Here is a 115,343-nt window from a genome sequence, read left to right as displayed (position 1 = left end):
ATGCGATGCTTGGCTATCATGAAGTAAAAATAATAAACGTTCTTCGGGTTGGGATGCATCTATAGGTAAATAAGCACCGCCTGCTTTTAAAATGGCTATAAGCGTAATAAGAAAATCAAATGAACGCTCTAAACAAAGCGCAATAGGGGTGTCCGGCTTTAAGCCCGAGTTTTGTAAATAATGAGCGAGTTGATTTGCTCTTTGATTTAGCTCGCTATAAGTCAGTTTTTCATTCCCTTTTAGAACGGCAACATGATTAGGGAAATGATGTGCATGCTCTTCAAATAAGGCTTGTATTATTTTCTTATTCGCCATTTTTTATCCTAAATTCGGCAGTTAAGGAATAGTTTAAAACTAAAATTTCATGCTGAATTTGAGCGTCTTATCGTTATATTTTATTTATGATGAAGTGTTCACCGCTTCAAATATTATTTGAATTACTTCATCTACTATAATTAAAAAACCTTTAAATTCAGTATAGTAGACGGTTTTGGTATATTCAAATTAGCATTTAGGATTATAATTTAGGCAGAATTCGATCCAGCCATTTAGGTAGATACCATACCCAGTTTTTGAAGATGGCCATGGTTGCTGGGACTAAAAAGCTTCGTATTAAAAAGGCATCGACGAAAATAGCAACTGCAATGCCTAGCCCAAATGCTTTGACCATTAAGACATCTGCTATCAAAAACGAGCAGCTAATCACAATAACAATCAGTGCAGCACTGGTAATAATACGACTGCTTTTTTCAATCCCAAAAATAATACTTTTGTTGTTATCTTTAGTTAATTGATGCGCTTCTTTGATTCGAGAGAGCAAAAATACTTCATAGTCCATCGAAAAACCAAACAGAGCACAAAATATAATTACCAATAAACTGATGTCGAGCATTTCTTGTGGTTGGAAGTTAAGGATGCTGGATAAATATCCATGCTGGAACACAAAAACCAATGCGCCATATGAGGCACATAGACTTAATAAAGTCATTATAATTGCTTTCAAAGGCAAGAATAGAGATCTTAATAATAAAAGCAGTATCAGATAAGAAAATACAATAATCCATATGATGGCATAAGGTAGATAACGATAAATGCTGTGTAGTACATCAATGTTACTCACCGTTACCCCAGTAAGTTGTACTTTTAATCCTGATCCTAATTTTATATCCTGTAATTCACTTACCAGTTTTTTAGTTTCTTGTGAATTAACTGGATACTTGCTAATTACATTAATGACTGCCAAATGTTTGGTTGTTGTCGTATCCAATAGTTGTTTGACCTGTGGGTCAAGTAGTTTTTTATTCAAATGATAAAGAGTGTAATATTGATTCTTTTTTAGGTCGGAATTGCTACTTATAATACCATTGACCTCTTTGACGCGTGGATTATCTTTCAATTTCTGGACCAAATTATATATTTTGGACAAGTTATGACGCGATAAGATGGATGAAGAGGGGGATTCAATCACCAAGATTATAGGGCTTAATTGTTCAATCTGAAATTTCTTTGCATAGTTGTCATAAAAAGCACGATTTGCTGATTTCTCCGGGAAAATACGATAGTCTGATATGCCAAATTTTGCCTCTAAGAATGGATATCCAAGCACTAATAAAAAAATAAGAATAGGAAAGAAAAAATAGTAAGGATGATGAACAACTCGCTCCGCAAGCCATCGCCAGGAACTGGAATGATTTTTGTTTTTAAATATTATGTGTACTGACATAAAATTAATTTTTGATTTCAATACGGCAAGAATCGCAGGGAGGAATATAGTAGAGATTAATACCGCAAAAAATACAGCAGCCAAGCCACCCACAGCAACTGAGAAAAGAATGTTGACCGGGAATAAAAATAAAGCACTGAGGCTTACAAAAACGGCTAAACCACTAAAAAAAATCGCTTTGCCAGCAGTTTCTTGAGTTGTTGCTATCGCTTCCTCAATATTTAGTCCGTTCTTTAACTCATCTCTAAATCGATTAATAAAAAACAATGAATAATCAAGGCAAAGACACAGACCGAGCAATAAAGCGATGTTAATGGTGAAAATAGAAAGTGTGAATAAATGCCCAAAGAAATAAAGAGTGGTCAGGATGATTATCGCACATCCGCCACCCAGAATAATTGGAAGGGTAGCAGCGACTACCGATCCAAATACAAGAATTAAGGTGATAATCGCTATCGGGGTGGCGACAATATCAGCTTTATAAAGGTCAGTTTGTGTTTGTTGGTTCACATTTTCTACGAAAAGCGGCTCACCTCCAATCCACATCGTCATATTGCTCGGTTTTTTTATAGATTCTTTAAACTGCTTTAATAGATCATTACTAAGCGGCTTATTGCTCTTGATGATCACTCCAACATAAGCTGTATGTTTATCTTTGGAAATTTGATGTGTACCATCAGGGTAAATTATTTTGTGTTTAATTGGAAAATCTTTTAAATCAGACAATGATTTTTTAATTTTCTCTTTAAATTTATGCTGCGTCGCTAAAAGTTTTTTGCTGTGGTACATGATAAGAAATTTATTTTTATCATTATACCCCAACTGTTTATTCATATACTCTTCGGCACGGGCACTTTGAGAACTCTCATCCACAAAACCAGTCGTTTTAAACGGAGTAATAATGTGCGGTAAAAAGGGAATGCAGAGTAAAATTGCAAGCAACCATAAACCTATTATTGGCCATCGAAGCTTATTTATAAATCTTCCTAATCGATACGACAGTGCTTTTTTTTGCATATTTATCGTCGAAACTCCAAGTTCCGGAAACTCATAAAATATAATGACTCTTTAAATATATTAGTATAAATTAGACATTATGTGTAAATTAATGAGTGAAAAGCTGTTTGTGCATCAATATCAGGATTTAATAACTCTTTTTGATCAATGCTTCGGCAAAGAATTTAATACCAAGCTCGTTAAAGGTGATGATGAACCAATCTATTTACCTGCGAATGAAGAACATTCCTATAACGCGTTATATTTTGCTCATGGTTTTTTTAGCAGCGCGTTGCATGAGTGTTCTCATTGGCTTATTGCTGGAGAAGAGCGCAGAAAACAAGTAGATTTCGGATATTGGTATATGCCTGATGGGCGTAGTGCAGAGCAACAAGCTTTATTTCAACAGGTTGAAGTAAAGCCACAAGCAATAGAGTGGATTCTTTCAAAAGCTGCCGGGCATAAATTTCATATCAGTATTGATAATTTAAATGGCGCAGAGTCGGATACTGTTGCTTTTAAACAAGCGGTTTATAAACAAGTACTTCATTATTGTCAGCATGGATTATCACCACGTGCACAAAAATTTCATGATGCTCTAAGTACCTTTTATGGGCAATCAAAAGTTTTAAGGATTGAGGATTTTTCTTTAGAAGAACTATGAGTTTCGTATAGAACCCATATAGACAGGCCTCAATGAAGCGGACTTGGAAATGTGAGGCAAATTAAACCTGGGTTAAGATTTGGCTTTCACCCAGGCTACGCATCAATGATGTAATACAACACCTAAAGTCCAATCCAGGTTTTGTGCTGAAGGAACATAATTTACCTGTTGACTGGCTGTTAAACCATAACCCTCTACCATCAATGCATAATAAAATGCAGGTAAGAGACAATATGACTCAATGTATTCATTGTTTGGGAACTGATTACTGAGACTTTCCCATTGTTGATGACAAATCAGATTATTTGCTTGTTGAAACAAATCTTGAATAGTCAATTGATTGTTTTGAAATTGAAACGGTTTGCTTTCTGCAAGATTTGGAAAACCGCCAATGGCATACCATGAGCTGATATGACTCGCTGAAAGAATAGGCTGTACTTCTTTTTTGACCTTATGCATTTTAATTAAAGGAGATACCTCATGCTCACAAAGTAAGGCATCACCTTGTCCAGAACGTCCGTCCGAAAGTGGGTAACCTTCTGAAAAGCAAGAAGCAGTATCTAGAAGTTGATGGGCCATTTCGTTTTGTCCAAGTCCTAAGAAACTGTGGACGGATAAATTGATGTGTTGGCCGTAAAGATCCAATTCAACTTGTGTTCCTTTCTCTTCAGTATTTTTTTGTATTGGAAATACAATTTGTACTGAAGCTCCGCCAATATCCATAACTCCTACGGGCGTACTAGAGGCCGATTTGAGTGCGCCTATATGATAATTTACAGCAAGCCAGTCGTATAATGCTTCATCATGTCCAGTAATGGTTTTGGCATCTATAAGCTGCCATGCAGATTGCTGGTTAAACCATTTTTGTACTTCCTGATAGTAAATTTTTTGTTTGGTTTGTGGTACAAGACGCATTCCTGCTGTTGCATAAAAGTAAACAGGAATATGCTGTGCTGGAGCTCCGGAGAAAAGGGTAGTGAGGTATGCATCTATAGTATTTTGGTTTGCTTCAATCGTAGCAAATCCAGGTTTGATCTTTTTGGACCATATTTCTGCAATACCGAATGGGGTATTGGTTTCATCAAGATCATAAGCAAAAATATGAAGTCTTGAGCCGGTACTCCCTGCATCTACAACGGCGATGCATTGATGTTCAGTACAGACAGCAGAATCAGCATAACCATCATTAACTATTACAAAAAGACAGGAGATAAAGAGCAAAAATCGAAACATAGTTAAAAATCTCAATAAAAAGTGAACAAATGATACATTATGTATCTTTTGTTTTCAATATGATATTATGTCGAAAAAATGATACACTATTTTTTATATTTTCATGCAGGTGAATATACCTCCATGCTTTCTGGTTGGATTAATAATCTAACCTGCTTTATTTAAGTCAGTTTTTTCAGGCAGTATCATAATGATAAATCAAGAATATCGTGGTTCTATCTATGCCATTTTATCCGGATTCCTGTATGGTTTTATTGGTTATTTTGGTTTGAGTGCGATTAATGGCAACCTATCCGCCAGCACAATGTTATTTTGGCGCTTTTTAATTTCTAGCATGATTATTTTGCTTATTATGCTGCCCAAAATAAAAAAGAGAACCGATTCATATAAAAATATATGTATTGCCTTTTTAACAGGTGCTTTTTTTTACGGTATATCAACCTGGCTATATTTTTTAGCCTCTCAATACATAGGTTCTGGATTGGCGATGGTTATCTTTTTTACTTATCCAGTCCTGATTATGTTGCTCAACTATTTCTTTTATGAGCAGTCTATTCCGCACGTTTATTATTTCGCTATTCTAGTTATTTTAATTGGTATGGTGCTTATGGTGGACTTCAATGCATTGTCGTTTAACTTATGGGGCATTCTGTTAGGCGTTGCTTCTGCTTTCTTTTATGCGTGTTATGTGATCGGCAGTAAACGAAATGAGCTCTCTCCAAATATGTCTACTTTTATGGTCTGTTTGGGATGCATGGTAACCAGTTTAATTGTTTCTCTTTTTAATCACTCCTTTTCAATTCCGTCTTCTATGGATGTTTGGTATCATCTTTTTGGAATTTCAATTATTGCAACTGTAGCTCCTATTATTTTGTTGTTGTACAGCTTGAAATACATCAGTTCAGAAAAAGCCTCCATTTTATCTGTTTTAGAACCCGTGTTTGTGGTCATTTTTGGAGTATTTCTCTTAGGTGAAGAAGTGAGTCTGTGGGGCCTTGCGGGAGTTATTTTGGTATTAACTGGTGCACTTATTACTTTATTTAGCCATAGAATTAATTTTGGCCAATTGAAATTTCAGCTTATGCGACGCAGCGAAGATGTTGGGTAGTATTGGTTGGAAAGTGAAACGGTCTTATTAAGATACTTAGTTTCGCCAGGATGATGGTGTTGCCGTAAACCGGGAAAATCTGCGAGAGACCCCGGGTTACGACACATACTGCAGTTGTCGGATATTTTTAATACCAACTTCCATTGCAACCACCGCAGCCCCCACAATCACTCGCACAAGTTCCACAACATGGGTTACCGTTAGAACAGTTGACTAAGAACCCAGTTGAACACACTAGGATTACAGCCAGTATTATTTTTTTCATTACCTATCCTTGTTATGGTATGTATATTAACTATACTCTACGATTTTAAGTTTAACCAATTATTCAAGTTTCCTGACCTTTTAACTATTCTCAATTTGAGAAAAAATAAGCCAACAAACTTTAATCCCCTGCAATTTGTAACCATTGCAATTTCCATAAATTATAAATAAATATTTGATTTTGTGTAGTATTTAAATGAGTCGTAAGTACTTTGTGGGTTAAGAAACGATTATTTGCTACATAGCTTAGTAAATCGTGTGAGACACCATTAATTTCCCATTCACAGCCATTAATATACAGTTGGTATTCGGATTGTTCATCTGGACTTTGATAAGCAAAACGACATGAGGCATCTCTCGTAAGATTTAATCCTGTTTTTAATTCGTTAATAAAACTTGATAAATCAATTAATTCATCTTCCTCTAAGGGTAAAGGTAATTGATGCTCTGCTTGTTGATCCAACTGTGTTGCAAAGCATCCAAACCATGATTTCATTATTGTTTCATCACTGATTAATTGTTGTAATAGTCTTTGCGCGTTTTGCCAGGCGGGGCGAGTGATTTCAGAGGTATTGTGTAAATGAGACCAGTCTGGATCTTGATATAATGTTTTGAATGTATCTTTTTCAGCTAAATATTCACCAAGGCTATCTAATAACTCTTGTCCTTGATAGCTACGGTAACCAAAAGAATAAGTCATGCAGTCTTGTGTAAGTGAAATTCCATGGTGCCCCACATGTGGAGGGAGATATAACATATCTCCCTCTTCGAGAATGATGCGCTCTTCGACATCAAATTGCTCCATGATACGAAGTTCAAGATCTTTGAGGTAATTCTCATTATTGCATCTTTTAGTGGTAAGAAACCATTCTCGACGCCCTACACCCTGATATAAAAAAACATCATAATTATCGTAATGAGGTCCAACGCTACCATGAAGTGCAGCATAACTAATCATGATATCGTCGATGCGCCATTGAGGAATAAAATCGAAATGCTCAAGCAACGCATAAACTTCAGGAATTAATCGGTCTACTCCTTGAACGAGCAAAGTCCAATGTGTTGGGGGGAGAATGTTGAAATCATGTTCAGAGAATGGGCCGCGCTTTAAATGCCAATGTGGCTTTTCATGGGGAGTTTCAAAAACCAAACGACTTTCAACATCTTCTTCAAGAGCGAGACCAGCTAACTCATCGGGAGATAAGGGATTAATAAATTCTGGCAATGCATTGCGAATTACTAACGGTTTTTTTTGCCAATATTCACTAAGAAACGTTTCTAAAGAAATTTGCTGAAAATTAATCATGCGTAGTTAATACTCCTGTTCGCCATGTAATTTGGTGTAACCTGGATGCCTTTTAATTTGATTGTAGAATGCGTTCTAATTCACCTTTTGCTTGTCGTGAGAAACTAATTAAATCGCTTTCTTTTTCAAAAAAATCAAAGGATTGAACTAATGTTGTTTCATCGTGTTTTTTGAAGGCTGTCGCTTTTTTCTGAATGTCCTCGTGATTATATCCTAGGAATTTCATGACCTCCTGGGTCATAGTCAAAGAAGAATCAAATAATTCTCTAATAAAATAATCCACGCCTACTCGATGTAATTCATAAGCATGGCGCCGATTACGGGCTCTGGCATAAATTTTTAAATGGGGAAAATGTTGTTTGGCTAACTTCACGATCTTTAGATTAGCTTCTACATTTCCCACGGCGACTATCAGCAGTTTTGCGTGTTCTGCCCCTGCACTTTTTAACATATCCAATCGGCTTGCATCTCCGAAATATCCGACATAACCAAATTTTCTGAGCAGCTCAATTTGCTCCGGATTTTTTTCCAATACGGTCATTTTTATATTTTCACCGTTAAGCAAGCGGCCAATGATTTGACCAAAACGTCCATAACCTGCAAGAATAATCCCATTTTTTTCATTAAACGAATCGTATTCACGTTCAGGTAAAAAACTTAGAAATTTGGGTATGACAAATCGATGATAAAAAAGCATTAAAAAGGGAGTTGCAAGCATGGATAATGCGACAACTAGAGTAAAAAAGGCTGCGCTTTCTTGATTGATTACCTTGGTCACGCCCGCATATTCAAAGAGCACGAAGGCAAATTCACTTCCTTGCGATAGAGCAAAAGCAAAACCTAAGCTTTGTAATTTAGTTAAATCAAAGAAACGTCCCAACAGAAACAAAATAAATGCTTTGCAGGTAATTAAGGAAAGCACAGCAACAATAATCAGCAGGGCTTTATTAGAAAAAAGAGAGAAATTCATCCCCATTCCTACAGAGATAAAGAACAATCCAAGTAAAATCCCTTTAAAAGGTTGAATATCTGCATCAACCGCATGTTTGTATTGAGAGTTAGCCAATACAACACCAGCAATAAAGGCGCCTAAAGCAGGAGAGACGCCTATAGATTCCATTAATAAAGTAACGCCTACTACTAAAGCAAGAGAAAAGGCGGTGAATACTTCGCGTAAATTGGTTTTGGCAATAATTGAAAACAAGTGTCTGGATAGGTAATGGCCCACTAAAATAACCACTCCAATTACTCCAGTCACCAAAATTGCATGTAACCATCGGGGAAGATTCATTATAAATGCTGTTTCGTGATTGATTTTTATATTTGCATGTTGCTCGAGTAAGGGAATAATGATTAAGATCGGGATGACTGCAATATCTTGGAATAATAAAACAGCGAAAGAGGTTTCACCTTCTGCTGTTTTGAGTAAGTTTTTTTCTTGCAGCATCTGCAAGACAAGAGCTGTTGATGAAAGCGACAAAGCCATACTTACTGCTAAAGTTGCTCGCCAATCAAAACCAATGAGAAGTCCAATGGCAGTTAAGATGCTTGTAGTTAAGAGTACTTGTAACCCCCCTAGGCCTACAATGATTTTTCGAAGTTTCCATAACATGGCCGGTTCCAATTCCAAACCAATAAGAAACAACATCATAATCACGCCAAATTCACCAAAATTCATAATTTGTTGCGAGTTTCCTATCAGTTTTAATCCAAAAGGACCAATAAGAATGCCCACGGTAAGATAGCCAAGAACTGAGCCCAATTTGAAACGACTGGCAATAGGAACCATAATGCTGGCGGCGGCAAGAAAGATGAAGATATTAAGCATTAAGTGACCATTCATATTTTTAACTCTAATTGTTATTTATCATGACAATTCTTAAATTTTTTACCACTACCACAAGGGCAGGGGGCATTCCGGGCAACTTTGGGTTTTCTGATTTTCTCTAAACTGTGTTTGTGTACTCCACTGACATAGAACCAACGGTCATTTTCCCTGTGAAATTCACTTACCTCATGAATAATTTGTACTTTATTACCCTCGGAATAACGTGCTGCAAATTCAACAAAACTTTTATCAGGAGCTGGTGTATTTGTATTCAACACGTCCAAACTAATCCAGGTTACACTTTTAGCCCATAGATCCGCTTCAAATTCATTAAAGCCTATTAAGGCTTTGCCTTTCATTGTATTTTTGATGTAATCAATATTGCCCATACTGTATGCAGTATATCGTGACCGCATCAATTGCTCCGGAGTTTCTGGGTGTTGTTTTTTCTCAAGGTATAAACCACAACATAATTCATATTTATTTTGTGATCCACAAGGACAAAGTGACATGGTATGATCCAGCAGCTAAAAGTAAAAATTGGGTTTTTTGAATTATATTCGATGTAGCATGAAATTTTTACTAAATTACACATTATTTAAGGTAAAAATAATGAATTCCTATTTATTTACACAAAACATTGAGCAAATTGACCACCAAAAGAGTGTTAATCTATTAGAAGCAGGCAAGGTTTTGTTTTTTCCAGAATATTTTTTTGCTCCTGTGGACGCGCTTTTATTATCTGAAAATGTCTTGGATGGTAGTCGTAAAAATGTAAGTTACGATATTCGTAATAAAAAGTTAAGCGCTTTTAACAAAGATATTGGTAATCTGGATGGTAAACTGAGGGATATGATGCATGGTTATGCAGAATTTGCCCATCAATTAATTCAGACTACTCTTCCTTCTTACGCACCTCATTTGCAATGGGGAAGGACCAGTTTCAGGCCTGCACAAATTAACGGTCGTGTTTCTTCAAAACGTAAAGATGATACGCGTTTGCATGTGGATTCCTTTTCGGCCAGTCCCGTCCATGGCTTAAGAATTTTACGGGTTTTTTGTAATATCAATCCTAGTGAACCTCGAGTTTGGAATCTTGGTGAGCCATTTGAAAATGTTCTTAATCGGTTTGCACCTAAAATCGCACCCTACAGTAAAATAAAAGCCAAAATGCTGAAGTGGGTTAAAGCAACAAAAACTTTAAGACCTCCCTACGATCATTACATGCTGCATTTACATGATACGATGAAGCTGGATGATAGTTATCAGGCAAATGTTGAGAAGATGCAAATTGATTTTCCGGCTAAAAGTACCTGGATAGTCTTTACCGATCATGTGTCGCATGCAGCATTGAGTGGTCAGCATTTGTTAGAACAAACGTTCTACTTGCCTGTCGATAAAATGACAACGCCTGATTACTCACCATTAAATCAATGGCAGAAAATTAGACCTGAGATAAGATCTTATTAGTGGTATCGCGGTGTAATGTGCATTATTTATTATTAGATATGCCATTACACTAATGAAGTGTTAAGGACTTTTCACCCACAGGTTTAAAATAAAATCATCAACTTCTACTATCTCGCCAAACAGTCGCCGCTTTTTTGACAATTGTTTTTTAGCTATGTAATTATACAAAATGCCATGGAATGGCACGTGTGAAGTCACAATTGTAATCATTGACGGCAAAAATGTTAATGAAGAGGCTTCATTATCAGAATCAAGGCCTTAATTGGGTAATGATTCTTTAACTAAATAACAAGGAGTTTGTTATGAAATATACATTTCTATCCATTTGTTTACTTGCTGGAGCCTCAAATTCTGTTTCCGCAGGAGTGCTTCCTAGCGCAAAAGATGCTCAACTTTGTACTAATGCTTATAATAAGCTCTGGCATGTTTTCGATAGCGTAAAGGCTCAGTATCGAGGAGACCCGGAAGCACAGGCGGTAGTGTTTAACCAAGAATTTCCCAACTTGCTTTCTCAAGATTTTTCGTTAACGATTAACAATCTCCCAATCGAGCCAAATAGTACAGAAACAGTTACAGTGACAGCGCAAGGACTTCCACAAGTAGTTGTTGCTGCCTCAGAACAAATTACTTCTTGGGGACAACATCACATCGCGGGGCCTTTCAGCTTTAAGCTTATTTCTGAATCAGCATCCTTAAAAACACGGGTGTATCTCATGACAACTCGTGATATTGATTACACTAATTCTCCAGGAAATAGTGGGTGCGCAGCTTTTTTGGCACAAAAAAATATGGTCTGTACTGTCAAAAATACGATGCATTCTACCAGAAGAGCGATGCTTAATAGCATGAACTCACACGTGGTCACGACTTACGTCATGCCATCTCCCAACTGCAGTCTATGGATAGCCCCTCCTATTGAAGACTTTCCTACAGAAGCCTAAACAATTGCGATGAAACGAATTGTTCACGTTAATATGTTTATAATGTCCCCCAAAGTTCTAAACGAATTCAGAACTTTGGGGACTTAATTTCAAGGAACTAATTTATTCCAATGACAGGTTTGTTTGTGTAGTTTAAGCATGAAATAGTACCGCTATATCTAAATCACCCAATGAAGATTAAATGTGATGCTTTAAGAATTTCTCAAGCGCACTGGGTGTTAAAGGTTTGCTGAAAAGAAAGCCTTGAACTTCATCACAACGCTGTTGTTTTAAAAAATCCAATTGTTTTTTACTTTCTACACCTTCAGCAAGAACTTTAAAATTAAAACTTCGCGCCATGGAAATGATCGCCTCAATAATTACTTCATCGCTACGAGACGCCGATATATTTTGGATAAAAGATTGATCTATCTTTAGGCAATCAATGTGAAGTTGTTTTAGATAATTGATGCTGGAGTTTCCCGTTCCAAAATCATCTAATGCGATTCGAATACCAAGTTGTTTGAGTTGATTCAGTGTTTTTATAATATCTCGGTGCGTGATGATCACATTTTCAGATATTTCAAATTCTATATGTTCAGGAGAAAGTAAATGTTCCTTTAAAATTGTCTCTACTACGGAAATAAAATTGTGCTGTTGTAATTGCCGAGTAGTAATATTAATGGCAACGCGTATATAGGGAAGACCTTTTTTACGCCAGGCTTTAATTTGTTGACACACTTCGCCAATAATCCATTCACCCATAGGTATAATTAAACCCGTTTCTTCTGCCAAAGGAATAAAATCCATAGGTAGCATTAATCCTTTGTCTGGATGATTCCAACGAATCAAGGCTTCTACAGACAATAAGTCTTCCTTATCAAGATTAAACTGGGGTTGATATAATAAAAAAAACTCTTTATTTTTAAGGGCATTCCGTAACTCTGTTTCGAGTTTAAAGCATTGATCAGAATATTCATGTAATTGAGTAGCATACAAAGAATACTGATTTCCTCCCAATCCCTTAGACTGATACATTGCTAAATCTGCATTTTTTAACAAATCACTGGGTGTCTCTCCATCTTTAGGGTAAATACTTATTCCTGCTGCGGTAGTAATCGTTATATCTCGTTTTAAAATTTTGAATGGTTCTTTCATAGAATCTATAATTTTGTTAGCAATGGCTCTAATATCCTCATTTTCGGATACATGACAAATCATCACGAACTCATCGCCACCCATACGCGCTAAAGTATCTTCTTTACGAACTAGAGAAGACCATCGTTGTCCAACCATGCGCAATAATTGATCCCCCACTTCATGTGACAAACTGTCATTGATTAATTTAAATCGATCTAAATCAAAATACAGGATGGCAAATTGATGTCCATGTTTCTTTGCATAATCAATACTGGCTTGTATCCTATCGATTAATAGAGCTCTGTTAGGTAGTTTGGTTAATGGATCATGTAGGGCCTGATATTTTAGTTGTTTCTCAAGATTTGCTTGTTCCGTTATATCACGAAAACTCCATACTCGACCGATGACTTTTTTATTTAATCGGTGGGGAAGAGTATAGCACTCCAATATTTTGCCATTCTTAAAAGTAATAATCTCTCTACTGATTTCATTAATGTTTTTTCTTAGACGCTCTATATCCGCTAAATATTCACGGGGCTTAACAATCTGATTCAGCATATAAAATAAAAAGATGCTTCCATCATTAGTTTCTAACATGGATTTCGGGATATTCCACATGGAGATAAACTTGGAATTACAATCGATTAAATTGTTATTTAAATCGATGACTAAAATTCCATCGGCGGATGATTCAAAGGTGGATCTTAAGAGGGATAATGATTGTTGCAAGGATTCGGTGCGCTCTTTCACCGTCTGTTGCAATATTTGCTCATGATGTTTTGCATCATTGGCCAAAATCCATTTTCTTGTTAATGCACAAGCGAGTTGTCTTACCGCAACCACGTCAAATGGTTTTTTTAAGATGAGATAATTATCTCCCACACCTAATTCTTTGACCGTTTCTTCCCAACTGTAGTCCGAATAAGCAGTACAAATGACCACTTGAATATCAGAATCAATCTCCCACATATGTTTAATGGTTTCAATCCCATCCCACCCTGGTGGCATTCGTATATCGACAAAGGCCAGGGCATAATGTATTCCTTTTTCTACATCACCCTTAATTTTTTTAATTGCTTCTTGGCCCTGACACGCGGTATTAAAAATAAATTTTGGTAAAAAAAATTCGATATCGGGACTATAGGATTCGTTTAAAGAGAGTTCATCATCAAATAATTGTTGGTCTAAATGATGTAGTTCTGACTTTGGATTCGAAGCAGTCAAGACTTTAATAAAATCTTGATGAATTGAGGGATTATCATCAATGATCATAATATGTAATGGTATATCATTCATGGGCTCCCCCTATTTATCTAAGCTGTCGCGGATCGGCAAAGTCAATACAAATTGCGCCCCATATCCTTCACCTTTACTCTCTGCCAAAAGAGACCCACCCATATCACGGGCTGATAATGCAGAACTGTGTAATCCAAAACCATGGCCATTTGTTTTTGTTGTAAATCCAAAAGCAAAGATACGTTGCAAATTATCTGCATTAATTCCAACTCCATTATCTTCGACTATAACTTGTACTGATTTTTTTTCTGATTTTTGTACTATTAACTTGATTTCTTTAATGGGAATAGAGTTGTTTTCCAATATCGATTCTTTGGCATTTTGAATTAGATTGATTAATATTTGCAGTAATTTGGATTTATCGACGATAACTAAAGGTGCTGGGTGAAACTCTTTAATTATCTTAATACCACCATTTTTTGAGGAACTCATAGTGATATTTACTGCAGTATCTATCAATTCTGGAAGATAGACTTTTTCGTTCACACTCGATAGTCCACTAATTGATTTTTGAGTATCTACAATTTGATTTATATGCTGTAGATCATTTTGAAGGTTATTTACTTCTGTATTGTTTTTTTTATTTTCTTCCAAAATAATTTTGGCCAGGGTTAATAGATATTGGGGAATAATTTTACCTTTGGGATCATGGGATAAAAAATCAGCTAAATTGAGCTTATTTTTCTCCATCATTTCCATAATTTTTAATAATTTTTTATCATAATCTTGTTTAAAACTATTTTTTAATAAAGTGATGGAAACATTGGAGCTATTTAAGATATTTCCAATGTTGTGCAAAATAGTTGTTGCTACCTCTGCCATTCCCGCACGACGAGCCGTAGATGATATTTGTTGATTTAATTCTTTGATTTTTTCTTCGGCAATTTTACTTTTATGAATATCAATAACAATGCCCGCAAGCTGTTTATTTTCTTTTTGGCATTGGCCAATCGTTCTATACCAATGGTAATTTCCACTAGGGTTTCTGACACGTATTTCACATTCATAATCAATATTATCGTTTAAAGCACACTCTACCTTTTGGAGTAATTCAAACCGATCTTGCTCATGAACTAACTCTAGAAACTCCTGCAAAGAAGGTGGTTTATTATTTGGATTTAAGCGGAAAAGATTGAATAACTCATTGGACCAGATAGTATGTCCGGTATTGCCATCAAAAGACCAATATCCTAATCCTGCAATATGTTGAGCAAATTCAAGCTTTTCATTCAAGCTCATCATTTCTCGTGAAGAAATTTTTATTGAACGTTCATGCAAATAACGCTCTTGATCTGCTTCCATATACGTATTATTGATGCGCTGGAGAAAAGTTTTCCATTGCTCGTCAGATTCTGGTTTTTTATCTTCAGCAATGTTTGAATGTTCCAGTTGTCGCTTTAATAATTTATGAATTTCCATATTGTCTTATTTTAACCTTAAATTTTTATGTCTCATAAATAGTTGTAATCGTCATGGTTTGGTTATGTAATTGACAATTCCCCACAGAAAAAGGTGATAATTCCCCATATGAATAAAAACCAACTTGAGTTGAGCCTTTGGGTAGAGCAGACATAGTAGACTCAATTTCTTCTTCTGTTCGTTCCCCCAAAAGCAATCGCCTGCCTACACAACTGATATCAATCGCCAAAACGGGCCCTAACTGATCTAAGTTATCATTGAGCATCAATTTATTTGCGAGCAGACCTGCTTCATTAGCACTATCAATTAATCGATCAAAATTCGCTCTCATTAATTGTGCATACCATCCTATTGGAATATCCCCTGCAAAAGTCAGGGATTGTTCTTTCTCATTAATTGCAAGGATAGTACGTACCAATTGGGTATCATCATGTGCCTGAGGATTATTAATAGCCAATGGATAAAGTAATCCTGAAGAAGGTAATTCAGAGGCTTTTTCACCTAAATATTCTTTATAAAGCTGTAAAGCCGGTTGATAATCAAGTTCATATAATACATTTGATTCAGAACGGGTAATTCGACGAATTGGACCAAAAATATCCCACCCCCCTTTAGATGCATGTCCAATATGTATATCAGAACCATAAAAACCTACTGCAACGGCATAATGGTCAAGAATTTTATTATTTAAAATGGCCCATGTTTTTTCGAAATGACTGCCATCACCCGCTAAGCCACCGGTAATAATGAGTTTGTGGTTACCCTTAACTGTATTTAATCCTTGCACTAATTCGGAACCATTTACATTAAGTCCATCAGACAAAATGAAAATACTATGCAGATCGTCCGCTTTTAATTGTTCGGCAATTAGCTTGCCGGCTTTTTCGGAGTCTTTACCATGATTTACTTCAGCTTTAGCAATTTTTAACGATGTTTTAGCAAATTTGATTACGGCCACTGTAATACTGCTGTCAAAAAGATTGTCCCCAAAAATTTCTCCAGCAGTAGAGCAACCGATGATTTTTGATTTGGAATAAAAGTTAGCCAATTGCATTATTGGCTCTTGATATTCCAAGAACTCGGGTGCTGCAAAAATAAGCACCAGGGTGTTCATAGAATCAAGATCTGGAAATTCTTTCAAGCTCCATCCTTTATTTCTAAGGAATTGAAAGGCTTTTATTTCCATAGGTCACTCCTTGTAGCTATGTAGGACAATGAAAAAAATGTTTTTTATTAGTATAGTGTTAAATTTGGCTTTTTTCTTGATTGAGTGGGTTGTTTTTGATCAAATAAAGGGGGCTGTGGAGTAATCTAGATTTTTTTGCTACCCACATGAAAATTCGATATGATGAATTTCATTATTTTTGCTTAAGGGACGTAGTGTTTATGGAAGGAAAAAAATCACCTACCAGGAATAAAAAAATGGTGATTATTGAACGTTGGCGAGAGCGTTTCCCGGCAGAAAATTATTTAGGTTTACTCATCATTTTAGTTACCCTAGTTGCTGTATTATGGTTCTATATCTCCACTAAAAAAACGCATACTGTGAGTCCTAATCCTATTCCAGTTGTAGCGGGAATTTCTACAACTCGGGATGTACCTATTTATATCGCGGCACTTGGCACAGTAACTCCAGTTTATACTGTTACAGTGCAAACTCAGATAAATGGTTTATTAATGAAGGTTCTCTTCAAGGAAGGCCAATTGGTTAAAAAAGGCCAGTTACTTGCCCAAATTGATCAACGTCCTTATGAAGCATTACTGACTCAATATGAAGGAGATCTCAAGCGGGATTCAGCTCTGTTAGCGAATGCAAAAATTGACTTAAAACGTTATCAAAAATTATGGAAAGAAGATTCTATTTCTCAACAAACATTAGCAACACAGCAGTCACTTGTAGAGCAATATGAAGGAAATGTTAAAACAGATCTGGGTCTCATTCAGAGTACCAAAGTCAATCTTATTTATTGCAATATTACTTCGCCTATTGAGGGACGAATCGGTTTGCGTTTGGTAGACCCAGGAAATTTTGTGCAGACTTCAAATACCCAAGGTATTGCAGTAATAACTACTCACGATCCCATTACGGTAATTTTTCCTATAGCAGAAGATTATGTACCACTTATTGCACCCCAAGCTTATGGTGGTAAAGCGATGCAAGTGAATGTTTTTGATAGACAACAAAACCATTTACTCGCAACAGGAAAATTACTGGCTTTGGATAACCAAATTAGTACTACTACAGGAACCGTAAGACTTAGAGCGATATTTAATAACGAAAAAAACACATTGTTCCCTAATCAATTTGTGAATGTGAAAATATTAGCTGAAACGTTGCACCTAGCGACAGTTGTGCCAACAGCTGCTCTACAACATACAACAACAGAAGATTTTATTTATGTTATTAAGGAAGATAATACAGTAAAAATTCAAACTGTAATTGTTGGACCTACTAGTGAAGATGATACTGTAATCAAAAGTGGTTTATTACCCAATCAAAGAATAGTAATAAACGGTGCTGATAAATTAATGAATGGTTCCAGAGTACTTGTCCAAAAAGAGCATTCACCAAGTGTCTCAGTTCGCAAAAGCGGGTCTCGCTTAAAGGTGCACAGTCTCTCATGAGTATTTCAGGCCCATTTATCGCAAGAGCTATAAGCACCTCATTATTGATGCTTGCTATTTTGCTAACTGGCGTCCTTTCATACAAACTATTACCTATTTCAGCACTGCCTGACGTGGAATACCCCACCATTCAAGTATCAACATTTTATCCTGGAGCAAGTCCAGATGTAATGAGCACTACAGTCACGGCACCACTTGAACGTCAATTCGGACAAATGCCAGGTTTGGAGCAAATGACCTCAAACAGCTCAGGTGGCTCATCCATTATTACTTTGCAATTTAATTTGGATATGAGTTTGGATGTAGCGGAGCAACAGGTTCAGCAAGCAATTAACGCAGCAAGTAATTATTTGCCGATTGATCTTCCCAATCCTCCTGTTTACAGTAAAGTCAATCCGGCAGATACACCCATCCTAACCTTGGCTTTGACTACAAGTACTCTACCCTTAACTCAAGTAGAGGATTATGCAGAAACACGTCTTGTCCCTAGAATTTCTCAATTATCGGGTGTAGGGTTGGTAAGTATTGGCGGCGGACATCGACCTGCAGTACGTATTCAGGCTAATCCAAATGCATTGTCTGCGTATGGATTAACTATGGAAGATGTGCGTTCCATCGTTGTGGCTTCAAATGTGAATGCTGCTAAAGGAAATTTCGATGGCCCACGTTTAGCCTATACGATTAATTCCAATGACCAGCTCTTGTCTGCAGCAGATTATCGTCCCTTAATTGTTTCATATCAGAATGGAGCTCCCGTCCGTTTATCTGATGTAGCGAATGTTATTGATGGTATAGAAAATACAATGCAAGCGGCATGGATGAATACAGAGCCAGCGATTATCCTCAATATTCAACGTCAACCCGCAGCAAATGTTATTGAGGTAGCAGAACGAGTCAAAAATCTGTTGAAACAAATGAAATTGGCAATTCCGTCTGGGATGGAGATCAAAGTACTTACCGATCGTACGACCAGTATTCGTTCTTCCGTAGAAAATGTCCAATTTGAATTACTTTTATCAGTTGTTTTAGTTGTGATGGTGATTTTCCTGTTTTTACGTAGGTTATCAGCAACAATAATTCCTAGTATTTCAGTACCCTTGGCACTCGTAGGCACATTAGGTCTAATGTATTTACTCGGGTTTAGCCTTAATAACCTTACTTTGATGGGATTAACTATTGCTGCAGGATTTGTGGTTGATGATGCGATTGTGATGATTGAAAACATCATACGTTATATCGAGATGGGTGAGAAACCTTTGGATGCGGCTCATAAAGGAGCCGCTCAAATAGGCTTTACTATTGTTTCTTTGTCTATTTCTCTTATTGCGGTACTGATCCCTTTATTATTTATGGGGGACATAGTTGGTCGATTATTCCGCGAATTTGCAGTGACCTTAACCATGACAATTGCAATTTCAGCATTTGTTTCGTTAACGTTAACGCCCATGCTTTGTTCTAGACTTCTAAAGATGCAAAGTGAAAATGAAGTGACCGATTTAGAGCGCTTTCTAAAGCGTCAATCAGATTATCTTAGTGAGCGATATAAAATCTCCCTGCATTGGGTTCTTTCACGCCAACCTTTTATTTTACTGATTTTTTTGATTACTGTATTAATCACAGGCATTTTATTGTATCTCATTCCTAAAGGCTTTTTCCCCATTCAGGATACAGGAATTATTCAAGGAGTATCATTGGCCTCTGAATCGGTTTCATTTAAAGAAATGACTAATCGACAACAAGCTCTAGTGCATGCAGTGCTTTCCGATCCGGCAGTTGAAAATGTATCGTCCTTTATCGGTATTGATGGTACGAATATCACGCTCAATAGCGGGCGTATTTTGATCAATTTAAAACCCTTTGAACAACGTCCAGGCGTTATCGAAGTTATGAATCGTTTGCAATCCAAAATCAATCAAGTTTTTGGGGCTTCTTTATACATGCAACCTGTACAAGACTTAACGATCGATACGTTAACCAGTCGCACACAATATCAGTACAGTATTAGCGCCCCTGATAGGGAGGACGTTACTAAGTGGTCACAGTTAATGTTAGAGAAAATGCGCCAATTATCCATTTTGAAAGACGTAAATACCGATCAGCAAAATAGGGGTTTGGTTACATTATTGAATATTGATCGCGATACGGCATACCGTCTGGGTATTAACATGCAAATGATTGACGAAACTTTATATGATTCGTTTGGTCAGCGGCAAATATCTATTATGTTTACGCAACGAAATCAATACCGAGTTGTATTGGAAGTATTGCCTCCACTACAAAGAGAATCGATTGCTTTTGATAACATTTATATTAATTCTTCGGTGATTAATTCTTCTACAAGCTCTGCTACTAACTCTTTTGTGAATGCTACTGGAACAAATAATAATAGTATAAATAACTTAGCGAGTAATTCACAAAATCTTAATCCTTTATCGGGAGTGGTATCAAGTGGCTCTGTACCCATTAAGACGTTTGCTCATTTGCAGCAAGCGGTTGGTCCCTTAGTCATTACGCATAAGGATCAGTTTCCCTCTGCGACGCTTTCGTTTAATCTTGCAAATAATGCATCCTTGGGTGATGCAGTGACTCAGGTTGACGCTGTAAAAAATAGTCTCAATATGCCTCTTAATATAGAGGCAGGTTTTCAAGGAACAACAAAAAATTTTCAAAACTCCCTCGCTAATGAAGGGTGGTTGGTCATTGCTGCCGTAGTTGTTGTTTACATCATATTAGGTGTGCTTTATGAAAGTTACATTCATCCACTTACTATTTTATCTACCTTACCCTCAGCTTCTATGGGAGCATTATTTGCATTGTATATAACAAATAATGAACTGAGTATCATTGCTTTGATTGCGATTATTTTATTGATTGGAATTGTGTTAAAAAATGCAATTATGATGATCGACTTTGCTCTTGAGCAAGAACGTGAATACAAACTCAAACCTGAAAATGCAATTTATGAGGCAGCTTTATTACGTTTTAGACCCATTTTGATGACCACTATGGCCTCCATGCTTGGTGCAGTTCCTTTGGCATTTAGTCATGGGCTAGGTGGTGAGTTACGACGTCCATTAGGTATTGCGATAATTGGGGGACTAATAGTAAGTCAGTTGGTGACTTTATATACGACTCCTATTATTTATCTGACTTTTGATCGCATATCACGTAAAGTAATGAGTTATGGTAAACACAATCCCAATGTTAGGGAGAGTGGGGCGTGAATTTATCATCTTTGTTTATTAAAAAACCCATTGCTACAATCCTATTAGCATTTGGACTAAGCTGTGCAGGAATTCTTGCATTTGATTTATTACCTGTAGCACCTTTACCTCAAATTGATTTCCCAACCATTATGGTACAAGCTCAGTTACCAGGGGGTAGCCCAGAAATTATGGCGACCTCAGTTGCAGCGCCTTTGGAGCGGCAGATAGGGCGAATTGCAGGTGTCACTCAACTTACTTCCTCAAGTACCTTAGGACAAACCAGCATCACTGTACAATTTGATTTATCACGTAATATTGATGGCGCTGCACGAGACATCCAAGCAGCAATTAATGCATCTTTAAGTCAATTACCGGCTAACTTAACTAATAATCCTACTTATCGCAAAGTAAATCCTGCTGACGCGCCGATTATGATTCTTGCATTGACTTCGGATAAATATACTCCAGGACAGATGTATGATGTCGCATCAACTATATTGCAACAAAGGATTTTGCGTATTGAAGGTTTAGGGCAGGTGGCCGTGGGTGGGAGCTCATTACCTGCAGTTCGTGTTGAAATTAATCCTACAGCTTTAAATAAATATGGAATTGGATTAAACCAACTTGCTGGAACAATTAACAATGCCAATGTGAATTTGGCAAAAGGACAATTGATTCATGATGATACTGTTTCAGTAATCAGTAGTAATGACCAGATGAATAAGGCAAGTGAGTATGCCCCACTAATTATTAGCTATTTCGATAACCAGCCAGTACGTCTTTCTGATGTCGCTCATGTATTCGACTCAGTTGCTGATGTTCATACTGCGGGCTTGGCAAACGGGAAACCAGCCGTGCTCTTGGTTTTATTCAAGCAACCCGGCGCCAATGTGATAAAAACAGTGGATCATATAAAACAAATCTTACCTCAAATTGAGGCTTCTATATCAAAGGATATTAAATTAAATATTTTGCTGGATAGAACAACCTCAATTCGTACTTCATTACATGATGTGGAGCTTACTCTACTTATTGCTATGTGTTTGGTAATTTTTGTTACTTACCTTTTTCTTGGAAGTTTCAGGGCGATGATGATTCCGGGCATTGCAGTTCCATTATCATTACTTGGGACTTTTGCAGTAATGAAATTATTAAATTACAGTTTGGATAATTTATCGCTGATGGCTTTAACCATTTCTACAGGTTTTGTTGTCGATGATGCAGTTGTAGTACTGGAAAATGTTTCTCGTCATATTGCTATGGGGAAAAAACCGCTGCAGGCTGCTTTTGATGGATCAAAAGAAATTGGTTTTACGGTGTTATCCATTAGCATTTCATTAATTGCCGTATTTATTCCAATTTTTCTTATGAGTGGCATTGTAGGACGTTTATTTCGTGAATTTGTGGTGACCCTTTCTGTAGCAATTTTGATTTCACTCGTTATTTCCTTAACTTTGACACCGATGATGTGCTCCAAAATGTTGCATGAGCATGAAGGCAATAACAGCAATTTTTTTATGCGCTTTACAGAAAAGGTGCGTTTGAGTTATGCAAATGGCTTGCATTGGGCGTTGTTTCACCCACGAGTCATGTTAATTCTTACTTTTGCAACTGTTTTACTTACTGCAAGTTTGTTTGCGGTTATACCTAGAGGATTTTTCCCTCAACAAAATACGGATCGAATCGCAGGTTCTTTACGAGCAGATCAAAATATTTCATTTCAAGCGATGCAAAGGAAATTAATTCAATTTGTTTCAGAAATTCGTAAGGATCCCGCTGTAGCTAATGTTGGTGCCTTTATTGGCAGTGGTCCGAGCAATAATACAGCCAATACAGGCTCAATGTTTATTACGTTGAAGCCTATCCAAAATATAACTACCTTCCAGGTAATAGAACGATTGCGAAGCAAATTATCTTTAATTACGGGTGCTACTTTGTATATGCAGGCAGCCCAAGATCTAACAATAGGTGGGCGACAAACAGCAGCTCAATTCCAATATACTATAACTGCTGATAATTTAAATGATCTAGCTACGTGGACGCCGCGAATTATGGAGCAATTGGCAAAGATTCATGGTATTACTGACTTAAATAATGACCAGCTTAATCATGGTTTGCAAACTTATGTGAATGTAGATCATGACACTGCATCACGTTTTGGGATTACCCCACAACAGATTGATCAAGTGCTATATCATGCTTTTGGCCAAAGTCAGATCTCGGTTATGTATATGCCAATGAATCAATATTATGTGGTTTTGAATGTTGCCCCCAAATATTGGCAATATCCTGCTGTATTGGATGAAATTTACGTTAAGTCTTCAACTGGTGACGAAGTGCCTATATCCGCATTTGCCAGTTTTGAGACTGGTTCTACTTTATTATCCGTAAATCATTTAGGTCTTGCTCCGGCGGCTACTTTTTCATTTAATTTGATTCCTGGAGTATCGCTAGGGGGGGTAGTGAAACAAATCACTGGTGCAATTAATAAAATGAATTTACCACCAACCATGCGGGGTACGTTTCAGGGGACGGCACAAGCGTTTCAAGAATCTTTTGCAAAAGAGAAATATTTGATAATGACAGCTATTTTGGCTGTTTATATTGTGCTGGGGATGCTCTATGAAAGCTTGATTCATCCAATAACTATTTTGTCTACTCTACCGTCGGCTGGGGTGGGTGCATTATTGGCTTTATTGTTATTTAAATCCGATTTGAGCATTATTGCTTTGATTGGAATGATTCTTCTGATTGGTATTGTGAAAAAAAATGCCATTATGATGATTGATTTTGCCTTGGAAGCGGAGCGGTTAGAAAATAAATCCTCACGTGAAGCAATTTATGAAGCCGCATTATTACGCTTTCGACCAATTATGATGACGACAATGGCCGCTATTTTAGGTGCTATGCCTCTGGTTATTGGTTTTGGAGTAGGTTCAGAATTGCGTCGCCCATTAGGTATAACTATTGTTGGCGGGCTAATTATGAGTCAATTATTAACACTGTACACGACACCAGTGATTTATTTAGCAATGGATAATGCTGGAATACGATTGCGCAATTTTATGAAACGGTTTAAGTTACGAGGTGCCCATGGCCACTCATAATCGATTACAATTTTTAATTTTATGTTCTTTTTTAGTGTGTTCTTGTATGGTTGGACCCAATTATGTGCCTCCAAAAGTTGTAGTTCCAACTCAATTCAAAGAAGCCAAAGGTAAAGAGGTAATAGGGGTTAAGCGTAAAAATTGGAAACCCATCCAGCCTCAAGATGATATGAACCGTGGCGAATGGTGGAAGATTTTCAATGATCCAGTATTGAATGATTTGGAAAGCCAGTTAAATTATTTCAACCAAAATATTGTGAATGCAGAGGCAAATTTCAGGCAGTCACTTGCAATTGTAGACCAAGCACGCGCAAATTTATATCCAACTGTAGTGGGTGCATTTAGCTTGTTCCGACAACGACAGGCCGGAGGATCTACATCAATTATCAGCACTTCTGGTACTACGGGCACAGCGACGACAAATATCGTGTCTTCAGCATCAACCACTACAATTTATACCTCATTTTTGAATGCGAGTTGGGAACCTGATCTTTGGGGACTTGTTCGGCGAACCATTGAGTCCGATCTGGCTTTAGCACAATCCAATGAAGCGTTAATTGGGGTGACTCGTTTATCAGCCCAAGGGGCTTTGGCGCAATATTATTTTGAATTACGCACCTTGGATCGAGTTCAAAAATATTTGGACGACACGGTAACTGCTTACAGCAAAGTATTACAATTCACCCGAAATCAATATGCATCAGGTGTTGTATCGCGTGCTGATGTGGTTCAGGCACAAATCCAGGTCGAATCAGCGCAGGCATCAGCCATTAATAATGGAATCTTACGTGGCCAATATGAACATGCAATTGCTGTATTAATGGGGCGTCCTCCTGCCGATTTTTCATTAAAACCTGCCATTATTAATTTAAAACCGCCGGTGATTCCTTTGGAAGTCCCTTCAGTTTGGTTGGAACGTAGGCCAGACATTGCTCAAGCTGAACGTCTGGTTCAACAAGCGAGTGCCTTAATTGGAGTGGTGATTGCTGCATATTTCCCCAATTTGACTTTAAATGGAACGGTTAGTGCCGCCGGAAATAGTTTTCATCAATTGATTCATAAACCTGCAATCAGTTGGTCTGCCGGGATGCAATTGGCAGAAACTATTTTTGATGGGGGTTACCGGGCGGCAGGGGTAAGGGCTGCCAAAGAACAATATATGGCTCAAGTTGCCAATTATCGTCAAGTAGTCCTAACTGCATTTCAGGATGTTGAAGATAATCTGGTTTCGTTACGTTTTTTAACAAATCAGAGCATAGTCCAAGATAAAGCAGCAAAGGATGCGCGATACGCACTTAAACTTGTTATAAATCAATATAAAGCGGGCACTGTTCCTTATTTAAATGTACTTACGGCACAAATTAGTGCTTTTACACTGGAGCAGGCTGCCATACAAATAGATGGTTTGCAAATGGCCTCTGCTGTAGGGTTGGTTAAAGCATTAGGAGGCGGTTGGGTTGCCCATCTACCACCAAAGTATAAAACTTAATCTCAATTTGAATGAGGCTATATTTTAAAAAGTATGCTCTAACTTTGATGCTACCTTTTAAATAAGATTATCTGATATTTAGTGAGAGTATTCTCTCCATTCTGAGTTGAAACTAACTACCTCGTGGTGACAAACATCCTCTATTACTGTCGATTCTGCGAAGGCGAGCCCATTTCCAGTAATCGCAGTACCTTTTTAAGAATAGACTTCCGCCTTCGCGGGAATGACAACAAACTTAACATCGTCATCTGAATGACAAGAATTTTTAACGACCGTGCTCAGAGGATTAAATAGATTGACATCCCTACGTCATCTCTTTAGCATGGGCAAAAACTAGGCGAAATGAGGGATATAAATGTTGGGAATGATAAGTTTAGATGATATCTGGTATGTATTAAATGATATGAAGGACCCAGATGATTCTTTATTTTGTTCTTATGAACGAGCACGATTTATTGAGTTATATAAAAAACGTCCTGGATTTTTTCAACCTTACCAAGACCGTAAAGAGTTTCTTGGTGGTGTGCTCGCTCCAGTTGTGCATCCCTTGGAGTTTGCTGCTTTGGGTATCATGGGAGTTGTTATAGGTGTTATTTCCCCGCTTGCCTGCGCTGGAGCCTTGGTTGTTGGTCTGGGGGCTACTGCGTTCGGAAACACAAATCTGTGTAATACAGCACTTGCGGGTGCTTCTACTTTTTTGTATTTAACTGGCTATTCAATTTTACTCACAGCAGCGAGTCTCTTACTTGCAGCTCTTAGCATTCCATGTGCTTTAGTTACACTTGGCACTCGTAGTTTGGCTTCTGTCGGTGCTGAAGTACTTGAATGTATGAATAATATGGAGACTACTACTGAAGTACAAACAAGTATGTTGAAATAAAAATTCTACTTTATTTTTATGGGCCCTGAAATACGAAGGATCTTATGCTTTATTTATTAGGTGAAAAAGAAGTAAATTTCATTTTAGAAGGAGAAACCATTGAAGAAATCGCCCGTAGAGCAATTAACACATATAGGGGTCGTCCTGGTTTTTTCACTGCATATAAAAATAGGTATGAATTTATAGGCGAATTAATTGCTCCAGGTATATATCCATTCGCAGGAGTTGTGACTGCTGGATTTTCTGTATATGCTTCAGTTCTTTCAACCGTTATTTGCATTGGAGCTTTGCTTGTTGCCGCTGGTAGTGCTTTATTTGATGCTCCAACGCTTCGTGATGATGCACTAGAATTTACTGGGTTTATGATACAGTTTGTCGGAGTTGCACTTTTGACAGCTGCTGTGAGTGCTTTATTGGCGATCATTAGCGTTCCTCATAGCTTAATTTCTGTAGTTACTCGTTCTGCTGCTTCTATAGATGCTTTATGTTCAGGCAATGTCATTGATGCGCCGGCAGCTCAGGATGAGGTAGCAGAGACTGATACAGATGAGTGTGTTTTACGATGCATCTAGACAAAAACACGCTCAGAGGTTAGTGTACCTATAATAAGACATTAACCTAAGGAGCTTTTCTGCTGATTGGTTGGTCGCCGCTCCAAATAATTTGCTAACATTTTTAATTCCATTTTAGTGCGTTTGATTTTTTCCTTTAATTTATTTTCTATATCTTGGTAATTTTTAAGATCCAGAGTTATCGCTTCTTTTTTTTCTTGTTGTTGGGTGATGAAATTAAGCCAAGATATTTCAGTTACTGGATTAACGATAAGAGAGTGGGTGCTTTCATTAACCTGTTCTTCAATATGTTGGATTTGTTCTTCGAGCTCTTGTTTCTTACATTGCGCTGAATATAAATCTAAGTCCAGTTCATGGAGTTGTCTGTTTAATTTATCTATTAGAGAAGTGAGAGACGGGTTCATTATGAGGTTATCGTTCGATCTCGATTAATTTCGTACGTACGTAGAGCGCTTGCTTTATCAACACAAGGATTTCATTTTATCCATGGTTTGCATTTAAAATACAGATGCTGATTAAATCAGACTTATAAAAATAAAACAACTGGATAAATAAAGTTCTTTTCTTGGTTGTTAATTGCTCATCATGATCGATGTTGTTAGAATACGTTTTTTTACAATCTGTATTTAAAAGGTTTTTAATTAATGAAAGAGATAACTCTGACCGCAATATTTGAAGGAACGATTTACAGTATTGAAGAACCCAATACTCATTTGCACCAAGTTTTATCTAGAGATTGTAAGGGTGTACGTATTAGCTCTGCTGATGAGGTTGAGCAACATAAAGATGCTACTCATTTTAAAATGGGTTTTAATGGATGCGGCGTTGATTATGGGGTAAAAGGGCTTTTATTCGGAGCGGGGGTAAAAGAACAGAGTGATCAAGTTGTAGAAGTGATCAAGAAGTTAATTAAAGACGGATATAAAGTAAAGTTTAACGGCATTGGTTTAAGTCGAGGTGGGATTGCTGCTATTATGGCGGCTCTCAAGTTGGCTCATGTTGATCGTTTTCACTTGGAAACGAATTTACTTCTTTTAGATCCCGTACCAGGTAATTTATTTTATGTTCCTTTTTTAGATTTCTTCAATTATACCTTAACCAATAGCTCAATTGATTTATCTAGCTCTAAAAATTTGAATTATGTTGAAACGCTTTATCCTTATCTTGAAGTGGGTGAGGATACTGAAGAGTTGCTTGATCAGATACTTGCAAAATTCCATATACCCATTAGACCTACTTATCCACCACATTGTCAGGTTAGAGAGGAAGTTATTTTAGGCGCGCATTTAAAAGCGTTCCAGGATCTTGATAAAGAAAATGATGCCCCTCATCTACGTTATGGAGTTGATGTAATTCCTGTAATCAGAAAATTGAGCAAAGCGATTATGTATCAGTTTTTGGATAGGGTTGGCAGCATAGTAAACTCCGGAGAGAATATAGAGCAAGCTGAGCTCCTCAACGAATTCGAACGAGAAGGAGCAAAATGGAAGCGTATTTTAGCTGAAATTATTGCCAGTATTATTCCTAGAAGTAGAGCTTTACATTCTCAGGATCAATCTAAGATCACAGTCTCGAACTCAGCAAAATATTTAAATAAGACACATCGTGAACTTCTCGATACGGAATCTGATGATCCAGAGGAACTCTGCTTAAAAGTAGAGCCAGTGCGAACGTATTCGGAAAAGAAAAACACTCCGTTAACAAGAGCAGTATTGGTAGATTTAATTGAATTAATTGAAAATAAAATGACTAATACAAGTAAACAAGGTGGAAAAGGAAGGTTATTACTTAAAATAAAAAATGGTATACAACGAGAACCTGAGGCTACTCTTAATAATGAGGAACGACTGAGTTTTATCCTCAGAGATATTCTCTCGGTTGCATTACAACGCGATCGCTACAGCTATAGTTTTTACAGCACAACCACTTCTGGACTCGCATTGGTTACTGCATTAAATCAACCCCAATTTATTGCAATTAAAGAGCTACTCCAATCGGATCATAAACCACTTGAATACTCTGATTTGACTACTTATGTTTTGGGCCGAAATGAGTCCGCACATTTTAATAGCCAAGATATGGACGTAAATTTTGCTCGATTAGAGGAGCATCGGCTTGGCGAAGATGGGTATAGAATGTTAATTTAGATGAATAGCTACTTTTTTTGGCATACCAAAACAATCTTTTGATGCAGTAATTCAGTAAAGGACCGTATGCCAAAAAAATTAAGGATAGAAAATAGAGCAGTACTTCATTTTGTCTATGAAGACAAACGACCCATTGATATTCTTGTTAAAAGTAATTTTATCTTTTTAGTTACAGCAAGGTACGGACAATGTTTCACTGGCTAAAGGAATGGTGGTACAACCGCATAATTCGTCATTCACCGATAACCGAAGAGCAATGGAATGACGTATTTCAAAACTTGCATTTACTACAACGCTTGAGTAATGAGGAACAAAGAAGACTTAAACACCTGGCCATTTTATTTCTTCACTATAAATCATTGGAAGGGGTAGGGGACCTGCAAATAACACCTGATATGCAATTAAATATTGCACTACAAGCATGTCTTCCCATTTTAAATCTGGGTCTCGATTGGTATGAGGGTTGGGTTTCGGTTGTAATCTATCCTGGTGCTTACGCACGTGAGAGCAAAACAATCGATGAGTTTGGTATAGAACACTCAGGAAGATCTTATTTAAGTGGCGAGTCGTGGCAACAGGGACCTGTTATTCTTTCTTGGAATGATGCTTTGCATCATGGTGGATGGGGAGGACGAAATGTGATAATTCATGAGTTTGCTCATAAATTGGATATGCAAAATGGTAGAGCGAATGGATTTCCTCCACTCCACAAAGGAATGTCGGCGAAACATTGGGCTGAAGCGTTTAGCAATGGATATGACAATTTGATAAGCCTTATCCAGCAAAATGATCCCATTCCAATTGATTCCTATGCGGTTACATCACCAGCTGAATTTTTTGCAGTATTTTCTGAATTATTTTTCGAAAAGCCTGAAGTAATCAAGCATTACTATCCTGATATTTATGATTTACTTACTCAATTTTATCGACAAGACCCGCTTAGAACCTATGCTATGTAGTCGGCGTTCCGCATCGCTTCATCCAGGCGGAGGATACATCATCCTGAACGCAGTGAGGGATCTCCAGATGGGTATGATTCAAATCAGGAGATCCTTCCTCGTAAACTCCTCAGGATGACGTAGTAGTGAATACCTCGTAGAAATTCTGATAATTACCAGGTAAATGTATATCGTGTTTCTCTCGAGCTCCATCCATCTGTAATGTGTACTTCGAGCTGACGTTCAGAGATCAGACTAAATTCAATTAATGAACCCCAATAGGGATTATGAAATTCAAAGCCTTGTTTGGTTTGTCCCGTGGTTAACTTGCACGAAACTTGCCGGGGTTCAGGAGCTCCAAGACCGTCCCCATAGCTAAGATCCAATTGGGTTGATCCATGCGATCTACCTGCAGAAGCCACTTCATTCAACCAGTTACACTCTATTTTAGCCGATTGAGCGTGTTGATTTTTAAGTTTTAAACAGCTTCTATGAGTACTGATGCATGGTTTTGCAAAACACGTCCCTGCGACTAAACCCATTAAAAGAAAAGTATAGAATTTTATCATTTTTTATGCCTAATCAGTTTGGGTGAGAAGTTTGTAACATCGATATTAAAGCATTGTCAATGGTTTTAAAAAATACTATTTATAAAAAAACCAAAAAATAAGCGTAATGATTAGACTAATTAAAATGCATGTAGTAATAGGAAAATAAAAAGTAAAGTTACCTTTGTGAATGATGATATCACCAGGTAATTTACCCAAACCTAATTTTGTTATAAACGGCCAAAAAATACCAATTATAAGTAAAATAATTCCTATGATAATTAGGATTTTTTGGATCATATTTTTTTACTCGAAAGAGAGTATTTAATATTAGCAATGTATTGGGTATTAGACAAAGGGGATTTATCCGTCAGTTAGATCGGAATTAGTTGACTCTAGAAACAGTAAGGTAGCCTGGTTGCGTGCAACCAGGCTCTTTTAATGTGTTGCTTAAAGAGAGAGCAATTAATAAACAAGAGCCTCAACGATTTGAGCTTCTTCTTGTTGTTCAGAAAGCAGTATCTTGGCTTCTTCTTCAGCTAAGCTTGCCTCATAACGTAACAACTCACTTGTTTTGAAGAATCGACGTGTTTGATAACATGTTTTTTGACGTTCTTCTTTTTCAATTCTCTCAATAACAGGCTCAGTTTCACTGAATTCTTTTTCTATTAAAGCAACTTGTTCTTGTGCGGTTTGATCAAGGTAGGATGCAAGATCTAGTTTGGTTTGTTCTAGAAGTTCAGTTATGAGTTGTGCTCTACTTTTATCTAATAGATCATTATGATCTTTTAACGCATTCAGACATTCCGTTTCTTCTTCTCGAATAATAGAATTTTTCTCTTCAATTAATTCCCTGATATACTCTCTCATTGAACTTATGGATCTTTCTCTGGACATGTTTTGAAGGGTTAATTTACCTTTTTCCAGATAAGAACAGGTGTTCTCTTTCATACGTTTTTCTGCATCTTTAATGGTATTATCTATATCTGCAATTTCTTTTTCCTTTGCACTGATTTTTTCTTTAATATCTTGTATGCGAATGCGAATCTCACTCAGCTCATCGTTTATTCTCGCTTGTTTATTCATAAGAATAGAAAAACGTTCGTTAGGTATTTTGCCAAAAATCACTCTAAGTCGATTTTGATCTACAGGATTTTCTTTCCAATTCCATTGTTTCATTTCATCGACATATTTCATTTTTTGCCGAATTAAATCAGGTAGTCCTTCACGATCAATATTTATATTATTCCAATTTTGAGTTGAAAGAGCTTTTAATCTAAATAGTTGATTAAATTCGGCATGTTTTCGCTCAGGAAGAGCTTCAATTGCTTTTTCATCGGCTAATTTGAGCAGGGCATCTTTATTCCTTTCAAGAGTGGATTGGGCGGTTTTAAGTTTATTTCGTTCTGAATCTACTCGGGTTAGAAAAGAGGATTGATATCCAGTAAAGCCTTCTTGTAATGCTCCATCTTCAATTTGCAGTTCTATATAAGACTGAATGCCATCAGTACCATTTTGAATACGTATTTTTTGAGGATCAACTTTTAGTAACGCAGCAAATTGAGACTGTTTTTGGGTAAATAAACTTTCCTGAACGTCTTGATTAAGTCCATCGTCTTTACCTAACTCCTCTACAGAGCGTAAAAGTTGTTTTTGCAAAGCACTCAGTTGATTTAAGTAGGGCTGATATGCTTTATAGGTGCTAAAGCGGACGGTTGCTTCATATAATTCATGAATAATATGACTTGGATTCTCTTTGCTCTGATTACTTATCTTGAGTAGAGATTGTTTCATATGCTCCCAAGTGGGATCATCAGTTTTAAAGAAATAAGGAGAGGTATTCGTTAACAGTTTACGAAATGCAGCAATCTGATGCTCTGAGACCACCTTATCATGACAGTTTTGTCGAAAACCAAGATCACAGTGAGGGGCATTATTTAATGAGTCAATAGCATCAAGTGCATTATTAATTACCTTTCGAGGTGATGAGTGACTTATTGAAAACAAATACTTATCTTTTAAATTGACTTTATGTTGTTGAAGCGCGGTATAAAGATCACGAATCTTCTCTTGGTCTTGAGGCGAATCCTTTAAGTTATTCGCTAAGTTATAAACATCCAAGGCTGCTTTTTTGGCTTCACTTCGCTCAAAAAGCGCGTGAAAAGGAACTGGATTTTCCTTTACCCATGCAAATTCATGGAGTAAATATTCAGCCAGTTTTTTCATAATTTCTGCATCATAGCTCATTTGCAGGTCATTTAAATTGGCATCTGCAGGCATATCTAAATTTCGATAAAGAGTGGAAAAAGAAAGGATTAGGCCCTGCATTTTAAATTGTTCAACCAGTGAAAACTTTGTAAAGTCGGAGAAACGATTTAGAATTAAAGGTTTCATCTGAGTCAATAATTTTCTAATTTGCTCCCTGTCACCATCTTTTAGTTTCTTTTGATAAAACTGAATAATGCTTTGAGAAACTTCTTGTTGTACGTCACCATGGAGTACCTTATTTTTTTGTTCAATGAGCTTGTCAATTCCGTTTCTAACTATTTCGGGGATATAGGAAGCGTTTTGTGATGAATTTTTAGGGAAAAACACCTTTATTGCGCTGGGACAAACAGCACAAAATTCTCCAATCAAATTCGGTAAAATTTGTCGGCTTTGTGCTAATTCTAAATTTTTTCTTTCCTCCTCTGAGGGATTAGAATATTCCAGAACTGCTCCAGCTTTATCAGCAATCACGGTTTCAATGTTTTGGTGCATTAATGCTGTTGTTCCTGCAGTAAAGTGTTTACTTTTCTGCTTCAGCTTGGTTTGAATATTTAATTCTTGGAAAAAATCTAATTCTTTTAAATACTTAAATCTTAGACCTTGCTCACTAGTCATAGGAGCTTTTGCTGCCTTAGCGGCCCATTTTTCTTCGCGAGCAGACTCCCAAAATTTGCATGCTGATTTTTTAAACTGAGCAATACTTTCATAGAGAGAGTGTTCAGATACACTGGTGTCTTGAGAACGAGTTAATTCACTTAAAAGCAGCTCACGCCATTGATAGAGCTCATATCGGATTTTAGGATCATCATGATATAGTTCAAGGAGTAAGCTTTCCCACGCTTCAATTTGTGACATCAAAATTTGTTGTGCTTCATCAATAGCTTGAGTGTATGTTCTATCAACAGTTGCTTGTAATTTGATTTTATCTCTTACTTCTTCAATTGTATGTTCATTGATACGTTGCCGAGTCCAAGGGAACACATAATAAAAAAACTTATTGAGTAAATCCTCTGGCGCTTTTACCTGATAAATTGGCAGCCATTCCCCAGGTTTTCCATTACGCGCAGCACGGCCAGCAATTTGGGTTGTCATTCGTTCGGTATCAGGATAAGTTTGAATCACAAATAAACCTTTAGGATGGTCGCCCGTATTGATGTCTATCCCTTTTGCAAGCATTGAAGTACCTACAGTAATGGTATTAGCTTGACCTGCTTGTTTAATGATTTTATCCAATTCAGCAGCGGATTCTTTGCCAGTAAGAATCTGGATTTTGAACCCTTGCTCTTCATAGATTTTTAAACTGTTGCCGATAGCTTGTGCTTCATCAAAATCTTCATTAACGATTAGAATGGGTTGAGTCTGTGTGTGACTCCATTTTTCAATGGCAATTTTTCTTTGTACAATTAAAGTTTCATCATAGGGGAGAATTGTTTCATCAGGATTAATTTCCATTGTTGGCTTGGTAACAGGGAGTTTAATCTTTTTAAGCGTTTCATGTATTGCCTTAATGGTTTCTCCGCGATTAAGGGTGAAGATCGGAGGATGATTTATGCGTCTGTCTCCTGCATAAGGAGCTACACTGATTGCCTGAGTTCCTATTGATGTAGCCAGACTTTCCAGCTCAGGTTTATCTCCCGGAGTTGCTGATATTCCCAGTAGACGTCCTAAGGTTTTTTGGAAAAATTTGACCAATCCTTGTGCAGATTGGCTGCCAAGTACAGAGGGAACTGTATCAATAAAAATATATTGAGCTTGATCTTTGCGTTCTGCTTTGAGTCGAGCTTGTAATGCTTGTTGCACTGACTCAGTAAAAATTGATCCTGTTTTAGGAGTACTACGAATTAAAGGGACACAGGCAATTTTCTTCGTAATTTCGTGGCCAGCTTCATTTTTCTCTTTGAGTGGTTGCATTATAAAATGCTTGTTTTCAACCAGTTTTGCGGCGATACAACTGGCATGAATCCATTGTTTCATTTGCGTGTTACTTGATGCCATCAAATAATTTTGCTTGTCAACATCCCCATTAAATTGTTCATTGATTTGTTTGTTGAGAAAGCGTCGGAATTGGTCCAGATCTTCATCTTCATCCCAGGCTGGATTGAGGTTACGAAATCCTGGCTGATTAATGAATTGATATGCAAGTGGATAAATCCACTGTGCAGGATTGTTCGTATTCGCAGCTTCGGCTTCGGCGACGAGCTTGTAAAGCGTTACTTGATCTAAAAGTGCATCGTCACATTCATCCAACACAATATGGACTGGACCATTAGTTTCAAGAAGTTTTCCATTATTTGCCGTCAAGTGAAAACAGGCCATATCCTCAACTGTTGAACAGTTAATCCCATTCGGGACGAAGGTATCTATAGAGCTATTACTTTTGATCAGTGCTGATTTAATTCCTAAAAAATCAAAAAAAGGTTCGCAGCTGTTTTCATAATCTCGAATCAGTAGCGTTGGGTTTGCGGTCCATTGAACTACCGTACCACCTTGTGCCCATTGTAGAACAGAAAGCATTGGCGTATTGATGCTTTTTCCTTCACCCGTTTTGATACGCATTAATAAATTTGAGGACGGATCTTCTAATGCGAGCAATAGGACAAGCATTTGTGTTGTGTTTGGAAATAAGCCTGTGGTGCGGAAATAGATTTCTCTTAAATACGCTAAAAGTTCTAAATGAGTTACTTCTCTTTGTTTGGGACTTAATTCTTGTGTACGTAATTGTTGGAGTAAGGCGTTAGCTTTTACTTTTAAGTCATGGCGTGAGGTAGCAGTTAATCCTTTTAGACCGGTAAAATCACCAGGGTTTAGCGGATCGGTATAGCCTAATGTTTCTATAAAAGTTAATTGTTTGGCAAGCTTCATGTGCAATGAGTGAGGTAAATCTTCTTCATGAAGCAAATCTTGCAGATTAATTAAGGCATCTTTTATTCGATCAGTTGCAAACTGCTTTACCAAATCCCTTTTTTCACCGGTTTTAGCAAAAGGATTCGTGTCAAAGCTCAGGTAATATGCATTAATTTTTTCTGAGTCATGTGCAAGCAAAGCAGTGTTGAGACTCTGTGCATTAGGGTAGGGAGGTGTCGTAAATAATTTAAGAACTTGATCTACATCAGCAGGTAAACGCCGTTTTAAACCCTTGGTGATTTCCAACAGTGAAGCTAGACTTACGGTTGAGTCTTTTTTGTTTTTAGCCAGGCCAGTCAAAATCGTAGCTACTTTTGCTCTCTTTTCCCCAGGATTGATTTCGGCTAATTGTTCGAGAATATGAGGGTAGGTGCTCAGGTTTTGTCCTGCGTTATCCTGAGAGATTCTGTTGAGTAAAGCAATACAAAGTTCAGGTTGATCGATATTATGAGTTAAAAAAACTTGGGTCTTTTCAACCAACTCTTGAATGAGTCCTGAGTCTGTAGTGGATAGCCCCGCTAAAATCTGAATAATTTGCTTGATAATTAATGATTTGGTCTGTTCTGGGAGATCCGAATTCTTGAATTTATTTAATGCAGCAAGTGGGAACGATGTAGTACTTTTCAAATTATGAGCCATGCTCATTTTGAAGAACATTGTTTGAGTTTCGGGCTCAAGGTCGGGAAGATTAAAGAGATCAACTAGACCATCTACAGCCCGTCCAATTGCAGCATTATCCGCATTAGGATGTTCCTCTAAAGTTTGGGTTGCTAATTTTAAATAAAGATCGAGTTTTTCCGTATTGTTACTAATTAATTTATTAACTAAAGTATGCTTTTGCTGATAATTTAAACGAGCTAGGCTTCCAGTGTTGAGTTGTTTGTAGATTTTAATAAATTGTTGAGGAAGGCGATCATTGATCTCAATAAGTAAGTTGAGATAATTTGCTATCGACTCAATTTTATTTTTATAACCTTGAAGTGCTTGATCAGCCGGAGCATTTTCATCGATTAAAGCCGCTTCATCAAGGATGCTTTTTTCAAATTCAACATCTTGGGTATTTAACTGTTGCAATGTTTTTTTCAGAGCAGGTAATACTTTTTTCTGAATCAGTTCCTCTTTAAAGAAGAACGTTAAAGAGTGAGTATCATTAAAAGCGGCCATCCATGATAAACACGTATTCAAATCTAAATCTTTGACAATTTGTTCATTCAGCGGATTGTCAAAAAAGGATTTCATTTGAGATACAAACAGCGAATGCACAGGGCCTAAAACTGCAGCGAATGCTTTATTAGTTGTTTGATCGGTAGCTTTTCTTTTTCCAGTAAGGAGGAAACTTAAAATATATTCCCCTTTAGTCTCTCCAATGAATAGCTTATACATTCCTTCGAGTAATATAGGCTTTTTTTCTTCGAAAAATTGGAGTTTTTCAATCACCTCGGGAAATTTGGGGTTGGGGGTTTGGAGCAGAATGACAAGCTCATTAACTGCATCAAAAAGTGGTATTAGTTCAGCATTCAGTTGGTCGCGTAATTGTTGAGGAACAATGAAATTGTTTAGGTTTTTTTGTAATGCCTCTTTAAGTACATCTATTTTGAATACGGCACTTCTTTTTTTAATTGCATCAACTAAAGCATCAACAATTAAATCATCGAGCTTAGAAATATCTCCATTTCCCAGGACACAGCCCGGAAAAGGATTGTGTTCAATGATGAGTGCTTTTAACCATGCTTCTTGCTTTTCTAAGGTTTTACACTCAGGAGGGATTGCATCTGCTGAATTCGCCAGTAACTCCAGAAGAGTTTGAATTTGTTCTGCTTTAGGTAATATTTGCGACTTTGAAATATTAATTTGACTTAAAGTACTTAATACAACGTGATGAAAGAGGTCGCCTTTCTTATCTTGTATACTTCTAATTGTTAATAATAATTTATCAATATTTTCCTGAGTTAAATCAGGTTCATTAAGTTTTGCAAATAATTTAATGATCTCAGGAGATAAGTCTTGACGATTTTTTTGCAGCATCGCAGAAAAGGATGCGGTAACTTCCAAAGAAAATTGATCTACTTCGTCTGGTGCAGTTTTTTGAATACGCTCTTGTAGTGTATTTAGTAATTCAAACCCTTCATTTTCCAAGCAGGAAACCAGGGGTACAATGAAATCATCTTTGAGTTTTTTATTAGGAGACGCAGTTTTAAATTCAATACATTGTTTCATTAATGTTTTGATTTGCATCAATGAAGGGGTAGGTTTAAATGCAAAACATCGAGAGAATGCTTGCAGTAAATCAGTACGATCGTTTGAATCCAGCCCTTGTAATGAATGAATACAGTGACTTAAAGTTTCTTTCCATTGCACCGCTTCTAAGGTAGCATTATTTGCAAAAGTACAGGTTAAAATAAAAGCTAATTGATTTTTCTGAACTGAGGTCCACGAAGCAAGTTTTTCAATTTCACGAAGTTGAGCCTGGATGTCAGTTAATCTTATTTCTGACTTCCAATGTTGTCCCATATATCGAAATAGCCAAGGTTTAAGATCGTAGGGTTCTGTGTCGATTTTCTGATAAATGGGTTCAGGATCTGTAATGGTATCTTCAGGGTTATCAATGTACATACATCCAGCAACTTGCTTAAATTGCTCTGAAGCTGGCTTTTGTAACATGGCATAATGTACGCCTGTTGAGCCCCAATTAAGTTCCGATAAAGAGAGACACTGTTCTTGTGGATTTTTAGCATGTTCTATTACATCCAATACACGATTTAATGTAATGAGAAAATGCCCCTTATGATGAATCGGGCACGGATTAGGGAGTGTAAGACTTTTTTCTGCAATGCGAGGGAGAACAGTTTGAGTATAGGCATCAAAAAAAGTGTTAAAATCAAAACTGCTTTTGTCATACTCTAGATGCGCCTTAACCAGTGTATTCCACCATTCTTTTTGTTCGGCAGGGAGTTGAATTAATTTTTGTAGATTTTTAATCCCACGTGTACTCAAAAGTGAATTTTGTGTTTCAGGGTTTTTAAGGAACTCAATGTCAATTTTTTTATTCAAACAGGCAATAAGCAGTCTGACCAATAAAATAGTATGTGCCTCACCTCCAAGTACATATTGCTTACAAAGTAATGGAATAATGAATTCATCCTGCTGCGTGGCGGAGATCGACCCATTTGATTTATACAGTTGAAGTAAAAACGTTTTGATTTCGCTTTCATTTGCAGGGACAAGACTCAGAAGCGTGTTTTTTTGTTCAGGTGAATACTTAGATTCCACAAGCATAGAAAGAGTATTTTGAGGAAGATGAGGTAATAGTGCGGTTATTTCCTCAATTGAAGGTAATGTTAATGATTCTTGTTTTTTTAGTACCGGAGCTAAAGCAGAGGGAAGTTTTCTTGGTGCATCAGTATAACAAAGTGCTTTTTTGTCTTTGTTTATATGAAATCCTTTAGGAAGATTGCCAGGGATAATACCGTCACCAAAGGCATAAGAATGTTCTTTTATTAAAGGAAGTGCGGATTCTTGTAGGTTGTCAATCCCTAATGCCTTAAGTTGTTTGATTAATTCAGGAAGCTCAGTTGATTCAATCGGTACAAGGTTGAGCTCCGGGCCTCCTACATGTTCACTCTGTTCGAGATGAATCACTTCTTGGGCACTGGGGGGCGCAGGTAAAACAATGCTTTTTTGAATCTGGATGCGGGCACGAACGGCAGGGGAGTTAGAACTTAACGCATACTTTAATGGGTTAATTTTGGGTTCGCTTGATGTGTTTTTAAGCAAGGTTTCTGCTGTTTTATTTAAGACTATTCGACGTGCAAGAAGTCCGAGTCGATTTGATGTTTGTTGGTTTTCTGGAATTTTAAAAATAAATAGTCGTTTACGATCATCGTTAAGAAAATTGATCAGGCTATCAATATCATTTTCAACGATTTGTTTTGAATCAAGCTCAATTTGTAAAGGAGTGTAGTTTATTTCAGTTTCGTATGAAGTAATTAGATTTTCTAGTAAGGATTGAATGTATTTGTTTTGTGAGTATTGTTGCACAGCAAAACTCCTAGAATTAAAAGAAATAAAAGAATACATGGTTATTATTAACAGGAGATTAAGCGTTAAAGATGCAATGAATATTTTTTTATTTAGCTAATAGTGAGGCATATTATAGTGAGAAAAAACGAATATATACAATGCGATATGTAAATAAATTATTCATTAGGGGCTTTATTTTAATAAATGCATTTTAGAAGATTATATTGCACAGAAGTTCGCATTTTTATTCGGTCTATAATAACCAGGCGTTTTGATTTTTCTTTTAATTAGCAACTTAAAAAATTTATTCCTCAATTTTTTCAATTACAAAATAAACTTCTTTAGGAAAAGTGCAAAATTTACTTGACAGATCTTAGGTAGCTCATTAAACTGCGAACCTAATTTTGGGGTTATAGCTCAGCTGGGAGAGCGCTTGCATGGCATGCAAGAGGTCGGCGGTTCGATCCCGCCTAGCTCCACCATCAACATCTCTGATGTTGATGGGAGAAATGTTCAAGGTCCCCATCGTCTAGCGGCCTAGGACACTGCCCTTTCACGGCGGTAACAGGGGTTCGAACCCCCTTGGGGACGCCATTATTGGTGTTGTAGTTTAGCAGTAAGAAGTATAAAATATAAAGATCCAGGTCCCCATCGTCTAGCGGCCTAGGACACTGCCCTTTCACGGCGGTAACAGGGGTTCGAACCCCCTTGGGGACGCCACATATTTGTTCATTCTATAGTTTCTTTTTTTATTCAATTATTCTGAAGCGTTCAAAGAGTCATTTCGTCCACCTTTAATATGAACAAAACAACTCTGATACTGCTTTAAAGTCTTTCGAAAATTGTTCGTGTATTAAATCCAAATAAGCGCTCATGCATCCTATAGGCATACTCATCTGTCATATTAGCCAGATAATCGCAAACGATTCGATAAGCAGTCGTTTCATCTTCAGCTTGTTTAAAAAAAACTCTGTTTTTATTATCTAATAAACTACCGGGATTTGAACTGATGGCATCGAAGAGCCTTAATACCACGGTTTGGCCTCCAAACTCAAAAGTACGGGCTTCTTGAGAGTCGATGACATTATTATAGATGCATTGTTTTAAATAATTCAAAAGTGCATTTGCTTCAGGAGTAAGGGCTAGATTGTATTTAAGTAAATTATTTTCGAAGTGTTCATTGGTTGTTATGATTTGGGTTGAAGTAATAAAATAATTAACCATTTCTCCGATCGTTTGTTTCCTTGAATACAGATCTGAGGAAAATAATGACTCAATTAATTGATTTTGACGTCCGGCTAACAATGTATTGTTTAATAACTGCCGAAACTCAGGTGTATCTAGATGAGCGGGATTGATTAGACGTAAATGAATCGCATCTTCAAGATCATGAACTCCATAAGCAATATCATCTGCGATGTCCATAATAGAGCAATCAAAACTATGATAAGCCGATTTTCCTGTTTTTGTGCCTTGAGGCTTTTGTGACAGCGATTGAAATAATTCTTTATCACTATTGGAAAAAGGGGATAACAACCAATCGATCTCAGGCTGTTCACAATCAAAATAAGCTTTGGGCGGTAACCAATCGTTAATCTTAATGGTTTTATGGATGGATTCATGAACGGGCGCTTGTTTGGGGGCAACAACCGTAGAACGTTTCACAGGATATTTTAAAATACCAAGCAGTGCACGTCGGGTTAAATCAAGACCATAGGTTCCATAGCTGCTTTCTACTTTAGTGAGTAATCGTAGAGTTTGGCCGTTTGCTTCAAATCCTCCATAATCGCGCATCATGTAATTCAGCGCTACTTCGCCACCATGGCCAAAAGGTGGATGACCAATATCATGAAGTAAACAAATAACAGAGATTAAATCATCATTGGGCAATAAGCCGGCCAGGCCAATGTGTTTTTCTTGGTTCATCAATAGATTGTGGACTATGCTCCGTCCTATAGAATCGACTTCCAGAGAATGGGTTAGACGAGTTCGATGAAAATCACCTTCGTCAGTGCCTAAAATTTGAGTTTTTCTTTGCAGTCGCCTGAATGCTGGGCAGTGAATTACTCGTGTTCGATCTCGTTCATAAGGATCTCGATGATCCAAGTTCCCTCTTTGATTTGTTTGTCCAGAACGTCGATGTGTCCACATAAGTTTTTGCCATAGGAATAAAAAAATAATTACTGTAAGACAAAATTTGTTCTTTAACAACACAAATTTCTAAAGTTTTTTCTAATTATGTAGATATAGTAGTCAAGAAGTGAATAATAAGAACTATAAACTAGGGGAATGACAATGGATAAGAAAATAAACTTAGCACTCATGGTAGTGTGTGCTTTTATTATGTCTTCTTGTGCCAAGGACAGTGAATACCTCACATATCCCGCTTACTCATACACTGACATTACTGAACCATATGCTATAAATAGTTACCGTATGGTTAATTATGACTATAAGTATCAACAACGACGTGAAGTTAATGTTCCTCAATCGTATCATGTTGGCGAATTACATTCTCCTGTTTCTTTTAAGGATAGAGATCAGACTTGGGTAAATAGCCAAAATCCACAAGGTTATACTATTGAGTTGACAGAGGGTGAAAAGCCATCTCAAGTAGCACAAGTTCTTTATAAGGCTCCTAAAAAAGATCGGATGGCTCAGATCAAATATGAACGTGATGGCAAAACACGTTACAAGGGTGTATATGGAACTTACAGTTCTGCAGAAGAAGCACAAAAAGCGTTAAACTCATTACCACCTGAAATCAAAGGGAGTGCTTCAGTAATTAACTGGAGTAATGTACAACAATAAGCGGAACAATTGCCCCCAAATTAATTGATATCTTAATTTGGGGGCAATTGAGGCTATGTTGCTTTAGAAGCAGAACTAATCAGAATCATTAAACGAGTGACGCCTGGTGTTTTTGACCGGTCTGCTTCAAACTGTTTCACTGTAATTGCGTAGCGTTGATTTAATTTTTCCAACCAAGCAATAAATAAGTTAAAAGCAACGGCGTCGAACGTAAGTTGAATATCTCCTAAACCAGTTTGTTGTAACTGATAAGGGAATTTAAGCGTCGGATCATTTTTTAGTTTGGTTGCGAGCGTAGTTAGGAGTTGACTGTTATCTACTGATTGTTTCTTTGTTTGCTTAACCTGACTTTGTTGTCTTATTTTTTGCATCCAAGCCAATGTAGCCGTTTTTTCTACGAGCTGAGTTGATTTTTGGGATACCTTTTGGCTCAACGGGCTATATAAAAACAAATAATAAACATAGAGCAAAAGACATAGGGCTGCTCCAATCAACATCCATTTTTCTCTTTCATTAAGAGTACTTAAATACGCCTTCACATTAACTCCAAAGTGGCAGCAACTTGTTGTTCACGAGTTGATGCTTGAGTTTGTTTTACTTTGAGTTGGAGTTTTTTTAATTCATTTTCCAACTCTTCTAAACTGGCGAAATCCATGCTTATTATAGTTACAGATAAAGTTTTGTTTTGATATCGCAATTGTTCTACGGTATTACGATCATTCTTTATTACTTTAGCCAATTGATTGAGTAAAAACCAAAAACGATTCTGTTCCTCTGCATTATTACTTTTTAATAGTTGTGTAATGCGAAATTTGGGACTAATAATTTGTTTCGCATTAGGGAAAAACTCATGATAGATCACTGCGATTTGTTCATCAATTTTCTGAGTTTGCTTATTTAATAAATGCAACTTGATTCCATTAACAACGAGTAGAGAAATTAACCAGATACAGAAAAGGAGACCGACGAGCTGATATCCTTTTTTAATTAAATCACTTTTATTCCCATGTTGCATTTCGCCTTGGCATAAATTCATCAACTTTGCTCTTAATAGTCTTTGAGCAATCCAGGTATACGATGTTTCCTGGTTTTTAGTAGATGATGTATCAATTTGAATTGCGCTATCTGTAAACAGTAATGGGTGGTACTGTGGGTGGTTTTTTAGATAGATATCAGCTAACTCCCCAGAAAGAGCACCTTTGAAATCCTCTGTATTAATGAGTAAAGTGGTTTCACTGATGCATAGTTCCTCTGGTTCCAAGGCAAACCAATCTACAGTAATTGTGATAAATTCAATGTCTCGTTCATTGAGTAATTGCATCAGATATCGAATTCGCTGTTTGCCTATCACAGTAATAAGGTATTGATTGTTTTGATACCTTGCCTTATCAAAAGCGAAATGCAGTTCATCTACAGGTTGTGCTACCTTTTCTTCTAAAGCATAAGGAATTGCAGCTCTTGCTTTTCTTTCAGGAAGCCAGGAGAGCTCCAGATTGAGAAGACTAACTTGCTCACATGTTTCAATCACCAACGTGTTACATTCGGTTTGCAATGATTTAATTTCAGCAAAACTTCGTTGTGCAGGTGGGAGAATTAAGGTCCCACCTTCATTTAGTTTAAGGCAAAAACACCCTGTTTCATCAAGATGTTTTGTAAAGAGAAAAAGAGTGTCCATTCCTAAGCAAATGCTCTAAGTTTTTTTATATTCATGGCAGTCCACTGCTGCTTCAATTGTTGTGCTAACAAATAGACTACAAGCGCATATTGAGGACTGGAATTGTACCGAGTTATAACAAAAAAGTTAGGATAAGCAATCCAATATTCATTTCCTTTTGCAGTGACCAGTTCAATTAATGCAGCGCGAGAAGGATGATTGTGCGCGGCGGTTATTGGTTTGACTCCATGCGCAATGAGTTGCGAATAATAATAATTTGTCCTTTTAGGATTCATTTGAATGCGTTTATGCATTGAACCTACTAATTTAGCATTTTGGGCAACCCCATCATTTGGTTTCCAACCATGTTTATGAAAGTAATTTGCGATGCTTCCTATGGAGTCAGCATTATTAGAAACCAGGTCGCGTTTGCCGGTGTTATTAAAATCGACAGCAAAATTACGGTAACTACTGGGCATAAATTGTGGTTGCCCTATGGCTCCAGCATAAGATCCTTTGTATTGAGTTGCAGGGACGCCATGTTCACGACATAAAAGCAAATACTCTTTTAACTCTTTTGTGAAGTAGGGGGAGCGTTTGGGATAGTTGAAAGCCAATGTAGCCAATGCATCTAAAACTCGATGATCCCCTTGTCGTTCTCCATACAGGGTTTCTACCCCGAGAATTGCAATAATAATTTCTGGTGGAACACCATATTTTTTTTGTGCTCTGTCTAAGGCTTCTCTATTAGCAATCCAATAGTCCAATCCACCTTTTAAACGTGCGGGAGTGAGAAACAAATCTCTGTAGACATCCCAATTTTTCTTTTCGTATGGTTTTTCCATTGATTCAATAATATCAGGTTGAATAACAACTTGATTCATTATTGCTGTAAGCTCTTTGGCATTAAAGTGGTGCTCTTTGACCATACTTTTGATAAAAAGCTGCACATCTTTTCTTTGCGTAAATGCGCTATTTGAATAAGTTGAGAATGAAAAAAGTAGCAGTATTATTGCAATAAACCCCAAACCTGGTATTCGTCGCATAGCGCACCCTAATAAATGAAATGATAAATCTTATTAAAAATGCACTATATTAGCAAATACTTTAAGGTCGCGCATATTTAAGCTAGAATGCGCTATTTGCAAAAAGGTTATTTCAGTTGAGTGATTTAAAGCGAATTCGTAATTTTTCAATTATTGCCCATATTGATCATGGTAAATCGACCTTGGCTGATCGATTTATCCAAATTTGTGGTGGTTTATCCGAACGTGAAATGAGTGCTCAAGTACTTGACTCGATGGATATAGAACGAGAGCGGGGTATCACGATTAAAGCACAGTGTGTTTCTTTAAATTACACTGCGCAAGATGGTAAAAGCTATCTCTTGAATTTTATTGATACCCCAGGGCACGTAGATTTTAGTTATGAGGTATCTCGCTCCCTGGCTGCCTGTGAGGGGGCAATTCTTGTTGTTGACGCAGCCCAAGGTGTAGAAGCACAAACTGTAGCTGTGTGTTATACCGCGATTGACCAATCATTATCTGTTTTGCCAGTTCTTAACAAAATTGATTTGCCACAAGCTGAACCCGAACGCGTTATCTCGGAAATTGAAGATATTATTGGTGTTGATGCCCATGATGCAATACGAGTCAGCGCCAAAAGTGGACTGGGTGTAGACGATGTCCTTGAAGCTTTAGTAACTCGTATCCCTCCACCCGAGGGGGACATTCATGCACCATTACAGGCTTTAATTATTGATTCATGGTTCGATAGCTATCTGGGAGTTGTTTCCTTGGTACGCATCGTTAATGGCTCAATACGTAAAGGGGATAAAATGAGAGTTATGTCTACTGGACGCTCATATGAAGTCGACCAAGTTGGCATATTTACGCCTAAACGTACGAAACTTGATGTTTTAAACGCTGGTGAGGTAGGTTACTTAGTAGCAGGAATTAAGGAAATTCAAGGAGCTCCTGTTGGGGATACACTTACTTTGGAAAAAACTCAAGCAGATAAACCGCTTCCGGGATTTCAACGTGTGAAACCCCAAGTTTATGCTGGCTTATTTCCTATTAGTTCTGATGATTTTGAGGCATTCCGTGAAGCGCTAGCTAAACTAAGCTTAAATGATGCTTCCTTATTTTATGAACCTGAATCTTCAGAAGCATTGGGTTTTGGTTTTCGCTGCGGTTTCTTGGGTATGTTGCATATGGAAATCGTACAAGAGCGTTTAGAAAGAGAATACAATCTTGACTTAATATCTACTGCGCCTACTGTGGTTTATCAAATTTTGACCCAAAAAGGCGAGACTATGTTGATTGATAATCCGTCTCTATTACCTCCACTGCCACAAATTAAAGAAATGTATGAACCTATTGTGAGAGCAAACATACTGGTGCCTCAGGACTTTCTTGGCTCAATAATTAGTTTGTGTGTTGAGCGACGCGGTGTACAGGTCAATATGACGTATAGTGGTCGTCAAGTTTCTGTAACTTATGATATTCCTATGAGTGAAGTGGTTTCGGATTTCTTTGATCGTTTAAAATCAGTAAGCCGTGGTTATGCGTCGCTTGATTATAATTTTTTACGGTTTCAAGAAGCCGACTTAGTTAAAATGGACATTTTAATTAATAGTGAACGGGTGGATGCACTTTCTGTTATTGTTCATCGTTCTTCAGCGCATACTCGTGGAAAATTAATCGCCGAAAAAATGCGTGACTTAATTCCACGACAAATGTTTGATGTAGCCATTCAAGCCGCTTTAGGTAGCCATATTATTGCCAGACAAACAGTAAAGGCATTACGTAAGAACGTTACTGCAAAATGTTATGGTGGTGATGTGACTCGAAAACGAAAATTATTGGAAAAACAAAAAGCCGGTAAAAAACGTATGAAACAAGTGGGACATGTGGAAATACCTCAAGAGGCGTTTATGGCTGTTTTCCAAACAGATAAAAAGAAATAGTACAAGGGCATTATGATTGCTGGTAGATGTATTATTACGAAACTAAGTTTAGGATATAATTTATGAATTTTGCTTTAATATTGGTTGTCCTATCGTTCATCAGCGGTTTTATTTATCTTTTAGATGTGCTTTTTTGGGCAAGAAAACGTGCTGAGGATCAAAAACCAAATCGTATTATTGAATATTCACGATCGTTTTTTCCTGTATTTTTCATTGTATTAATTTTACGTTCATTTTTAATTGAACCGTTCCGTATTCCTTCTGGTTCATTGGAGCCGACATTGCTTGTTGGTGATTTTGTCGCAGTAAATAAATTTATTTATGGATTAAGACTTCCTGTTTGGGAAAAGAAAGTGGTTTCGATTTCTGACCCTAAAACAGGACAGGTGGCAGTATTTCGCTGGCCGCCAGATCCTTCATATGATTACATTAAAAGGGTAATTGGAGTACCTGGCGATAAAATTAGTTATCATAATAAAGTGTTAACCATTAACGGAAGAAAAGCAAAACAGACTTTTCTTGAATACACTATTGATGAAAGCTCCGGAAAAGCTGTAGCTAAATATCAAGAAGACTTGAATGGTACAATACATAATATTTTCGTTAGAACAGATGTTCCAGCTGTAGATTTTGACATCGTGGTGCCCGAGGGGAATTATTTCATGATGGGTGATAATCGTGATGATAGCGCGGACAGCCGATTCTGGGGATTTGTACCGGAATCCTATTTGCGAGGTAGAGCGTTTTTAGTTTGGATGAGTTGGAATGGTAAAACGGATAACGTTCGTTGGTCTAGAATAGGGAAATTGATCCCGTAAATTAATATCGTATTTTTAATTATGTTCTGATCAAAAACACTGACGATAAAGCTGAAAGGAATGGCAAATGCAGAAACAAAAGGGAATGACTTTCATAGGAATGACACTTACAGTAGCTTTGATTGTTATGGCTGCAATCGTTGTAATGCGTGTTATTCCAGTTTATTTGCAGTATTACTCAGTTATCAAATCGGTAAAAGGGTTGAATGCATTGCCTCTGTCCTCATTAAGTGGTGATCCCATGGCAGATGTTAATGTGCTAAAGAGTACCATGGATAAACGCCTAAATATCAATGGTGTGGAAAGTTTAAAGGATGATCAGTTAATGGTTGAGCCCATAGGGACCAATAAATTTAGAGTAAAAGTGAAATATCAAGTGATTAAGCCCTTAGTATATAATATAAGCTTATTATTTGATTTTGATCATACTGAAGAGGTTGTAGCTGGCAGTGAAAGTTGATTTAGAAAGGTTATGCAGGCGATTAAAGTATCAATTCAATAATATTGCCTATCTCAAACAAGCTTTAACGCATTGTAGTGTTGGGAGTGTAAACTATGAGCGTTTTGAGTTTCTTGGAGATTCAATTTTAAGTTTTGTGATCGCCAATGAATTGTTTCATCGTTTTCCGTTACAAAGCGAAGGCCAATTAAGTCGTTTGCGTTCATTTTTAGTTCGGGGCGAGATGCTGGTTGAATTGGCTAAAGAAATTGATTTGGGTGATTTCCTTTTTCTCGGACAAGGTGAGTTGAAAAGTGGTGGTTTTCGCCGAGCCTCGATCCTTTCTGATGCTATGGAAGCTGTTTTTGCAGCAATTTTTCTGGATGGGGGAATAGAGGCCTCTAAAGAGGTTATTTTAAAATTATATCGCTCCAGACTTGAAGATTCTAATTTAAACGATTGTTTAAAAGATGCCAAAACTCAATTACAAGAATATTTGCAAGCTGAAAAAATGGCTCTTCCTGAATACACTTTGACTAAGGTGGAAGGAGATGAGCACAATCAAATATTCTATATAACTTGTACGGTGATGGGGACAAAACAACAAACTTATGGCCAAGGTTCTAACCGTAGAAAAGCAGAACAATTATCTGCAAAATTAATGTTGGAACTATTACGCTCTACGTAATCACTTTACTTCATTGCATAGTTTGACTCAAAGTCATTTGAGAACCAACATTGGGATTGGCATACCTTGAGTGAGGAACTCACTTAATTGTTCTGATCTCTCCGCATTAGAGAAGCTCATTTTTCATTTTTACTTTACTCCTATGCATTTAATTAGTTTTGATAAATCCTAAAACCTCTTATTTTTAACACGATGTTGAAAAAGAAAATCCTAAGAAACTTGATATAATGATTCATATCTGACAATTTATTCTCAAAGGACTATTAGTTAGATAGGGAGTAAATTGTGCACATTAAACTTAAAACAATAAAAATATTGTTCAACAAGCTCACCATTCTTTTAATTTTGTTACCAGTTACTTCATCCAACGCGACTAAATTATTACCGCAGGACATGCTCAATGTTATGCACCAACCCCGTTACCAAAATGCGCAATGGTGGATTGAAGTTAAAGATTTGAATACCCAAGAAAACATTTACCAATTAAACTCCAACCATTTATTAATGCCCGCCTCTGTTACAAAATTATTCTCTTCTGCCGCTGCTTTGAATGTTTTAGGTAATGACTATCGCTTTAAAACACCGGTTTATTTTATAGGGCAGAAAGATAATAACATCTTAAACGGCAACCTTATTCTCGTTGGTAAAGGCGATTTAGAATTAGGGGGCCGTGTTCATGAGGATAAACTCACTTATGGGTATATTGATCATATTTATGCAAATGATTTACCGGGTGCAGGAATTACTCCCGAAAACCCACTGAATGGATTGATTAGTCTTGCTGAACAAATCAAAGCCAAAGGTATTACAAAAATTAATGGTGATGTATTAGTAGATAACCGCTTATTCAAAACTGAATATTTACGCAATTACATTATTTCTCCGATTATGATTAATGAGAACTTATTTGATTTTCAAATTAAACCTACAACTGTGGGACAGAAAGCCCTAATAAAATGGCGCCCACAAGCTCCTGGTTATTCTATTGATAACCAGGTTATAACTGTAAGTGATGGTGAAAAAAACAATATTGAAACCTCAAGTAATAATGATGACACCGTATTGACTATAAAAGGACAAATTGCTGCGAATTCCGAAGAACTATTAAGAGTATCGCCTATTCTTAAACCCGCTTCTTTTGCCAGACAGGCATTTATCGCAGCATTAAAACAACAAGGTATTGTTGTACACCTCGATAATAAAAATAATCAGTTACCAAACGCAGAAGTCTATAATCGACTTACACCCATTGCCCAATATACTTCTCCACCATTTTCTGAGTATGTTAAAGTCATTCTAAAATTAAGTCATAACATAGGCGCCGATTTATTACCGCTTTTATTAGCTCAACACTATAACGAAACTTCATTTGCTCAAGGTTTGCCCCATATTGCAAAATTTTTGCGTGATACCGTAGGATTGACTGCAAATGAGTTTGTATTCGGTGACGGTGCTGGTGGGGATACAAACAGGATTCTTCCCTCGGCTGCTATTAAGTTATTAACCTATATGCACAAGCTGCCGGATAACCAATTTAAAGTGTTCTATAATGCCTTACCCATACTTGGTGTAGATGGTAGTCTTGCAAAAGCAGCTCAGAATATTCCTGCCGTAGGTAAAATTCACGGAAAAACAGGCACCTCACTATCATATGACTTTGCAAACCAACGTTTTTATTCTTTTTCAGAGGTATTATCAGGATATATTGAAACGAAGAACGGGCATTTGCTTGCGTTTATCATTGCAGTCTCTAATACGCCTTTGGAAACGCTAGAGGATGCTTTTCTAATTCAAAAAGATGTTAGCCGAGTCGCCGTTGAAATTTATAATCACTCATGATGATTTCCAGCTACCTACTAAAAAGGAGAGTAGTTAGCTGGAAAATGAACTTCATTAAATCTAGTAAAAACGAAAACTTGGAACCTCAGTTCCATATTCAGGTAACGGTTCGCCATGAACCTCATGAACAGCTTCTTTGGTCAATTTGCAGACGCAAACTTTAACATTGTCAGAAAAATCGGAATTGAGCTGACCATTTAAGTAGTTAATCGTATTAATGTTTTTCCAGCCTTTAACTTGTTGGTGAAAATCCTCTCGCTCATCTAATTCAACAAAAATTTGCCTATCTGCGTCAATAAGATATGCCTCATTATTTGCATCTACATAGATGATGTAGGTGTGATCTAAATCGTCATCTTCATCTTCACTTGTGCTTTCAAGACTTACCAACAGTAATTCACCTTTATTTAATTCTTGTATTTTCTTAAAAAACTCATCCAAGTCTTCTACTTCCTCACTGTCATGTACTTTATGAACTAGACCTTCTACAGGATCGTTGCCCCCCTCATAATCGGGTATTTCCCTGGGTTCAACACCTTGTAATAGTACGCGAGCCCCTTCAATAGCACACCAATGGCAATTTCCTTGGCTTTTGGGAATACCATGTTCATTTAAAGGATTTATTTTTTTGAGTTTCTCGAGTAGTTTTGCTTCCATGATAGCCTCAATTAAATACTATGTGATTAAATTATAGGCTATAAAAAATAATTTCAGGGCGTAATAAAAAATCGATTAGTTTAAAAAGGCAAATTGTGGGGCAAATCTTAGTCTGATGCAGCGCTCTGGAGTCTAGGAATAAGGTATTTAGATATCCTAAGCCCCAAAAGAGCGACACTTAAGCTATAAATTTAACTTAAATCTTCTAAGCTGCTACTAATTTCTAACCATTCTTCTTCAGCTTCGTTTAATGAAGTATGTGAATCAGTGCGTTTTTGGAGTAACTGATTGAGTTTATTTTGTTGGGAGCTGTCCTCATAAAGACTGGCATCGCCGAGTAGTAGATCCAGTTTGGAAATTTCACTGTGATATTGTTCAATTAATTGTTCCAATTTTTTCAGACGATTTTGTAATGCTTTCTTCTCTTTATAATCATTTGTAGACGCAGTTACTGTATTTTCTTTAATTGAATCTTTAGTTTGAAGCCAAGAATAATAATCGTCTAAGTCGCCTTCAAAAGGTTGAACTTTTTGCTGATAAACAAGATAGAAATTATCTACGGTGGTTTTAAGCATATGACGATCATGAGAAATCAAAATTAATGCCCCTTCATAACTTTGTAATGCAAGTTCAATAGCAGAGCGCATTCCAAGATCCAAATGGTTTGTCGGCTCATCAAGTAGGAGCAAATTGGGTTTGAGCCAAACAAGTTTGGCCAAAGCCAGGCGTGCTTTTTCACCGCCGGAAAAATGAGTGATAGTTTGAACTGCCATATCACCAGTAAAATTGAAGCCCCCTAAAAAATCACGAATGGTTTGTTCACGTATTTCTGGCGATAGGGCTTGGATCGTTTCTACTGGACTTAAATTACAATCAAGCTGTTCCAATTGGTGTTGTGCATAATAACCAATCTTTAAATGAGCTGAACGGTGAATGATGCCATTTAATGGAGCTAAAGAGCCAGTTAAGGTCTTAATTAATGTTGATTTTCCTTCGCCATTTGGACCCAGTAACGCGATTCTGTCACCCGGATTGAGAGAAAGATTAATTCTTTTTATTATCGTTTTTTCTGATTGATATCCTGCGTCAACCATGTTGCATTGTATTAGCGGGTTTCCTGCACGGGGACATGGAAAGAATTCGAAAGAAAAAGGGGAGTCAACTTGAGCTGCGGCGATAATTTCCATTCTTTCTATGGCTTTAAGACGTCCCTGCGCTTGTTTTGCCTTAGTCGCTTTAGCTTTAAAACGATTTACAAAGGACATCATATGATTAATTTGGGTTTGTTGCTTCTCATACATAGCTTGTTGTAATGCCAATTGCTGTGCATGCGTTTTTTCAAAACAACTGTAATTGCCACCATAAAGTGATAGATTTTGTTTTTCAATATGTAAAATATGCGTGACAAAGGCATCAAGAAATTCACGGTCATGAGAAATAAGAATAATCGTACTTGGGCTTTGTTTTAAAAAACGCTCCAGCCAAAAAATGGCTTCCATATCCAAATGGTTAGTAGGTTCATCCAATAAAAGCAAATCTGCAGGCTTCATTAAACAACGCGCAAGGCTTAAACGCATTCGCCAGCCTCCGGAAAAGCTATTTACGGAAGCCTGTTGCTGCGCACTACTAAAACCCAGGCCAGACATAATCGTAGCTGCTTGAGCGGGTTTACTGTAACCACCCGTATGACTTAATTCTTCATGACAAGCTAATACTTCAGCATCGTTACCTGTTTCTTCTGCTTCCTGTAAGCGTTGGAGCAATTTCATATAACCATCATCGCCACCTACGACAAAATCTAATGCTTTTGCATCGCTGTCAGGTAATTGCTGAGATAAGTGACTTATGCTTAGTTGCGGATTAATTAAAAACTCACCTGTATCGGGAGTCAATTTTCCTAATAAAAAATCAAATAATGTTGATTTTCCGCAGCCGTTATGACCGATAAGACCTATTTTTTGTTTTTCATATAGGGTGACATTGACTTTGTCTAATAAAACTTTATTGCCACGACTTAGAGTAATTTGACGAAGAGTAAGCATGATAAATCTTTAGCCATAAATAGAGTTGGTACAAAAATTATGAATTCGCAGGGAAAGATTTGCTCAAGTGCACCTAAAATAAACACGTCTCAAAAAAAGTGTCTAATTTTGATCTCCGACGTTCTGCGACTTGCCCGCGGAATCCAGATGAACTGCGATAATGCGCGAACAAGTCGTGGGCAGGGCGTAGATAGTACGGCAAGAGACAGATACTTAATCCTGGCTACGAACCACAAACATTTTATGAATTTTATCACAATCCGTTTAACTTGGCTCAGGCTCTATAGTTTTTTTCCTGGCCGATTGATAACGAGCTTGCTTCTCGATGTCTATATAGCGATCAGTTGTAGCACTGGAGCTGTGACCGGCATCATCACGCACATGCTCGCGGGGACGAATTTTCACATCTTCAGAGATTCCTGTATGTCTAAGCCAGTGCACCGTGGCCGCAGCCAAATTATCTGCCTCTTCTTGATAGCCTTTTATTCGAAGTTGCTCACCAGCTAAGTCAAAGCATCCTTGAATAATTCTACGTATTGGTGCTGTATCACTCATGGGGCCGTTGCCACGAATTTTTGGAATAAGAGGGCTATTATCAGCGGGAGATGGAAGAGGGGATAAGCCTTGAAAAGATCGCCATCGCATTAAACTCTCTAACATCGCATCGCTTACTGCGATTTGGCGTTCTTTATTTCCTTTACCTACCGTTGTAAACCACCAGTGGCCATTACTATCTTTAGAGAAATCATTCATACTGGGGATCCACCGATCACTGGCTGCTAGTTCAGAGATACGGAGATACATACCAAATAACATGCTTAGCATAAAACGAGTACGCTCATGTTTCATAGGCGATTCTTCGGCAAGAGATTCAGCAGCGTCCAACACGGCACTCCATTGCATCAAACTAAGTCGACGGATGGGGGCATTATGTTGTTTCTTACGAATAAATTTACTTTTTTGACGAATAAGGGCAACTGGATTGGAAACCAGGTATTCCTCAGCAATTAAGAAATTAAATAAAGTACTTAAAATCGCAAAGATTTCCTGAATGGCTCCTTGCGACAAATTGAATTGGTCTATTTCAGGTTTATGGCCATTTTTTATTGCAGATTTACTTACCGTAACTACAAAAGGTCTCCATTCTTCATTGGGAATACGAGTCCCATCCTTTTCAATAAAGCGAGGCACCTTTTTCAAACTAATCCAGGATTTGAGTGGGTTCTGACAAAAATGAATGTATTGCTCAATATCGTCACGTTTTAATTCATTTAATGTGGTTTTTTTTATTAACCACGTCCATTGCAACAAACGTTCCGTTTCTCTGCGATAACTATTAAATGTTCCCTGGCTACCAGTATAACTTTTCAGAAAATTCAAAGCATAATTAAAATCATTTCGAAAACGTGGATCAGGCAATACGACGTGTTCATGATTTTTATGAAGAAAATTCATGCTGTCGAAGATAGGAAGCAGTTTAAATTTCATAAATTCATTCGGAGGTTAATTATAATTCCCAATGCTAGCTGAAAAGTGATGAAGATACGAGTAGGGAAAATTAAGGTACTTGTATCGATGATTGGCTATGTGGTTTAAAAAAAATCTAGTTGTTCAAGCCAAATAAATATCTAACCCCCAAAAATAAAATTAATTAAAATTAAATGATTTAAGATATTGACCTTGATGAAAGCACCTAGTATCATCTGCGCTCTGTCCTTGGGACGGGTTAACGGGGTGTAGCGCAGTCTGGTAGCGCGCCTGCTTTGGGAGCAGGATGTCGGGGGTTCGAATCCCTCCACCCCGACCAAATTTGCGCCCGTAGCTCATCTGGATAGAGCATCGGCCTTCTAAGCCGAGGGTAGCAGGTTCGAATCCTGCCGGGCGTGCCAGCCCAGATTTTATTTATCATAAGAATTTCTGGTAAAAGTTTTTATGGTGAGCGTAGCTCAGTTGGTAGAGCCCCGGGTTGTGATCCCGGTTGTCGTGGGTTCGAGTCCCATCGTTCACCCCATTTGAGAGAGAAACAAATGGTTTATCGCTAAAGATTCTATCTGAGTCTTTACAAGACCGAATTACTGATTGATAATCCAACCTGATTTGCGAAAGTGGCGGAATTGGTAGACGCACTGGATTTAGGTTCCAGCGGGGCGACCCGTGAGAGTTCGAGTCTCTCCTTTCGCACCATTATCATTATAAATTCCAAGAGGTGACATTAATGCAAGTTTCTGTTGAGACCCTAGAAGGTTTGGAACGTAAGGTGACAGTTTCTGTACCTGCGGAGAAAGTTGAGGAAGAAGTGAGCTTACGTCTCAAGAATCTTGCTCGCAAAGCTAAAATGGATGGTTTTCGTCCTGGTAAAGTACCGATGCATGTTGTTGTTAGTCGTTATTCTCAAAGTGTCCGTGAAGAAGTCGCTCGCGACATGGTACAATCTACTTTATATGAAGCATTGCAAAAAAATGAATTGGTTCCAGCTGGTTATCCTTCTGTAGAGCCTGAGCAACTTGAGAAGGGTAAAGACTTCAGATACTCAGCAATATTTGAAGTAATGCCTGTATTTGAGGTTGTTGAATTAAATCAAGCCGTGGTTGAGCTAGCACGTTCAGAAGTCACTGATAAAGATGTTGATGACATGCTGGATAAACTTCGTGAACAAAATAAAGAATGGCATGATGTTTCTCGAGCTGTTAAAAAAGGCGATAAAGTTGTTATCGATTTCGAAGGGTTTCTTGATGACAAGCTTTTTGATGGTGGAAGTGCTAATGGCCATGAATTAGTTATTGGTTCTGGATCAATGATTCCTGGTTTTGAGGATGGAATTATTGGTAATAAGAAAGAAAAGGCTTTTGATATTAAAGTAACCTTCCCCGAAGACTACGGTCATAAAGAATTAGCAGGTAAAGAGGCTGTATTCAAAATTACTATTCATAATGTAATGGAAGGAAAGCTTCCTGAGCTCAATGATGAATTCGCTGAGAAGTTTAATATCAAAGAAGGTGGCGTAGATGCACTGAAAAAAGATATTAAAGAGAATATGGCTCGTGAATTAGAGCGTCGTGTTAGCATGATGAATAGAGAAAAATTGTTTGATAAATTAATGGAAGTTAATACTGTTGAATTACCAATGGCTTTAATTGACAAAGAAATCGAACATTTGAAACATGACATGTATCATCGTCTTTTTGGACATGAACATCATGAGAACGAGCAAATTCCTGATTTCCCTCGTGAACTTTTCGTAGAACAAGCAAAACGTCGTGTTCATCTTGGTTTACTCTTTTCAGAATATGTTAAAAAACACCAAATCGTAGCTGATAAAGATAAAGTTAAGGAAGTTATTGAGCGATTTGCTAGCGCTTATGAAAATCCTGATGAGTTACGTGCGTGGTACCAAAGCAGTAAAGAACATATGGCGGAAATTGAAGCTCTTGTTATGGAAGAGATGGTTGCAGATAAAATTGCCGAGGATGCAAAAGTTAAATACAAGAATAAGGATTATGATTCAGTCATGAATCCTAAGCCAGAGACTGATGCGACTGAGAAAAAAGGAGAGTAATTATATGTCGGGCTATTCAGAGAACATAATTCGCAATGCCAGTGGATTAGTCCCAATGGTTATTGAACAAACCTCACGTGGTGAGCGTTCATATGATATTTACTCAAGATTATTGAAAGAGCGTATTATCTTTCTATTGGGTGAAGTTGAAGATCATATGGCTAATTTAGTTGTTGCTCAATTGTTGTTTCTTGAGTCTGAAAATCCTGAAAAAGATATTTCTCTCTACATTAATTCTCCTGGAGGGGTAGTAACTGCTGGTTTAGCAATTTACGATACCATTCAGTTTATTAAACCTGATGTAAGTACTTTATGTATAGGGCAAGCAGCAAGTGCTGCTGCCTTACTACTTTGTGCTGGCGCAGATGGTAAGAGATTCTGTTTACCAAACTCACGGGTCATGATTCACCAACCTCTAGGTGGTTATCGTGGTCAGGCAACTGATATCGAAATTCATGCTCGTGAAACTTTAGCGGTGAGAGAACGATTAAATACCATCATGGCAAAGCACACGAAAAAGACTCCTGACCAAATTATGCGCGATACAGAGCGTGATAATTTTATGAGTGCGACACAGGCTGTTGAATATGGCCTAGTAGATCAAGTGCTTTATGATCGTGAGTCAGTAAGTAAAGTAGAGTAATTATTTACATTAAATTTAAAGACTGAACTATAATGTATGATGGCCCGGCTGTAGCGAAGCGGAACCTGGGTTAGGGTTCAGGTTTACCGGGTTCCGCTTCGCTGTACCCAGGCTAGGAATGCGAGGTGCCTTTTTATAGATTGATTCATTATTACTTCTTCGTATTTCGCTTTGTTTTTAAAAAATAGTTGCTGTGAATAACAGTGGCATATCTTTTTCTGATTGACTAATATTTTACATATATTATCTATTTTTCCGATAATCGTTGTAAGAAGGGGTTTGGTTATGAGTAAATCCGGTAACGGAAGTGGCGATAAAGTTTTGTATTGTTCTTTTTGTGGAAAGAGCCAACATGAAGTAAAAAAATTGATTGCTGGTCCTTCTGTGTTTGTATGTGATGAGTGTGTTGAATTATGCAACGATATTATTCGTGAAGAAACACATGAATCTCATGAAGAGACAGAAGTACGCTTGCCATCACCTAAAGAAATTTCAACCTTCTTAGATGAGTACGTCATCGGGCAATCACATGCCAAAAAAGTCTTATCCGTAGCTGTATATAATCATTACAAGCGATTACAACATAAAAGTGAAGATGGGGTTGAACTTGGTAAAAGTAATATTTTACTTATCGGCCCAACTGGTAGTGGAAAAACACTTTTGGCGCAAACATTAGCTCGTATTCTCAATGTTCCGTTTGCTATGGCAGATGCAACTACTCTTACTGAAGCAGGTTATGTAGGTGAAGACGTAGAGAACATTATCCAGAAGCTCTTACAAAAGTGTGATTATGATGTAGATAAAGCACAACATGGTATCGTTTACATTGATGAAATTGATAAGATATCACGCAAATCAGATAATCCTTCAATTACTCGCGATGTTTCTGGTGAGGGAGTTCAGCAAGCCCTTTTAAAACTGATTGAAGGTACAATTGCTTCAGTTCCGCCGCAAGGTGGTCGTAAGCACCCACAACAAGAATTCTTACAAGTAGATACTTCTAACATTTTATTTATTTGTGGTGGTGCGTTTGCTGGATTAGAAAAGGTAATAAGAGAGCGTAGTGACAAGTCAGGTATTGGATTTTCTGCTCAATTAAAAAATAAAAAAGAAAACAATGATGAAATATCCAAAGTATTGAACCAGCTTGAATCTGATGATTTGATTAAATACGGATTAATACCCGAATTCGTTGGTCGATTGCCTGTCGTTGCTACCTTACAGGAATTGGATGAATCCGCTCTTATTGATATTTTAACGAATCCTAAAAATGCTTTGACCAAGCAATTCCAGTCTTTATTCAAAATGGAAGAAGTGGAACTTGAATTTAGAGAAGAAGCATTGAACGCTATAGCTAAAAAGGCTCTAGAAAGAAAAATGGGTGCACGAGGTTTGCGTGCCATACTTGAAAATATTCTTTTAGACACCATGTATGAATTACCTTCTCTTGAAGGAGTAATTAAGGTTGTGGTAGATGAAAGTGCGGTGACTAGCTCATCTAAACCCATCCTTATTTATGAACAAGATGGGATGAAGAGTGCAGCAGGTGGCCAAGAGTAAAATTTTTGCTCTATCTCTCTCCTATCTTTATGATGGGAGAGAAGTTCTTTAAAACTTTCTTAATTATAACGCTTTGATTTCTTGCAATAACTCTCCCTTCCTTTTAAATTATAATTAGTAGTCACGTAAATATTAAAGTTTTCCGATTGAATAAGGGTTCATTATGTCCACTGAAATTAAAGAGACTTCGAATGAGACAGAAAAACTGTCTAGTATACCTGTGTTACCATTAAGAGACGTAGTGGTCTACCCCCATATGGTTATTCCTCTATTTGTTGGGCGAGGAAAATCAATTAAAGCCTTAGAAGCGGCTATGGTTGATAGTAAGCAAATCTTTTTAGTCGCACAGAAGAAATCATCAAACGATGATCCAGGGGCAGAGGATATTTTCCACGTTGGCACATTATCCAGTGTTCTCCAGCTATTGAAACTTCCTGATGGAACGGTGAAAGTTTTAGTTGAAGGGGAGAAGCGTGCTAAAGCAAAAGAATATAATCAGGCAAAAGGGTATTTAGAAGCGGATCTAGAATTGCTTGAGGATGAAAATGCTGCAGTTCAGGAGCCGGATATTGGTATTTTAATGCGCTCCTTGATGTCGCAATTTGAGCAATACATTAAACTAAACAAAAAAATTCCACCTGAAGTTTTATCGCCTCTTGCGGGTATAGAAGAACCAGGACGGTTAGCCGATACCATTGCTGCGCACCTCACTTTGAAAGTTGATGATAAGCAAGAATTATTAGAAACAATGGACGTGGGTACGCGCCTTGAACGCTTAATGTCTGCTATAGAAAATGAAATTGATTTATTGCACGTAGAAAAACGTGTGAGAGGCCGGGTTAAGCGACAAATGGAGAAAAGTCAGAGAGAATATTATCTCAATGAACAAATGAAAGCGATTCAAAAAGAATTAGGCGAATTGGGTGAAGAAGGGAGTGAAATCGAACAACTGGAAAATTCCATTAATAAAGCCGGTATGCCTAAGGAAGCTAAAGAAAAATCACTAGCAGAACTTCATAAGTTGAAAATGATGTCGCCCATGTCTGCTGAAGCGACGGTCATTCGTAATTATCTTGATTGGATGCTCGCTGTACCCTGGAAAAAAAGAACTAAAATTCAATTTGATCTGCCTAAGGCAGAAAAATTATTAGATAAAGAACATTATGGGCTTGAGCTGGTTAAAGAGCGCATTATTGAGTATCTGGCTGTTCAACAACGTGTGAAACGATTGAAAGGTCCTATACTTTGTCTCGTTGGACCTCCAGGAGTAGGTAAAACATCATTAGGACAATCTATTGCAAATGCTACGGGGCGTACGTTTATTCGTATTGCTTTGGGTGGTGTTCGAGATGAAGCAGAGATTCGTGGCCATCGTAGAACTTATATTGGTTCTATGCCAGGTAAGATTATTCAGAAATTGTGTAAGGCTGGAGTAAAAAATCCACTTATTATGTTGGATGAAGTGGATAAAATGGCTATGGATTTCCGTGGGGACCCAGCTGCAGCTTTACTTGAGGTATTGGACCCAGAGCAAAACCACACGTTCAATGATCATTATCTCGAAGTAGATTATGATTTGAGTGACGTGATGTTCATTGCGACAGCAAACTCGTTAGAAATTCCTGCCCCATTATTAGATAGAATGGAAGTAATTCGACTTGCAGGATATACAGAAGATGAAAAAGTAAGTATTGCTGAAAAATATCTTGTTCCGAAACAAGTTGTCTTGAATGGTTTGAGTAACCAAGAAATACATATTAGTGAAGGAGCGATACGAGAGGTAATTCGGCACTATACACGCGAGGCAGGTGTTCGTAACTTAGAACGGGATATTGCTAGTGTTTGTAGAAAAGTCGTAAAAGAAATTTTATCCAATAAAAAAGTTAAAAAAATGACGGTAACCACCAGTAATATTGAAAAATATTTAGGTGTGAAAAAATTCCGTTATGGTTTGGCTGAAGAATTTGACCAGGTTGGACAGGTTACAGGTTTGGCGTGGACAAGTGTTGGTGGGGAATTACTAACAATAGAAGCATCCATGATGCCTGGTAAAGGTAAAGTGACTCATACAGGTCAATTAGGCGAGGTCATGCAGGAATCTATCCATGCAGCAATGACTGTTGTCCGAAGTCGAGCTAAAAAATTAGGTTTGGCTGATGATTTTTATGATAAGAATGATTTCCATGTGCATGTTCCAGAGGGTGCAACTCCCAAGGATGGTCCCAGTGCGGGTATAGGTATGTGTACGGTGTTAGTTTCTGTAGTGACACATATTCCTGTAAAAGCGGATGTAGCAATGACAGGGGAAATAACACTAAGAGGGCAGGTATTACCAATAGGTGGTCTTAAAGAGAAACTATTGGCTGCTCATCGAGGCGGAATTAAACATGTCATTATTCCTGAGGAGAATGTAAAAGACCTGGAAGAGATTCCAGATAATGTTTTACGTAAGCTATCAATACATCCTGTAAAGACCATAGAACAGGTTTTAGAGCTGGCTTTACAACGCACTCCTTGGGTAGATCAGCCAACAAATGTACAGTCTGAGGGTTTAGTAGGTAAAAAATCAAAAAAAATTAAAAATAATGATTTACATACCCATTAATTAGAGGTATATTTCGTTTCGTAGCCCGCCACTAGCGGGCATTGCAAGGAAGTAACTACTCGACCGGTTAGTTTAATAAGTTTAGTTAAATTAACTTAGAAGTATGGAAGATTAACAGTATAGGGGAAGCAATGAATAAGAGCGAATTAGTTGATGCTATAGCAAGTGGTTCGGGTTTAACAAAAGCTGACGCAAGCCGAGTTCTCGAAACTTTTACTGATACTATTACTAATGTTTTAAAAAATGGTGATCAAGTGGTAATACCTGGTTTCGGTTCTTTTTCAACAGGCAATCGTTCAGCTAGAACAGGTAGAAACCCACAAACTGGTAAAATTATTCAAATTAAAGCGTCACGAGTAGCCAAGTTTAAAGCGGGTAAAAACCTGAAAGAAGCGGTGCAAGAAGCATAAGTTTTCTGGGTGCTTAGCTCAGCTGGGAGAGCATCGCCCTTACAAGGCGAGGGTCGTAGGTTCGATCCCTACAGCACCCACCAAGAAATGGAGTGGTAGTTCAGTTGGTCAGAATACCGGCCTGTCACGCCGGGGGTCGCGGGTTCGAGCCCCGTCCACTCCGCCAGATTAACGCGCCGAAAGGCGCGTTTTTTTTATCTTGAATGATTGTTTATGTCAAAATATATTTCCTTTCATTTCTGATTCTTTTTACTTAGAGAAAGATTAGGTGATGCTATGAAAATGAAACTCCATACCCATTTCACCAATTTTCAAGCTGATCAGGAAAGAAAAATTTTGCAAAATAAGTGTGCTGTTGTTTTTGTTTTGATTTTTTTCAGTCTGGGGTATAATCGGCCTCGCTAAATTAAATAAACCCTTAATTAATATATGGATCTCGGGACATGTTACAAAAGTTAAATGAACGTATACAGGGTGTTGTAGCTTGGTTAGTAGTTATTTTAATCGGTATTACGTTCACACTTTTTGGTGTGGATTACTATCTACAATCACGTCAAACAACAAACTCCAAGGTTGTTGTCAATGGTCAGCCTTTAACAATGCAGGCTTTTGAGACTAATTATAGACGTGCTCGTTCTATGCAAGATATTGAACAGATGACTGCTGCAGATGAGAAAAAGCTGCAAAATCAAGTTCTCGAGCAAATGATTACTAATGAAGTTTTAGTGCAAGCGGCTCGAAAAAATGGATTTGATGTCAGCTCGAATCAAGCAGATGCAGCAATTTTGAGTATTCCTCAGTTCCAGGAAGACGGTCATTTCTCTGCTCAAAAATATCAGCAAGCGTTAAATGCAGCCTTATTCACTCAATCAAGTTTTCAAAATGAAGTAAAACAGGGGATGTTATTAAATCAACAACGATTTGCTTTTATGGGAAGTTCTTTTGCTTTACCTGATGAAATCGATCGTTTTGTAAGTCTGTATATGCAAAGTCGAGACTATGACTACTTAACTATCCCGGCATCACTTTTTGAGAAGGATATACAGATTACTCCACAGGAAATAACTAGTTATTATAAAAACCATAAAAAAGAATTCATGACCCCAGAAAAAGTTAGTTTGGATTATGTTTCTTTGTCGATGCATGATATTAAAAACAAAATTAAAATTTCTGATGATGATGTAAAACGTTACTATGAAGAAAACCAAAATAGTTATTTAATACCTGCGAGTTGGCAAGTAGCCCATATTTTATTTGCTGTTCCAGAAGATGCAAACCAAGCTGATTTAGAAAAAATTCAGAAAAAAGCCAATGATGCATATCAGGCCTTACAAAAAAATCCGGAGCAATTTGACCATTTTGTTTCAACGCTATCAGACGATAAACTTTCTATAGCAGATAAGGGCGTTCTGCCTTGGATCACTGCTGGACAGAATGATTACAATCAAATTTTATCTAATTTAACCAAACCAGGTCAGATATCATCACCTGAAAAAACGAAACATGGTTATGAAATTTTTAAAGTAATTGCTTATAAACCAGTTTCTACAAAATCTTTCTCTGAAGTAGAGCAATCGATTAAAGAACAACTGATTGCTGAAGCAGCCCAAAACAAATATACGCAAGCTTTGGAACAATTATCTGATTTGAGCTATCAATCTCCTGATTCGCTTCAGCCAGTTGCAGACGCTTTAAATTTAAAAATCGAAACAACAAAGCCTTTCTCAAGAGCTGATGGTGTCGAAAATATTACCAAGAATAAACAGGTAATAAATGCTGCATTCAGTCATGATGTTCTTGATTTAAGTAATAATAGTGAACCAATACAAATTGATAATGATTCGGTAGTAGTGGTACGGGTTAATCGTCACTGGGATGAAACAGAACAGTCTTTGGAGTCTGTTCATGATCAAATTAATAAAATTTTAGTTAAGAAAAGTGCTGAAGCTAAAGCTAAAGAAGTTGGCATGAATTTATTAAGTCCGATTGAAGATAAACAACAGCAAGAGTTGATCCACTCAAACCATCTAGTATGGAAATCAGAACTTCGGTCAACACGAGATAATGATAAAGTTGATACCGATATTAATGATACGGCGTTCAATTTATTACGACCAGAAAGTCGCGATGGCCTTGTGATGCCAAATGGTGATTATGTGGTAGTGAGATTAAAGCAGATTCATGATGGGAAATTGAGTACATTAGACAGGGAGCAACAAGATAGCTTAATTCAACAAATTGAAGCAAGCTATGGCATGATGGATTATGACTTGTATGAAAAAAGTTTAATTAGTCGCGCACAAATTGTGAGGCATTAGGATCTGGACAAACATGCTGGATAGTTTTTAGGTTAGAGGTTTTATTTAGAAGCTAAATAGCAATGTTTGCCGATGTTACCCCAATAATAGGAGTCTCTGTATGTCTGATTTAAGTACGAAGTTTACCGATCTTAAATTGAAGCAGTTATATGGTCACATGTTAAATCATTATAAACATTGCATGGACCGTCATCTTGATGCTACTGCCATGTATTATGAAATGTATGGTGCAGTGCAGTATTCCCTGGAGTCGCCTTATAGCTCCCTATCTTCTCTAGACGGAGAAGAAAAAATTAAAGTGTATGCGGCTTTTAATAAAATATTTTATGCTTTACCGTTCTATAGAAATCTGACTGCCACCCAACAACGCGATTTTAATCCTAAACCGCCTAAGTTTAACCCGCAAGTTAAATATGAAACGAATATTTACAATAACTATAGTCATCACGACTCAACACTCACCAATTGGCTGATTTTGAGCTACGTACTCGATTCTCGCCATCATGCTCGCCATCATGATTCAAGTTGTTGTTTCCCTTCTAATCATCACGGACACAGTTCATCTTCAAATGATGATTTAGGTAAATTAATTCTAGCTTTACTTGTTATCGCTTTAGCTGCGATTGCGGCTGTTTTAGCGTTCATTGCTCTAGCCTATATGGTGGATGAATTTGCAAGCAGTATGGAACGATTTTATTATGGCGAAGGATGGCTGAAGGGTGCATTAATGTTTGCAACTTCTCTTGCATTTGGTGCAGGTTCTGCCTCTTTAACGCTTAATTTCGCGGCGGCGCCTCTTATTGCTCTTGCAGTGGCAGCAGGGCTCAATCCTGTGGGTATTGTGATTCTTGGAGCGGTATTGTTTACAACAATAGGTGCTGGTATTGGATGTTGGGCAATGAGTATGATGTATGATTCCATTAATACATCAGCGAATAAAGAGTCTATGGACCCTGAAGATCCACAGCGATTTCAATTAACCGCTGCAGAAGAAGAGTCCTTACGACAAAAGACAATTGATCCCATTGCAGTAAAATGTGCTATGGTTGCATTGCGTGCGGAAATAGCGAATGTGTTAGGTAATGAGAAGCCAATCCCTTCTTTTTTCACTCGTTATTTTGATGAAAATGGAAGTGAAGTCAATGAATTACTTACAAAGTTAAGGAAATTACGTCGCGGTGAGATGAGTATTGTTGATGTGGGTAATTTGCGTTTTGATTGCAGGCTCCCGCAACCTATCCCACAACCTGTCTATACACCAAGCTTTTATTCGCAGCAACCACCACCGTCATATTCTGAACATACATTGAATCTACGGCCTTCAGCTCCTCCAGAGTACCCAGCTTATCAATAGTCTAAGAGGTTTTTTGATCAGGTAAAGTCTAATCTTTACCTGATCAAGTCATTGTTTTGCCTTTCTTCGTTATCCAAACTTACTCATTAGACGTAAATGGAAGCATACGCTTCAATACATTATCTTTGTAGATAAAATGATGATATAAAGCTGCAAGAATATGAACCCCCACCAAAAATAGAATGACAAACGCAAGTGTTTCATGAGCTAAAAACATAATGCCTCCAAGATGCTCATTCGCTGAAATAAGACAGGGTATGGTAAACAAACCAAAAAAGTTAATAGGTTTTCCATCAGCACACGTTAATAGATAACCAATAATTGGCATGAGCATTATAAGGAGGAACAGGGTATGATGGACCGCTTTAGAAATAATATATTGCCATCGTGGTTGAGTTTCTGGGGGTAGAGGTTTCACATTGAAGATATGCCAAATGAAAAATAGGATCCCCAATATTAAGAGGGTCATGCCAACAGACTTATGTAACATGATATAAGGGCCTGTGAGAGGGGAGTTTTCGCTAAGAGACCAGACAAAATAAAATTGTGCGGTTATTAAAATAAAAATTAACCAATGCAGTAGTTTTGTCATAGTACCAAACCGCTTTACGGTATTCCTTAACATACGGATTCTCCAAAAATAATAGATGGCCTTACTATATCAACGGCCCATATAATTTCAATATTGAACTTTTTTTATTATAGGAACTTATATTATTTGAAAGGAAACTGATAGCGATATTAGAACTTTATTTTTTTGAATTAATAGGTTATCAAGAGTGGGGTATTTAAGACTTGGCGGAGAGACAGGGATTCGAACCCTGGGAAGGTTGCCCTTCAACGGTTTTCAAGACCGCCGCATTCGACCGCTCTGCCATCTCTCCGACAGCCGAGAATACTATCCTAACAACTCTGCTTTTGCAAATATTTTTTTATATTCTAGGCAGTCGTAGGTCATTTTTTTAGACTGTTGTTTTAAATTGCTCCATTTTTTAAAAAAAACAGAAGAATGTTCGCAAATTAAATAGTCCTAGGTATAATGTTTCAAATTTTTGTGGCTGTTGTGCGGATGCAACAGATATATATTTAGATAGGTGTAGTTTATGAAACGAATTCGAATGTTGTTCCTAATCGGTCTTATTGTCTCTTTATCTGCATGTAAAACATGGTGGGGTAAGGATGATGAAGATAATAATCCTTACAAAGGAATGACTGCTGAACAGCTTTATACCGCGGCTCAGAAGGACCTACACAAAAAGGAATATGCAACTGCAATAAAACATCTTGAAGCAATTGAAACAATGTATCCGTTTAGTGATTATACTGAAAATTCGCAGCGGCAATTAATCTACGCATATTATAAAAATGAAGATTATCCTTCTTCTGCAGCAACTGCAGAGCGGTTTATTCATCTTTATCCACGCGCAAAAAACGTAGATTATGCATATTACATGCGTGGAATGGCTAATTTCCAACAAAGCCGTGGGGTTTTTGCAAAATTTTTACCTCTAGATGAATCATGGAGAGATCCTGGAACACAAACACAGGCTTATTCTGATTTCGGTATTTTGATTCAAAAGTTTCCAGACAGCAAATATAAAGCTAATGCATTACAACGGATGACTTACTTACGTAATATGTTCGCACAGCATGAGCTAAATGTAGCGACGTTCTATTATAAGCGTCAGATGTATGTTGCAGCAATTAATAGAGCAAGTTACGTTGTTAAAAACTATCCACAAGCTCCAAGTGTAAAACAAGCTTTAGTGGTTATGCATGATGCAAATATGGCTTTAGGTTTTCATCAGGCTGCAGAAGAAGCTCTGGCTGTTTATAAAGCAACTTATCATACTGCCAAGATGGAAAAAATTTCTTAATTCCTTAATGATGAAAAAGGCATCTTGGATGCATATAAATCAGATAGTATGATGTTAGATATAATGCAATGGAACTTAATAATACTTTTTTTAAGTTTCTGCCCCATTAATTTAAGAGGCGCCTCGTCTTATACTCAAATTAAATGGGAAACAAGGAATAAAAAAAGGGAGCCATCGCTCCCTTTTTATTTTAAATTTATAGAGCTTCTTCTAATTCAGGTTCTTTTGCTTTCACTGCGACAGCTGCAAAAAGATCATTAGTTAACTCACGTAATTCACCTGCTAATAAAGTAAGTGCGGCATCACGTTGTTGATATTCTTCATCAAGTTGTTTGATGTCGTTAAAATCATCGAGAAGATATTCAAGGCTTTTAAGTTTTTTGAATGTAAAATCATGGGTTAATGTAAATTGAATTCTTTCTTTCCAGATTAACGAAATTTCGGCGGTTGCCATGCCTTGTGATAGTAAGGTTATAATTTCCTCAGCAGGAAGCTCATAGCCCTTACAATGCACTCGTTTTTTTTCATCATCAAGAGCAAAAAGGATGCAATCCGATGCTAATTGAAAATGGTTAGGAAGAGTATTCGGGGAGTGAATCCATTCTGCAAATCGTAAAGCTAAATTCTCAGTATGGGTTAACGGTTCAATCGTAATTCCTGCTACTGACTTACGTAACAGAGAAGTAAGCTGCGACGCTTGATTATTACTGGAAGCATTTACTATTATTCTTTTGCTCGCGCTATCCAAAATGGCAAGCATTCTTTTTTGGACGCAAAACGATTTGGGTAGTAATTCAAATTCAATATCTTCGGCCATTTGTGCTTTCTCTGCACGTTTAATCGTGCGGCCTTGTTGGGTTTCAAGTGCTTGAACTTTTTCAGCGAGCATTTTGTTTATCACACCACGTGGCAGCAAACGTTCTTCTTTACCCATACAAATTAGAGAGCTCCCAGCAACTTCTTGAACCATTTCGTCTGCAAAAGCAGGAAGCCATCCATAAACAAAACGAGCATGAGGTGGACAAGGCTTTAGGATATTTTCTGCGAGAGATGCTGTTAAATCACTCGCTTCATCCAACTCATATTGATAGATTAGTGCATTGTTAAACCACATAAAAAACTCCTAAGATTACATAATATAATAGGTACCGATTGCCATCGTTCTATTGTATGGTAGTTTATAAAAGTCGATGTTTAAATTGGCCGAATAATTGCGTATTAAAAAAGCAAATAACTTTTCTTGCCAATAAAAGGTTAATGATTTTTTTGATTTTGATGCTGTAATATTTGGTATTTCTACCATATAAGTAGCGCGATCAACATTTAACTTAAAGGGGAAAAGATTTTTATTTGAAGCACGTTCTAAAGCTCTGGGGATAGAAATAGTTTCCATAAATCCATAGTGCAAAGTAAGATTGAATACCTTCTCATGTAAGCAGGTAATTTCATAGCGTTGGCTGTAATGTATATATGGGATGTTATCTACTACATAATTCACAATAAGCACGCGTTCGGGAACAGCGCGGCTTAACTTAAGGAAATGTAGAAAGCTTCCGCCACTTTTATCATAAACATCGGTGATAAATACCGCAGTCAAGTCAGTAAGTTGATTTAAGCTTTTATACTCTAATTGCCTGAGAATCTTGGAAATATCATCTTTATTCATGTAATAATTTTCGCGCAAGTATTCTAAGCCAAACTTCCAGGTATACATAATGGTTGCTATGGCTAAAGCGAACGTAACAGGGACCCAACCACCAGTCAAAAACTTATGTAAATTTGAACCAAGAAATGCAAAATCTATAGTAAGGAATAATCCAAATATAGCGATAACTTTAAATTTGGACCATTTCCAAATGGATAATGCAGCATAAGCAACCATTGCATCAATGAGAAGCATATCTGCATTCACAGCAATTCCATATGCATGAGCAAGTCGATCTGAAGTTTTGAAGGCAATGCAAAAAGTTAAGGTTCCAATAAACAAAATAAAGTTGATTTGTGGAACATAAATCTGTCCGGAAAACTCCTTAGATGTTTGTACTATGGGTATACGAGGGCATAAACTCAGCAAAACAGCTTGTTTTGTTAACGAAAAGGTTGCCGAAATCACCGCTTGGGACGCGATTATTGTCGCAATAGTAGCTAAGATAATTAATGGAATATAAAACCATTCAGGGGCAATCATGTAAAAAGGATTGTTAATGGCATTAGGGTTCATAAGTAAGTTAGCCCCTTGACCAAAATAATTTAATATCAAACAAGGGAGAACAACTGCAAACCAACCGGCACGAATAGGGTTTTTCCCAAAATGTCCTATATCGGCGTAAAGGGCTTCGCCTCCGGTTACCACAAGAAAAATACCGCCTAATAACAAATACCCTTTTAATCCTGTATCGCGAATTAGATCGAATGCGTAATAAGGATTGATTGCGGTAAGCACGATAGGAGCTTTAATAATTTGTGCGATGCCAAGAATGGCAATAGTAAAGAACCAAATTAATATAATGGGTCCAAATAGATTGCCAATACTCCCGGTTCCTCTTGCTTGTAAGGTGAAAAGGAGAATGAGAATAATAACCGCTATAGGTAAGATATAGGGAGTAAAGGTGTCTGAAAGAGTGCTAAGACCTTCTACAGCACTAATTACGGAGATGGCTGGCGTCAGCATGCCATCACCCAAGAGTAATCCAGCCCCAAAAATTGCGATGATGTAAAATAATGGCGTATATCGGGTGCTTTTATATTTCATTAGTGCCAAAAGGGCGAGAATTCCTCCTTCACCATCATTATCGGCCCGAAAAATCAAAATTAGATATTTGAATGAAATGACAAGAATCAAACACCAAAAAATTAGCGATAGCACGCCTAAAATATGTGATTGAGTAATAGCAATATTATTCAGAGTTACTTTTAAAGCATATAAAGGACTGGTTCCTATATCACCAAAGACAACACCTAAAGCCCCAAGGGTGAGACCATAAGAGAACTTGTGTGTGTTTTCCATATCAATTACCAGAATGCGTTGCTAAATTAATAGCAAAAAGGGCGATAAAGAGTGTTTTCATATTTGCTATACTGTCCCTAACTTTTATTTTTCCACCAGTTAATTGGAGGAGGAATGATTTTTCTTAGGTTTTATAAATTTACGAACTCTTGCAGGTCTAGCGTTCTTTGTGTAGATTAGCCGATTTTTGTTCTTTGGGAAATAGAAAAATGAATGCAAAAGTTATTTTGCTTGCAGCAAAACAAAATACTGTATTACGCGGTCATCCCTGGATATTCCCCAAGGCCATTGCGAAGACTCAGGGTAGATTAGTTACAGGACAGTTAGTTGATATTTATAATGCAGATGAGAAACTTATTGGTGTAGGTGCCTATAATGAGTATTCTCTCTACAGAGTCAGGGTCTTGGCGCTTACCAATGAATCCATTGATATAAGTAATTTGCGCACTTTGATTACCCATCGCTTAAATCAAGCGAAGCAAGTAAGAGAGTGTTTAAATTTACCTAATGAAGAAACTACAGCCTATCGTTTATTTAATAGTGAAGCAGATGGTCTTTCTGGCTTAACCATCGATCGATTTAATCAAACATGTGTGGTTGCAAGCTCTGCTTATTGGGTTGAGCTCAATCGAGAACTTATTATTGAAGCATTACAAACTTTGTTTCCCACAGATCAAATTATATGGTTGCCACAAAGTAAACCCTTGGGACAAGATGGCTGGAAGCAAATTACAGTTCAAGAGAAACATTATAATACCCAGGTGCTTGAAGCAGGGGTTATTTATGAAGTTGAGTTTGCTCAAGCACAAAAAACAGGATTATTCCTTGATCAACGCGAGAACCATCAACGTATTGCGCAATTATCTAAAGGAAAAAATGTTTTAGATCTCTATTGTTATAGTGGGGGGTTTGCATTACATGCTGCGAAAGCAGGTGCTTTAAAGGTCACTGCAGTTGATAGTTCTGCTCAAGCAATAGGGCAAGCTCAAAAGAATGCGGAATTAAATGGAGTGTCTCAAATTGAATGGATTGAAGCCGATGCACGAGAGTATTTAACAAAAGCAGGGGACTATGATGTAGTCGTTCTTGATCCTCCTAAATTGGTTCCATCCAAACAGCACGTTGAGCGTGCTAAAAACTATTATCGGTTTTTACATCGTGAAGTGTTTAAGTACATGAAAACAGGCTCCTTATTAATGACGTGTAATTGTTCTTCAGCACTTTCGTCCCAGGAGTTTTGCTCTCTGGTGAGTGCTCAAGCCGGAGCTGTAGGGAAACAAGCACGGATTTTAGGGGTGTATGGCCCATCAAGTTGTCATCCTACATTAGCGTCTTTCCCAGAAGGAAATTATCTTACTGCGGTTTTATTGGCAGTTGTATAATCGATTTTGCAGCCTGAATGCAGCAGACTCTGACTGCACCTCACTGTCAGCGCGGCTTGTCCGTGGTCCATTGTTTTAGGGCAGATCTTCTGCATCCCGCGGACAAGCCGCGGGACGTCGGAATAGGGTTGGATTGGTTTATAGAGGATTCGGCTGCACCAATAGTTAATGATACCATTTAGGTATGAACCGATCGGTCTCTATCTTGTAAACATTGCAATACATCATAAAAACTCAGTTCAGATGCTTTTAACAAAACAAATAAGTGAAAAATTAAATCAGCACATTCATTAACTAATTCTTCTCGGTCGTTATTTACAGCAGCAATTACTGTTTCTACCGCTTCTTCTCCTACTTTTTGAGCGCATCTCGAGAGTCCAGAATCTAATAATTTTGCTGTATAGCTGTTTTCATTTTTTGAATCCGCTCGTTCGTTAATCAATTCAATTAACTCATGAATAAATCCAAGGTTGGTGTGATGTGCGGGTTGAAAGCAACTTGTGTATCCTAAATGACATGCAGGACCTTTAGGAAGAACCTGAATTAACAGGCTGTCATTGTCGCAATCAACACTGATGTGTTGTACCGACATGCTGTTACCTGAGGTTTCTCCCTTACGCCACAAGCGTTTACGGCTTCGACTATAGAGATTTAATTGGCCAGTGGTGAGGGTTGCTATTAGAGCCTCCTGGTTCATATAACCGAGCATGAGAACATTACCGTTTTCAGCATTTTGAATGATGGCTGGTAATAGCCCATTCATTTTTTTCCAATCTAAAGAATTAATTTCCATATGAATCATAATCGTACCTCAATCTTTTGTTTTTTAAGTGCTAATTTTATTTCGTGTATCGTCAAAATTTTGTCATGAAAAATGCTGGCTGCTAAAGCACCATCGACTCGGGACTCAAGGAACACTTTAGTAAAATCATCTAGTGCCCCAGCACCTCCTGAAGCAATTAATGGTACCTGACATAGAGGTCGCATCAATTTTAATTGATGTAGGTCATAACCTGTGCGTACACCATCTGATTGCATGCAGTTAAGTACAATTTCTCCTGCTCCCCGATCTTGTACCTCCTTGATCCATTCTCTTGTTTTGCGCCTGGAGTTAAGCGTTTTTTTCTCATCTCCGGTATATTGATAGACATAATAATCATTATCTATCCATTGACTATCAATCCCGATTACAACGCATTGGCTTCCAAAATTCCGACTTAATTCATTGATTAAGTCGGGGGTTTCTAACGCTGGGCTATTAATGGATATTTTATCAGCTCCAGAATTTAATACCGATTTTGCCTGATTAAGAGAACGAATTCCACCCGCTACGGTAAAAGGAATATTGATTGTTCCGGCCACTTGATTTACCCAATCCGGGCAAACTAAGCGTTGCTCAGAACTTGCAGTAATATCATAAAATACAAGCTCATCTGCACCCGATGCGGAATATTCTTCTGCAAGTTCAAGGATATTCCCAACAACGCGATGATTGCGAAATTTAATTCCTTTGACGACTTGATTATCGCGTACATCAAGACATGGAATAATTCGTTTGGTTAACATAATTTATACTCAAATTAATGCCATGGGCTCCGCTGCGCTTTACCCAGGCTACAACTTACACCGATAACATTGATTCCAAGTCTAAAGTGCCTTGGTAGAGGCTTAATCCCAGAATCGCTGCGCTAACTCCCAATGCTTCCAATCGATCAATATCTTCTGCATTACGAATACCTCCTGAGGCTTGCCATTTAATTTGTGGAAAACGTTCTACAGCCTCTTTATATAACTCAAAATTCGGTCCTTGCATCATTCCATCACAAGCAATATCAGTACAGAGTATTTGGGTGACATTCAATTGCAGATAATGAGAAACAACATCCCATAAATTACTATTTGATGTGGTTTGCCACCCATGAGTAGCGGGTATAGGGATCTTTTTTTGCATTCGAATATCTAAAGCCAAGATAATGTGTTGTGGATTTATCTCTTTAATGATTTGTGCAGTCAGTACCGGATTGGTAATGGCAACGCTGCCTAAAACCAAGTTGGATATTCCTGCTGAAAAACATAAAGCGGCTTGTTCTAAAGAGCGAATCCCGCCACCGGCTTGCACCGTGATCCCAGTGTTTTGCATGGCGCAGATTAAAGACAGTTGTTGCATCGCTCCTGTTTGGGCGCCATCTAAATCAACGATATGTAAACGTTCCGCTCCTAATTGGGAGAAATACGTGGCACGGTCTATAGGTAGTGTATCGAATTGTGTGACTTGATCGAATTGTCCTTGTCGTAAACGTACACAACGACCTGCTTGGAGATCAATTGCAGGGATAAGGATCATACAGCCTCCATATTTTAAGTCAGTTAAATTTAGTGGGTGGCGCTCTAGGGCTGTTCAGTCTAAGCTAGCCTTAAGTTACAAAAATTATTCAGTAACGTCATTCCGGTTTCTGCTGATTTTTCTGGGTGAAATTGCATGCCCCAAATATTATTTTTTTGAATTATTGCTGTAAAAGGTTCACTGTATTCACAATAAGCCAAGGCATACTCACTCTCACCAAGGGCATAACTATGAACGAAATAAACATAATCTTGTTTATTTAATCCGTGTTGTAAGAATGATTCTGTGCACCATTGCAACTGATTCCACCCCATATGAGGTACCGGATAATTTTCCTGCCGGGGCAAACGTTTTATTCTTCCGGGTAGCATTCCTAGACAACGAATATCATTTTCTTCGCTGTGTTCAAACAATAATTGCATACCGAGACAAATTCCCAGCAAGGGTTGTTCTAATGAGGTAATGACGTCAATCAAATCATACTGACGTAGTGCATTCATACCATAAGCTGCGGTACCTACACCAGGCAGAATCACATGACTTGCTTTATTAATTACCTTTGCATCGTGCGTTAATTGATAGTTAAATCCCAACCTTTTTAATGCATTAACTAAAGAGGTTAGATTTGTGCCACTCACATCAATAACCGCGATCATAATACCCCCTTGGTCGATGGTAACGCATTGTTTGTTTTCATACAGGCCTGACCTAGCGCTCTACCTAATGATTTGAAACAGGCTTCGATCATGTGGTGATGATTTTGGCCTTTAACTTCAATGTGAATAGTTGCACCAAGTGCTGTGGCTAATGAATTAAAGAAATGAGGTACCATCTCAGTTGCCATACCTCCCACAAATTCCCGGGTAAATTCACCTTTAAACTCGCAAAAGCCTCTCCCACTGATATCAATAGCGATAGAAGCTAAAGCTTCATCCATGGGTAAGGTAAAGCCATAACGGTTAATACCCCATTTATCACCAAGTGCTTTTTTTAGGCTTTCTCCTAAAGCAATGGCGGTATCTTCAATAAGATGATGATCATCAACTTCTACATCGCCCTTGGCATATAATTCAAGATTAAATCCGCCATGTTTGGCTACTTGCTCCAGCATGTGGTTAAAAAATGGTATCGGTGTGCTTATGACACTATTTTGATCCCTATCCAAAATTAAGGTTAGTGAGATATCAGTTTCTTTTGTTTTTCTTTGAATTACTGCAGTGCGTTTTTGATTCAGTATGGTTTGGGTAACTTGATCCCATCCATTTTTTTGAGAGATAGGCAGAAATTTGATACCGAGATTATCTGCAAATTGTCGATCGGTTTCTCGGTCACCAATAACCCAGGAGAATGATTTATCGATTACTCTTTCTTTTAAAAATTGATCCACCAACCCTGTTTTTGGTTTCCGACAGAAACAATTTTCTTCAGGCATGTGAGGACAAATAAACATTTCTTCAAAAAATATTCCCTGAGAAGAGAAAAGATCCAAAGTAAATTCATGACAAATCATAAAATCATCTTCAGGGAAGGAAGGAGTGCCTATACCATTTTGATTGCTTACCATAATAAAGCGAAATCCTTCCTTTTGTAATTGCAGTAATGAAGGAATAACATGGGGCGTGAGTTTGATTTTATCTAAAGAATCTACTTGAAAATCAAAAGGTTCTTCAATCAAAGTGCCGTCACGATCAATAAATAAGATTTTTTGCATTTTAACATCCTGAAACATTGTTTTGAAAAGAAGATAAAGCACGCAGCAATAGCTGATTTTGCGACTCATCACCAACGGTGATCCGTAAATGCTCATGTAGTAATGAATTGGTTAAAAAGCTTTTGATGGCTATGCCTTGATTGGCCAACCAAGAAGTTAATTCAATTGCATAGTCGGTTTGAACAAGAATGAAGTTTGTTTCAGTCGGATAGACATTTTTAATTGCAGGGCAAGCTTGCAACTCCTTCACTAACTTGGTTCGAGATTCTTTAATTGTGCTAATCGTCTGAATAAACCATTCTGGCTTTTCCAATGCGCGCAGTGCTAAATCAATCACTACGCTGGAAAGCGGGAAGGGAGGCATGATTTTATTAAAGGCCTGGATTAAATTTTCTTGCGCTAAAATGATTCCTAAACGAAGATTAGCTAGGCCATAGGCTTTGGAAAGAGTACGTAAAACAATTAAATTATCAAATTGGGGAATTAATGACGTTGCACTTCGGGCTTGAGCAAATTCGATATATGCCTCATCAACGACAATAATGGAACGATTTTTATATTCTTCACAAAGAGTCGCTATAAAATCCAGATCGATTAGGTTGGCCGTAGGATTATTAGGATTGCACAAAAAAATGAGTTTACAATTTTTTTGCCAACTGGTTCGCACATCTGCTAAGGACAGTTCGAAGTTGTTTTGTGGATTTAAAGAGCACTCAATAAGTTGAGCATCTTGTAAATACACATAAAATGCATACATGGAAAAGGTAGGAGCGAATTGCATACATGCATCCTGACCAGCACTTAAAAATAAACGAGTGATTAAATCAATTCCATCATCCGAGCCGCGAGTTAATACCATTTGATTTGCATCAACCTGATAGCGTTTTGCCAATTGTTCTTGTAACTGGTCGAGCAGATTTTTTTCTGGATAAAAATTTAAATCAATATCCGTACTTAATGCAGACCAAGGAAGTTCATTGGCATGTAATCGGTATCTAGGAGCACCATTAGAAACATAAGGTTTGTTGTTTAATAGTTCAGGGCGTATTAAGTTAAGTACAGACATTTAAATCTCCAATGAGTTCAACCTAATGGCTACAGCCTGTGCATGCGCATCCAACCCTTCAATTTGTGCCAGTGCTATTGCGGCAGGTCCTAATGTTCTAATTCCTTCCTCATTAATCGATTGCACATTAAAGCGAGTTAGGAAATCGAGTGTACTTAGGCCATTATGATTTTTGGCGTAACCGTTGGTGGGTAGCACGTGATTCGACCCGGTTATGTAATCACCAAGCGTTTCAGCAGCCCAGGAACCAAGAAATACAGTTCCTACACTATGAATTTTATCGAGTAAATCTCCTCCATCTTCACGATTTATAATTAAGTGTTCTGGTGCGTAGATGTTGACCATATTTAATTGTGCAGTTTTATTGTTACAAACAATAATTACACTGTTTGCTAATGATTTATTGATTATTTGAGTTCTTGATAAGCGGGTAAACTGGGCTTGTAGCTGTTGATTTACCTGTTCTGCGAACTGAAGTGTATCGCAAATCAAAATTACTTGAGAGTCGACTCCATGTTCTGCTTGGGCAAGTAGATCAGCAGCAACAAATGCTGGATTTGCTTGATTGTCTGCAAGGATCATCACTTCGGAAGGGCCAGCTGGCATATCGATAGCCGCACCCAATGGATCTGAGGCAACCAAAGTTTTTGCTTCTGTGACATAGCTGTTTCCTGGTCCAAAAATCTTATCCACTTTAATAACCGTTTCAGTCCCATAAGCCATAGCTGCAATGGCTTGAGCTCCTCCGACTGCGTAAATAGTGTCTATGCCACATAAACGTGCGGCCACAAGTAAATGCTCATTAATCGAACCTGATGCATCAGGAGGTGTACATAATATTTTTGTTGGACATCCTGCAACCAAGGCTGGTATCGCTTGCATTAACAATGAAGAAACCAAAGGAGTTTTGTTGCCTCCGGGGATATACAATCCCACGCGTTGTATTGGCCTATAGGTGCTGTAGATATTCACTCCTTTTGCGGTACATATATTTTTGTTTTCCGGGAGTAGGGCCTGGTGGTAAGCAGTTATGGTTTTGATTGCCTCATTAATGGCATTTAGAGATTGCCGACTGATGGATGCGTTTTCAATTTTCTTCGTTGGGATCTGCAGGCTTTTTAAATAAGCACCATCGAATTGTTTTGTAAATGCAAATAAGGCTTGATCTCCAAACGTTCGCACTTGTTTAATAATCTCGTCTACCTTGCTTTTTACGGATGAGGTTTGCATGGGGCGAGTTAAACAGAGTTTTTTTTCATCTTGAGATATGGTTTGCCAATTTTTAATCGATAACATCATACTACTCCAACATTTTTTCTATGGGTAAAACCAATATAGAACTGGCGCCTAGGGTTTGGATGGTTTCTAAAGTGTTCCAAAATACGCGTTCGCTCGAAACTACGTGAACCGCTACTTTGTCCATATTTCCTGGCAAAGGTAGAATTGTGGGCGATTCAGCTCCAGGTAGTTTTTCTGCAATTGCTTCGAGGGCGGATTTTGGGGCATGAAAAACAATATATTTTCGTTCCTGAGCTTGTTGTACTGATTGAATTCTTCGCGCAAGCATATCAAATAGGTCTTGAAACATGTTGGGAGAGTGTTGATCAGCTTGAATCAATACGGCTTGGCTTGAAAGTACTGTATCCACTTCGTTGAGCTTGTTGTCCTCCAACGTTTGGCCACTTGAAACCAGATCACAAATTGCATCAGCCATACCCATTCGCGGGGCAACCTCAATTGAACCCGATAAGACAAGGCTTTCAGCACATATTTTTTTTTCACGTAAATATTGATTCAATAAATTGGGATAGCTGGTAGCAATTCGTTTACCATCTAAACTTCCTGGTCCTTGATAGTCCATGGACTCAGGTACAGCAATGGATAAGCGACAGGTGCACGTACCCAACGTAGCGGTTATTTTGTATCCTTTTTGTGGATTAGCAAGTGAGGCCTCTAATAAGACGTTTTCACCAACGATACCGCCATCACATAAACCGTCAAATACTAAAACAGGAATGTCATCATCGCGTACAAAAAGTAAATCTATGGGGAAGTTATCAACATGTGTGAGTAAGCTATTTGGTTTGATACGAAACTTTAAACCGCATCGTTGTAAAAGACTCAACGACTCCTCTGATAAGCGCCCCTTTTTCTGTAAAGCTAAACGTAAACGATTTTTCACGACAACTCCAATTTTTTCGCGATTAGTTCATAACCGCCAGTACCAAAACTCAAACAGCGTGCTACACGAGTTATTGTGGTGACGCTGACCCCGGTTTGCTCATGAATAGTGCGATAGGGAATACCTTGCCTCAATAAAGGAACAACCTGCCACCGATCGGCCATTGCTTCGAGCTCGGCTGGAGTGCATAAATCGGTAAAAAATTGCAATGCTTCATCTTTGTTCTCAAGCAAACTGATTACATGCATTAAATCAGGGAGTGCAGAATGTTTTATTGTGGTATGTGTTTTCATATTAATGTATTAGTGTGTTAGAACATTAAAACAATGGTAATGGCTATTTTTCATACTGTCAATGCAAAAATTGTAGATAAGCGAAATATATTGAAGTAAAGAAGTCGTAGCTTGGGGAGAGCAGTTAAAAAAATACACTCTCCCACCAATGGGAGAGAGGTAGGAGTGAGGGTGATATAATGTATACCCTCATCCGCCTTAAGGGACACCTTCTCTCCTTTGGGGGAGAAGGAATTTAAAGCGTTACGCTCCTAGATTATGAGCCAGCTTAAGCAGATATGTGGGATTAACAACCATATACAGAGTGATAATCCTCAAGTTTTTTAACATATTCATTTTGTTTTGTACTTTTTAAGTAATCAATCAAATCAAATAAAGTGATAATGGAATAGACGTCAATACCTTGAGCTTTAATTTCAGATAACGCTGATTCCTTAGTTAATCCACGTTCACATCGATCTAGTGCGATAATGACTCCAGTTAATTGGCCTCCATGTTCCTTAATTAAAACTTGTGATTCTCTAAAAGCAGTACCTGCAGTAATAACATCATCAACCACAATAGTTTTTCCGGATAGGGGGGCGCCAATTAATTGGCCTCCTTCACCATGATCTTTTACTTCTTTACGGTTAAAAGTAACTGTAGTTTCTTTTCCTAACTCAGCTAAAGCTATAGCTGTTGCGGTAGCAAGAGGCAAGCCTTTATAAGCGGGGCCAAATAAATGTTCGAATTGAACTTGATGTTCAAGTAAAGTTTTTGCATAAAAATGTCCTAATTGTCGTAAAGCGTTTCCTTGATAAAATAATCCTGCATTAAAAAAGTAAGGACTAATGCGTCCGGACTTTAAAGTAAACTCACCAAATTTTAAAACTTGGCAATCAAGCGCTAATTTTATAAAAGCTGATTTCATCTGATTCATTGTGTATTTCCAATAGAAAAAAAAAAGATAAAGATATTGTTTTTTTTAAAAAATTCTTAACAATCAACAAAAAACTGCTATGCTAATCTATATGTAAGGAAACATTTCTTACGTATAGTGAATGTTTATTATAACTCAGGGTTTTAATAGTAAATATTTTTGAGTTAAAAATAAACATCTGTAATAGTTGGATAGTAAAGCTTAAGACAAAGGGGATAGCTAATGTCGCAAAGAGAAACGGGCCATGTAAAATGGTTCAATGAGAAAAAAGGATTTGGTTTTATCATTAATGAAAATGGTGACGATATTTTTGTTCATTATAAAGATATCCAAGGTGTTGGATTTAAGACCCTCCATGAAAATGATCCAGTATCCTTTGTGCTTGATAAAGGACCTAAAGGGTTAAAAGCACAAGACGTTACAATAATTACCGAACAGTAAAGTAACGCATAATATATTCTCAGCTATCGCTGCGTGTTAAGTTTAACCTGGGCTAAGGATTTGCCATAACCTGGGTTTACTTCTCATGCAATGGACTTTTTTGATTATGGCTACGATCTAGGAGTTTTGTGTTCTAGTAAAATTTATTTATGAGCTAGAATCTACAAATATAGGGAAAGTGGCAGTTAGTCAATTCTATTTGTTTATCTAAATTTCATAAGATAATAATGTAGATCTTGAATTCTGCAAAAACATCTTCATATATATCCCTCGTATTTGTTAATTTTTATGTTAAGGGATTTGTATGAAACGTTTGTCTATGTATCAAGTAGATGCATTTGCATCTGCTCTTTTTGAAGGTAATCCTGCAGCAGTTTGTCCTTTAGATCAGTGGTTAACTGATAAAGAAATGCAAAATATTGCTGCTGAAAATAATTTATCCGAAACAGCATTTTTTGTTCCTGAAGAAGATGGGTATTACATAAGATGGTTTACTCCAAATGAAGAAATCGCTTTATGTGGTCACGCAACTCTTGCTACTGCGCATGTGATTTTTGAACAATTAAATTATAAAGGAACAGAAATAAAATTTAATTGCAAAAGTGGGGTACTCTTTGTTCGTAAAAATGGAAGTGGCATTATGATGGATTTTCCCGCATTGCCTTATCATCCAATCGAACTCACCCCTGAGTTACAGCAACTCAATTTAAAAAAACCACAGAAAGTCTTAAAAAGTCAATTCGATTTAATGTTTGTTTATGAGAATGAGAATGACGTAATGATGGCTGAACCTGATTTGGATGCAGTAGCGGGTTTAGACTACAGAGGACTCATTTTAACTGCGCCAGGTAAAAATACAGATGTTTATTCACGATGTTTTTATCCAGGATGTAACGTCCCAGAAGATCCTGTGACCGGTTCAGCACATTGCGTTATTGCTCCGTATTGGTGTGAACAATTGGGTACATCGAATATTACTGCCATGCAAGGTGGAAACCGTCAGGGGAAATTAGAGTGTGAAGTTAAAGAAGGACGAGTCTTTTTGTATGGAACAAGTCATCTTTACTTAGAGGGGACAATTTATTTGCCATGAACACTCTAGAGACATCAAGACTCTTATTAAGAACATGGAGCGATGAAGACATCGCTCCATTTTTCTCTATGAACCAAGATCCAAAGGTAATGGAGTACATTGCTAATTTTTGGACCATGGATATGGTTACTTCCTTTATTGAGCGAATGAATGCACAGCTTGCTGAAAAAAGTTATACATTATGGGCTGTAGAAGAAAAAAGCACACACCAATTTATGGGATTTATCGGCTTAAACAATCCAACTTGGGAAGCACATTTTACACCATGCGTGGAAATCGGTTGGCGTTTGGCATTTTCATTTTGGGGTAAGGGTTATGCCATTGAAGGGGCTCAAGCTGCTTTGAATTATGCATTTAAGATTTTAAAATTAAGTGAAGTAGTTGCTTTTACAGTACCTGACAATATACGTTCTCAACGTGTTATGGAAAAACTTGGGATGATTCGGGATAAGCAGGGTGATTTCCTTCATCCTAAAATTGACCCAGTCAATTCTTTGGCGAAACATTATTTGTATAGAATAAAAAATAATCCAGCGTAATTACATTTGTTTTCTTTATTCAATTTACTTAATGACATTATTCGTGGTTCTCTTTATCATGAGTGTTTTATTTAGTAAATGATCGTATTAGAAAAGGAGTATCTATGACAATCTATATGTTTCCTGGACAAGGATCTCAAGCAAAAGGGATGGGGATCGAATTATTTTCACATTTTCCTGAGCAGATAAAACAAGCAGACGAGATTTTGGGATATTCCATAAAGGAATTATGCTTAGATGATCCCGGACAGGAATTGGGGAATACTAAATATACACAACCCGCATTATATATTATTGAAGCACTTTCTTTTTTAGCTAGAGCTGCTGAAGAGCCGACACCGCAATATCTTATAGGACATAGTTTGGGTGAGTATGCTGCTTTATTTGCTGCAGGAGCATTTGATTTTGTTACGGGATTAAAACTGGTGCAAAAGCGTGGTGAATTGATGGCCCAAGCAAGTGGTGGGGGAATGTTGGCAGTAATTAATTTACCTGAAGATCGCATTAAGTTTTTACTGAAAGTCAATGGATTGGATTCTATAGATTTTGCTAATTTTAATTCACCCAAACAAATTGTTCTTTCAGGACTTGCTGCAGATATTGTCAAGGCGAATGAACTGCTTGCTAACGAAGCATTGATGTGTGTGCCATTAAAAGTCAGTGGTGCCTTTCATTCTCGTTATATGCAAGCAGCAGCTGATGAATTTGCACAATTTATAGCTCCATTTGAATTTGCTCCACTCCAAACTCAAGTGATTGCTAATGTTACAGCAGAGCCATATAGTGATAAAATGATTAAAGACAATTTGGTGAAGCAGATTTCTCATCCTGTTCGCTGGACTGAAACAATTCGTTATCTGAAAAACCAAGGTGAAACCGTTTTTATTGAAGTGGGTCCTGGAAATGTATTGAGCCGTTTAGTAACACAAATCTAATAACTCTCAAAGCGGATATCCCTATGAATGCACAGTGTTTTATGGGGATATTTTATTAATAAATAAAATTTTATACCTCATCACATCCTGAAGAAAAATATCATCTACACTTAATTAAGTGATCAATTTACAGAGGATGTGATATGACAATTCGACTAAAACATGAGCATGGGACATTAGAGGCGATAGAGCTTTTTCAACTACAACACCATTTGGCGCTCCCACATCTTAAGAGCTATTTGCAATCAAAAGGCTCAAGACAATGTAAATCAATAAAAAAAATTAGCATTGAACACTCCACTTTGGATGATAAAGATTATAGTGCACTCCACGACATCCTGAAATTATCGTCAAAAGTGAGTGAGGTTTCCTTCTATGCAAATCATATTGATACGGTTCACCTCACTTATTTATTTGATTCGTTACCTAATAAAAGACTGACTACAATCAGATGTGTAGATAATTGGATAGGAGAGAAAATTCCTACTCACTTTTTTTCTTTTCTAAACAATAAGAAATTGAATGTTTTGGATTTATCATTAAACTGGTTACGTGATACAGGGGTACAGTGTTTATTAGACGCACTCGAAACGAATACGGACTTAAATGAACTGGTATTAAGCTGTAATGATTTTAGCTTGGCTGGAATGAATGCATTGCATCATTTTGTGGTGAGACATCCTTCATTAAAAATTTTGGATATTTCGTACAATAACTTGAACGAAGAATGCGCGAAACAAATTGCCGCTATGATAACTAAATCACAATCATTGACTCATCTTAATATTAGGAGTAACAAAATTGGTAATGCAGGCGCTGAATATATAGCACAAGCATTAAAATTAAATACTAATTTAAAATATGTAGATTTGTCAGATAATAGAATTTCAGAAACAGGCCTGTCTCAGCTCGTTCGAGAGGCGGAGACTCATCAGAACCTTGAAGATTTGATATTAAAGCATAATCATCTTCTCCCTTCAACGTTTAAAACTAATCGATCAGATTTACAAGTACTTTATTGATATTAAATGCAGAATTATGTATCCGTTCAGTGTAGTATTCACATTCTAGTGGTACATGAACGGTTATATATTTATCAATGGAGTTTTGCCGATGGGCACTGGTGCTTTTTACCTTTTAAGAGAACGTAGATTTTTGCCTTTTTTTCTGACTCAATTTTTTGGTGCATTCAACGATAATGCCTTCAAATTAGCAATGCTTACTTTGATTAGTTATCATTTAACCCATGATCAGGCTCAATCAGAATTTTACCAGGCTATAGCAGGTGCTTTATTTATAACTCCATTCTTTCTTCTTTCTGCTACCTCCGGGCAATTAGCAGATAAATACGATAAAGCTTTAGTAACCCGGGTGATTAAAATATTAGAAGTATTTTTAATGATTATCGGTAGCTTTGCTCTTTATTGGGGCAATATTTTTCTGATGATGCTCACTTTGACAGGTTTAGGAGTCCATTCAACATTTTTTGGACCAATAAAATATGCCATTTTACCAGACCATTTGCCCAAAAAAGATTTATTAGGTGCAACCGGTTTAATTGACGCCAGTACTTTTATAGCTATTTTATTGGGAACTACAATGGGTTCATTGTCGATTGGAATGAACAGCCCAAAACCATACATGGCTGTTTTTTTGACGGTACTTGTTGCCCTTGCTGGTTTAACTTCAAGTATGTTTATACCTCGGGCTCCATCTTCGTCTGAAAAAATAATAATTGATACTCAGATTTGGCGAGTGACCTATAAGATGTTGAAGCAGGCGACAGAGCATTTCGGTATTTTATTAGCTATTTTGATTTTATCTTGGTTTTGGTTATTAGGGACAGTAATCCTAACCAAGTTACCTGATTATACGAATTATGTGTTAGGAGCAAATAATGCAGTTTTCGCATTATTTCTTGCTTTATTCTCAGTGGGAATTGCATGCGGCTCAGTGACAGTTAACTTTATTTTTCAGGGACGAATCAATCTGCCTATGGTCCCCTGGGCCATGTTCGCTTTTACTTGCTTTTCTATGGATTTGTATTGGGCGAGCCCTACAACAGAACAAGGAATTCTCTTTTCTTTAAGTAATTTTTTTACACGCTTTGCGCATTGGCGTATTGCTTTTGATTTATTCATGTTGGCTTTTAGTTCAGGCTTATTTTTAGTTCCCCTGTATACTTATTTACAGGTTGCGAGTCCGCCTCATGGTAGAGCTCGAGTTATTGCCACCAATAATATTTATAATTCGCTATTTATGGTTACAGGGACGTTTATGGTCATTGGTTTATTGCACTTTAGTGCTGCAATTCCACAGATCTTTTTAATTTTGAGTTTATTAAATGCGGTTGTTGCATTGTTAGCTCGGATTTATTTAAAGAGAGTGCCTCTACCAGTACAGTAAGGGTTGGCTGTAGTCTGGGGGACTACGGAGCTTTAGTAATTATAATAGTGGGCCCGGGTTTCGTTGCGCCTCACCCGGGCTACTTAGTCTCTAGCTACAAACCAAGTGTGATACCCAATCACGAGGAGGCAGAAAATCAGTATAAAGTTTTGCTTCTGCGCTATTTGCATCGGGCTGCCAATTATATTCCCAAGTAACTTCGGGTGGTAATGACATTAAAATTGACTCTGTTCTGCCATTCGATTGTAAACCGAATAATGTGCCACGATCATAGATGAGATTGAATTCCACATAGCGTCCTCTTCGGTAATTTTGAAAAGCTTTTTCTGTTGCACCAAAAGGATGGGATTTGCGACGTGATACGATTGGGGCATAAGCCTCAATATAGTGATTGCCTATGCTTTGCATTAGAGCAAAACTATGCTCAAAACTTATTTCATTATAATCATCAAAAAATAAGCCACCAATTCCGCGTGCTTCATTTCGATGTTTAATGAAAAAATACTCATCACACCATTGTTTAAATTTAGGGTAAATCGTTTGGCCAAAAGGCTCGCATGCGCGTAAAGCAGTTTGATGCCAATGGGTACAATCTTCTTCAAATCCGTAATAGGGCGTTAAATCAAATCCACCACCAAACCACCAAACGGGTTCTGCTCCATCTTTCTCTGCAACAAAAAAGCGGACATTCGCATGCGATGTAGGTACATAAGGGTTATCTGGGTGAATGACTAATGATACACCGAGGGCATTAAAATTTCTGCCCGCTAATTCGGGACGATGTGCACTGGCTGAAGCAGGAAGATGAGCTCCTGAGACATGAGAAAAATTGACACCAGCTTTTGCAAAGACTGAACCTCCTGTTAAAACGCGAGTACTTCCACCACCACCTGAGGGTCGTTTCCAGGAATCTTCAATAAATTGAGCTTTACCATCAAGATTCTCAAGTCGCGGGCAAATTGTATTTTGTAACTGTAGCAGATAGGTTTTAACTTGTTCTATAGCGTTTTCAGGAAGAGTATGGTTTTTTGACATGGCTGAGCCTCCCCAGGTAATAACTCTCTTATTTTCTCACTTATTTGAAATTGGCACAATGTTTGCTTTTCTTGTTGTACTTATTTAAAAAGGGGGACATATGGCGTTAGATTTGGATTCATATTTTGGAATACATGCTAAAGCTTTAGTCGCGCGTGATCATAGGGCCTCGCAGTTGGCGAATAACTTAGCTAACGTAAACACACCCAATTATAAAGCTCAAGATGTCGATTTCAATGAGTTTCTTGCAGCCAGTATGGCGGGCAGTGCTCAGAAGATGGATGTTACTTCTCCGAATCATATTGATACAAACGCAGATTTTGCAGCAAGTTTGAAATATCGGGTTACTTCTCAAATGTCTTTAGATGGAAATACCGTGGACAAAGATTTGGAAACCACAGAATTTGCAAAGAACTCGCTTAATTATCAAGCCAGTTTGAGTTTTCTCGATAATAAAATCAAATCCATGATGCTTGCACTAAAAGGAGAATAACAATGACATTAAGTGCAGTTTTTAATATTGCAGGTTCGGCATTGACAGCTGAAACAGCTCGTTTAACAACGAGTGCTCAGAATATGGGTAATGCTAACGTAGAAACAGGTAATGCTGATGAGGTTTATAAAGCAAAATATCCTATATTCAAAGCGGTACAGCAACATGCAAATCAATGGATGGATGAACAAATCTCTGGGGGAGTCCAACTTAAGGGCACTTATGAAAGTACTTTGGATCCTATAAAGCATTATGCTCCTGATAACCCCCAAGCGGATCAAAAGGGATTTGTTTATTCACCGAATGTGAATTATGTCGAAGAAATGGCGAACGTAATTTCTGCATCAAGATCGTATCAAATGGATGTTGAATTGCTTAATACAACAAAACAACTTTTACAAAGGACCTTAAAGTTAGGTGAGTAAGGGAGAAAAGGGAATGCCTACAAATTCAGTTAATGGAACTAACACAACGAATCCATCATTTAATCAAATTGATGCTACAGCGAAGAAAAGCTTAGGACAACAGGATTTCTTACGTTTAATGGTGGCTCAAATTCAAAACCAGGATCCTATGCAACCGCAGGTAAATGGGGAGTTTCTCTCACAATTAGCTCAGTTTAGTACTAATGATGGAGTTGCTAAAATGCAAGAATCATTGCAACAAATGGCAACTTCTTTGCAATCAAATCAGGCTTTACAGGCATCAGCTTTAGTTGGCCGTAAGGTTTTGGTAAATAGTAATGCACTCCAACTTGGGGTCGAAGGCGATACGAAAGCAGCGGTTGATATTCCGCCTGGTCTTAGTAATTTGAATGCATCCATTTATTCCGAATCCGGTGAACTTATAAAAACGATTCCTTTAGGCCAACCCTCACCTGGATTTTTTCAGTTTAATTGGGATGGTACAGGAAACGACAGCAATCGAGTTAAAGAAGGTAAATACAAAATTGAAGTGCATGCTGTTTATGGAGGGCAGGAAGTATCATTAAAAACGATGACCTCTGCAAATGTTGATAGTGTAAGCCTTGGTCAAAATGGAGAGGGCTTAAAATTGAATGTAGCAGGAATTGGACCAATATCATTGGATCAGGTAAGACAAATTTCAGTTTAAAAGCAGGAGGCTAATATGATTTTTGACGCAGCATTAAGTGGACTTCAGGCAGCAACCAGTAACTTAGACGTTATAGGTAATAATATTGCAAACTCTTCAACTATAGGATTTAAGGGATCTCGCGCTAATTTTGGTGATATTTATGCTTTTGGCGGGTATGGGAGCTTTGGTTCTGGTAGCACTGCCATTGGTGGTGGCGTAATGTTGACTCAAGTTCAGCAATCATTTGCTTCAGGAAATTTAACGAATAGCACAAACAGTTTGGATCTTGCTGTAAATGGTTCTGGATTTTTTATTTTAAACAATCCCGGTGGTGGGGCTGTATATACCCGTGCGGGTCAGTTTAATTTGGACAATCAAAATTATATTACAAATGCTAATGGACAATATCTTACTGGACTGCTTGCTGATGGCCAAGGTAATATTACCGGAACGTCTGGGAATTTACAGATAAGTACGGAGAATATAACTCCACAGGCGAGCACTATGGTGACGACTGGGGTTAATTTAAATTCACAAAGCACTCCTCCAGCAATTGATTGGGTTGGTGGTGCCTCACCTCTAAGTAGTTCTTATAATAACCCCACCGCATTGACTATTTACGATAGTTTGGGGAATTCTCATGTGCTTAGTATGTTTTTTATCAAAGCAGATTCTGCAGCAGCAGCCGGGCAACCTAATGCCTCAACTCCTGCAGGTACAGAGAATCAATGGTATGTTGCTTTTCAAATTGATAACCAGAATGTTCCAACGAATGTAGGCACAGACAATACTACGAACTTGTTCGAAGTGAATTTTAATACGGATGGATCTTTTGCTGGAGTTGCTAGCCCAGGAGGCGTACCTATTGGTAATAATCTGATCCCGTTATCATTAAACTTGAATAATGGTGCCAATCCGTTAAGTTTAAATATTGACTTATCAGACAGTACACAGTTCGGAAGTCCATTTTCTGTTCAGTCTAGTGCCCCCAATGGCTATACAACAGGAAGTCTCGCTAGCCTAAGTATCGATGATTCAGGACTTATTTTGGGTATTTATACCAATGGTCAGTCAATGGCTATGGGACAAATTCAATTAGCTAATTTTGCTGATCCTACAGGGTTACAAAATATGGGAAATGTGTGCTGGGGTGAAACTTCAGCTTCCGGGCAACCTTTAATTGGTGTTGCCACAACTGGAGGATTAGGTGCGATTAAATCCGGAATGTTGGAGCAATCGAATGTTGATCTAACCAGCGAACTTGTTGATTTGATTAGTGCTCAACGTGATTTCCAAGCGAATGCACAGTCAATTCGTGCGGGTGATACGATTACCCAAACAATTATTAATATGCGTTAGGAGATAACCCATGGATCCTATCTTATATAATGCAGCAGGTGGTGGTCGAACTGGTTTTAAACGTCAGGAGATAATCGCCAATAATTTGGCGAATGTGAATACTCCAGGTTTTAAAGCCGATCTGTATCAAGCACAAACATTGTATGCAAATATGAATGGATCCAATGGTGGACCAGCCTTTACAATCCAAAACCCGAGTTCAGTAGATTTAAGTCCTGGAGAAATTATGACAACGGGGCGTAATTTAGATATAGCGATAGAAGGTAATGGCTGGTTTGCTGTAGGTAATAGTCAAGGTAAAGAATCGTATACTAAAGCGGGAAACTTGCGCTTGGATGTTAATGGTTTATTAACTACGGCATCTGGGCATCCCGTTTTGGGGAATGGAGGTCCCATTTCTATTCCTCCAGCTCAATCAATCGATATAGGAGCGGATGGGACGATCACCATAGTTCCTCAGGGTGGGGATCCTAAAAGCGTGGTCATACTCGATAGGATTAAGCTAGTTACACTGGATAAAAATAATATTGTTAAAAACTCGGAAGGTTTATTCCAATTAAAAAATGGCGCTCCAACTGCTGCTGATGGGAGTGTCAAAGTTAAAAGCGGAGCTATTGAAGGATCTAATGTGAATGCCGTTGATCAAATGGTGGAAATGATTACTTCTGGACGGGAGTATGATTCTCATATGAAATTGATCTCTACGCTTGAAGACAATCTCCAGAAATTGGCACAAGTATTGCAGGTATGATTACCATTTTAGTGAAAAAATAAGAATAATTGCGGAGGGATCTCCATGGAACCAGCATTGTGGGTCAGTAAATCAGGCTTGGAAGCACAAGAAAAAAATATTGCTACAATTGCTAACAATTTAGCAAACGTCAATACCACTGGATTTAAGAAAGATAGGGCAATATTTCAAGATTTACTTTATCAAAATTCAAGTCAAGCTGGAGCTCAATCTTCAGAGAACTCGTTAATTCCAACAGGAATAAATGCAGGTTCCGGGGTTCATTTAGCAGCCACAGAAAAAATATTTGAACAAGGAAGTGTGCAAAATACGCGTAACCCTTATGATTTGATGATCCAGGGGCAAGGATTTTTTACCATTTTAATGCCAGATGGTACGCAAGCCTATACTCGTGATGGTACTTTTACAGTGGATAGCACGGGTCAACTTGTTGATATGAATGGATATCCTCTACAACCTGCGATAAATATTCCTAGTCAAACATTAGGGGTAACCATAAGTACTGACGGAGTAGTGAGTGCTACAGTGGTTGGAAGCAATACGCCAACAGTACTTGGAAGCATCCAATTAGCTAATTTTACCAATCCAACCGGACTTCAACCTATAGGACAGAACCTTTTTATAGAAACTGCTTCAAGTGGCGCAGCAACGCTGAACAATCCGGGAACGTCAGGTGTAGGTACTTTGTTGCAAGGTTCTCTTGAAGCATCTAATGTGAATGTAGTTGAAGAGCTAGTTAATATGATTCAAGCCCAAAGAAGCTATGAGATTACAGCAAAGGGTATTCAGACAGTGGATAACATGCTGCAATACTTAAATCAAACTGTTTAAGAAGATTTCATTGATGAAATTATTTAATTTGCTTGTTATAAGCTCAGTCGCAGTTCTGTTGAGTGGGTGTGAACTGTTAAATCCTCCCCAACGCGGGAAAGATCCTGAGTATGCACCTACATATCCTACAACCCCCGATCCAAAGGAGTTGAGGAAAGAGTCTGGTGCTATTTATAGTGCTGAAACTGCGTTACCTCTGTTTGAAACACCAAGAGCGAGACATCCTGGTGATATCATTACAGTATTCTTAGTTGAAAGTACTAACGCATCCAAAAATGCGACATTACAACAGATGAAAACTGATACAAACGTAATTAAAAATAAACTCTTTTTAGGAAGGCCAATCTCTTTTGGTAGTGGATACAGTATGGACTTTGATTTGAACAACCAGCGACAGTTCAATGGTTCGGCACAAGCGGTACAGAATAATAAGTTGGCGGGAAGTATTTCGGTCACCGTATCTGAAGTGTTGGCAAATGGAAATATGTTAGTTCAGGGTGAAAAATGGGTTAAAATCGATCAAGGCGAGGAGTATGTACGTGTTTCTGGAATTATTCGACCCCAGGATGTTCGTGCAGATAATTCCATAACCTCAGATCGTTTGGCCAATGCGCGTATTGCTTATGGCGGTACAGGACAAGTGAACAATACGAATGCTCAAGGATGGCTGGCGCGCTTTATGTGGGGACCATTGTTCCCAACCTAATCTGATTGATCATCTGATACGATGGAGTTCAGAAAATATTAGATGATCAACTTTGATTTACCCGTTAGAGCAAAAGACGAAGATAGGATTTGCATTTAATAAGAGTTCTTAATTTAAGGAATCGTAATGCGGCGATTGCTGATAATTACATGGATGTTGATAATAAACCTGATGTCAAATCACGTTTATGCGGAACGTATTAAAGATATTGCAACCCTTGCTGGTGTTCGCACGAACCAGTTGATTGGTTATGGTTTGATTGTTGGCTTAAACGGTACAGGAGATAAAACAGGGACTCGGTATACTGAAGATACTTTTGCAAACATGCTTACCCAATTAGGTGTCAACATACAACCAGGAACCAAACTTAATTCAAAAAACATGGCAGCAGTCATGGTGACCGCGAGCTTGTCTTCCTTTATGAAAAAGGGACAAGCTATGGATGTCAATATTTCGTCGATTGGTGACTCGAAAAGTTTATTAGGTGGAACTTTGTTAATGACTCCATTAAAAGGAGCCGATGGGCGAGTCTATGCAATAGCCCAAGGAAATGTGATCGTATCTGGTGTGAGTGCAGCGGGGAGTGATGGCTCAAGCGTTACGGTAAATGTTCCTAGCGGAGGAAGAATTCCTAATGGTGCAACAATTGAGGCGGATATTCCTAATCCTTTTTATTTTACCAAAGAATTAACCTTTAACTTACATTCGCCCGATTTTACAACTGCAAAACGTATGAGCGATGCCATTAATGAAATGATGGGACCAGGAACTGCCAGAGCTTTGGATGCTGCATCAGTAGTGGTTACTGCACCCCCAAAAATGTCGCAGCGAGTGGATTATGTTTCAGTGCTGGAAAATATAGAATTCAAGCCTGCTGAGGCAATCGCTAAAATTATTATTAATGCACGTACAGGAACTGTAGTTATTTCGTCCAATGTGGTTGTTAAATCCGCCGCGGTCTCACATGGTAATTTGGTGGTTAGTGTGACGGAAACCCCTGTGATAAGCCAACCTAATGCTTTTGCAAATGGACGGACAGTTTCAACACAACAATCACAGGTATCCATTGATCAGAAAAATAATCATGCTTTTGTCCTGCCACCCGGAGTAACATTAAAGGATATTGTTAGAGGTATTAATGCTGTGGGCGCAACACCAGCTGATGTGATTGCAATACTTGAAGCACTACAACAAGCCGGTGCGTTAAATGCTACGTTAATCGTGATATAAGAGGGTGACATATCAGGACTTATGCAAGATTTCGATCTGTTCGTAAGTCATGAAGATGAAAGGATTTGATCCATCAAGATAAAGGATAAATATGACGGTACAAGGGATTGCAACCAGTGATTTCAATGCATTAAATGAACTAAAAGTTCAAGCTCAAAATAATGCGAAAGAAGCACTACCTGAGGCAGCGAAGCAATTTGAAGGAATATTTCTACAGTCTATGTTGAAAAGCATGCGTATGGGGCAGCATTTTCTTGAAGAGTCTAGTCCATTTAGAGGTAAAGACCGGGAAACCTTCCAAGACATGTTGGATGCTCAATATGCAAGTACTATTGCAAACTCCAAGAGTATTGGTTTGGCGGACATGCTTGCACGACAAATGGAGCATAATTTGCCTACAACCGAACAACCAGTAAAAATGACACCTGCTAAAATAGAGAATCCTTCTTCGTTACCTGCAACCCCTGCTACTCAAGTACAACCAGATGCGCCAACAACTACTATTGATGAGTTCGTTAAATCAATTTGGCCCCAAGCAAAACAAGCTGCATCAGCTATTGGTTTAGATCCTAAAATATTGATTGCACAGGCTGCATTGGAAACAGGATGGGGGAAATTTGTTACCAAAGATATTGATGGCAGTAGCAGTAACAATTTATTTAACATTAAATCGGGGAATAGTGAACTTGATGCTGTACAGGTTAAAACAACAGAATATATCGCAGATACTCCAATTAAGGTAAACGCATCATTTAGGAAATATTCATCAACGGAACATAGTTTTAATGATTATATCTCTTTAATCAAAGATAATGAGCGTTATCAAAATGCGTTGGCCAGTACTGGAAACCCTGAGCTGTATGTCAATGAATTACATAAAGCAGGGTATGCGACTGATCCTAAGTATGGTGCGAAGATTTTATCAATTTATCATGGCGAGGAATTAAACCAGGCTATCCAACGCTGTGAATTATCGGAGCAAGTTTGAAAAATATTGCACTAAGAATGATGTTGAATTAAGTATATAAACTATTAAATGAGAAGTTGTAGGGCATTTGAATATGGGGCAGGGAGTGCGTCAAAGCCATAAAGGAAGGATTTTTGTCATTCCCGCGAAGGCGGGAATCTATTCTTAAATTGGCACCGCGCCTTCCTAGAAATGGGTTCCCGTCCTCGGGAACGACAGTTTTTCCTTAACTTAATAGCAGTGGGGGAGTGAGTAACCATGTCAATACTAAGTATTGCTTATTCAGGAATGAGTGCTTTTCAAAACGCATTGAGCGTTACTGGAAATAATATTGCAAATGTCAAAACTCGTGGTTATTCAAGACAGAGTATCCAATTCACTCCAACCCCATCGCGGAGCTTTGCGGGCTCTTTTATAGGCACTGGGGTCGCTGTCAACAATGTTTATCGCAACGTCGATCAATTTGCTAATGCGCAAGTGAGAAGTACATTAAGCATTAAATCCCAATACGATACGTTTTATCAGCAAGCCCTGCAAATTAATAAATTACTTTCTCAAGATGGTAGTAGTCTATCTTCATCACTACAGTCTTTTTTTGACTCGTTAGGTCAGCTAAATAATGCCCCAGACAGTGTCGCATCACGAAATGTTGCCATGAGTCAAAGCCAATTGTTAGCAAGTCAGTTTTTATTCCTACAGCAAAATCTTGATCAATATCAAGAAAACTCAACGTCGCAGATCAAGGAAATAGCAGGTAAAATCAATCAAATAACTGCCAATCTTGCCGCAGTAAACGAACAGATAATGAACTCACCAAACTCACCTGAGTTGTTGGATCAACGAGATGAATTACTTAAACAATTGTCTGAATTCTCCGATTTAACTGTAATTGAACAAGACAATGGGATGGTAAATGTGGGTATTGGCAGTGGTCAAATGTTGGTCATTGGAACGACTCAAAGAGCTTTGTCTGTGAGTTATGATCAACTTACAGCGCAGGGGACCCATATTACGTTGGATTCAGGTGCAGGACAAACTGATATTACGAATCAATTAGTCAGTGGAACCTTAGGTGGTTTATTGAATTATGAAAGAAATATTCTGTCTAAGTCCAGTCAAATAATTGGACAAATGGCGATTGGATTGGCACAGACATTCAATGCTCAAAATCGCTTGGGTATGGATTTGAATAATCAATTGGGACAGAATATTTTTACGGATTACAACAGCCAAGCGTTACAATTAAATCGTTCAGTTGCAGCAGCAACAAATGCTGGGTCTGGGGTGTTGTCAGTGAATATTACTGATATTTCACAAACAAAAATAAGTGATTACCAATTAGTTGTCACTGACGCAGTAACAAATCAGATAGCACTCATTCGTGATTCTGATGGTTCTGCCGTAACTTTAAATTGGAGCAGTAACCCACCAGCCCCCCCTGCGGGACAAATTGTAGTCGATGGAATGACTATTACTGTCGACAACATTGCTAATTTAGCTGATAACGATACTTTTACAATCATGCCAACACGTGGGGCTGCTGCGAATTTTTCTCTAATGATGAGTGATCCTCGTCAATTAGCCCTTGCCTCACCGGTACAAACTAGTGCCTCCATAAATAATACAGGGCAGGGAAAAATTGATTTAGGGGCTGTTTTAAATACCAGTGAGGTTACAAAACAATATACGATCGATTTTATTTCGCCAACCCAATTCAATTTGATTAACGTTACAGATGGTATTACAACTGGCCCAATCGCGTTTGTGCCAAATACAGACAATGTGATTCAGATTCCGGATAACATCAATCCGTCGTATTCCATTACATTATCTGGTGCCCCAAATACTGGTGATCAGTTTGCCGCTCAGTTTAACCAGGGAGGGTATGGTGACAACCGTAACGGTTTACTTTTAGCCGGGGTTCAACAACAAAATATTTTTTCTAATGGTAACGAAACGATTTTTGATGTTTATTCTGATTTACTTTCGGAAACAGGAAGCCAAACTAATGAGGCTAAAAATCGAGCGGATGCGTTTCAAGTTTTATATAAGCAATCGGTGGATTATCAAGAAAGTATAAGTGGCGTCAATCTGGATGAAGAGGCGGAAAATTTATTGCAATTCAAACAAGCTTATGAAGCTGCAGGAAAGCTAATGGAAATTGCCAATCAAATGATGGAACTACTTTTTGAAATTATGAGGTGATAAATGCGTATTTCGACGAATCAAATTTATCAGAATAGTCTGAATAGTTTATTGAATAAACAAGAACGAGTAGCGAAACTTCAAGAGCAACTCGACGAAAATTTTTTAAAGGTACGTTACTCATCAGACGATCCTATCGCTTTCGCGCAGATTGAACTCATGAATCAACGAATAAGTACCACGCAGCTTCTGCAAAAAAATCGTGAAAGTGCTGATAGTGCGTTGAGTATGGAGGAATCTATCTTAAATGATTGCACCATCAGTTTACAACGCTTGCGGGAAATCCAGGTTAAAGCCGGCAATGCAACATTATCAGAAAAGGATCGTAAAGCATTGGCAATTGAGGCAAATATTATTTTGAAAGAATTGCTGGACTATGCAAATACAAAAGATATTAATGGTGATTATATGTTCAGTGGTGGACAGACCACTACGCTGCCTTTTTCAGTCAATGCTTCGGGGCAATATGTATACAATGGTGATAGTACTCAACGTTTTCAGCTGGTGGCAAGTAGCCTACAAATGGCTATTAATGATCCTGGGGACGATCTTTTTATGCGTATACCCAATGGAAATGGCAGTTTTTCAATAAAGCAAACAGGGACGCCTAATACTGGAACTGCCTCATTAAATACGGGTTCAGTAACTACTCCTTCTGCGTATGTACCAGATAATTACACAATGAGTTTTGCATTGAATTCCCAGGGAAATTTGGTCGTCATGGTAAGTGGCTCAAGCAGTGGTAATGTAATTCCTCCTACGGGTTTACCTGATGATGCACCTTTATACCAAGAAGGGATGAGTATCAGCTTTAATGGAATGGAAATGGCCTTTTCGGGAGTGCCGAATGCCGGTGATTCTTTTACAATTACTCCATCTCAAAATGAATCGGTTTTTGCAACCATACAAGATATGATTAACAATTTAAATCAACCTTATTCAACTGCAACAGAAAAAGCAGCAGCCACAACTATAAATAATCAAATGTTGGCACAAATAGATAGTGCTTTGAGCACTATCCTAGATGCACGAGCAAATCTGGGAGCGCGTTTAAACCAGTTAGAACATGCCGAAACAGCAAATGCCGATTTAATTGAGCAAAGCAAAATTATTTTAAAGCGCTTGCAAGAAGTAGATCCTTTAGCCGCTGCAACGGAGTTCAAACAGGAATTGTACAATTTAGAAGTGGCACAGCAAAGTTTTGTGCTGATTCAGGGATTATCTATTTTCAATTTCATTTAATCTAAAACCATAGAATTGAATCGCAATTGATGTCATTCCCGCGAAGGCGGGAATCCATCTCACCAACAAAGTAAGGAATAATTTGATGGAGAGATTCCACCTGCGCAAAAGTAATCAATTTGCCCACTAATTATCCGAAAGATGACACAAAAAAGTGACAATACCTCCGATCGAGATGAAGTGTCCTCAGCTATTGTACATATACCTTAAGAAGAATTTGAATTAGGATTTACAGGGTGAGGTTTTCAACCAAAACTGAGCGATATCAATTCGTCTTGCTATCCAAACATCTTGATATTGAGTTACATGATCTAAAAACTGTTTTAGCATAAGGCATCGATCTGGCTTACCACTCAGACGTGGATGTAAGCCCACAGTCATAATTGCTAGGCGTTTTTCTTGATAAAGATAATGAAATGTATTCATTAATCGCGCATAAAACTCGTTAGCCTCTGAAAAACCAGGTGTTATGGTAAATCGAAAATCATTGCAATCAAGGGAGTAGGGAATTACTAAATGCTTTTCAATATAATAAGGTAATTCATCGGCATAGCTGTCTGAGTCATAGAGAAACCCTCCGAGTTCAAGTAATAATTCTCGAGTGTTTTCACTTCGCCGACCAGTGTACCATCCTTTAGGTTTGTGCCCTGTTAGTTTTTCTAGAGTTTCAACACATAAAAGAATATGTTTTTTTTCAATTCTTCTGGGAACATTGGTGTAGTTTATCCAACGCCATCCATGACCTGCCACTTCATGATCTTGTCTTGCCAGATAGTCGGCAAATAAAGGATTAAGTATCAATGCTTGTCCGGTAACAAAAAAAGTAAGTGGCATTTTATAATAATCAAATAAACGCAGTAGGCGCCATATCCCTACACGACTTCCATATTCATAAAACGATTCCATACTCAGATTTCGTTCTCCTTTGACTTTGGGCATAAAAGGGAAGTCTGCACCACTAATTTCCGCCTGTGCATCGCCATTGACAGGACTTAATTCGGCTCCTTCTTCATAATTTATTACAAAGTTGATGGCAACTTTTGCTTTATTGGGCCAAGAAATATTTTTTTCTTCAGGGCCATAACCTAATAAATCACGCATGTTTATCCTAGTTCGAACGTAGTAATACCATAAATACCTTCGATAGACAGTTTAGGTGTTCCTTTCAAATACATTCTTGCAGTCGCAAACACTTTGGACATCTTATATTTATTAACCAAATTAACGGCAAAAGGATTATTCTCGGGAATATCTAAAAAGACAATTTCTCCTTGAGCATATTCGACTAATTGTTCAAACAGTTTCTCAGCAATAGCAGGTGTGTTTGCGAATAGAGGGCCTATTTTATATCCCTCAAAACATTTTCTGATTACTCCATAACCTTTTAATTGCTTTTCCTGAACAAAACCGAGTGCTAAAGCAGTATTTTGTTTAATCCATTCTGAAAGAAATTTGGGTCTTGGTGCGGGAAAATAGTGATTGTCATATTGAATCAACTGTTCAAAGGGTACCGTGTTTAGATCTACCAAATTAGGATCACGTTTAGGGGTTAAACGGGTATGCTCTAAAGCATAGCGAGCATTGCTGTGCGCAAACTGATAACCTATTTGCGCATAGGTATTGACCATATTAAGCACCCCATCAATACCTGCATTGCGATCATCAACATATCTAAGACGGGCATTTGTTAACTCAATTCCATAACCCTGAGATCTGTATTTTTTATCAACGATATAAAGTCCACAAAAAGCAAAATGCTCGTCATAAACTACAGCGGAACCAACAGCAATAATTTGACCATTTAATTTACCCGCAAAGAACCCTTGTGGATCAGTTTGATAAAAACATTCTGCATCATTTAAGCCTGGATTCCATCCTTCTTTTCGTGCCCACTCTATAGCAATGGTAACTTCTTCTCGTGTCATTCGTGCAATATGATATTGAGGCATGATATCACTTCTATGAAGGTGTATATATTAAAGTAAATATCAAAGTAGCATCTAAAGCAAATAGCTAAGACTCTATTTTTACTAAAAAAACGTTGAATACTGTTTAATCGTTTTAATTTTCATTTTTGGGCGTAAGTCTTGTACTTACACACATTCCATGCGGAAAACTCTATTGTCTTTTTGTATCTCTTCGATGGATTTAGATAAAACAAAACAGTACGTAGAAATACTTAAAACCCATCAAAATGATCATATATTGCCCATGACGTGTTACGATCTGCATAAATAATATACAGTCGGGAGTAAATATATGTTTTTTTCAACATCAATACAACAGTTACCTAGTGAAATGATACTTTCTATTTTTAGAAAACTTCCTTTAAGAGCGGCTTGTGCTTTTTTATCCGTATCGAAAGATATGAATACGATTATAAAAGATAACAGCGTATGGAAAACTTTTGGTGTAAAAGATTTTAATGACTTTGTTACGCGAATGGAAAAGTTGCCTAAAGCATATCGGAAATTAATTTTAAGTAACCGATATCAATATAATTTATCTGAAGTAGAGGAAATTATTGCGATATTAAATTTATCAGATGTACGTGAACGCAATAATAAACTTAAAGCACATGATCGATTTAAAGCATTGCCAAAAGAATATTTTAAGACAATTTTGTCTAGGGACCATATTGCAGCACTTAAGGAGGGATTGATCATACCTGAAGATGCTGCTCTTATGAAAAATAATGATTATTTTTATACTTTATTCTTCAATGAAAATTGTTTTACCGCACTCAGAGAAAATTTAATCACGCCGTTACAAGCAGCTAAAATGCCGACATCAACTCATTTGTGCCTGATATGGGAGAAATTAGGCTTGGATGCATTGAGGGAGAAATTAATTACTCCTGAACAAGCAGCAACTATGCGAGATGGACAGTATTTTTTAACATTGCTAACTCAAAATGGACTCATTGCTCTTAGAGAAAAATTAATTACACTTGAGCAAGTGAATGCTATGCCGACATCAACTCATTTGTGCCTAATATCGAATAAATTAGGTTTGGATGCATTGAGGGAGAAATTAATTACGCCTGCACAAGCGGCAAAGATACCAGATGGAGGTTGTCTTTCTAGCCTTTTATCTAAAAAAGGCATTATTGCATTGAGAGAAGGATTAATCACACCCGAACAAGCAGCAAAGATACCATCAGACAGTAATTATTTCTCTAATCTTTTATCTAAAAACGGCCTTGTTGCATTAAGAGAAGGGTTAATCACACTCGAACAAGTAGCTAAGATGCCAAGTCCAAATCATCTTCTTTATCTTATAACTGATGGTTTTAATGCATTAAAAGAGGGACTGCTTATGCCGGAAGAGGTTGCTGCGATCAAAGACATAAATTATGCGATATGTTTTATAAGGAGTAAAGCGCAAGAATGCGAAGAAAATTATTCCAACAAGCTTAGAATAGGCGGTTAAAGAAATTGTTAATGTAAACACCTTTCTTGTTGTAGAAGCAGGAAAGGTTACCTATTAGGAACTGATGCATAACATACGAATAAAATGCTCATCGCAAATAGGTAAGCTTTTATTTTTATTAGATAAATTTTTAATAGCATTTAATCGTTACAATTTTCACTTTGGCCACTATATAAAGAGATACTAAATACTAAAAATTCCTGTATCATAATCCTCTTTAGTCTTTTTAAATATGTAAGGAAGCATTATGAATTTCAATATTAGGAATACTTTAGGCCCCTTATTTCTCATTCTTTCATGCCCTGTTTTTGTCATGTTGATGTGGTACACCAATACTCAGCTTCAAGGGTCCTTGTCTGCTTTGTGGGATTTAATGATTCAAAATGGTTTTTATCACACTGTATACACTGTATGGACACCTTATTTTTGGGGTTCGTCCATTGCCTGGAAAATTATTTTAATTTTTACTGTGTTTGAACTGGCTTTAATGCGTATTTTGCCAGGAAAAAAATTTGAAGGACCTATTACTCCCAAAGGGAATATCCCTGTTTACAAAGATAATGGTGTTTTAGCATTTATCGTCACCATGGCAACCTTTTGCATCGCATCGTTTGGCTTTAATTTATTCTCAGCCTCTATTCTTTATGACAATCTCGGGGCTCTTTTTGGCGCATTAAATTTGTTTAGTCTTATCCTCTGTGTTTTTTTGTATATTAAAGGACGATTTTTTCCTTCATCTACAGATTCAGGTATAACTAATAATATTTTGTTTGATTACTATTGGGGAACAGAACTTTATCCTCAAGTCCTGGGATGGAGTATTAAAAAATTTATTACATGCCGTTTTGGTATGATGAGTTGGGGGCTATTTCTTATTTCTTATTGCGCTAAGCAAGCAGAGCTAGGGGGATTATCCAACTCAATGTTAATTTCTGTATTATTACAATTCGTCTATCTGAGCAAATTTTATATGTGGGAAAAAGGCTATTTACGCTCTTTAGATATCATGCATGATCGTGCAGGTTTTTATATTTGCTGGGGTTGTATGGTATGGGTACCTTGCGTTTATACTTCTCCAAGTATGTATCTTGTGCTTCATCCAATTAACTTATCTTTTGTATGGGCAACCCTCATTTTGGGTTTGGGTTTAGCGAGTATTATTATTAATTATCTTGCTGACAAACAAAGACTTATTGCGCGGGCTACACAAGGTGAATGTAAAATTTGGGGTAAAAAGCCTGTAACGGTGTTGGCCAGTTATGAGACTACAGAAGGGGATAAAAAACAAACCATATTACTTGCTTCAGGGTGGTGGGGTATAGCGCGACATTTCCATTATATTCCAGAGCTTGCTGGTACATTTTTTTGGTCTGTACCTGCTTTATTTGACAATTTTGCACCGTACTTTTATCTTTGCTTTTTAACTGTTCTTTTATTTGATAGAGCATTTCGTGATGATAAGCGATGTTCTTCTAAATATGGCCATGATTGGAAAAAATATTGTGAATTGGTTCCTTATAAAATAGTTCCCCTTGTAATTTAATATATGAATTAAAAATTCATTTTTTGTCCAATACCTCCTGGATGCATGGTTTGGTGTTATCCAGGAGATCTTATGTAACAGAAAAGCTCATAAATTTATCAAATAAAATACAAATTTAACTCTAAATGAGGAGCGATAGGCTTTTTTATGTTTTATTTATTATTGGCGTTGGTTTTGTTCTGAAAATGTATCAGCTATATCAAAATGCTAATGCTGCAAAAATCACCTATCCTTCAGCAATCAGCTATCTTTCATTAATAAAAGATATCACCCTTTTAAGAACAAATCCTGCTCCAAAAAAACAACTACAAACGCGTTTTATGACAATTATTACCATTTAAAACTGGGGCTCGTTGTTGCCCTGGTCTTCGAATAGTAATGACGGAAATAATGGCGTTATTCCGCATGCTTGCAACCTATAAATTTGAACTTACGGCAGAAGAGCATCTGGAGTTACACTTTACTTATGAGACACCTCTACAAAGGAATGGTGGAATGGGGTTGCTAAAAATTAGACCTCGGAAGCAATTGGAATTACGTGAGTCTCCATCACTTTATGTGGAAAGCAGCGTTCATGGTCTTAATTTTTTTCCGGATACTCGGATTGTCAACGAGAAAATGAACACTCCATCTTCTTCTATATCGAATAGCGGAGTCTAGTTGTAGTCTGGGTGTCGTGTAGCGGAGGGGATACATCATCCCGTGAACGACGTCCCCTCATTCCGAACGCAGTGAGGGGGCTCCAGAGGATGGTTATGAGTAAAAATCTGGAGTTTCTTAGCCCTAAACTCCTCAAGATTACGTGGTGGGGTGAATGCCTCTTAGATATGTCTAAATCGCTAATTAAAAATTAGGAATTGAGGCATAACATGCCAATAAAATACCCCAGAGATGAATGTAATCACCAATTAATATATTTTTAAGATACCATTTGGGTAAACGTTCATTTCTTATATCGCTTTGTAGGTATTTGATGATGGGGACAAATGCGACAATAAAAAAAATCATGAAAACATGATAGATAAAAATGAGTTCCTGGGCATTACTGTATAAATAGGTTTTATATTGCATTTGCCAAGGAGTGATATAGATAATGGTGAATGAAAAGAAAAACACCTTAATAATACTGTTTAAATCAGTCATAAAAGGAAGTTTTTTTCGAGTAGCTACAATGTATTGTGCCGATGGATCCAGTGCATTAAATGAAATCGATTCAATAAGGGCACTTACCAAAAAAAATATAAAATAAATATAAATACTGATTGTCGTTAAGGAAGGCATGGTTTAAATTCGAGTCGAAGCGGCCAAAATAATAAAAACTTGCGTATTATTTTATCTTAATAATAACTTGAAGTCGAGGATACTTTATTTTTTGAAGAAAAACTTATCAATTGGAGGTTAAATAAAAAAAATAATTCGAGTCAAGACTGTTTTTTAACTTTTTATTTGCTAAGATAACCATGGCTAATTTGTTTTTTCATACCTCCATTCTTGTGGATATTTATTCAATCTCTTATTAAATTAAATTCGAGCAACTTAATATAGCCTTTGCTCTTGCTATCTTTTTTCTTTTTTAAATGCATTGTGTCCTTTAGAGTTATTCACATTTTCTGTGGATAAATCTGTTCATAGTCTGTCAAAGTCTTGTAAACTTTAAGGAATTCAATGATGCTGCATATGTTCCATTTTGCTCTTTAAAAATAATTGTTAATCAAATAAGAAGCGTAACCCCCCAGAGATAATGTATCTTAAAGAAGGTTACATTGTTTACTGTCGATTATGAGTTTTCAAGCCTCTATTTCAGATATAAATTAATTTGTTGAAAAGAGGCAAGTAAAAACAACAAAATTTAAATCACTTCCTGAACATGTAAATAAAACGCCCGTTGGCTCATTTGAATTTTCCGCTAATAATATTTTATGCATTAACTTCATTCCACCAGCGGAATAACAATTGTTCGATAAGCTGCTAAAAACATTACCAATGGTTTTAATTTGTCCAGAATGTTCATAAGCATCTTCGCATTGAGATGATTGGCCGGCAGGAGGAGAGAGGGCTTTTTCCGCATAGGCATTTTGATAAATTAAGGAAGAGATTATAAGCAGTCCATAAATAAATTTCATAAGAGCCTTCCATGTTAGATAATTTCTTTTATTATAGATTTGAATTTAAGAAAGTGGGAAATGTACCATTCTGAATTTAATGGGCTGCTTTATATTGGATTTATTCAAAGCCCTGTAACTTTTTGGGCTTTGAATAACAAAAATATATATTCTATCGAGGTGATTCGTTAGAGTATCTGACTGCCAAGATAAATACCTGCAGCAGCGGCGACACCTGTTGTAACTACCACTTTGGTAAAGAATCCACACCATGACTCAACAGTTTGCTCTTTTTTGAAATCCTGTTGTTCCACTTCTTTTGGTTGATGATGATTTTTAGATGATTGGTCTTTTAACTTCCCGCTAAGGAAAGGACATACATCGAACGATGTTTCGTCTTTCTTAGATTCTGTAGGCATTAAAGAATAATCCGGTAAATCAAAATGAATTCTGCTGGAAAGTTCGTTATATAGTGAAGGAGCTAGAGTTTGGATCACTACACTTAATCCTCCATTAATTCCTCTAGAGTGTGCTTTGCTCCCAGAAGTTTGTTCAAGTTGCTGTAATAGTTCACCAACATTGAATAATTCCTTAAGAGCAATTATGGCATCAGGATTTGAATCCATAGACTCACCGTTTTCTAATTGGTGAATGATCTTAATCAGATGCTTCGTACCAAGTTTCTCTCTAAGTTGAGCAATAATTTCCTCGCAGTAAGAAAATTGTAACCCTAAGATTGGTCCAGATTCATTACAGGGTAGGTGAGAAGCTTGTTCCCTAAGCTTTAAAAATAACTTATCATCATTCAACATCACTTTGAGTGCATGCACATTAGGATGTTCCTCTCCATAACGGACTGCATCACGCAAAAGTTGTTCGATGATCATTTGCTCTGTAACAAGAATCGCAATAGATAATAATGCAGCTGCATTTTTTGGATTCGTTAATTCAGGATTCGCCAGCTCTCCATTAATTCGCACATCGATTAATCCTTCATCTATTGAAAGCGGCTGTTCCTGATTTAAATGAAGCGCAGGGCTACCATTTCTTTTCTCTAAATCAAAAGCATAGATAACCGCTTTGAGTGTATTTTGATTTGCTGGATAGGAATTCGTTAATTGTTTTAATAAAGGATGTCTTACACTTTGTGCTAAGGTTGTTTTTAACGGTTGAATCATTTCAAATGCAAGATTTATAGTTAACAGATCCTCTACAATATCTTTTTCTTTTGCATCTTTTTGCATTTGTTCAAACACACGTTTTGTGACAGCGGCGTCCATTAGCTTTTCAGGATCAAAACCATATTCTGTCTCCAGAATTTCAAGAAGAATATCCATTGCATTAAATGAACGATTTTGGGTATGTAGGATATGCTCATTTCCTTTCATTAGACCAAGCATTAATAATTTTCCTTGGTCTTCTGGTAAACGTCGAAAACCACTTTTTGAGATTCGTATAACACGAATTATATCTTCAGCATATTCAGGCTGAACAAGCTTTTTATTATCCTCTTTAATGATCCATCCCATTGGCGCTTCCTGACCATTTACAGTAATTACAAAACCATTGTCTTGATAGGTGTGAGCATGTTCAGAATCTAGATTGATTTTAGTATTCGATGGAATTGGAGATGTTTCGATTACTCTACCAGATCGAGTTTTAACAATTTTTTTACCCTGTTCTGTGATAAGTTCAAACTCGCCTTTATCTATTTCTTGTGTAATGAGTTGATATTGTTGGGCATCCACACCTTGGGGATGACAAAGATAAAGAAATCCTTGTTTTGATAGATGGCTACTTAAATTGATTCCTGTTTGCCAGACTGAAAAATGAATGGTATCCCAAATTGATTCGCCACCACGAAAACCTTCAGTATTAGGATACTTAAGTGGTTGACTACGCTCATTTAGTATTTTTCCTTTCCCAACAATGTAATGACTCGATTGCTCTAAGAATTTCGTTTCTTGGGACACTGTTGATATTTCTTTTCCAAGACCAAATAAATCAAGTTGATTTTTCCCTTCGGCAGTATGCTCAGTCGAGTTTTCTTTATAGTGTTCTTCACAAACGGGCTCAACTAAAGCAGCAAACTGAGCTAAACTTAACTGCAATCGAATTGCTAAAGCCCCCATTTCGGAAAAATTCTTTCTTAATGCTTCCATTCCATGAACAGATGTATCATCATATTTAAATCGTGTGCCGGTATATTTAAGTGTAAAGCCTTTCATTGGGTCATGTTTCTGGAACATTCTTCACCTGATTATTATTCACTCTAAAAGGGTTTAAATTATACCGAAACAATCTTAACAAATTCTTAATTGGACTGTACTTAGGCTGCAATACATCAAGAAAAAGCAAAAATTCAATTTGTTTGCATGATGATCAAGATGAGAAAAATATGGATCATTTCCTAGTCTTAGTGTTACATACGTCACTTTATGCTTCTTTCGTACCAATCTTGGCTTGATAATAAAATTCAGTAAGAGTTTAATGATGATATCTCTATTTGGCCCGAATCGCTCAACTTTCTAAATGTGCTGATTTTATCTTAACATTATGATAAATAAATATTTATTTTTTAATGTTTATTCATCTATATATCATTGTTGAAGTGTTTTTTTATTTTAGAATACTTATCTAATCTTTTTTACAATCTTGGAACTAATGATGAGATGGTTTTTAATGAGGAGGAGCTCTCTGCATTAAATGTCGAGATTCCAGAGTCATTCTAATACTTATGATTTTCAGTAAAATGTTTCTAACCTAGGTACAAATGGTCACTCTATTTTATTTTCAATGCGCTTGTCGGGAATGAACCAAATTATTGCAACAATCACATACAGTATTTGGGAAATCCATGTAGAGACATAAGCAAGAGGAATTGCAAAGGCATATAAGGCTATGGAGATATTTCCTTTAAAGTCATTTCCAATAGCTCTTGCTACTAGAGATTCTGTGCCTTCATGTGAGATAAGGACATGTACGAGTATGGAATAGGAAATAGCTGCCATTAAAAGTACTATTCCATAAACTGAAGTAGGCGTCGCAGTAAAGTGATTTTCGCCCATCCATCCGGTTGCAAACGGAAACAGTGAAATCCAGAATAAAAGATTCAGATTGGCCCAAAGCACTTTACCTGAGATACTCTTGGCGGCAGTGAATAGATGATGATGGTTATTCCAATAAATACCAATATAAATAAAACTGAGTAGCTTAAAACAATTGGACCCAGAGGGATCAGACTAACGAAGTTATCACCATGGGGAATTTTAATTTCTAACACCATAATGGTAATAATGATTGCGAGCACTCCATCGCTAAATGCCTCTAACCGTGTTGTTTTCATCTTTCGTCCTAATTAAATATTCAATTAATTCCCTACTTTTTTATAGAGATAAATTAATTAATCTTGTCAATTTTCAAATATTTTGTTGTCTTCTAATTGTAGAACAGGTTTTAATGTTAACTTTCGGTAAGCATGCGTGACTAAGGACAGAATGGTTGTTTCGCCTATAGCTTCGAAGAATTTAGAAGGCTACTTAATGATAAATGGCACCAATAAACTAGAGGCTGGCAAACAAGCCTTTAGACACTGGCGAACCACACGAACAAAGCGGGGGCAAATCCCTGATGAGTTATGGGAGCAGGTCAAGGTACTATTCCAAATCAGGAAGAAATTATTACCTGTCCAGAATATAGTCTGCAGTTTGTTGGCGTAAAAGGAAAGGCTTGATTCAGAGTTTCTATCGAATAATGATGCGCTCCGATGTGTGGCGGTATACTGAAAATCAATGCAGTACCGATGAGTGGGGGATCAAAGCTCATGTTGGACTTTCTGGGGTAACGATGCTGCAGATTACCCCACACAACATCGGTTGTTACTTGCTGTTGCTCCGTTAATTTTAGAAGCCCTTATGCCGAAAAAAGATTCTTGATGACCCATTCAGCGGTACCGTATTTGTTTTTACCAAAACAAATTATCCGCTTTTCGTACATAATTTTTCCTTTAGGGTATATAATGTAGCCTATTTGTTCAATGAGTTTATAGGTTGTTATTTATGCAAGATAAAAAAGAGGCGAGTAGAAGCAGAGGATATGAGATAAGCCCTGAAAAAAATCCCACAAGAGATTATATGATTGAACTAGTCAAGGTACTAGAAGAAACCAATAGGCCTGAAATACCTTTAGATGAAGGGGTAAATATTATTTTAGAGGAACTGGCTTACTTTGCGTCTATAAACGAGTTTCAAAATGCGTTGCTAGCACTGAATCAATTGGCTTCTCACATACAGTACTTCCATGACGAGGGAGCTTTTCTTGAATTTTTAAAAAAAGAAACTGAGTTTTCCGTTATAAATACTCCTCAAGTTGCTTACTTTGTATCGTTAATGAATGATGTGATTAAGAATCAAAATAAACTCTTGGTTGCAGGGAGTCATGAGGACAAAAATATTGAGCATCAAATTCTTCCTTTTTGTTTTTTAAGAAATTCCAAAAAAGGGTTAAAAATTCTTACTTCAATGTTACCTCCTTATGGCGTAGATTTACAATTCCGCAGTGAATCTCATAATGATGTTGCCAAGTTAGATAGTTTGTTCAGTACTCTTAGAATTTATAAAGAATGTTGGCTAAACGATCGTTATTTTTATCGCTCAGCCACTCATTTACCAAAATGGGATAGTTTATATATTGAATCCTTTCAGGATGTTTTTGAGGATATAGCAGATAGAAACTACATAAATTATATTCTGCATAATATTGAAGAGCGTCTTAAAATGTGTAAAGAACACTCTTTCCCGGCCTTTATTCACTATAATGCTGACAATGTAAAATCCTTATTTTTAAAGATTAGTCACTATTTGGGAAACGATAATTTAATTCAGAAAAAAATCGAAGAGCAAATAGCTTCTGGCACTAAAATGCGTTCTTTTAATCAGGAATGTCAAAGAGTTGGATCTAAGACTTTATTATTAGGAGGAACTTATGGGAATGGATGTGTTCTTGCAGCGGCCCAAAAACTTGGAAACACCATTTTTACAAAAACAAATGGTTATTTTCAGTCAAGCCATGCTCACTGCCGTTGGGTCAATTATCACAAAAAACCTTACTTACATGAAAATTCGATTATAGATCCCCAAATTACCGAGGGCTTCAATCCTTTTGATGCAAAACAGAATGTTGAGAAAATAGGCTTTAGCGAGTTTCCCGCACTATTACAGGTTAGCCATCGATATAAAGGTAACTTTTTAATATCTGAGTTAGAGCAAGTGAGTGTTTTAACCGCTTTGCCACTCGAACAACAGCGCAAGTTAATTCTCTCAGAGTGTGTGGATTATTCTAAATTAGCTACTGTAAAACCCAGCGCTTTATCGAGAATCAGACAAAGGAATGCACAATCAAATAATCAAAATAATCAAAATAATCAAAATAATCAAAGCGTTCATAGGCCTATTTTATCATGGTTGCACAATGGTAGTAGACCTACAGTTATTTTGAAGAAAAATCGTAAAGAAAATTCTGAAGCAAGCCCGAGTTCTACGCAAAATATGGGTCCATAATTGTTTCAGTTCGAAAGTAAATAGAGTTAAAACTATAACCATGGGTTCACCTAATTCAGTGATATGCATATCTACAAATAAGGTTGCTCCATTTTTATCTTCTTTTTTGTAAATAAGTGTACGTGATGGAATTTTTTCATATACTGGTACTGGCATATTGGTTCATAATTAGGCAACCCCCTAAAGTTTTTTACACCCTATCTAGCCCCTCAAACTTTTTTGTTAGGTATGGACCATTATTAGAACCAATTCATAGCAACAACCTCTTTAAAACAATGCTCTGTAGTATATGTTTTAATGTACCCAAGTCATTCTTGGAATGCAGAACCAATTCCAACCAAGAAAAGAACTCAACATGGGTTTATTTATAATTTAATAACTTTGGATGACTGTTCTTATTTCATAGCGATTAAAGACATTTGAGTTTAAATGGGATGTACTGATTTGTCTCTTTTTTTTCGAATTTGCAGTTAAGAGAACAATAAATAACCATTTCTTATGTTGTTTAAATAAATTTAATAAAAACAATAGGTTATTTGCTTAATAGGGGGGGTAGCTTATTTCTATTTTTTGAAACAGGGTTTTCTCCATATCTTTTTAAGCACATTTTATAGTGGACCTCTTGACGCTGACTGAAAAATATGCAAAATTGATATTTTGTTTTCACTTATTCTAAAATGTGTATCTTTCTAAGGTAAATTTATTATGGGTTCAAGTTGTAAGCATGCCAAAATTTCATTATTTAGCGCAACAGCATTGTCTGCTACCGCTATGGTTGGTTCAGGATGGCTCTTTAGTGCGCAATTAAATGCTAAAATTGCCGGAAATTACGCCTTCCTTGCATGGGTTCTGGCAGCCTTGTTGGTTATGGCTGTGGGATTATGCCTCGCACAAGTTGCATCTATCTACCCTGTTCGTGGGGCAACTGCTCGCTCTAGTGCATTATCACATAATGGTATTTTTGGTATGCCATTTGCCTTTGCTAACTGGTTTGGATTAATGGTAACGATTGGTACCGAAGCTCAAGCAACGACACAATATTTAGCTGCTGCAATTAAAAGTGATGTTCTAATCACAGATAACGTCCTTACGTTTTATGGTAAATTATTTGCATTAAGTATCTTAGTCATTTATTTATTTATTAATTATTTTGGTATTAAGTTATTAGCCAAAATTAATAATACAGTCACCGTAATAAAAATCCTTAGTCCGATTTTTACGATTGTCATTTTCTTAATTATGCGTTTTGACACCAGCAATTTTAGCTTAGCTACAAACACTCAATATGGGGTTGGATCAGCAATTACTGCAATCATTTCAGCTGGTTTAATCTATTCCTACAATGGGTTTCAATTGGCAGTGGCTTTTGCCAGTGAAATAGAGAATCCCAAACGAAATATCCCTCTATCAATTGTTCTTTCAATTGTAATTGTGATGTTTGTTTATATGTTATTGCAATTATCCTTTATGGGCGCTGTACCCCACGACATGTTAGCAAGTGGGTGGAGTAGCCTTAATTTCCATTCGCCTCTGATTAATTTGGCAATGTTACTTGGCGTGAATTTTTTAGCGATGATCTTGATTGCTGACAGTATCGTGAGTCCATCAGGTACAGGATACTCTTATCTAGGTGGCGCTTCCCGGATGTTCTACGCTATGGCTAAAGAAGGTCAAATGCCAAAGAAGACAATTGGTAAATTACATCCTGAATATAATTTGTGTCGTCGCTCTTTGCTCATTAATTTTACTCTAACTGCAATATTTCTCTGGAATTCCGATAGTTGGGCCTCATTAATGGTGATTGTGACTGGATATCATTTAATTGGATATATGGCCGCTCCGATTAGTATGGGGGCGATTAAACCGAATACCAGGCTATTTGGGTTAGTAATCTTTTGTATCCTTGGGGTAATGATGAGTACTTTACCCGCTAGTGACTTTTTAAAGATGAATTTGTCCATTTCAATTTTAATGATAATTTATGGATCAATACAAATTGCACGACGAATGAAAGTAACAACATTATTAGTATTATCAACGCCTTTTCTGACATATCTGTGGTTAATTTATTTTTATCAAAATATTTATTACATCACATTAATGTCAGCTCTTTTCTATGCATTAATTACTCATAAAGAATACGTTAAGTTATGTAAAGATACTCAACTCGTAAGTGACGACGCTGCTGATATTGCAGTAAACGTGGATCAAGCTCAACGAGCATAATATATGCAATGCCTGTATTTAGTGGAGTTAAATACAGGCGATATTTGTTAGTATTTTCAGCCACAACAAAGTACTTAATGCTGAGTGCAACTTACCAGCGCAATTTTTCGATAATTATGTTGGTTTTGGACGTGTTGCATTTAGCAACTCATCAAAGGCATCATCGGTATTAGTATTTTCGCTCGTGGTCCAAAAGCGATGTGCATGCAATATGTTTTTTATAGTTGTTGTTGGGTTTACCTTCTTTTCCAATTCTTTATTTAATACTTCTCTGAGCGAAATGACCTCGCTTTCAATTGCATTCTTTTGTTTTAGCACGTCATTTCTAACTATTGTTAATGCTTGAATTTTCTTATTTGTGAGACTTGGTCGCTTAGTTACTGCTTCTACCAATGCATCTATTATTTTCCATACCCAATTTGTTTTTTGCAGGCGTTCTATCATGCTATCTAATTGCTTAATTGCACGTGCTACACTATCTGTGCCATTAGGATTATACAGTCTTTCTTTATTGACCGGTTCTAAAGGGTAGCGCAGTGCTGCTGGAATTTCGTGGTTTCCATGTGAGGGTATTAATCCATCTGGTTCTTTAATCTCTTTTCTTTTGGCAACCCAGGAAATGCTATTAATATTACGATTTGACCAGATAGGAGCACGAGGGTTTCGTGAATAAGGAATAGTATTTAAATCGGTTATTGCTTTCTTAGCCTTATTAAATTCATTACTTCCTTCCCCAGCCTGTATTTCTACAACGAAATAATCGCATTTTTGAGCGGTGTAATTTGTCGAGCTTCTATTATGCATATCTTGTTGCTTAAAAATAAAATCCTTAGCTTTTGCTAAAGAAGGAAATGCTTGAAGATATATTTCATTTTTGTTGGGTGTGGCAAAGACCACATGATAAGTTATAGGAGCTATGTTTTTTATCTCATCTTCAATTTGTGTGAATTCTTTTTTAACTTGTTGTATTTCCACCTCTATTTTTTTTGTTTGATATACTAGGATACCCTCCAATCTTCTTCTAAATTCAATGCTGGTTTGTTGATCTTGTAGATCTTTTTGAATGAGATTAAATCCAATATTTTTCAAGTCCCGTAAAAGGTCACACTTATCCGTAACTTTAAATTTATGTAGTAATTGACTAAAAAATGCCCGTAACACCGTTTCTAAAATGTTTAACTGCATTATTGCCTTTTCATCAGCATCTTGTAGAAAAGATATTAGTTGCTGAGCGAATTCAGGTAATTCTGTGTACATAATCTGAGCGATAAAATCAATAGCAATTTCTTGATTAATACCATTTGTATTACGCAAAAAGTCAAATATATTTTTTCCATCTGACATGATTAGAGACTTAAATTAATGGGGAACACATGCGATTATAATCGTTTAAAATTAAGAATAAATTAAGTCCTAATTTGTGTTTATTTTTTTGTTTTATAATAGTTTTTTGATACTGGCGCATGACCACTGTTGGCGCAAAGCATCAATGCATAACATGCCTGTACTATAATAGTACTTATTGGGTCTATATTGACAGGAAATATTATGCATGAAAAAACTTTAATAGATGAAGATAAACAATTATTCCAAAAAGTATTAGATGCCTTTAAAAAGAATGATGTAGAGGAATTCACTAACCTTATAAAATATGCGAGTGCTCAAAGAATAGAGCTGTCTACTTTAGTTGATGATAATGGAAATACACTGATGCATCATTTTATACTTGGTGCATCTCCAGTATTTATAAAAGTTGCTAGAAATGATTATTTTGACAGTTTTAATCCAAGTTGGCATATAACAAATAAGGATGGGCATACTCCATTTGATTTACTCGCGAATTTACCTCCTGAAAAAAACGATTTCAAAAAGCGAGCAGAAATTACTTATGGCTTTTGGTCTCAGTTATATATTTTAAGTCAATTTAGGCAATACTTGGA

General features: G+C 37.3%; 92 protein-coding genes, 10 tRNA genes and 1 pseudogene (2 of these 103 cut by a window edge). 60 read left to right on the top strand and 43 right to left on the bottom strand.

Features of this window, described 5'->3' with window-relative positions:
* Together ACWTEW_RS07435 and ACWTEW_RS07430 are read right to left on the bottom strand one after the other, a co-directional pair.
* A protein-coding gene (locus ACWTEW_RS07435; protein WP_454781065.1) for a non-ribosomal peptide synthetase crosses the window boundary here: on the bottom strand, nucleotides 1-315 show its 5' portion. 2,973 nt of this gene lie to the left of the window's left edge; only the first 315 of its 3,288 coding nucleotides appear in the window; it begins with the start codon at nucleotides 313-315; the stop codon falls past the left edge of the window.
* Between the two features lie 202 nt (nucleotides 316-517).
* Nucleotides 518-2,740, bottom strand: a complete 2,223-nt coding sequence (locus tag ACWTEW_RS07430) for an MMPL family transporter (protein WP_454781064.1) — start codon at nucleotides 2,738-2,740, stop codon at nucleotides 518-520.
* A gap of 109 nt (nucleotides 2,741-2,849) precedes the next feature.
* On the opposite strand from ACWTEW_RS07430, the gene ACWTEW_RS07425 reads away from it, so the two are divergent.
* The gene (locus ACWTEW_RS07425) at nucleotides 2,850-3,383 is read left to right on the top strand and encodes an elongation factor P hydroxylase (protein WP_454781279.1); all 534 of its coding nucleotides are present in this window, start codon (nucleotides 2,850-2,852) and stop codon (nucleotides 3,381-3,383) included.
* A 102-nt stretch (nucleotides 3,384-3,485) separates the two neighbouring features.
* Here ACWTEW_RS07425 and ACWTEW_RS07420 read toward each other — a convergent pair whose 3' ends face one another.
* Nucleotides 3,486-4,616: a multidrug DMT transporter permease gene (locus tag ACWTEW_RS07420; RefSeq protein ID WP_454781063.1), complete on the bottom strand. Its 1,131-nt coding sequence runs from the start codon at nucleotides 4,614-4,616 to the stop codon at nucleotides 3,486-3,488.
* A 190-nt stretch (nucleotides 4,617-4,806) separates the two neighbouring features.
* Here ACWTEW_RS07420 and ACWTEW_RS07415 point away from each other — a divergent pair, with 190 nt between their 5' ends.
* Nucleotides 4,807-5,724, top strand: coding sequence for a DMT family transporter (locus ACWTEW_RS07415; RefSeq protein WP_454781062.1), 918 nt, complete (start codon nucleotides 4,807-4,809; stop codon nucleotides 5,722-5,724).
* A 385-nt stretch (nucleotides 5,725-6,109) separates the two neighbouring features.
* Here ACWTEW_RS07415 and ACWTEW_RS07410 read toward each other — a convergent pair whose 3' ends face one another.
* From ACWTEW_RS07410 to ACWTEW_RS07400, 3 genes are read right to left on the bottom strand one after another with little or no spacing between them, the layout of a single operon-like run.
* A complete protein-coding gene (locus tag ACWTEW_RS07410; protein ID WP_454781061.1) occupies nucleotides 6,110-7,294 on the bottom strand; it encodes a JmjC domain-containing protein in 1,185 nt (394 codons plus the stop codon).
* Between the two features lie 52 nt (nucleotides 7,295-7,346).
* Entirely contained in the window at nucleotides 7,347-9,137 is a 1,791-nt protein-coding gene (locus tag ACWTEW_RS07405; RefSeq protein WP_454781060.1) for a monovalent cation:proton antiporter-2 (CPA2) family protein, read from the bottom strand.
* 17 nt (nucleotides 9,138-9,154) lie between these two features.
* Entirely contained in the window at nucleotides 9,155-9,634 is a 480-nt protein-coding gene (locus tag ACWTEW_RS07400; protein ID WP_454781059.1) for a YchJ family protein, read from the bottom strand.
* A gap of 100 nt (nucleotides 9,635-9,734) precedes the next feature.
* On the opposite strand from ACWTEW_RS07400, the gene kdoO reads away from it, so the two are divergent.
* Both kdoO and ACWTEW_RS07390 read left to right on the top strand, forming a co-directional pair.
* Nucleotides 9,735-10,592, top strand: a complete 858-nt coding sequence (gene kdoO / locus ACWTEW_RS07395) for a Kdo hydroxylase KdoO (RefSeq protein WP_454781058.1) — start codon at nucleotides 9,735-9,737, stop codon at nucleotides 10,590-10,592.
* Nucleotides 10,593-10,894: 302 nt separating this feature from the next.
* Nucleotides 10,895-11,533: a hypothetical protein gene (locus ACWTEW_RS07390; protein WP_454781057.1), complete on the top strand. Its 639-nt coding sequence runs from the start codon at nucleotides 10,895-10,897 to the stop codon at nucleotides 11,531-11,533.
* A 177-nt stretch (nucleotides 11,534-11,710) separates the two neighbouring features.
* Here the strand turns inward: ACWTEW_RS07390 and ACWTEW_RS07385 are convergent, their stop codons facing one another.
* The 3 genes from ACWTEW_RS07385 to ACWTEW_RS07375 are packed head-to-tail and all read right to left on the bottom strand — an operon-like array spanning nucleotide 11,711 to nucleotide 16,553.
* Nucleotides 11,711-13,948, bottom strand: a complete 2,238-nt coding sequence (locus tag ACWTEW_RS07385; RefSeq protein ID WP_454781056.1) for an EAL domain-containing protein — start codon at nucleotides 13,946-13,948, stop codon at nucleotides 11,711-11,713.
* A gap of 9 nt (nucleotides 13,949-13,957) precedes the next feature.
* On the bottom strand, nucleotides 13,958-15,367 hold the full coding sequence (locus ACWTEW_RS07380; protein ID WP_454781055.1) for an ATP-binding protein: 1,410 nt from the start codon (nucleotides 15,365-15,367) through the stop codon (nucleotides 13,958-13,960).
* Between the two features lie 25 nt (nucleotides 15,368-15,392).
* A complete protein-coding gene (locus tag ACWTEW_RS07375; protein ID WP_454781054.1) occupies nucleotides 15,393-16,553 on the bottom strand; it encodes an FIST signal transduction protein in 1,161 nt (386 codons plus the stop codon).
* Between the two features lie 200 nt (nucleotides 16,554-16,753).
* Between ACWTEW_RS07375 and ACWTEW_RS07370 the strand changes: the two genes are divergently transcribed.
* From ACWTEW_RS07370 to ACWTEW_RS07345, 6 genes are all read left to right on the top strand, one after another.
* Nucleotides 16,754-17,992 (top strand): efflux RND transporter periplasmic adaptor subunit, encoded by a 1,239-nt coding sequence (locus ACWTEW_RS07370; RefSeq protein ID WP_454781053.1) that lies wholly within the window; start codon nucleotides 16,754-16,756, stop codon nucleotides 17,990-17,992.
* Nucleotides 17,989-21,216, top strand: a complete 3,228-nt coding sequence (locus ACWTEW_RS07365; protein WP_454781052.1) for an efflux RND transporter permease subunit — start codon at nucleotides 17,989-17,991, stop codon at nucleotides 21,214-21,216. Before ACWTEW_RS07370 ends, ACWTEW_RS07365 begins: the two co-directional genes overlap by 4 nt.
* On the top strand, nucleotides 21,213-24,305 hold the full coding sequence (locus ACWTEW_RS07360) for an efflux RND transporter permease subunit (protein WP_454781051.1): 3,093 nt from the start codon (nucleotides 21,213-21,215) through the stop codon (nucleotides 24,303-24,305). Before ACWTEW_RS07365 ends, ACWTEW_RS07360 begins: the two co-directional genes overlap by 4 nt.
* A complete protein-coding gene (locus ACWTEW_RS07355; RefSeq protein ID WP_454781050.1) occupies nucleotides 24,292-25,794 on the top strand; it encodes an efflux transporter outer membrane subunit in 1,503 nt (500 codons plus the stop codon). Before ACWTEW_RS07360 ends, ACWTEW_RS07355 begins: the two co-directional genes overlap by 14 nt.
* Before the next feature lie 355 nt (nucleotides 25,795-26,149).
* Entirely contained in the window at nucleotides 26,150-26,674 is a 525-nt protein-coding gene (locus ACWTEW_RS07350; RefSeq protein WP_454781049.1) for a hypothetical protein, read from the top strand.
* Between the two features lie 44 nt (nucleotides 26,675-26,718).
* Entirely contained in the window at nucleotides 26,719-27,246 is a 528-nt protein-coding gene (locus ACWTEW_RS07345) for a hypothetical protein (RefSeq protein WP_454781048.1), read from the top strand.
* A 41-nt stretch (nucleotides 27,247-27,287) separates the two neighbouring features.
* On the opposite strand, the gene ACWTEW_RS07340 is transcribed toward ACWTEW_RS07345, so the two are convergent.
* Nucleotides 27,288-27,650 carry a hypothetical protein gene (locus ACWTEW_RS07340; RefSeq protein WP_454781047.1) on the bottom strand — a complete coding sequence of 121 codons (363 nt, stop codon included), beginning with the start codon at nucleotides 27,648-27,650 and terminating at the stop codon, nucleotides 27,288-27,290.
* Between the two features lie 240 nt (nucleotides 27,651-27,890).
* On the opposite strand from ACWTEW_RS07340, the gene ACWTEW_RS07335 reads away from it, so the two are divergent.
* Together ACWTEW_RS07335 and ACWTEW_RS07330 are read left to right on the top strand one after the other, a co-directional pair.
* Entirely contained in the window at nucleotides 27,891-29,393 is a 1,503-nt protein-coding gene (locus tag ACWTEW_RS07335) for a hypothetical protein (protein WP_454781046.1), read from the top strand.
* 188 nt (nucleotides 29,394-29,581) lie between these two features.
* Entirely contained in the window at nucleotides 29,582-30,352 is a 771-nt protein-coding gene (locus tag ACWTEW_RS07330; protein WP_454781045.1) for a M90 family metallopeptidase, read from the top strand.
* A 152-nt stretch (nucleotides 30,353-30,504) separates the two neighbouring features.
* Here ACWTEW_RS07330 and ACWTEW_RS07325 read toward each other — a convergent pair whose 3' ends face one another.
* From ACWTEW_RS07325 to ACWTEW_RS07315, 3 genes are all read right to left on the bottom strand, one after another.
* Complete coding sequence (locus ACWTEW_RS07325; protein ID WP_454781044.1) at nucleotides 30,505-30,900, bottom strand: hypothetical protein; 396 nt, start codon at nucleotides 30,898-30,900, stop codon at nucleotides 30,505-30,507.
* A 75-nt stretch (nucleotides 30,901-30,975) separates the two neighbouring features.
* On the bottom strand, nucleotides 30,976-31,179 hold the full coding sequence (locus tag ACWTEW_RS07320) for a DUF2905 domain-containing protein (RefSeq protein ID WP_454781043.1): 204 nt from the start codon (nucleotides 31,177-31,179) through the stop codon (nucleotides 30,976-30,978).
* 165 nt (nucleotides 31,180-31,344) lie between these two features.
* Nucleotides 31,345-40,089, bottom strand: a complete 8,745-nt coding sequence (locus tag ACWTEW_RS07315) for a preprotein translocase subunit SecA (RefSeq protein WP_454781042.1) — start codon at nucleotides 40,087-40,089, stop codon at nucleotides 31,345-31,347.
* Nucleotides 40,090-40,477: 388 nt separating this feature from the next.
* Between ACWTEW_RS07315 and ACWTEW_RS07310 the strand changes: the two genes are divergently transcribed.
* From ACWTEW_RS07310 to ACWTEW_RS07300, 3 genes are all read left to right on the top strand, one after another.
* A tRNA-Ala gene (locus ACWTEW_RS07310) sits at nucleotides 40,478-40,553 on the top strand.
* Between the two features lie 36 nt (nucleotides 40,554-40,589).
* Nucleotides 40,590-40,665 (top strand) — tRNA-Glu (locus ACWTEW_RS07305).
* 50 nt (nucleotides 40,666-40,715) lie between these two features.
* A tRNA-Glu gene (locus tag ACWTEW_RS07300) sits at nucleotides 40,716-40,791 on the top strand.
* A gap of 105 nt (nucleotides 40,792-40,896) precedes the next feature.
* Here ACWTEW_RS07300 and ACWTEW_RS07295 read toward each other — a convergent pair.
* On the bottom strand, nucleotides 40,897-42,222 hold the full coding sequence (locus ACWTEW_RS07295; protein ID WP_454781041.1) for an anti-phage deoxyguanosine triphosphatase: 1,326 nt from the start codon (nucleotides 42,220-42,222) through the stop codon (nucleotides 40,897-40,899).
* A gap of 144 nt (nucleotides 42,223-42,366) precedes the next feature.
* Here ACWTEW_RS07295 and ACWTEW_RS07290 point away from each other — a divergent pair, with 144 nt between their 5' ends.
* Nucleotides 42,367-42,882, top strand: a complete 516-nt coding sequence (locus tag ACWTEW_RS07290) for an SPOR domain-containing protein (protein WP_454781040.1) — start codon at nucleotides 42,367-42,369, stop codon at nucleotides 42,880-42,882.
* Nucleotides 42,883-42,935: 53 nt separating this feature from the next.
* Here the strand turns inward: ACWTEW_RS07290 and lspM are convergent, their stop codons facing one another.
* Genes lspM through mltB form a run of 3 tightly spaced genes read right to left on the bottom strand, consistent with a single transcriptional unit; the run spans nucleotide 42,936 to nucleotide 45,582 of the window.
* A complete protein-coding gene (gene lspM / locus ACWTEW_RS07285) occupies nucleotides 42,936-43,421 on the bottom strand; it encodes a GspM family type II secretion system protein LspM (protein ID WP_454781039.1) in 486 nt (161 codons plus the stop codon).
* Nucleotides 43,418-44,557, bottom strand: coding sequence for a type II secretion system protein GspL (gene gspL, locus ACWTEW_RS07280; RefSeq protein WP_454781038.1), 1,140 nt, complete (start codon nucleotides 44,555-44,557; stop codon nucleotides 43,418-43,420). The genes lspM and gspL overlap by 4 nt, the downstream gene beginning before the upstream one ends.
* Nucleotides 44,558-44,559: 2 nt before the next feature.
* Complete coding sequence (gene mltB, locus ACWTEW_RS07275; RefSeq protein ID WP_454781037.1) at nucleotides 44,560-45,582, bottom strand: lytic murein transglycosylase B; 1,023 nt, start codon at nucleotides 45,580-45,582, stop codon at nucleotides 44,560-44,562.
* 116 nt (nucleotides 45,583-45,698) lie between these two features.
* Between mltB and lepA the strand changes: the two genes are divergently transcribed.
* The 5 genes from lepA (at nucleotide 45,699) to dacB (ending at nucleotide 51,288) form a co-directional block, all read left to right on the top strand.
* Entirely contained in the window at nucleotides 45,699-47,504 is a 1,806-nt protein-coding gene (lepA, locus tag ACWTEW_RS07270; protein ID WP_454781036.1) for a translation elongation factor 4, read from the top strand.
* Between the two features lie 62 nt (nucleotides 47,505-47,566).
* Nucleotides 47,567-48,322: a signal peptidase I gene (lepB, locus tag ACWTEW_RS07265; RefSeq protein WP_454781035.1), complete on the top strand. Its 756-nt coding sequence runs from the start codon at nucleotides 47,567-47,569 to the stop codon at nucleotides 48,320-48,322.
* 67 nt (nucleotides 48,323-48,389) lie between these two features.
* Nucleotides 48,390-48,782: a DUF4845 domain-containing protein gene (locus ACWTEW_RS07260; protein WP_454781034.1), complete on the top strand. Its 393-nt coding sequence runs from the start codon at nucleotides 48,390-48,392 to the stop codon at nucleotides 48,780-48,782.
* Complete coding sequence (gene rnc, locus ACWTEW_RS07255; protein ID WP_454781033.1) at nucleotides 48,772-49,449, top strand: ribonuclease III; 678 nt, start codon at nucleotides 48,772-48,774, stop codon at nucleotides 49,447-49,449. The genes ACWTEW_RS07260 and rnc overlap by 11 nt, the downstream gene beginning before the upstream one ends.
* Before the next feature lie 285 nt (nucleotides 49,450-49,734).
* Complete coding sequence (gene dacB / locus ACWTEW_RS07250) at nucleotides 49,735-51,288, top strand: D-alanyl-D-alanine carboxypeptidase/D-alanyl-D-alanine endopeptidase (protein WP_454781032.1); 1,554 nt, start codon at nucleotides 49,735-49,737, stop codon at nucleotides 51,286-51,288.
* Nucleotides 51,289-51,348: 60 nt separating this feature from the next.
* Here the strand turns inward: dacB and ACWTEW_RS07245 are convergent, their stop codons facing one another.
* From ACWTEW_RS07245 to ACWTEW_RS07235, 3 genes are all read right to left on the bottom strand, one after another.
* On the bottom strand, nucleotides 51,349-51,945 hold the full coding sequence (locus tag ACWTEW_RS07245) for a hypothetical protein (protein WP_454781031.1): 597 nt from the start codon (nucleotides 51,943-51,945) through the stop codon (nucleotides 51,349-51,351).
* A 191-nt stretch (nucleotides 51,946-52,136) separates the two neighbouring features.
* Nucleotides 52,137-53,987, bottom strand: coding sequence for a ribosomal protection-like ABC-F family protein (gene abc-f, locus ACWTEW_RS07240; RefSeq protein WP_454781030.1), 1,851 nt, complete (start codon nucleotides 53,985-53,987; stop codon nucleotides 52,137-52,139).
* Nucleotides 53,988-54,251: 264 nt separating this feature from the next.
* Complete coding sequence (locus ACWTEW_RS07235; RefSeq protein ID WP_454781029.1) at nucleotides 54,252-55,475, bottom strand: tyrosine-type recombinase/integrase; 1,224 nt, start codon at nucleotides 55,473-55,475, stop codon at nucleotides 54,252-54,254.
* A 242-nt stretch (nucleotides 55,476-55,717) separates the two neighbouring features.
* Here ACWTEW_RS07235 and ACWTEW_RS07230 point away from each other — a divergent pair.
* The 13 genes from ACWTEW_RS07230 (at nucleotide 55,718) to ACWTEW_RS07170 (ending at nucleotide 66,433) form a co-directional block, all read left to right on the top strand.
* Nucleotides 55,718-55,794 (top strand) — tRNA-Pro (locus ACWTEW_RS07230).
* A gap of 5 nt (nucleotides 55,795-55,799) precedes the next feature.
* A tRNA-Arg gene (locus ACWTEW_RS07225) sits at nucleotides 55,800-55,876 on the top strand.
* 46 nt (nucleotides 55,877-55,922) lie between these two features.
* Nucleotides 55,923-55,998 (top strand) — tRNA-His (locus tag ACWTEW_RS07220).
* Between the two features lie 88 nt (nucleotides 55,999-56,086).
* Nucleotides 56,087-56,171: transfer RNA gene (locus ACWTEW_RS07215), tRNA-Leu, on the top strand.
* A 31-nt stretch (nucleotides 56,172-56,202) separates the two neighbouring features.
* Nucleotides 56,203-57,543: a trigger factor gene (tig, locus tag ACWTEW_RS07210; RefSeq protein WP_454781028.1), complete on the top strand. Its 1,341-nt coding sequence runs from the start codon at nucleotides 56,203-56,205 to the stop codon at nucleotides 57,541-57,543.
* 4 nt (nucleotides 57,544-57,547) lie between these two features.
* Complete coding sequence (gene clpP / locus ACWTEW_RS07205) at nucleotides 57,548-58,186, top strand: ATP-dependent Clp endopeptidase proteolytic subunit ClpP (RefSeq protein WP_454781027.1); 639 nt, start codon at nucleotides 57,548-57,550, stop codon at nucleotides 58,184-58,186.
* 285 nt (nucleotides 58,187-58,471) lie between these two features.
* Complete coding sequence (clpX, locus tag ACWTEW_RS07200; RefSeq protein WP_454781026.1) at nucleotides 58,472-59,746, top strand: ATP-dependent Clp protease ATP-binding subunit ClpX; 1,275 nt, start codon at nucleotides 58,472-58,474, stop codon at nucleotides 59,744-59,746.
* A 163-nt stretch (nucleotides 59,747-59,909) separates the two neighbouring features.
* The gene (gene lon, locus ACWTEW_RS07195; protein WP_454781025.1) at nucleotides 59,910-62,351 is read left to right on the top strand and encodes an endopeptidase La; all 2,442 of its coding nucleotides are present in this window, start codon (nucleotides 59,910-59,912) and stop codon (nucleotides 62,349-62,351) included.
* A gap of 131 nt (nucleotides 62,352-62,482) precedes the next feature.
* Nucleotides 62,483-62,761 (top strand): HU family DNA-binding protein, encoded by a 279-nt coding sequence (locus ACWTEW_RS07190; RefSeq protein ID WP_182390910.1) that lies wholly within the window; start codon nucleotides 62,483-62,485, stop codon nucleotides 62,759-62,761.
* 7 nt (nucleotides 62,762-62,768) lie between these two features.
* A tRNA-Val gene (locus ACWTEW_RS07185) sits at nucleotides 62,769-62,844 on the top strand.
* Between the two features lie 6 nt (nucleotides 62,845-62,850).
* A tRNA-Asp gene (locus ACWTEW_RS07180) sits at nucleotides 62,851-62,927 on the top strand.
* A gap of 277 nt (nucleotides 62,928-63,204) precedes the next feature.
* The gene (locus tag ACWTEW_RS07175; protein WP_454781024.1) at nucleotides 63,205-65,079 is read left to right on the top strand and encodes a SurA N-terminal domain-containing protein; all 1,875 of its coding nucleotides are present in this window, start codon (nucleotides 63,205-63,207) and stop codon (nucleotides 65,077-65,079) included.
* 100 nt (nucleotides 65,080-65,179) lie between these two features.
* Nucleotides 65,180-66,433 carry a hypothetical protein gene (locus tag ACWTEW_RS07170; RefSeq protein WP_454781023.1) on the top strand — a complete coding sequence of 418 codons (1,254 nt, stop codon included), beginning with the start codon at nucleotides 65,180-65,182 and terminating at the stop codon, nucleotides 66,431-66,433.
* Between the two features lie 79 nt (nucleotides 66,434-66,512).
* Here the strand turns inward: ACWTEW_RS07170 and ACWTEW_RS07165 are convergent, their stop codons facing one another.
* Nucleotides 66,513-67,058: a cytochrome b gene (locus ACWTEW_RS07165; protein ID WP_454781022.1), complete on the bottom strand. Its 546-nt coding sequence runs from the start codon at nucleotides 67,056-67,058 to the stop codon at nucleotides 66,513-66,515.
* 171 nt (nucleotides 67,059-67,229) lie between these two features.
* Nucleotides 67,230-67,317, bottom strand: a tRNA-Ser gene (locus ACWTEW_RS07160).
* 219 nt (nucleotides 67,318-67,536) lie between these two features.
* Here ACWTEW_RS07160 and ACWTEW_RS07155 point away from each other — a divergent pair.
* Nucleotides 67,537-68,310, top strand: coding sequence for an outer membrane protein assembly factor BamD (locus ACWTEW_RS07155; protein ID WP_454781021.1), 774 nt, complete (start codon nucleotides 67,537-67,539; stop codon nucleotides 68,308-68,310).
* A 196-nt stretch (nucleotides 68,311-68,506) separates the two neighbouring features.
* On the opposite strand, the gene ACWTEW_RS07150 is transcribed toward ACWTEW_RS07155, so the two are convergent.
* Entirely contained in the window at nucleotides 68,507-69,424 is a 918-nt protein-coding gene (locus ACWTEW_RS07150; protein ID WP_454781020.1) for a recombination-associated protein RdgC, read from the bottom strand.
* A 15-nt stretch (nucleotides 69,425-69,439) separates the two neighbouring features.
* Nucleotides 69,440-71,317 (bottom strand): potassium transporter Kup, encoded by a 1,878-nt coding sequence (locus ACWTEW_RS07145; RefSeq protein WP_454781019.1) that lies wholly within the window; start codon nucleotides 71,315-71,317, stop codon nucleotides 69,440-69,442.
* A 209-nt stretch (nucleotides 71,318-71,526) separates the two neighbouring features.
* On the opposite strand from ACWTEW_RS07145, the gene ACWTEW_RS07140 reads away from it, so the two are divergent.
* Nucleotides 71,527-72,699, top strand: a complete 1,173-nt coding sequence (locus tag ACWTEW_RS07140) for a class I SAM-dependent rRNA methyltransferase (protein WP_454781018.1) — start codon at nucleotides 71,527-71,529, stop codon at nucleotides 72,697-72,699.
* Nucleotides 72,700-72,877: 178 nt separating this feature from the next.
* Here the strand turns inward: ACWTEW_RS07140 and hisIE are convergent, their stop codons facing one another.
* From hisIE to pyrE, 10 genes are all read right to left on the bottom strand, one after another.
* Nucleotides 72,878-73,501 (bottom strand): bifunctional phosphoribosyl-AMP cyclohydrolase/phosphoribosyl-ATP diphosphatase HisIE, encoded by a 624-nt coding sequence (hisIE, locus tag ACWTEW_RS07135; protein ID WP_454781017.1) that lies wholly within the window; start codon nucleotides 73,499-73,501, stop codon nucleotides 72,878-72,880.
* Entirely contained in the window at nucleotides 73,498-74,265 is a 768-nt protein-coding gene (gene hisF, locus ACWTEW_RS07130; protein ID WP_454781016.1) for an imidazole glycerol phosphate synthase subunit HisF, read from the bottom strand. The genes hisIE and hisF overlap by 4 nt, the downstream gene beginning before the upstream one ends.
* 55 nt (nucleotides 74,266-74,320) lie before the next feature.
* Nucleotides 74,321-75,043: a 1-(5-phosphoribosyl)-5-[(5-phosphoribosylamino)methylideneamino] imidazole-4-carboxamide isomerase gene (locus ACWTEW_RS07125; RefSeq protein ID WP_454781015.1), complete on the bottom strand. Its 723-nt coding sequence runs from the start codon at nucleotides 75,041-75,043 to the stop codon at nucleotides 74,321-74,323.
* Between the two features lie 59 nt (nucleotides 75,044-75,102).
* On the bottom strand, nucleotides 75,103-75,699 hold the full coding sequence (gene hisH, locus ACWTEW_RS07120; protein ID WP_454781014.1) for an imidazole glycerol phosphate synthase subunit HisH: 597 nt from the start codon (nucleotides 75,697-75,699) through the stop codon (nucleotides 75,103-75,105).
* Nucleotides 75,696-76,754: a bifunctional histidinol-phosphatase/imidazoleglycerol-phosphate dehydratase HisB gene (gene hisB, locus ACWTEW_RS07115; RefSeq protein ID WP_454781013.1), complete on the bottom strand. Its 1,059-nt coding sequence runs from the start codon at nucleotides 76,752-76,754 to the stop codon at nucleotides 75,696-75,698. The genes hisH and hisB overlap by 4 nt, the downstream gene beginning before the upstream one ends.
* 1 nt (nucleotide 76,755) lies before the next feature.
* Nucleotides 76,756-77,820 carry a histidinol-phosphate transaminase gene (gene hisC, locus ACWTEW_RS07110; RefSeq protein ID WP_454781012.1) on the bottom strand — a complete coding sequence of 355 codons (1,065 nt, stop codon included), beginning with the start codon at nucleotides 77,818-77,820 and terminating at the stop codon, nucleotides 76,756-76,758.
* Nucleotides 77,821-79,116, bottom strand: a complete 1,296-nt coding sequence (gene hisD, locus ACWTEW_RS07105) for a histidinol dehydrogenase (RefSeq protein ID WP_454781278.1) — start codon at nucleotides 79,114-79,116, stop codon at nucleotides 77,821-77,823.
* A gap of 4 nt (nucleotides 79,117-79,120) precedes the next feature.
* Entirely contained in the window at nucleotides 79,121-80,002 is an 882-nt protein-coding gene (gene hisG / locus ACWTEW_RS07100; RefSeq protein WP_454781011.1) for an ATP phosphoribosyltransferase, read from the bottom strand.
* Nucleotides 79,999-80,295: a YerC/YecD family TrpR-related protein gene (locus ACWTEW_RS07095; RefSeq protein WP_454781010.1), complete on the bottom strand. Its 297-nt coding sequence runs from the start codon at nucleotides 80,293-80,295 to the stop codon at nucleotides 79,999-80,001. The genes hisG and ACWTEW_RS07095 overlap by 4 nt, the downstream gene beginning before the upstream one ends.
* A 286-nt stretch (nucleotides 80,296-80,581) precedes the next feature.
* Nucleotides 80,582-81,214 carry an orotate phosphoribosyltransferase gene (gene pyrE, locus ACWTEW_RS07090; RefSeq protein WP_454781009.1) on the bottom strand — a complete coding sequence of 211 codons (633 nt, stop codon included), beginning with the start codon at nucleotides 81,212-81,214 and terminating at the stop codon, nucleotides 80,582-80,584.
* Nucleotides 81,215-81,436: 222 nt separating this feature from the next.
* On the opposite strand from pyrE, the gene ACWTEW_RS07085 reads away from it, so the two are divergent.
* The 6 genes from ACWTEW_RS07085 to ACWTEW_RS07060 all read left to right on the top strand — a co-directional run bounded on the left by ACWTEW_RS07085 (nucleotide 81,437) and on the right by ACWTEW_RS07060 (nucleotide 86,628).
* Entirely contained in the window at nucleotides 81,437-81,655 is a 219-nt protein-coding gene (locus ACWTEW_RS07085; RefSeq protein ID WP_182390892.1) for a cold-shock protein, read from the top strand.
* A 304-nt stretch (nucleotides 81,656-81,959) separates the two neighbouring features.
* The gene (locus tag ACWTEW_RS07080) at nucleotides 81,960-82,748 is read left to right on the top strand and encodes a PhzF family phenazine biosynthesis protein (RefSeq protein WP_454781008.1); all 789 of its coding nucleotides are present in this window, start codon (nucleotides 81,960-81,962) and stop codon (nucleotides 82,746-82,748) included.
* Nucleotides 82,745-83,287: a GNAT family N-acetyltransferase gene (locus ACWTEW_RS07075; RefSeq protein ID WP_454781007.1), complete on the top strand. Its 543-nt coding sequence runs from the start codon at nucleotides 82,745-82,747 to the stop codon at nucleotides 83,285-83,287. The genes ACWTEW_RS07080 and ACWTEW_RS07075 overlap by 4 nt, the downstream gene beginning before the upstream one ends.
* 104 nt (nucleotides 83,288-83,391) lie before the next feature.
* Nucleotides 83,392-84,222, top strand: coding sequence for an ACP S-malonyltransferase (fabD, locus tag ACWTEW_RS07070; protein ID WP_454781006.1), 831 nt, complete (start codon nucleotides 83,392-83,394; stop codon nucleotides 84,220-84,222).
* A gap of 143 nt (nucleotides 84,223-84,365) precedes the next feature.
* On the top strand, nucleotides 84,366-85,244 hold the full coding sequence (locus ACWTEW_RS07065; protein WP_454781005.1) for a leucine-rich repeat domain-containing protein: 879 nt from the start codon (nucleotides 84,366-84,368) through the stop codon (nucleotides 85,242-85,244).
* Nucleotides 85,245-85,335: 91 nt separating this feature from the next.
* Nucleotides 85,336-86,628: an MFS transporter gene (locus ACWTEW_RS07060; RefSeq protein WP_454781004.1), complete on the top strand. Its 1,293-nt coding sequence runs from the start codon at nucleotides 85,336-85,338 to the stop codon at nucleotides 86,626-86,628.
* Between the two features lie 90 nt (nucleotides 86,629-86,718).
* Here ACWTEW_RS07060 and hemF read toward each other — a convergent pair whose 3' ends face one another.
* Nucleotides 86,719-87,663 (bottom strand): oxygen-dependent coproporphyrinogen oxidase, encoded by a 945-nt coding sequence (gene hemF, locus ACWTEW_RS07055; protein WP_454781003.1) that lies wholly within the window; start codon nucleotides 87,661-87,663, stop codon nucleotides 86,719-86,721.
* Nucleotides 87,664-87,763: 100 nt separating this feature from the next.
* On the opposite strand from hemF, the gene flgB reads away from it, so the two are divergent.
* From flgB to flgL, 11 genes are all read left to right on the top strand, one after another.
* A complete protein-coding gene (flgB, locus tag ACWTEW_RS07050; protein ID WP_454781002.1) occupies nucleotides 87,764-88,156 on the top strand; it encodes a flagellar basal body rod protein FlgB in 393 nt (130 codons plus the stop codon).
* A gap of 2 nt (nucleotides 88,157-88,158) precedes the next feature.
* On the top strand, nucleotides 88,159-88,581 hold the full coding sequence (gene flgC, locus ACWTEW_RS07045) for a flagellar basal body rod protein FlgC (RefSeq protein ID WP_454781001.1): 423 nt from the start codon (nucleotides 88,159-88,161) through the stop codon (nucleotides 88,579-88,581).
* A gap of 13 nt (nucleotides 88,582-88,594) precedes the next feature.
* The gene (locus ACWTEW_RS07040; RefSeq protein WP_454781000.1) at nucleotides 88,595-89,269 is read left to right on the top strand and encodes a flagellar hook assembly protein FlgD; all 675 of its coding nucleotides are present in this window, start codon (nucleotides 88,595-88,597) and stop codon (nucleotides 89,267-89,269) included.
* 15 nt (nucleotides 89,270-89,284) lie between these two features.
* Nucleotides 89,285-90,610, top strand: a complete 1,326-nt coding sequence (flgE, locus tag ACWTEW_RS07035) for a flagellar hook protein FlgE (protein ID WP_454780999.1) — start codon at nucleotides 89,285-89,287, stop codon at nucleotides 90,608-90,610.
* A gap of 10 nt (nucleotides 90,611-90,620) precedes the next feature.
* A complete protein-coding gene (gene flgF, locus ACWTEW_RS07030) occupies nucleotides 90,621-91,361 on the top strand; it encodes a flagellar basal-body rod protein FlgF (protein WP_454780998.1) in 741 nt (246 codons plus the stop codon).
* Between the two features lie 45 nt (nucleotides 91,362-91,406).
* The gene (gene flgG / locus ACWTEW_RS07025) at nucleotides 91,407-92,192 is read left to right on the top strand and encodes a flagellar basal-body rod protein FlgG (protein ID WP_454780997.1); all 786 of its coding nucleotides are present in this window, start codon (nucleotides 91,407-91,409) and stop codon (nucleotides 92,190-92,192) included.
* 13 nt (nucleotides 92,193-92,205) lie between these two features.
* Nucleotides 92,206-92,898: a flagellar basal body L-ring protein FlgH gene (locus ACWTEW_RS07020; protein ID WP_454780996.1), complete on the top strand. Its 693-nt coding sequence runs from the start codon at nucleotides 92,206-92,208 to the stop codon at nucleotides 92,896-92,898.
* 126 nt (nucleotides 92,899-93,024) lie between these two features.
* Entirely contained in the window at nucleotides 93,025-94,128 is a 1,104-nt protein-coding gene (locus ACWTEW_RS07015; protein ID WP_454780995.1) for a flagellar basal body P-ring protein FlgI, read from the top strand.
* Between the two features lie 91 nt (nucleotides 94,129-94,219).
* Nucleotides 94,220-95,116, top strand: coding sequence for a flagellar assembly peptidoglycan hydrolase FlgJ (flgJ, locus tag ACWTEW_RS07010; protein WP_454780994.1), 897 nt, complete (start codon nucleotides 94,220-94,222; stop codon nucleotides 95,114-95,116).
* A gap of 237 nt (nucleotides 95,117-95,353) precedes the next feature.
* Nucleotides 95,354-97,300, top strand: a complete 1,947-nt coding sequence (gene flgK, locus ACWTEW_RS07005; protein WP_454780993.1) for a flagellar hook-associated protein FlgK — start codon at nucleotides 95,354-95,356, stop codon at nucleotides 97,298-97,300.
* A 3-nt stretch (nucleotides 97,301-97,303) separates the two neighbouring features.
* Nucleotides 97,304-98,542 carry a flagellar hook-associated protein FlgL gene (gene flgL / locus ACWTEW_RS07000; RefSeq protein WP_454780992.1) on the top strand — a complete coding sequence of 413 codons (1,239 nt, stop codon included), beginning with the start codon at nucleotides 97,304-97,306 and terminating at the stop codon, nucleotides 98,540-98,542.
* A gap of 222 nt (nucleotides 98,543-98,764) precedes the next feature.
* Here the strand turns inward: flgL and ACWTEW_RS06995 are convergent, their stop codons facing one another.
* Both ACWTEW_RS06995 and ACWTEW_RS06990 read right to left on the bottom strand, forming a co-directional pair.
* Nucleotides 98,765-99,643, bottom strand: a complete 879-nt coding sequence (locus tag ACWTEW_RS06995) for a polysaccharide deacetylase family protein (protein WP_454780991.1) — start codon at nucleotides 99,641-99,643, stop codon at nucleotides 98,765-98,767.
* Nucleotides 99,644-99,645: 2 nt separating this feature from the next.
* Nucleotides 99,646-100,491, bottom strand: a complete 846-nt coding sequence (locus ACWTEW_RS06990; RefSeq protein ID WP_454780990.1) for a GNAT family N-acetyltransferase — start codon at nucleotides 100,489-100,491, stop codon at nucleotides 99,646-99,648.
* 310 nt (nucleotides 100,492-100,801) lie between these two features.
* Here ACWTEW_RS06990 and ACWTEW_RS06985 point away from each other — a divergent pair, with 310 nt between their 5' ends.
* From ACWTEW_RS06985 to ACWTEW_RS06975, 3 genes are all read left to right on the top strand, one after another.
* Entirely contained in the window at nucleotides 100,802-101,974 is a 1,173-nt protein-coding gene (locus ACWTEW_RS06985; protein ID WP_454780989.1) for an F-box protein, read from the top strand.
* A 247-nt stretch (nucleotides 101,975-102,221) separates the two neighbouring features.
* Nucleotides 102,222-103,517, top strand: a complete 1,296-nt coding sequence (locus ACWTEW_RS06980) for a phosphatidylethanolamine N-methyltransferase family domain-containing protein (RefSeq protein WP_454780988.1) — start codon at nucleotides 102,222-102,224, stop codon at nucleotides 103,515-103,517.
* Between the two features lie 405 nt (nucleotides 103,518-103,922).
* A complete protein-coding gene (locus tag ACWTEW_RS06975) occupies nucleotides 103,923-104,177 on the top strand; it encodes a hypothetical protein (RefSeq protein ID WP_454780986.1) in 255 nt (84 codons plus the stop codon).
* A gap of 183 nt (nucleotides 104,178-104,360) precedes the next feature.
* On the opposite strand, the gene ACWTEW_RS06970 is transcribed toward ACWTEW_RS06975, so the two are convergent.
* The 5 genes and pseudogenes from ACWTEW_RS06970 to ACWTEW_RS06950 form a co-directional block, all read right to left on the bottom strand.
* Nucleotides 104,361-104,798 carry a hypothetical protein gene (locus ACWTEW_RS06970; RefSeq protein WP_454780985.1) on the bottom strand — a complete coding sequence of 146 codons (438 nt, stop codon included), beginning with the start codon at nucleotides 104,796-104,798 and terminating at the stop codon, nucleotides 104,361-104,363.
* A 530-nt stretch (nucleotides 104,799-105,328) separates the two neighbouring features.
* Nucleotides 105,329-105,640, bottom strand: a complete 312-nt coding sequence (locus tag ACWTEW_RS06965) for a hypothetical protein (protein ID WP_454780984.1) — start codon at nucleotides 105,638-105,640, stop codon at nucleotides 105,329-105,331.
* Between the two features lie 167 nt (nucleotides 105,641-105,807).
* On the bottom strand, nucleotides 105,808-107,868 hold the full coding sequence (gene ceg17, locus ACWTEW_RS06960; protein WP_454780983.1) for a Dot/Icm T4SS effector Ceg17: 2,061 nt from the start codon (nucleotides 107,866-107,868) through the stop codon (nucleotides 105,808-105,810).
* Nucleotides 107,869-108,396: 528 nt separating this feature from the next.
* Complete coding sequence (locus ACWTEW_RS06955) at nucleotides 108,397-108,750, bottom strand: TMEM175 family protein (protein WP_454781285.1); 354 nt, start codon at nucleotides 108,748-108,750, stop codon at nucleotides 108,397-108,399.
* Between the two features lie 12 nt (nucleotides 108,751-108,762).
* A pseudogene (locus tag ACWTEW_RS06950) lies at nucleotides 108,763-108,905 on the bottom strand (TMEM175 family protein); the annotation flags it as partial.
* Nucleotides 108,906-109,348: 443 nt separating this feature from the next.
* Between ACWTEW_RS06950 and ACWTEW_RS06945 the strand changes: the two are divergent.
* The 3 genes from ACWTEW_RS06945 (at nucleotide 109,349) to ACWTEW_RS06935 (ending at nucleotide 113,403) form a co-directional block, all read left to right on the top strand.
* On the top strand, nucleotides 109,349-109,519 hold the full coding sequence (locus ACWTEW_RS06945) for a hypothetical protein (protein ID WP_454780982.1): 171 nt from the start codon (nucleotides 109,349-109,351) through the stop codon (nucleotides 109,517-109,519).
* A 158-nt stretch (nucleotides 109,520-109,677) separates the two neighbouring features.
* The gene (locus tag ACWTEW_RS06940) at nucleotides 109,678-111,177 is read left to right on the top strand and encodes a hypothetical protein (protein WP_454780981.1); all 1,500 of its coding nucleotides are present in this window, start codon (nucleotides 109,678-109,680) and stop codon (nucleotides 111,175-111,177) included.
* 705 nt (nucleotides 111,178-111,882) lie between these two features.
* Complete coding sequence (locus ACWTEW_RS06935) at nucleotides 111,883-113,403, top strand: APC family permease (RefSeq protein ID WP_454780980.1); 1,521 nt, start codon at nucleotides 111,883-111,885, stop codon at nucleotides 113,401-113,403.
* Nucleotides 113,404-113,517: 114 nt separating this feature from the next.
* Here the strand turns inward: ACWTEW_RS06935 and ACWTEW_RS06930 are convergent, their stop codons facing one another.
* Nucleotides 113,518-114,747, bottom strand: a complete 1,230-nt coding sequence (locus tag ACWTEW_RS06930) for a hypothetical protein (protein WP_454780979.1) — start codon at nucleotides 114,745-114,747, stop codon at nucleotides 113,518-113,520.
* 204 nt (nucleotides 114,748-114,951) lie between these two features.
* Between ACWTEW_RS06930 and ACWTEW_RS06925 the strand changes: the two genes are divergently transcribed.
* Nucleotides 114,952-115,343, top strand: partial view of a hypothetical protein gene (locus ACWTEW_RS06925; protein ID WP_454780978.1) — the 5' portion only. Its footprint extends 832 nt past the window's final position; the window shows 392 of its 1,224 coding nt (coding positions 1-392); it begins with the start codon at nucleotides 114,952-114,954; the stop codon falls past the right edge of the window.

Source organism: Legionella stuttgartensis, assembly GCF_977063405.2.
Note: the sequence above shows the minus strand (reverse complement) of the source record. Positions and strands in the feature narration are given on the sequence as shown.

Excerpts from the sequence above, each read along its gene's own strand:
- ACWTEW_RS07430 (WP_454781064.1), bottom strand. The coding sequence starts at position 2,740 with ATGCAAAAAAAAGCACTGTCGTATCGATTAGGAAGATTTATAAATAAG.
- ACWTEW_RS07420 (WP_454781063.1), bottom strand. The coding sequence starts at position 4,616 with ATGTTTCGATTTTTGCTCTTTATCTCCTGTCTTTTTGTAATAGTTAAT.
- ACWTEW_RS07415 (WP_454781062.1), top strand. The coding sequence starts at position 4,807 with ATGATAAATCAAGAATATCGTGGTTCTATCTATGCCATTTTATCCGGA.
- ACWTEW_RS07410 (WP_454781061.1), bottom strand. The coding sequence starts at position 7,294 with ATGATTAATTTTCAGCAAATTTCTTTAGAAACGTTTCTTAGTGAATAT.
- ACWTEW_RS07405 (WP_454781060.1), bottom strand. The coding sequence starts at position 9,137 with ATGAATGGTCACTTAATGCTTAATATCTTCATCTTTCTTGCCGCCGCC.
- ACWTEW_RS07400 (WP_454781059.1), bottom strand. The coding sequence starts at position 9,634 with ATGTCACTTTGTCCTTGTGGATCACAAAATAAATATGAATTATGTTGT.
- kdoO (WP_454781058.1), top strand. The coding sequence starts at position 9,735 with ATGAATTCCTATTTATTTACACAAAACATTGAGCAAATTGACCACCAA.
- ACWTEW_RS07390 (WP_454781057.1), top strand. The coding sequence starts at position 10,895 with ATGAAATATACATTTCTATCCATTTGTTTACTTGCTGGAGCCTCAAAT.
- ACWTEW_RS07385 (WP_454781056.1), bottom strand. The coding sequence starts at position 13,948 with ATGAATGATATACCATTACATATTATGATCATTGATGATAATCCCTCA.
- ACWTEW_RS07380 (WP_454781055.1), bottom strand. The coding sequence starts at position 15,367 with ATGGAAATTCATAAATTATTAAAGCGACAACTGGAACATTCAAACATT.
- ACWTEW_RS07375 (WP_454781054.1), bottom strand. The coding sequence starts at position 16,553 with ATGGAAATAAAAGCCTTTCAATTCCTTAGAAATAAAGGATGGAGCTTG.
- ACWTEW_RS07370 (WP_454781053.1), top strand. The coding sequence starts at position 16,754 with ATGGAAGGAAAAAAATCACCTACCAGGAATAAAAAAATGGTGATTATT.
- ACWTEW_RS07365 (WP_454781052.1), top strand. The coding sequence starts at position 17,989 with ATGAGTATTTCAGGCCCATTTATCGCAAGAGCTATAAGCACCTCATTA.
- ACWTEW_RS07355 (WP_454781050.1), top strand. The coding sequence starts at position 24,292 with ATGGCCACTCATAATCGATTACAATTTTTAATTTTATGTTCTTTTTTA.
- ACWTEW_RS07350 (WP_454781049.1), top strand. The coding sequence starts at position 26,150 with ATGTTGGGAATGATAAGTTTAGATGATATCTGGTATGTATTAAATGAT.
- ACWTEW_RS07345 (WP_454781048.1), top strand. The coding sequence starts at position 26,719 with ATGCTTTATTTATTAGGTGAAAAAGAAGTAAATTTCATTTTAGAAGGA.
- ACWTEW_RS07340 (WP_454781047.1), bottom strand. The coding sequence starts at position 27,650 with ATGAACCCGTCTCTCACTTCTCTAATAGATAAATTAAACAGACAACTC.
- ACWTEW_RS07335 (WP_454781046.1), top strand. The coding sequence starts at position 27,891 with ATGAAAGAGATAACTCTGACCGCAATATTTGAAGGAACGATTTACAGT.
- ACWTEW_RS07330 (WP_454781045.1), top strand. The coding sequence starts at position 29,582 with ATGTTTCACTGGCTAAAGGAATGGTGGTACAACCGCATAATTCGTCAT.
- ACWTEW_RS07325 (WP_454781044.1), bottom strand. The coding sequence starts at position 30,900 with ATGATAAAATTCTATACTTTTCTTTTAATGGGTTTAGTCGCAGGGACG.
- ACWTEW_RS07320 (WP_454781043.1), bottom strand. The coding sequence starts at position 31,179 with ATGATCCAAAAAATCCTAATTATCATAGGAATTATTTTACTTATAATT.
- ACWTEW_RS07295 (WP_454781041.1), bottom strand. The coding sequence starts at position 42,222 with ATGTGGACACATCGACGTTCTGGACAAACAAATCAAAGAGGGAACTTG.
- ACWTEW_RS07290 (WP_454781040.1), top strand. The coding sequence starts at position 42,367 with ATGGATAAGAAAATAAACTTAGCACTCATGGTAGTGTGTGCTTTTATT.
- gspL (WP_454781038.1), bottom strand. The coding sequence starts at position 44,557 with ATGGACACTCTTTTTCTCTTTACAAAACATCTTGATGAAACAGGGTGT.
- mltB (WP_454781037.1), bottom strand. The coding sequence starts at position 45,582 with ATGCGACGAATACCAGGTTTGGGGTTTATTGCAATAATACTGCTACTT.
- lepB (WP_454781035.1), top strand. The coding sequence starts at position 47,567 with ATGAATTTTGCTTTAATATTGGTTGTCCTATCGTTCATCAGCGGTTTT.
- ACWTEW_RS07260 (WP_454781034.1), top strand. The coding sequence starts at position 48,390 with ATGCAGAAACAAAAGGGAATGACTTTCATAGGAATGACACTTACAGTA.
- ACWTEW_RS07245 (WP_454781031.1), bottom strand. The coding sequence starts at position 51,945 with ATGGAAGCAAAACTACTCGAGAAACTCAAAAAAATAAATCCTTTAAAT.
- abc-f (WP_454781030.1), bottom strand. The coding sequence starts at position 53,987 with ATGCTTACTCTTCGTCAAATTACTCTAAGTCGTGGCAATAAAGTTTTA.
- ACWTEW_RS07235 (WP_454781029.1), bottom strand. The coding sequence starts at position 55,475 with ATGAAATTTAAACTGCTTCCTATCTTCGACAGCATGAATTTTCTTCAT.
- tig (WP_454781028.1), top strand. The coding sequence starts at position 56,203 with ATGCAAGTTTCTGTTGAGACCCTAGAAGGTTTGGAACGTAAGGTGACA.
- clpP (WP_454781027.1), top strand. The coding sequence starts at position 57,548 with ATGTCGGGCTATTCAGAGAACATAATTCGCAATGCCAGTGGATTAGTC.
- clpX (WP_454781026.1), top strand. The coding sequence starts at position 58,472 with ATGAGTAAATCCGGTAACGGAAGTGGCGATAAAGTTTTGTATTGTTCT.
- lon (WP_454781025.1), top strand. The coding sequence starts at position 59,910 with ATGTCCACTGAAATTAAAGAGACTTCGAATGAGACAGAAAAACTGTCT.
- ACWTEW_RS07190 (WP_182390910.1), top strand. The coding sequence starts at position 62,483 with ATGAATAAGAGCGAATTAGTTGATGCTATAGCAAGTGGTTCGGGTTTA.
- ACWTEW_RS07175 (WP_454781024.1), top strand. The coding sequence starts at position 63,205 with ATGTTACAAAAGTTAAATGAACGTATACAGGGTGTTGTAGCTTGGTTA.
- ACWTEW_RS07170 (WP_454781023.1), top strand. The coding sequence starts at position 65,180 with ATGTCTGATTTAAGTACGAAGTTTACCGATCTTAAATTGAAGCAGTTA.
- ACWTEW_RS07165 (WP_454781022.1), bottom strand. The coding sequence starts at position 67,058 with ATGTTAAGGAATACCGTAAAGCGGTTTGGTACTATGACAAAACTACTG.
- ACWTEW_RS07155 (WP_454781021.1), top strand. The coding sequence starts at position 67,537 with ATGAAACGAATTCGAATGTTGTTCCTAATCGGTCTTATTGTCTCTTTA.
- ACWTEW_RS07150 (WP_454781020.1), bottom strand. The coding sequence starts at position 69,424 with ATGTGGTTTAACAATGCACTAATCTATCAATATGAGTTGGATGAAGCG.
- ACWTEW_RS07145 (WP_454781019.1), bottom strand. The coding sequence starts at position 71,317 with ATGGAAAACACACACAAGTTCTCTTATGGTCTCACCCTTGGGGCTTTA.
- ACWTEW_RS07140 (WP_454781018.1), top strand. The coding sequence starts at position 71,527 with ATGAATGCAAAAGTTATTTTGCTTGCAGCAAAACAAAATACTGTATTA.
- hisIE (WP_454781017.1), bottom strand. The coding sequence starts at position 73,501 with ATGATTCATATGGAAATTAATTCTTTAGATTGGAAAAAAATGAATGGG.
- hisF (WP_454781016.1), bottom strand. The coding sequence starts at position 74,265 with ATGTTAACCAAACGAATTATTCCATGTCTTGATGTACGCGATAATCAA.
- ACWTEW_RS07125 (WP_454781015.1), bottom strand. The coding sequence starts at position 75,043 with ATGATCCTTATCCCTGCAATTGATCTCCAAGCAGGTCGTTGTGTACGT.
- hisH (WP_454781014.1), bottom strand. The coding sequence starts at position 75,699 with ATGATCGCGGTTATTGATGTGAGTGGCACAAATCTAACCTCTTTAGTT.
- hisB (WP_454781013.1), bottom strand. The coding sequence starts at position 76,754 with ATGCAAAAAATCTTATTTATTGATCGTGACGGCACTTTGATTGAAGAA.
- hisC (WP_454781012.1), bottom strand. The coding sequence starts at position 77,820 with ATGTCTGTACTTAACTTAATACGCCCTGAACTATTAAACAACAAACCT.
- hisD (WP_454781278.1), bottom strand. The coding sequence starts at position 79,116 with ATGTTATCGATTAAAAATTGGCAAACCATATCTCAAGATGAAAAAAAA.
- ACWTEW_RS07095 (WP_454781010.1), bottom strand. The coding sequence starts at position 80,295 with ATGAAAACACATACCACAATAAAACATTCTGCACTCCCTGATTTAATG.
- pyrE (WP_454781009.1), bottom strand. The coding sequence starts at position 81,214 with ATGAATCAGATGAAATCAGCTTTTATAAAATTAGCGCTTGATTGCCAA.
- ACWTEW_RS07085 (WP_182390892.1), top strand. The coding sequence starts at position 81,437 with ATGTCGCAAAGAGAAACGGGCCATGTAAAATGGTTCAATGAGAAAAAA.
- ACWTEW_RS07080 (WP_454781008.1), top strand. The coding sequence starts at position 81,960 with ATGAAACGTTTGTCTATGTATCAAGTAGATGCATTTGCATCTGCTCTT.
- ACWTEW_RS07075 (WP_454781007.1), top strand. The coding sequence starts at position 82,745 with ATGAACACTCTAGAGACATCAAGACTCTTATTAAGAACATGGAGCGAT.
- fabD (WP_454781006.1), top strand. The coding sequence starts at position 83,392 with ATGACAATCTATATGTTTCCTGGACAAGGATCTCAAGCAAAAGGGATG.
- ACWTEW_RS07065 (WP_454781005.1), top strand. The coding sequence starts at position 84,366 with ATGACAATTCGACTAAAACATGAGCATGGGACATTAGAGGCGATAGAG.
- ACWTEW_RS07060 (WP_454781004.1), top strand. The coding sequence starts at position 85,336 with ATGGGCACTGGTGCTTTTTACCTTTTAAGAGAACGTAGATTTTTGCCT.
- hemF (WP_454781003.1), bottom strand. The coding sequence starts at position 87,663 with ATGTCAAAAAACCATACTCTTCCTGAAAACGCTATAGAACAAGTTAAA.
- flgB (WP_454781002.1), top strand. The coding sequence starts at position 87,764 with ATGGCGTTAGATTTGGATTCATATTTTGGAATACATGCTAAAGCTTTA.
- flgC (WP_454781001.1), top strand. The coding sequence starts at position 88,159 with ATGACATTAAGTGCAGTTTTTAATATTGCAGGTTCGGCATTGACAGCT.
- ACWTEW_RS07040 (WP_454781000.1), top strand. The coding sequence starts at position 88,595 with ATGCCTACAAATTCAGTTAATGGAACTAACACAACGAATCCATCATTT.
- flgE (WP_454780999.1), top strand. The coding sequence starts at position 89,285 with ATGATTTTTGACGCAGCATTAAGTGGACTTCAGGCAGCAACCAGTAAC.
- flgF (WP_454780998.1), top strand. The coding sequence starts at position 90,621 with ATGGATCCTATCTTATATAATGCAGCAGGTGGTGGTCGAACTGGTTTT.
- flgG (WP_454780997.1), top strand. The coding sequence starts at position 91,407 with ATGGAACCAGCATTGTGGGTCAGTAAATCAGGCTTGGAAGCACAAGAA.
- ACWTEW_RS07020 (WP_454780996.1), top strand. The coding sequence starts at position 92,206 with ATGAAATTATTTAATTTGCTTGTTATAAGCTCAGTCGCAGTTCTGTTG.
- ACWTEW_RS07015 (WP_454780995.1), top strand. The coding sequence starts at position 93,025 with ATGCGGCGATTGCTGATAATTACATGGATGTTGATAATAAACCTGATG.
- flgJ (WP_454780994.1), top strand. The coding sequence starts at position 94,220 with ATGACGGTACAAGGGATTGCAACCAGTGATTTCAATGCATTAAATGAA.
- flgK (WP_454780993.1), top strand. The coding sequence starts at position 95,354 with ATGTCAATACTAAGTATTGCTTATTCAGGAATGAGTGCTTTTCAAAAC.
- flgL (WP_454780992.1), top strand. The coding sequence starts at position 97,304 with ATGCGTATTTCGACGAATCAAATTTATCAGAATAGTCTGAATAGTTTA.
- ACWTEW_RS06995 (WP_454780991.1), bottom strand. The coding sequence starts at position 99,643 with ATGCGTGATTTATTAGGTTATGGCCCTGAAGAAAAAAATATTTCTTGG.
- ACWTEW_RS06990 (WP_454780990.1), bottom strand. The coding sequence starts at position 100,491 with ATGCCTCAATATCATATTGCACGAATGACACGAGAAGAAGTTACCATT.
- ACWTEW_RS06985 (WP_454780989.1), top strand. The coding sequence starts at position 100,802 with ATGTTTTTTTCAACATCAATACAACAGTTACCTAGTGAAATGATACTT.
- ACWTEW_RS06980 (WP_454780988.1), top strand. The coding sequence starts at position 102,222 with ATGAATTTCAATATTAGGAATACTTTAGGCCCCTTATTTCTCATTCTT.
- ACWTEW_RS06975 (WP_454780986.1), top strand. The coding sequence starts at position 103,923 with ATGCTTGCAACCTATAAATTTGAACTTACGGCAGAAGAGCATCTGGAG.
- ACWTEW_RS06970 (WP_454780985.1), bottom strand. The coding sequence starts at position 104,798 with ATGCCTTCCTTAACGACAATCAGTATTTATATTTATTTTATATTTTTT.
- ACWTEW_RS06965 (WP_454780984.1), bottom strand. The coding sequence starts at position 105,640 with ATGAAATTTATTTATGGACTGCTTATAATCTCTTCCTTAATTTATCAA.
- ceg17 (WP_454780983.1), bottom strand. The coding sequence starts at position 107,868 with ATGTTCCAGAAACATGACCCAATGAAAGGCTTTACACTTAAATATACC.
- ACWTEW_RS06940 (WP_454780981.1), top strand. The coding sequence starts at position 109,678 with ATGCAAGATAAAAAAGAGGCGAGTAGAAGCAGAGGATATGAGATAAGC.
- ACWTEW_RS06935 (WP_454780980.1), top strand. The coding sequence starts at position 111,883 with ATGGGTTCAAGTTGTAAGCATGCCAAAATTTCATTATTTAGCGCAACA.
- ACWTEW_RS06930 (WP_454780979.1), bottom strand. The coding sequence starts at position 114,747 with ATGTCAGATGGAAAAAATATATTTGACTTTTTGCGTAATACAAATGGT.